Source organism: Caballeronia sp. LZ062 (genome assembly GCF_031450785.1).
Lineage (GTDB): Bacteria > Pseudomonadota > Gammaproteobacteria > Burkholderiales > Burkholderiaceae > Caballeronia.
Map to the genome: position 1 here is coordinate 2223281 of NZ_JARTWB010000002.1, position 110674 is coordinate 2333954.

Here is a 110674-nt window from a genome sequence, read left to right on the forward strand (position 1 = left end):
CATCGAGCGAAGTCGGATCGACCGCGAACACGAAGCCCGCCTGCTCGGCCGCTTCCGTGACGCGGCGCGTGACGACGCCCGCGCCGGAGAAAATCGTCGCGACCTTGTGATCGACGCCCGGCAAGTCGGTCATCTCGACCGGCCCGAGCTGCTCCAGCTTCTCCGTGTTGATGACCGCCGAAAACGGCGTGAGCGGAATTGCGCCGCCGGTATAACCGGTGCCGCCCCCGCGCGGAATCACGGTGAGGCCCAGTTCGAAACACGCCTTGATGAGACCGGCGATTTCTGCTTCGGTATCCGGCGTCAGCACGACAAACGGATACTCGACGCGCCAGTCGGTCGCGTCCGTGACGTGCGAAACGCGCGCGAGACCGTCGAAGCGAATGTTGTCCTTCTGCGTTTGCTTGCCGAGCACGCGTGACGCGCGGCGGCGCAGATCGGCCATGCGGCCGAATTCGGAGGCGAAGTCGTCCACGGCGCGGCGGGCGGCAGCGATGAGCAGTTGCACGCGATCAGCGCGCTCGCGGCTGCCCGCTTCTTCGCTGTGCTCGGACAAGTCCGCGCTGCGACGCTTTTCGATTTCCGTCAGGCGATGGTTCAGCGCCTCGACCAGCATCCCGCGACGCTTCGGGTTGTCGAGCAGATCGTCTTGCAGATACGGATTGCGGCGCACGGCCCAGATGTCGCCCAGCACTTCGTACAGCATGCGCGCGGAGCGGCCGGTGCGGCGCTCGCCGCGAAGTCCGTCGAGCGCGGCCCAGGCTTCGTCGCCCAAGAGCCGCATGACGATTTCGCGGTCCGAAAACGACGTGTAGTTATAGGGAATTTCGCGGAGACGCGGCTCGATATCGAGCGCCAAGGCGGCATGGGCGCCGTTCGGATCGAAGGCTTGAGGTGCGTTCATGTTCGACGGTTCGGTAGTTCGGCGCGCCGGCTTCGGAAAGCGAGAGACGCCGACGGTGCGCGTGGGGGCGCAGATTTTCGAATGAGACTTTTGTTTGCGAAGGCGGGCGATTCGCCCGAGAGCGCCGGCTTGCGCGGATGCCGCGAGCCTCACGGCGCAGCCTTCGATGTGCCCGAGATCAGCGCCACGATCGCGCATGACGCGCATGACGCTCGGCCGCAGCGTGATGCGCGCGGGGAACATGCGCCAGAAATTCGATCCGAAGCTGCAAGTGCATCTGCCGGTCCTGATTGCTGATTTGCAAAAAGAAATTCTAACCCATCGCGAAAATCGCCGTTGGCGGCTGCTAGCACGACGAAGGGCCTTTTGCGCGACCATTTTCGCCGCGGTTTGGCGTTTTTGCGCGCTTTTAGGCGTCCGGCCGGTCGGTCAAAGCTGCGCAGAGCCGGAAACCAAGACCTTTGCGGCTATCATTGATGTTTTCGCACTGAAAAAGCGCAGCCGGTCTGCGTGACGAGTCCTCCGCATGAGCCATCCCGACTACCTCAAGAAAGTGCTGACGGCGCGCGTCTACGACGTCGCACGCGAAACCGAACTGGAACCCGCGCGCAATCTGTCCGCGCGCCTGCATAACGCCGTCTATCTGAAGCGCGAAGACAACCAGCCGGTCTTCTCGTTCAAGATTCGCGGCGCGTACAACAAGATGGCGAACCTGCCGGCGGATGTGCTCGCGCGCGGCGTCATCACGGCATCGGCGGGCAATCACGCGCAGGGCGTGGCGCTCTCGGCGGCGCGGCTCGGCTGCCGCGCGGTGATCGCGGTGCCGACCACCACGCCGCAGGTCAAGATCGACGCCATCCGCACGCACGGCGGGCCGACGGTCGAGATCGTGCTGGCGGGCGAATCGTACAGCGACGCCTACGCGCGCGCCGTCGAGCTTCAGGAAGAGCGCGGCCTCACCTTCGTGCATCCGTTCGACGACCCGGACGTCATCGCCGGGCAAGGCACCGTCGCGATGGAGATTCTGCGTCAGCATCAGGCCCCGATTCACGCGATCTTCGTGCCGATCGGCGGCGGCGGACTCGCGGCGGGCGTCGCGGCGTATGTGAAAGCGGTGCGGCCGGAGATCAAGGTGATCGGCGTGCAGACCGAGGATTCTTGCGCCATGGCGCGCTCCATCACGGCGGGCGAGCGCGTGACGCTGGGCGAAGTCGGCTTGTTTTCGGACGGCACGGCGGTGAAGCTCGTCGGCGAGGAAACGTTCCGGCTGTGCCGCGAACTGCTCGACGAAGTGCTCACCGTAGATACCGACGCGCTTTGCGCCGCCATCAAGGACGTCTTTCAGGACACGCGCAGCGTGCTAGAACCGGCGGGTTCGCTCGCCGTCGCGGGCGCGAAGCTGTATGCGGAACGCGAGGGCATTGAAGGCAAGACGCTCGTCGCCGTGACTTCTGGCGCCAACATGAACTTCGACCGCATGCGCTTTGTCGCCGAGCGCGCCGAAGTGGGCGAAGCGCGCGAGGCGGTGTTCGCGGTGACGATTCCCGAAGAGCGCGGCAGCTTCCGGCGCTTTTGCGAACTCGTCGGCACGCGCAGCGTGACCGAGTTCAATTACCGTATTGCGGATGCGCGCGCCGCGCACATCTTCGTTGGCGTGCAGATCAAGTCGCGCAAGGAAACGGCGCAGATGATGTCGTCGTTCATCGAGCATGGCTTCGCCACCGTCGATCTGTCGCACGACGAGCTTTCGAAGCAGCACATTCGCTATATGGTGGGCGGCCATTCGCCGCTCGCGCAGGACGAACGGCTTTTGCGCTTCGAATTCCCGGAGCGGCCGGGCGCGCTGATGAAGTTCTTGTCATCGATGGCGCCGAACTGGAACATCAGCCTCTTCCACTATCGCAATCAGGGCGCGGACTACAGCTCGATTCTCGTCGGCATTCAGGTGCCGCAGTCGGATAACGCCGAGTTCGAGCGTTTTCTCGCGACGCTCGGCTATCCGTGGTGGGACGAGCAGGCGAATCCGGTCTACAAGCTGTTCCTCGCGTAAGGGCGAGACGCCGATGGCCTTCACGCTCGAAGACAAGCTCGTCGTCGCGATTTCGTCGCGCGCGCTTTTCGATTTTGAAGAAGAAAACCGCGTCTATGAGACGGGCGACCTCGCCCGTTACGAGGCGCTGCAGCGCTCGCGGCTCGATACGCCCGCGAAGCCGGGCGTCGCGTTCGGGCTGATTCGCAAGCTGCTGGCGCTGAACGCGCACGAGCAGCGCGTCGAAGTGGTGATTTTGTCGCGCAGCGATCCGATCAGCGGGCTGCGCGCGTTTCATTCATGCCGCGAGCACGGACTCGCGATCGAACGCGGCGTGTTCACGCGCGGCCGGTCGCCCTTCGCGTACTTGAAACCGCTGCGCGCGTCGCTATTTCTGTCGGCGAATCCGGACGACGTGCGCGCCGCGCTCGCCGCGGGCTTCCCCGCCGCGCGCGTGCTGCCGGAAACGCCGCGCGCCGCGAGCCGCTATGCTGATGAGATCCGCATCGCGTTCGACGGCGACGCCGTTCTGTTCTCCGACGAAGCCGAACGCGTTTTTCAGAGCGAAGGGTTAGGCGCGTTCGTCGGGCACGAGACGGAAAAGAAGGATTCGCCGCTTCCCGGCGGCCCGCTCAAGCCGCTGCTGGCGGCGTTGAACAAGCTGCAACGCATCGCCGACGACAACGAAAGCCAGTCGCCGATGCGCATTCGCACCGCGCTCGTCACCGCGCGCTCCGCTCCCGCGCACGAACGCGCGGTCCGGACGCTGATGGCGTGGAACATCGAAATCGACGAAGCGATGTTTCTAGGCGGCCTCGACAAGGGCGAATTCCTGCGCGAATTCGAACCCGATTTTTTCTTCGACGACCAAATCCGCCACTGTGAATCTGCCCGCGTCGTGACCGCGACGGGGCACGTTCTCAGCGGCATAGCGAACGCATCATGACACCCGAACAATCTCCGCTCGGCAAAGCCGTCAACTACACCGAACAGTACAATCCCGCGCTGCTTTTTCCGATCGACCGCAAGCGCGCGCGCGACGAAATCGGCGTGCCGGCGCGCCTGCCGTTCTTCGGCACCGACATCTGGAACGGCTACGAGCTGTCGTGGCTCAACCGGCGCGGCAAGCCGCAGATCGCAGTCGCGACGTTCTTCGTGCCGGCGGAATCGCCCAACATCGTGGAATCGAAGTCGTTCAAGCTGTATCTCGGATCGTTCGCGCAGACGCAGTTCGATTCCATCGACGACGTGCGCGCCGCCATCAAGCGCGATGTTTCGGCGACGTGCGGCGCGACGGTATCGGTGCAACTCATCGCGCCCGCCGACTTCGGCAAGCTCACGATGGAAGAATTCGACGGCTTGTCGCTGGACCGGCTGGACCTCGATTGCGAGATTTATACGCCGGACCCGTCGCTGCTGTCGGCATCGCATGACGAGGCGCCCGTCGACGAGACGCTGTTTTCGAATCTGCTGAAGTCGAATTGTCCGGTCACGGGACAGCCGGACTGGGGCAGTGTGCAGATCCGTTACTACGGCGGGCAGATCGATCACGCGGGATTGCTGCGGTATATCGTGTCGTTTCGCGAACATACCGGCTTTCATGAGCAATGCGTCGAGCGCATGTTCATGGACATCATGCGCGAATGCAAGCCGGAAAGGCTGGCGATTTATGCGCGGTATACGCGGCGTGGCGGGCTGGATATCAATCCGTTTCGGACGAACTTCAATTTGCCGATGCCGGATAATGCCCGGTTGGCGAGGCAGTAATTCACGCAGCGGCGGCGCGCGACGAGCGCGGCGCCGCCCTCGTCGTCAAGCCCCCGGCTTCTTATAAGCCACGCAATCCACCTCGACCTTACAGTCGATCACCATCGACGACACCACGCACGCCCGCGCCGGCGGGTTCGCGCCGAAGTACTCCTTGAACACCTTGTTGAACGAAGCGAAGTCGCGCGGATCGTCCAGCCACACGCCGCAGCGCACGACATGCTCCGTGCCGTAGCCCGCTTCTTCAAGAATGGCGATCACGTTCTGAATCGCCTTGTGCGACTGCTCGACGATCCCGCCGTTGATCACCTCGCCGTCCTGCATCGGCGTCTGGCCCGACACGTAAAGCCAGCCATCGGCCTCGACCGCGCGTGCGAACGGCATATGCGCGCCGCCTTGTCCCTTGCCGCCTTCCACGCCATAGCGCTTCATCTTCCACTCCTTTTCGTAAAGCAATAAGTCTTAGAACGCGCCCGCCGCATCCAGCTTCGATGCCGCGCCGCGCGCCACGAAACGTCCCGCGCGCTCGCCCGTGAGCGCCGCCTCGCGATACGTCAAAACGCCATTCACCCAAACCGCGTCGATGCCATCGGCCGCCTGCTCCGGCTTCGCGAACGTCGCGGCATCGCGCACGCGCTCGGGATCGAACACGACGAGATCGGCGTAATAGCCCACTTTCACTTCGCCGCGTCCGCTTAGTCCGAAGCGCCGCGCCGAGAGGCTCGTCATCTTCCGCACGGCCTCTTCCAGCGCGATCAGCGCTGTGTCGCGCGCATAGTGGCCGAGCACGCGCGGGAACGCGCCCCACAAGCGCGGATGCGGAAGCGGATCGTTCGGCAGGCCATCGGAGCCGACCATCGTCGCGGGATGCGACAGAATGCGCCGCACGTCGTCCTCGGACATGTTGTGGTACACCGCGCCCGCCGGTTGCAGGCGCTTCGCGGCTTCCTGCTGGCTGACGTTCCATTCGGCCGCTATCTCGCGGATCAGCTTGCCCGCCATTTCCGGATGCTGCGTCGACCAGGTGATCGTGATGTCGATATCGCCCGTCACTTGCTTCAGGTCCAGCGTCGATGAACTGCGGTTGTACGGATAGCAGTCGCAACCGACCGGCTGTCCTTCGCGCACCGTTTCGATCGACTTCAGCACTTCCACGCTGCGTCCCCAGTTCGACGGCCCCGCGCACTTCAGATGCGAAATCACCACCGGCACGCGCGCATGACGGCCAACGCGATACGCCTCTTCCATCGCGTCGAGAATGGCGTCGAATTCGGTGCGCATGTGCGTCGTGTACAGCGCGCCCGCTTTCGCGAGCGGTTCGGCGAGCGCCTGCACTTCCTCGGGCGGCGCGTTGAATGCCGATCCATACGCGAGTCCGCTCGACAAACCCAACGCGCCGTTGTCCAGCGCCTCTTCGAGCTGCGCGCGCATCCCGGCGATTTCACCGGCGGTCGCGGCGCGGTCGAGCCGGTCCATGTGGTTGTTGCGCAGCGCCGTATGTCCGATGAGCGCGCCGACGTTCACCGCCGGACGCGCGTCGTTCACGGCATCGACATACGCCGCGAAGGTCGGATAGCGGAACGCCGACGCATCGCCGAGCAGGTTCATCGGGTCGGGCGGATCGCTCCTCAGCGTGACCGGCGACGCGCTGATCCCGCAATTGCCCACGATCACCGTCGTCACGCCCTGCGTGATCTTGGGCATCATCTGCGGCGAGCGGATCACGTGCGTGTCGTCGTGCGTGTGAACGTCGATGAAACCGGGCGCGAGCACTTTGCCGTGCGCGTCGAACACGTCGTCGGCGCTCCAGTGCGACAAGCCGCCCGGCGCTTCAATGGCGACGATGCGGCCGTCGCGCACCGCGACATCGCGTTCGACGGCGGGCGCGCCGGTGCCGTCGATCACGCGCGCGCCGACGATCAGCGTGTCGCACTCTTCCATGATCAATCTCCCAAAGGTTGACGCTCGCCGCCGCCGCGATGCGCGTCGAGCGCGTGTTTCATGCGGCGCAGCAGTTCGCGGCTGCGGTCGGCCTGCTTCACGGCGAGTTCGGTGACGAGCAGGTCGAGCGCCATCATCATCGCGTAGCGGGATGACGACGGCTTGTAGATGAAGTCCGTTTCGATTGCGATGACGGGAATGAGCCAGTCCGCGAGCGCGCCGAGCGGCGACGCGGGCGCAGTCAGCGCGATGACGCGCGCGCCGTATTCGCGAGCGAGCCGGCAGCTTTCCACCATCTCCGGCGTCTGCCCCGTCACCGACAGCGCGACGACGACATGCTCCTTCGACAACGTGGACGCGACCATCCGCTGCAACAGCCCGTCCTGATACGACGCGACGGGCCGACCGAGCCGCACGAGGCGAAAGCGCATTTCGTCGGAGAGCGCGGTCGATCCGCCGCCCATGCCGAACACGTAGATCATCGACGCGGCGGCGAGCGCGTCGGCGGCATCAGCAACGGGCGCGGCGCGCAGCGCGCCCTGATTCTGCGCGAGCGTCGTCTGCACTTCATCGAAGATGCGCGCGGCGAGCGAATCCGGCAACGCGTCCGGCTCGCGCTTCAGGAAGCGCTGGCCGACCGCCGCCGCTTGAGCGAGGCGCAGCTTCAGTTCGCGCACGTCCTCGCAGCCGACGGCCTTCGCAAAGCGCGTGACCGTGGCGATGCTCACCTCTGCCTGCTCCGCCAGCGCGCCGATGCTCGCTCGCGACGCACCGGTGAGATCGTCGAGGATCAACGCCGCGACCTTGCGTTCGGCGCTGCGCAACGCGGGCGCGCGCTCGGCAATGCGGGCGACGATATCGAAGCTTTGCGGATCGGCTGGGCCGTTCATGGTGTCGGGTTAACTCGGGGCGCGTGTTACTAAATAACAATTCAACGCCGATGCTACTTTGGGTACCATAGTGCCGTCAACCGCAGCGGCTTTTCAGCGAGCACAGAAACGCACCTAATCGGACGATGGAGCAGCAGGACATGAAAGTTACAAACTATCAGGGCGGGGCGATCGACCCGTTTGGCAAAGGTCTCGGCATGGTGCCGGGCACGAGCATCCAGTTGGGCGATGCCGGGCGTCTGCAGTGGAGTCTGCTCGAAGAAGACGTGAGCCTGCCCGCCGCCGTGCTGTACGCGGAGCGCATCGAGCACAACCTGAAGTGGATGCAGGCGTTCGTCGAGGAATACGGCGTGAAGCTCGCGCCGCACGGCAAGACAACGATGGCGCCGCAACTCTTTCGCCGTCAGCTCGACACCGGCGCGTGGGGCATCACGCTCGCCACCGCGCATCAGGTGCGCGCGGCGTATCGCGGCGGCGTGCATCGCGTGTTGATGGCGAATCAGCTCGTCGGCAAGCGCAACATGGGCATGATCGCGGAGTTGCTGACCGATCCGAACTTCGAGTTCTTCTGCCTCGTCGATTCCGCGGATGGCGTCGATCAACTGGGCGCGTTCTTCACGGACGTGCGTAAGAAGATCAATGTGCTGATTGAAATGGGCGTGCCGGGCGGCCGCACCGGCGTGCGCGACGAGGCGCAGCGCGAAGCCGTGCTCGCGGCCATCGCGCGCTGGCCGGGCGTGATCGAACTCGCAGGCGTGGAGTTGTACGAAGGCGTGTTGCAGGACGAATCGAAGGTGCGCGAATTCCTGAAGAGCGCCGTCGATGTCACGCGCAAGCTGATCGACGAGGGGAAGATCGCGCGCAAGCCGGCGATTCTGTCCGGCGCGGGTTCGGCGTGGTACGACGTCGTCGCCGACGAATTCGCGAAAGCGAATAGCGACGCCATTGAAGTCGTGCTGCGCCCCGGCTGCTATCTGACGCACGACGTCGGCATCTACAAGAAAGCGCAGAACGAGATTTTCGCGCGCAATCCGATCGCGAAAAGCATGGGTCAGGGGCTAAAACCCGCGCTTCAGTTATGGGCCTACGTGCAGTCGATTCCCGAGCCGGACCGCGCGATCGTCGGGCTCGGCAAGCGCGATTCCGCGTTCGATGCCGGTATGCCGGAGCCGGCGAAGCATTATCGTCCGGGCGCGGACGCGCCGCGCGATGTGTCGGCGGATGAAGGCTGGGAGATTTTCGGACTGATGGACCAGCACGCGTACATGCGCATCAAACCCGGCGACGATCTCAAGGTCGGCGACATGATCGCGTTCGACATCTCGCATCCGTGCCTGACGTTCGACAAGTGGCGGCAGGTTCTCGTCGTCGACCGGAAGTATCGCGTGACTGAAGTAATCGAGACGTTCTTTTAGGCTTTGTCGTCGGCGGTGGCCGCTGCGCTCGCCGCGGCCACTTCCTGAATCCGCGATTCGAGCATCTGAAGCGCGCCCGATAGCGCCTCGATGGCGTCGTCGGGCATCGCGGCCATGGTGTCGTGCAGGAACGCGTTGCGGCGCGGCAGGCCTTCTTCGGTAGCGGCGCGGCCTTGCGCGGTCAACGCGACATTCGATACCCGATTGTCGCGTGCATCGACGCTGCGCACGATCCAGCCGAGCGATTCCAGCGTCTTCAACTGCCGCGTGAGCGCGCCCGGATCGACGCGCAGCCGTTCCACCAGCGTCTTCTGCGAGAGCACGCCCGCATGCTCGTGCAGCGCGAGCAGGATGCGCCAGCGCGGCATCGGCTGGCCCACCGCCAGCTCGAACGCAGACATGAACGCGCGATACGTGCGCCCGAACTGTTGCACCACGGCGATCCGATCCTGTTCGTTCATGCTTGTGCTTCCCTCAGTCGTCATTCGGCCAGAATGACCGGTTCCGGCTGCCGCTTCAAGCGCACGAGCGGCACGCGGCGCGATTGCCATACCGATATCACCGCCACCACCGCCGCGACTGCGAGACCGATGTGGATCGCCGCGACGAGCGCCTCGCGCGCGGCTTCCAACAGCATCGCGCCGTTGTGGCCCGCCGCCGAAAGTTGCGCGAGCAGCGTCTGCTGTCCTTCGTGGTTGATGAGAATCTGCGGGTCGGAGAGGTCGCTGAGCCAACGCATCGCGTGGTCTCGCTCCAGCGCGAGGCTCACGCCGCTCGCGTACAGGTGGCTCACGAGCGTGCCGGTCAGCGCTGTGCCGATCATCCCGCCGATCATGCGCAGCGATTGCAAGAGCGCAGTGGCGATGCCGAGGTGCTGGCGGCCCGCCGTCTGTTGCGCGAACACGGTGAGGTTCGGCATCACGAAGCCGAGTCCCAATCCGCCGAGCAGCATGAAGACGAGCAGCAGCGCGCGCGGCATCGTGTGCGTCGCGACGACCACGCCAAGGCAAGCCACCGCGAGGCATCCGAAGCCGATATACAACATGCGGTTCGGGTTGGACAGCCGCGTGACAATGCGCCCGTTCAGAATGCTGCCGATGGTGATGAAGACCACGAGCGGCGTGATCATCATGCCAGCGCCCTGCGGCGACATGCCGAAGCCGCCCTGAAACAGCAGCGGCGCGTAGAAGAGCAGCGAAAACATCGTGAAGCCGCCGAGGATCGCGAGCGTGAAGAGCGCCGCGAGACTCTGGTTGCGGAACATGTCGATGGGAAGGATCGCGTAATCGCAGCGCATTTCCCACTTCCAGAGCGCGAAGCCGGCCGCCGCGCTCGCTACCAGCAGCGCCACCGTATCCAGGCTCACGCCATGCTTCGGCAACATTTCGACAAACAATTGCAGCGCGCCGAGCGCAACGGCAATGAGCACCGCGCCGGGCCAGTCGAGCCGCATCTTGCCTTCGTGGGCGACGTGCCGAAGATGCGGCAGGAAGCGCCACACGAAGAACAGCGAGAGCACGCCGACCGGCAGATTCACATAGAAAACGGAACGCCAGCCATAGTACTGCGTGAGGAACCCGCCGAGCGACGGCCCGACCGCGTTCGCGATGCCGAATGCCGAGCTCATGAGCACTTGCCAGCGCAGGCGCACGACGTTGTCCGGGAAAAGATCCGCGATGCACGCGAACGCCGTGCCGACGAGCATGCCGCCGCCGATGCCCTGCAAGCCGCGCGCGAGCACGAGGAACATCATGCTGTTGGCGAGTCCGCACAGTACGGACGCGACCGTGAACACGACGATCGACGCGATCACGAACGGCTTGCGGCCGTAGTAGTCGCCGAGCCGCCCGAAAATCGGCACGGTGATGACGGATGTCAGAAGATAGGAAGTGGCGACCCACGCGTAGAGTTCGAAGCCTCGAAGCTCCGCGACGATGGTCGGCAGCGCGGTGCCGACGACCGTTTGGTCGAGTGCGACGAGCATCGTGACGAAGGAGATGCCCAGCATCGCCATGAGGGATTCGCGAAACGGGAGAACCTGCCCGCTCGAATGATGCGCGGCTGTATGAACGGCCATTTTTTGTGCCAACAATGATTGACTAGTCAACTTAAATGGAATCATAGCACGGTGCCGCGCTCTAAGTTGCGTGGTCAATCACTCATTTCGGATCAAGAAACGACGCATGGAACCGACGCCCATCATCACCTCGCCGCTCACGCCGGAGGACTTCGCCGCCCTCTCCCGCGCCAAGGAAGCACTCGAAAGTCCGTCGCTGACGATGAAACTGGCGAGCGTGATCGGCGCGCCCATCGAAAAGCTGATGGGCCGCCTGCCCGCCGCCGCACAGGAAAAAGTCGACGAAGCGACGCAACTCGCGCTCAAGAAGTGCCTGCAACTGGCGCTCCGCACGCTCGACAAGAGCGCGCCCGCCGGCTCGCTGCTCGCGCCGCCGCCCGACAAGCCGAGCAACCTGCTGCACAAGCTCGCGGTCGCGACGACCGGCGCGGCGGGCGGCGCATTCGGCCTGTTCGCGCTGCCGGTCGAGCTTCCCGTCACGACAACGCTGATGTTCCGCTCAATTTGCGATATCGCTCGCAGCGAGGGCGAGGACGTGCATCGCGTGGAGACGCAGCTGCAATGCATGATGGTGCTCGGCATGGGCGGCACGCAGAAGGACGACGACAACGCCGATCTCGGCTATTTCATCGTTCGCGGCGCGCTGGCGCAGTCGGTATCGCGGGCGACGAGCGAAATCACGGCGAAGGGGTTGAGCGCGCACGGATCGACGGCGCTGCTCAAGTTCGTGCAGACCATTGCCTCGCGGTTCTCCGTGCAGGTCAGCGAGCAAGTCGCCGCCAAGTCGATTCCGGCAATCGGCGCGGTGCTCGGCGCGATGGTGAACACCGTCTTCATCGACCATTTTCAGCAGATGGCGCACGGCCATTTCACCGTGCGGCGGCTGGAGCGGCAATACGGCACGGCTGCTGTGGAACGCGCCTATCAAACGATTGAGGTCATGGGCGGCCGGTGAAGGGGCGCGGGCGCGGCAGTCACGTCGTCGATGAACCGCGCTGCGTGCGACAGCGCCTGCCGCGCCTCCGGCATAAAGGGCGCCCAGATCGGGAAAATGTGCGGCACGTTGCGCCATATTTCCAGATCGGCGCGAACGCCCGCCGCGCGCGCCTTTTCCGCGATGCGCGTCGAATCGTCGAGCAGGAGTTCGGTGTCGGCGGCTTGAATGAGCAACGGCGGCAGACCATGAAATTCGCCGAAGAGCGGAGAGGCATACGGATGCTTGGCGTCGGCACTGCCCAGATATTGCGCAGCGACCTTCGGGAAGACAGCGGCGTGAAACATCGGATCGCGGCCTTCGTTGGTGCGCATCGACGCACCGCTGCACGTCAGGTCGGTCCAAGGCGAGAGAAGCACCGCGCCTGCGGGAAGCGCGTCGCCGGCATCGCGCAGGGCGAGCAGCGTCGCCAACGCCAGACCGCCGCCGGCCGAATCGCCCGCTATCACGATCGAATGCGCAGCGGCATCCGCGAGCAAGGCGCGGTACGCCGCGACGGCGTCATCGACTGCGGCGGGAAAGCGGTGCTCGGGCGCGAGCCGGTAGTCCAGCGAGAACACGTTCGCGTGCGCGCGCACGGCAAGGCCAAAGGTGATCGCGCGATGGCTGCGCGGTGAGCAGAAGTAATAGCCGCCGCCGTGCAGATACAGAATGGTTCTGCGCGATGTCGCCGAGCGCAGCCATTCACCGTTCCTGGCAACGTCCAGTTGCCAGCCCTTCGGCACCGGCGGCGACCACAGCCGCCGCGACGTGTACGCGCGAGCGCGCTCGACGTCGAGCACGGGCTTGGCGGTCTCGGGACGCATGCGCCGCCGCAAGACCCAACATGCGAATGCACTTTGCCAGCTCATCGTGCGCGCTCCGGGCGGCCGATCGTGCGTCGCACGTCAGTTCGACGGCATGACCTGACCGCGAATCTCGCCGCTCGGGTTCTCTTGCGTGTGGATGTTGAAGTACCACTGACCGGCCATCAGGTCGGTGACCTGCTGCTCGGTGAGCGTGGCGTGACCGGTCATCGGGCTGGCGAGCGCCTGTTTGTCCACGGGGACTTGCACTTTCGCGTTCTGCCCGACCGGCGCGGGGCCGTGGAAGTGCGCCATCGTGACGGGGCCGGACAGGTCGGCGTAAGTCGCGGTCCAGGCGAGTTGCTTGGTATTCGTGTCGAACGTGGCGTCGACCGTGCCGTGGCCTTTGCTCACGCGCGGCGGCACTTCGCTCGACGGCTGGAGATTCGCTTTCAGCGCGACGGTGTCGGCGTGGGCTAGCGATGTTGATGCGAAAAGCACGGCGGCGAATGCAGCCATTTGGAAGACGTGCGGCTTGCGTGTCGAGATCATTTCCCGTTCTCCGTTCTCTTGGCGACGCGTTGGCCGCGTCTTCATGGTAGTGCATTCGGAGCCGGGGCGCCCTTGGAAGCGGACGGACCACCCGCAAACGCAAAAAGAGCGCCTCGCGGCGCCCTTTTCTGCTAGCTAGCTACAGCTCGATACTGCCGAGTCTGCTTAGAAGCGGTGACGGATACCCGTCGTCACGAGAACCTGACGGTTGCTCGACGATGCACCGCCCGGCGCGCCGTTGATGCCTGCGAACGGCATTACGCCTTCCGGCAGACCGCTCGCGATCTGAACCACGCCTTCAGCATAGATGTCGGTACGCTTCGACAGAGCGTAGTCCGTCTGGAGGCCGAACTGGTGGAAGCGGACGCGCGTCGAGTCGCCGTTGTGATTCGCGTCGTCGAACTTCGCGTTCGTGAACGTGTACGCAGCGCCCAGCGAAAGAGCCGGCGTCAGCGCGTAACGGCCGTTCACTTCGTAGTTGTTGATGATGTTGGAGCCGACGTTGAACGTGTTGCTGTCCTGACGCGTCTGCGTCCACAGTGCGCCGAACGTCAGAGCGCCGATGGAGTAGCTGCCGCCGGCACCGAACGTGCGGTGACGATCCACACCTGTGAAGGCGATTTCGCTGTTGTCGAGGTTCGGAACGTCGACCGTCACGCCAGTGATCGCACCCGTGCCCGAACCGCCGTTCTGGAAGTTGGCTTGCATGTACGCGGCGCCGAGTTTCAGGCCAGCGTTGGCATAGCCCGCGCCCAGGCTGTAAGCACGGTTGGCTGCGAAGCTGCCCGCCGCGTTCGAGAACGCATACAGGCCGCTGAACGACAGGCCAGCATAGTTCGCGCTTTGGAACTTGACGGAGTTGTTCTCACGGAACAGGTCGCCGTTCAGGTTGTCCAGGTTGCCCGGGTGTGCGAAGTACGTACCGCCCCACGTGCCGCTCGCGCTGAGCGGGCCCAGGTAGTCGGTCACGGAGTCGGTCTGGTGGCCGAGCGTCACGGTGCCCACGTTGGTCGACAGACCGACGTAAGCCTGACGACCGAAGCCGTTACCGCCGAGGCTGCCGCCGTTCGCCACGTCGAAGCCATTCTCCAACGTGAAGATCGCCTTCATGCCGCCGCCCAGATCTTCGGCGCCGCGCAGGCCCCAACGGCTCATCTGCACGTTGCCGCCGCTCATGCTCCACGAGTTGGTCTTGTAGTTGTCGGCGCTTCGCGGTGCTTGCACGTTGTTCACGAACGTGAGGCCGGCATCGACGAGGCCGTACAGCGTAACGCTGCTCTGCGCGCTCGCGGCAGTTGCGAACGATGCGGCGACGGCCGCAACAATCAGAGTCTTCTTCATTGTGTGTTCCTTAGAAAGAGTCATGCGACTCGATAGGGTTGCTCGCGGCGTCTCGACATATCGGAATGAGTTCCCGCGGTATGCCTTTCACCGATATTCGGCAGCCCAAAGTGTATGGCTCGCCTTTGCGGCTACCACCCCAAGGACACACAAAAGCCTTTTTGAAGAATTCAAAAAATCCAATTTCAATATGAGTAAACGCTTAGGCTTCTTGCACTTACCTCCGGCCTCGAATCGCGCCTCGTCCATTCTCATGCGCGCCCAGTTGCGGACATGCGACAGTGGCCTGAACACCACATACCGAAACAGTCGGACTCCTCTGATTACCTTCTACTTTCCGTCCGACTAACATCGCGCACGCGAGAGCGGCGCATCTTTCCGCTCGTCAATCTAACGGAAAGAGCGTCCCGCTTCGCTCGGCAAGTCGTCTCATGATGAATCAACTGCAAGCGATGCGCGTGTTCCTGAAAGTCGCCGAAACCGAATCGTTCGGGCGCGCGGCGGCCGCGCTCGATCTCTCGAATGCGGTCGTCACGCGCTATGTTTCGCTGCTCGAAGCGCATCTCAATACGCGCCTGTTGAACCGCACGACGCGCAGCGTCTCGCTGACCGAAGCGGGGAGAAATTACGCCGACGGCTGTCGCGCAGTGATCGAACAAGTGGAGACGATCGAGGCATCGGTCGCGAGCAGTTCCGTCGATCCATCCGGAACGCTCAAGCTCGTCGCTTCCGCTTCGTTCTCGTTGCTCGAACTCACGCCCATGCTGCGCGCCTATCGCGACCGCTATCCAAGCGTGAAGCTGCGTCTGACGTTGCTGCATCGACCGGTCGATCTCGTCGATGAAGGCTTCGATGTCGGCATCGTCGTACCGCATCTCGTGAACAGCGGCACGTTGATCAGCCGGCCGCTCTTCAAGATCGCAGCGGCAGTCGTCGCGTCGCCGGACTATCTGGACCGGCATGGCACGCCCGCACGGCCCGCGTCGCTCGCCAAGCACGACTTCCTCGCGCCCTCCGCGGACATACATGGCTCCACGTGGAGCTTCATCGGTCCATCGGGTGTAACGGAAGACGTTTCCCTCGATCCGGCGTACACCGTGAACAGCTCGCCGATGTTGCGTCAGGCAGCCTTGTCCGGCATGGGTGTTGCCGTGCTGCCGGAAAGCTACGTGGAACACGACATCCAGACGGGCGCGCTCGTCCGGCTCTTCGCGGGCTTTCGGCTGAAGGATGCCGACAAGGCAGTATCCATCGTCTATCCGGGACGCCGGCACGTTTCCGCGAAAACGCGTTCTTTCGTGGATTTCGCGCTCGCCCATTTCCGCGACCGCACGCCTGTCGACGCGAGCCCCCTCCCCGTCACCGAGTAAGCGCAGCTATTGAATCGCGGCGCACTGCGCCTCGATGCGCTCGAGCAATTGCGTGCATCGCTCGATCAGTGTGCGGCCTTCGCGCCGCATAAACGCGTTCGTTCTGGGATTCGGCGCTCGCTCATTTCCGCGACCGCACGCCTGTCGACGCGAGCCCCCTCCCCGTCACCGAGTAAGCGCAGCTATTGAATCGCGGCGCACTGCGCCTCAATGCGCTTGAGCAATTGCGTGCATCGCTCGATCAGTGTGCGGCCTTCGCGCCGCATCACGTCCCGGCTCTTTTGCGGCAGGTCGCGCCGGAATTCTTCGAGTGCGTCCAGCAACGGCCGGTACTGCAACACGCTCGCCGCGCCGACCACGCGATGATGCCACTCGCGCAGATGCTCGACCGTGCCGCGTTCCAACAACGGCTCGAGCGCCCTCAGGTCGTCGCGGAAAGAGGTGACGAAGGCATCCAGCAACGCTTTGACGGTGGCCTCGCTGCCCCAGAGTTGCGCCATCGCGGCAAGGTCGATCTCGTCATCATGGTGCCGCCCAGCGCCCGCCGCACGATGATTCTGCGCATCCTGCCGATGATCTGTACGCTCCGCCGTTCTCCAGCGGTTCAGATGCTCGCGCAATGTCGCAAGCCGCGTCGGCTTGACCAGGTAGTCGTCCATGCCGGCTTCACGGCACCGCGTTGCCTCGCTCGCGCACGTGCTCGCCGTGATGGCGAGAATGGGCAAGCGGCGCGAGGTGCCCTTCTCCTTGGCCCGCACGCGCCGCGCCAGTTCGTAGCCGGTCATGTTCGGCATGTGGCAATCGGTGATGAGAAAGCCGTAACGCGTGGTTTCGAGCGCGGCAAGTGCTTCTGCGCCGTCCTGCACGACGTCGCAGGCAAAGCCGAGCAGCGAAAGCTGATGACGAATGAGTTCCTGATTCACCGGATGATCTTCCGCGACGAGCACCAGCTTGCCGTTGTGCAGCGCGTCCTCGCGGCCGGGCGCCTCCGTACACGGTTCCTGGTCGAGCGTACCGTGTACCGCGACTTGCGGCATACCCGTCAGCGCCGCCACGCACGCCGCGCGGAGGCCTCGCCACGACAATGGATTCACGCTGACGCGAATGTCGTCTTCCAGAATGCGGTAGCCCGTGGGTTTCGGCTTTTCCGTGACATGAATCACGCGCGAACCGAGCGGCAGCGAGTCCTTGCGCGTATCGCTGAAGAAAACGAGATCGACGCCGTCGAACGTTTCGAGCCGGCGCAAACGCGGATCGTCGGAATCCATGCGCTCGATATTCAGGCCGAGCGCCTGTCCGTACCCGAGCAGCGCCGTAGCGACGCGCGTGTCCTCGATTGCGACGATGCCGCGCCTTCCGCGCAACCCGTCCATCTGATAATGCTGCGTCTCCACGGGCATCTCGAGCCGCACGGTCATCGACGTGCCGACGCCCACTTCGCTCTGCAGCGTGAGCGTGCCGCCCATGAGATCCACCAGCCGATTGCAGATGGTCAGCCCGAGGCCCGTGCCGCCGAAGCGGCGCGTGATGGACGTCTCCGCTTGCACGAACGGTTCGAAGAGGCGCGCCTGCGCCGCAGGGTCGATGCCGATGCCCGTATCGCTCACGCACAGTTCAATGACCTGTTCCGTTGCACGCTTCTCGACCGCCCGCACGTACAGCGACACTTCGCCCTTGATCGTGAACTTGATGGCATTGCTCATCAGATTGAACAGGATTTGACGCAAGCGCACGCTGTCGCTGCGCAGCGACGCCGCGACGTCTGGCGCGACGTCCACGCGCACCCTCAAGCCCTTTTCATGCGCCCGGCCGGCCAGCAATCCGACGGCATTGTCGACGAGTTCCCGCAAGTCGATCGGCATGGATTCGATGGTCAGCCGGCCCGCCTCGATCTTCGTGTAATCGAGCAGGTCATCCAGAATTTGCAGCAGCGCGCTCGCCGAATCCTGAATCATGCCCAGCATCTGCGCCTGATCTTGATTGAGCGGCGTATTTTCGATGACTTCGACGAGCCCGAGCACGCCGTTCATCGGCGTGCGAATCTCGTGGCTCATCATGGCGAGGAAATCGTCTTTGGCGCGCGATGCGGCCTCCGCTGCGTCTCTTGCTCGCGCAAGTTCCTCGGCACGCGCGTGTTCGACGCTGGCATCGGCCCAATAGCCGCTCCAGACGACTGAGCCGTCGTCTTCGCGATGCGCGACAAGATCGGCGCGTATCCAGCGGGCGACGCCTTTCACCGTGGCGCGAAATTCAGTGTGCACCGGCTCGAGCGTGCGCGACGACGCTTCGATTTCCTCGAACAGCCGCCCGCTATCTTCGGCATCGACGTGGCGCAGGATGGTGGTCGGGTCAGCCGCCAGCGCCGCGAGATCGAGGCCGAGCAACTGTCTCGTGTCGCCGTCGATATACGGCAGGCTGTATCTGCCGCCCGTCGTGCGGCGCAACTGAAAGACCACCGCGGGCAAGGATCGCGTCACGTCGTGGAGGCGCTGCTCGGTCTGGCGCGCGCGCAGTTCGGCGTCGCGAATGTCGGTGATGTCGATCATCGTGCCGACGACGCCCACGCGCTCGCCGTTCGACGCCGAAAAGGCGCCGGTCCAGAATAGCCCGTAGCGCGGACGCCCGCGTTTATCGACGAATTCGGCCTCGACTTCCTGTCCCTGGCCTGACTGCAGCGTGGCCGCAGAGATCTCGTTCATCAATCGGCTATACACCTCGCCCCATGCGCCCGCTTCAATACTGGTGCGTCCGATGACGTCCTCGCGCCGCACGCCGAGCGCACTTTCGAACGCGCGGTTCACCGCAATGTAGCGGTTGTCCATGTCCTTCGCAACGAGCGGATACGGGACGACTTCCATCATCGTTTGCTGGAAGCTCAACTGGGTCGCGAGACGCTGCTCGGTCTGGATGCGTCGATTCATCTCGCGCTGCAGGAGGATGAAGGCCCGCAGCGTCACCACGAGAACCGCCCCAACGCCGATCAGCACGGGCAGCAAACGGAGCGCGCTGATCCCGCAGAGCGCCTCCGGCTCGCTGGCCGGCCGCGACACCGCCGAACTGGCCGCATGGCAAAGCGGCGACAGAAGGAGGCTGACGACGACCCAGCAACGTGCGAGCAACGATCTCAATTCGACTCTCCGAGAAGATGCGCGTTCTTATGCGCGGCCCCATGACGCCGATGCACCGAGGGATTTCGATGACCGACCTAAGAGTCTGATCGTGCGTGCAAGAGAGGAAAATCAGAGGCGTCCGAAATACTTCTTATGACGCTCCGAAAAGTGCAGTGCAGCGTGCTCAGACGAGCCCGACTTGCCGAAGGTACTCGACGAGTTCGCCCTCCGACTCGAGACCGAGCTTGCGCATCCCGCTGCGCTTTTGGGTAGCGATGGTCTTGCTGCTTCGGCCGAAACGCTTGGCGATCTCGTGCACGAGAAGGCCGCTCGCGTAAAGCCGAAAGACTTCCCACTCCCGCTTGCTGAGGACACCGGCGAGCGCCGGCGCCGTACCGGGAAGGCGTTGCATGGTTTCACTCACGGATGGTGAAAGAAAACAGCCGCCTTCCAGCGTGGTGGATACGGCTTCCAACAGGCATTCGAGCGAATCGCGCTTGTCGACGATGCCGTCAATTCCCAACTGAACGAGACCCGCCAACATGCGACCGTGCGACATCATGGTGACGACGATGACCCGGGGCCGCGCTTTTTGCCACAGAAAGCGCTTGAGAAATGCGATGGAATTGTTTTCGCCGTCGATGCCTTGCATGCCGATATCGGCGAAGATGTAGTCGCACGGCACGGAGTCGACCGCTTCGGCCAACTCCAATGTGTCTCGCGCAGTGGCGACTACCCGTATTGCGCCGTCCCGCTCCAGGAAGTTCTTGATTCCCTTGACGACTGCGGGATGGTCGTCCGCGACGATGGCCCTCAGCGGTGTCTTTTCTCTCATCGTTTTTATTGATTCGCTGGCGAGCTACGTATTGCCCCTTCCCGCGCTCGCATTTCTATTTCGCGATTACTGCGTGAAGTCAGATCAAATCGCTGTCGGCAATGAATCGGTAAAGATCAGCGTCTGTCGATAAATCCAGCTTGCGCATTGCTGCGCATTTCTGCGCGCTGATGGTCTTTACGCTGCGCTCGAGTTCTTTCGCGATTTCGGTCACATTCGCGCCGCGCGCATAACGCTCGATGACTTCCAGTTCTCGCGTAGTCAGGCGCTGTCGGATAAAGCGGGCGCGGCTCTCGACATTCGCCACTGCCATGGTCCGGCGAACCGCGGGCCCGAGGTACGTTTCGTTGGCAATGGCCGATACGATGGCAACGTACACCAGATCCAAACGGTCTTCCTTGCTCAGGAACGCATGCGCGCCGGCGTCGAGGGCTTGCCTGACAAGTAGCGCGTTATCATTGCGCGACAGCACGATAATGCGAACACCCGGATAACAATGCGTTATGTGCTGAATGAGCTGTATGCCGTCGCCATATCGGCCGCCCGGCATATAAAAATCGACGAGAGCGACATCGCATTCTCCGCGTCCCAGCGACTCATCCAACTGAGTTGAATTCGCGCTCCGGCTGACAACTTCCACATTCGGGAAGTTCGCCGCAAGCCGCTCGATTGCCAGAATGACGAGCGGATGGTCGTCCGCTATCGCCAACCTTATCCGCTTCACACGCGAGAAGACCTCGCTACCATTCCCGAATTCCATCGACACAAACCCTAAGTTATGCGATCTGACTTGCAGACCTGATCCCGAATATAAGCATCCGGCACTACCCCCCCAAAAGACATAAGATGCATCCGAAATGGAAATGCGGTGCTACGCAAATCAGCATAGTCCGCGTGCGCGCACAAAAGCGAAGAGACCGGGATCGTTCTTAACGCCGAGCTTGTTCATTGCATCGCGTTTCTGCCGGCTAATCGTACGCACGTCGCGCTGCAATTCTTTCGCGATCTCGGTAATCGACCGGCCTCTTGCAAATAACCGCACGACCTCTATTTCTCTTGGCGAGAGCCGCGGTGCATCCGGCGAAGATTGGTTCTCGGCGCCGGCGGCGGCGAGCGCCGCGCGAAACGACGCACTCACGTAACGGCGGCCCACACTCGCATGTTTGACGGCAGTCGGTACCAGTTCGATGGGTTCCGCTTTGTCGACGAGGCCCATGGCGCCGGCGTTCAAGATGGAGCGGAGGATAGCGACATTGCTGACGCTGGTCAGCACGACGATGCCGATGTCCGGCCAATCCTGCCTCACCTTGCGGACGAGGCAAAGTCCGTCCTGTGCCTCGCGCCCCGGCTCGGGCATCGCAAAATCGGTGACGAGCACGTCGCACTGCGCTCTTCGAAGCTCGGTGAGCAACGTACTTGCATTTCTGGCTTCGCCGACGACGCGCAGACCATCGTCTGCGTTGCAAAGCGCCTTCATTCCAAGGACTACGAACGGATGGTCGTCGGCCAACACTACACGAAGCACCAAGAGGCCTCCGGTTATAGGGATTTCTATAGATGATGCCTTTCGGCGCTTTCGACTTTGAGACGCCGTTTGATTCGCGCGCGAATTCACGCCATCACGCGTTCAGGCAGCGGAACGCGCGCCGAAGCAGACAGATTCGACTTGGCGCTTTTTTCTCGAATTAGCGTTTGCCCAGTTACATGACAAAACGCATGCACTGCTCTCTCAGCATTTCAAAATAGTTTTCATCAAAATAGAATGTGCGCCGATTCGAAACCATCGGATTAGTCCGATTACGCTGCATCTGAATATATGACAGATGACAGCTAATTGACTGCGGGCTTTATCAGGTGGAAGAAATTAGAAGGCAATGCGCACGCTTCGATTAGCGACACAGCAAACAAAAACGGGTCTCCTGCCAAAGGCAGGAGACCCGTTTCGCCAATCCGAGCGCGAATAGACGCGTATCAGAACGGAATATCGTCGTCCATGTCGTCGAAACCGCCGCCCGCAGGCGCGCTCGGACGGCTCCCGCCGCCGCCCGCGCCGGAGCCGCCTGCGCGCCCGCCGCCCGAACTCGAAGGTGCCCGGCCACCGCCGCCGGAACGTTCCATCGGAGCGCTGCGGCTGTAGCCGCCATCGTCGCCGCCGCCCGCACCGCCTCGGCCGCCCAGCATTTGCATCTGGTCAGCGACGATTTCGGTCGAATAGCGTTCCTGTCCCTGCTGGTCGGTCCATTTGCGCGTGCGGATGCGGCCCTCGATGTACACCGACGAGCCCTTCTTCAAGTATTCGTTGACGATTTCCGCAAGCCGCCCGAAGAACGCGACACGATGCCATTCGGTGAGTTCCTTCATCTCGCCGGACGCCTTGTCCTTGTAGCGGTCGGTCGTCGCGAGACGAATGTTGGCCACGGCGTCGCCGCTCGGAAGGTAGCGCGTTTCCGGGTCCGCGCCCAGATTGCCTACGAGAATGACCTTGTTGACAGATGCCATGATTTCTCCGGTTGATTCTTTGCCTACTGTCAGCCGTGCGGCGCTGTTCGCGCGGGCGTCGTATTTAACCGAAGCCAAAACAGCACGTCTGATTCAATTTGAACGATTAAATATGTTTCTCAGGCCGCACGCCCGGCTTTGCGCGGCGGCGGCTTCATCCACATTGCCACGACAAGCCACGCCAGCACGAGCGCCGAGCACGAAAAGAAGACCGCGCTCGGTCCGTCCAGCTTCAACAGCCAGCCGCCGACGACACCGCCCAAGGCGAGGCCGATGGACTGCGTCGTGTTGTAGACGCCTGCTGCCGCGCCCTTTCGCGTGCCCGGAGCCAGCTTGGACACGAGCGACGGCTGCGACGCCTCCAGCACGTTGAAGCCGAGGAAGTACACGAACAGAATCGCGGCCACGGACCATAGCGTATGGGGAGCCGCGCCCAATAACAACTGTCCGAACAGGATAAGCCCGATTGCGCCGAGCATGACGGCCTTCATCTTGCCGCGCTTCTCGGCCGCGATGATCGCCGGCACCATCATGACGAAAGCGAGCCCCATGACCGGCAGGTAGATCTTCCAGTGCGACGCCACCGGCAGTCCGCCCGCTTCCAGAATGCGCGGGACGACCAGAAAGAGCGCCGTCTGCGTCGCGTGCAGGACGAGCACGCCGAAGTTCAGGCGCAGCAGCTCGACGTTATGCAGCACTTCGCTGAATGGCGCTTTGACGTGCACCGGGCGCGTCGGCGGATCGGGGACGATCCAGAGCACCACGCCGACCGCGACGATCGACAGCACGCCGATCACCGTGAAAAGCCCGCTCATGCCGACCCAGTGAAAGAGTACCGGCGCGCCGACGATCGCCACCGCGAAGGACACGCCGATGCTGCCGCCCACCATCGCCATGGCCTTCGTGCGGTTTTCCTCGTGCGTGAGATCCGCGATGAACGCGATCACCGCCGACGACACCGCGCCCATGCCCTGAATCACGCGCCCGGCGATGATCCACGCCATGGAATGCCCGACTGCCGCGACGAAGCTGCCGAGCGCGAACACCAGCAGCCCGAACGCGATGACCGGCTTGCGCCCGAGCTTGTCGGAGATCCAGCCGTAGAAGATATAGAGCATCGACTGCGTGACGCCGTAAGCGCCCAGCGCAATGCCGACGAGCAGGACGTTGTCGCCGCCGGGAATCGTTCTCGCGTAGATGGAGAACACCGGCATGATCATGAAGAGACCGAGCATGCGCAGCGCGAAGATGGCAGCGAGCGACACAGTCGCGCGCAGTTCCGGCGCGGAGAGACGTGCGGACGTGGCAGACGGATTGGACATCAGAGACGGGGAATGAATGAGGGTCGCGTCTGGCCCGGCCTGTTGCGACATCAGGCGGCCGCCTTGTTCTTGCCCGGAACGGCACCATATGCAGCGGACGACTCGGCGCGCATGGCCGCTGCCCGCTGCGCCGGCACGACCGCCGCAAGGCCCGCGGCAAGCGTTCTGGGCTCGTCCGCGGCACAGGGTGCGCGGGCGCCGCGCCCTGCAAAAGTCGTTATAGTAGCAGGTTTGGCCCCCCTCATTCCCCGCTCGTCGCCGGAACAAACTCGTGGAAGAAATTCGTATTCGTGGGGCTCGCACCCACAATCTGAAGAACGTCAATCTCGACTTGCCGCGTCACAAGCTGATCGTGATCACGGGGTTGTCCGGGTCGGGCAAGTCGTCGCTCGCGTTCGATACGCTTTACGCCGAAGGCCAGCGCCGTTATGTGGAAAGTCTCTCGGCCTACGCGCGGCAATTTCTACAGCTAATGGAAAAGCCGGACGTCGATCTGATTGAAGGTCTGTCGCCCGCCATTTCCATCGAGCAGAAAGCCACGTCGCATAATCCGCGTTCGACGGTCGGCACAGTCACGGAAATACACGATTATCTGCGTCTCTTATATGCGCGCGTCGGCACGCCGTATTGCCCCGATCATCTGATTCCGCTGGAAGCGCAAAGCGTCTCGCAAATGGTGGACGCCGCGCTCGCACTGCCGGAAGAAACGAAGCTGATGATTCTCGCGCCCGTGGTCGCGGACCGCAAAGGCGAGCATGTCGAATTATTCGAGGAAATGCAGGCGCAGGGCTTTATCCGCTTTCGGATTCGCTCGGGCGGCGGCACGGCGAACGAAGGCGTCGCGAAAATCTATGAAGTCGATTCGCTGCCGAAGCTCAAGAAGAACGACAAGCACACGATCGACGTGGTGATCGACCGCCTCAAAGTGCGCCCGGACATGAAGCAGCGTCTCGCGGAATCGTTCGAGACGGCGCTGCGCCTCGCCGACGGCCGCGCCATCGCGCTTGAAATGGACACGGACCACGAGAAGCTCTTCAGCTCGAAGTTCGCGTGCCCGATTTGCTCGTACTCGCTGCAGGAACTCGAGCCGCGTCTTTTCTCGTTCAACAATCCGATGGGCGCGTGCCCCGAATGCGACGGACTCGGCCAGATCACGTTCTTCGATCCGAAGCGCGTGGTCGCGCATCCGTCGCTGTCGCTGGCGGCGGGCGCGGTCAAGGGCTGGGACCGGCGCAACCAGTTCTATTTCCAGATGCTGCAAAGCCTCGCCGCGTTCTACGAATTCGACACCGACGCGCCGTTCGAGGAACTGCCCGAGAAAGTGCGCAAGACGCTGCTCTACGGCTCGGGCAAGCAGGCCATTCCGTTTTCGTACATCAACGAGCGCGGCCGCGCTTCGGTGCGCGAGCATGCGTTCGAAGGCATCATCCCGAATCTGGAGCGGCGCTACCGCGAGACGGATTCGACCGCCGTGCGCGAAGAACTGGCGAAATACCAGAACAATCAGCCGTGCCCGGCGTGCGAAGGCACGCGTCTGCGGCGCGAGGCGCGCTTCGTGAAAGTGGGCTCGGGCGATCACGCACGCGGCATCTACGAAGTGAGCGGCTGGCCGCTGCGCGACACGCTCGGCTATTTCCAGACGCTGCGTCTGGACGGCGCGAAGGGCGAAATCGCCGACAAAGTCATCAAGGAAATCGTCGCGCGGCTGTCGTTCCTGAATAACGTCGGGCTGGATTACCTGTCGCTCGAGCGCAGCGCGGAGACGCTCTCCGGCGGCGAGGCGCAGCGCATCCGGCTCGCGTCCCAGATCGGCTCGGGACTCACGGGCGTGATGTACGTGCTGGACGAGCCGTCCATCGGCTTGCATCAGCGCGACAACGACCGTCTGATCGACACGCTCAAGCATCTGCGGGATATCGGCAATTCGGTGATCGTCGTCGAGCACGACGAGGACATGATCCGCATGGCCGATTACGTGGTCGACATGGGACCGGGCGCGGGCGAGCACGGCGGCGTGATCGTCGCAGAGGGCACGCCGCTTCAGGTGCAGAAAGACCCGAACTCCATCACGGGACAATATTTGTCCGGCAAGCGCACCATCAGCTATCCGGAAAAGCGCAACGCGCCGGACGAGCGGCGGCTGCGCATCGTCGAAGCGCACGGCAATAATCTGAAGCACGTCACGCTCGATCTTCCGGTCGGCTTGTTGACCTGCGTGACCGGCGTTTCCGGCTCGGGGAAGTCGACGCTCATCAACGACACGCTCCAGCACGCGGTCGCGCAGCACTTGTATGGCTCTTCCACGGAGCCGGCGCCATACGAATCCATCGAAGGGCTGGAGCACTTCGACAAGGTGATCGCCGTCGATCAATCGCCGATCGGCCGCACGCCGCGCTCGAATCCGGCGACTTATACCGGCCTTTTCACGCCCATTCGCGAACTCTTCGCGGGCGTGCCGGCCGCGAAGGAGCGCGGATACGAAGCGGGCCGCTTCTCGTTCAACGTGAAGGGCGGACGCTGCGAAGCGTGTCAGGGCGACGGCGTGCTGAAGGTGGAAATGCACTTTCTGCCGGACGTCTACGTGCCCTGCGACGTGTGCCACGGCAAGCGCTACAACCGCGAGACGCTCGACATCCAGTACAAAGGCAAGAACATCAGCGAAGTGCTCGACCTCACGGTGGAAGCCGCGCACGAGTTCTTCAAGGCGGTGCCGGTCGTCGCGCGCAAGCTGAAGACGCTGCTCGAAGTGGGCCTCGGCTACATCCGCCTTGGCCAGTCGGCGACCACGCTTTCGGGCGGCGAAGCGCAGCGCGTGAAGCTTTCGCTGGAACTGAGCAAGCGCGATACCGGTCGGACGCTGTATATCCTCGACGAACCGACGACCGGCCTGCACTTCCACGACATCGCGCTCTTGCTCGAAGTGATTCACCGGCTGCGCGATCAGGGCAACACGGTCGTCATCATCGAGCATAATCTCGACGTGATCAAAACCGCCGACTGGGTCATCGACCTCGGTCCGGAAGGCGGCGCGGGCGGCGGGCAGATCATCGCGCAGGGGACGCCGGAGCAGGTCGCGAAGTCGAAGGCGAGCTTCACCGGGCGCTATCTGGCGCCGCTGCTGCAGCGTCCGAAGTCGGCGGCCTGACGCCCGGATCGGCCCGAATCGGTCCGGCGCGGCCCGGCGGCAAGAACAACCGTGGTAGGCAGCAGCGAAAAGGAAACGCAGTCATGGCGAAGCGCAACGAAGCGGCCAACGAGGAGCGACGCGTACGGGACTTGCCCGCGCGCCCCGTCAGGCTGACGAGCGACATGAGCCTGCCGAAACTTCCCGCCGTGGAGATCGGCAGTTATATCGCGGCGTTTCTCGCCATGTTCCTCGTGCTGCATCTGAAGCTGCTCGGCGCACTGCTAGCGGGCATGCTCGTGTTCCAGCTCGTCCACATGATCGCGCCCGTCATCGAGCGGCACGTGATGAGCAAGGGCGCGCGCCTGATTGCGGTCGTGCTGATCTCGGCCATCATCATCGGCGCGCTGACCGGCCTCACCATCGCGACGATCGAGCATTTCGAGCACGACGTCCCGAGCCTCCAGCGGCTACTGGACCAATTGGTGAGCGTCACGTCGCACGCGCGGCTGAGCGTGCCGGACTGGATCGCGAATTATCTGCCGGTCGACGCCGGACAGATGAAGGAACGCGCCGCCGAACTCATGCGCAAACACTCCGAGCAACTGCAGGAAGGCGGCCGGGACATGGCGCGCGGCTTCGGGCACATTCTGATCGGCATGATCATCGGAGCGATCATCGCGGTGGGCGCGCCGAAGCAGACGCATCGGCTGCCGCTTTCGACGGCGCTCGTCACGCGCGTCTCGCGTTTTGCCGACGCCTTCCGCCGCATCGTGTTCGCGCAGATCAAGATTTCGGCGATCAACGCCGCGTTCACCGCGCTTTATCTTCTCGTCGCGCTGCCGCTCTTTCACGAGCGGCTGCCGCTCTCCAAGACGCTCGTGTTGATCACGTTTATCCTCGGCCTCTTGCCCGTCGTCGGCAATCTGATCTCGAACACCATCATCGTGGCGATCTCGTTCTCGGTGTCGTTCGGCACGGCGGTCGCGTCGCTCGCCTTTCTCATCGTCATTCACAAGCTCGAATACTTCCTGAACGCGCGGATAATCGGCGGACAGATCGAGGCGCGTGCGTGGGAACTGCTGCTTGCCATGCTCGCGATGGAAGCCGCGTTCGGTCTGCCGGGCGTCATCGCCGCGCCGATTTTCTACGCGTACATCAAGCGTGAGTTGATTTATCTGCGGCTTGTCTGACCGCCGCCCGCGAAGCAAAAGCAAAGCCCGCTCGATCCGAAGATCGGCGGGCTTCTTTTCGTCCAGCGTAAAGCGGCGTCTAGCGGAACACCACCGTCTTGCTTCCGTTCAGCACGATCCGATGCTCCACGTGCCATTTCACGGCTCGCGCGAGCGTCACGCATTCGACGTCGCGGCCGATCGCCGTCAGTTGATCCGGCGTCATGCTGTGGTCCACGCGCTCCACTTCCTGCTCGATGATCGGGCCTTCGTCCAGATCCGTCGTCACGTAGTGCGCGGTCGCGCCGATCAGCTTCACGCCGCGGTCGAACGCCTGATAGTACGGCTTCGCGCCCTTGAAGCTCGGCAGGAACGAATGGTGGATGTTGATCGCGCGGCCGGCGAGCTTGTCGCACATGTCGGGCGACAAAATCTGCATGTAGCGCGCGAGCACGACGAGATCGGTATCGTGCTGGTCGATGATCTCCATCACGCGCGCTTCCTGCGCGGCCTTGGCCTGCGCGGTGCCGCCGTTGAGCGGCAGGTGATGGAACGGAATGTCGTAGCTCGCGGCAAGCTGATAAAAGTCTTTGTGATTCGAGACGATCGCCGGAATCTCGATCTGCAATTGGCCCGTGCGATAGCGGAACAGCAGGTCGTTCAGACAATGCCCGATCTTCGACACCATGATGACGACGCGCGGTTTCGCCAATGCGTCGTGCAATTCCCAGCGCATGCCGAATTCGTCGGCGAGCGGGGCGAACGACTTGCGCAGCGCTTCGAGGCCCGGATCGCCGCCCACTTCCTGAAAGTGCACCCGCATGAAGAACTCGCCGGTGCGGCTGTCGCCGAACTGCGCCGAATCCAGGATGTTCGCGCCGAGATCGAACAAAAAGCCGGAGACGGCATGCACGATTCCCGGCCGGTCCGGGCACGACAACTTCAGGATAAAACTATGTTCGGTCGACATGAACCGGTTACTCCTTCCTCAATGCGTTGATGCTCGATGTTCAAACGGGCGGCGGCGCGTAGAGCGCTTCGATGCCCTGACAGGCGTCTTCGTCGATCCAGCGATGGCGCAGCAGACAATCGAGTGTGGCGAGGCTCGCATCGACGGTCATCTCGCCCTCCTCGATCCAGCGCGCGACTTCGTCGATGCTCGCCTCCCGATGTTCGGCGACTTCGCCGTCCTGATTGCGCGGCGTGAAGTCCGGCGGCAAGGCGATGTCGTACACGAAGATCTGTTCCGCCTGCGTGCCTTCCGGCGCCGACTGCAGGACATGGAACGTGCCGCCGGGCGTCGCGGTCATGGCCAAGTCTTCGGGCATTCCCGCTTCTTCCCAGCATTCTTTCGCGAGCGTCGGCATGAGCCCGTAGCCCCAGCCGATGCCGCCCGCCACCACGTTGTCCAGCATGCCGGGATCGGTCGACTTGGTGTGGCTGCGGCGCGCGATCCATAGCAGCGGCGCGTTATCTCGATATTTTACGATGCCGTTCACGTGCACCGCGTAGGTGATCGTGCCAAAGAAGCGCGAGGCCGCGCGCTCGATGAACGCGAGCGGCGGGGCGTCGAAGTGATTGCGGATCGCGTAGGTTTCGTCGCGCCAGCCGGGGATCTTGCCGTCGGCGTGCAGTGCGGCGATGACCGTGGCGAGCGCCGCGCTGCGCTTCTCGATATCGTCGAGCGACGGGTTCAGACGCACGGCGTCGTCGCCAATCACGAACGTTTCGGGCCAGCGCGCGAGCAAGGCGACATCGGTCTTGCGAATCCAGCCGACGCGTTCATCGCCGATGAAGAACGGCGCGTGCGCGGCGGCGTCGAAACGGCGGGCGGCGACGAGGCAAGGCAAAGTCATGAAGGCTCCGGCGGGACCGTGGCAAAGGAAGACCGACGCGTGCGCGCCGTGCGGAAAAGCGGAATCAGTCGCGCAGCGCCACGCGAATACCGAGCGCGATAAACGTCACGCCCGCGAGCCGGTCGAGCCAGACGCCCACGCGCGGACGGCGCTTGAGCCACGCGCCGATCATCCCCGCACCGATGCCGAAGAGCGAGAACACCGCGACGGTCTGCAACATGAACATGCCGCCCAGTTCGAACATTTGCAGCATCACGCTTTGCGCGCCGTGCGGATCGACGAATTGCGGCAAGAACACGATGAAGAACAGCGTCACCTTCGGATTCAGCATGTTGCCGAGCACGCTCTGACGAAACACAGTCGAAAGCGGCTGACTCGGGCGCGCGTGTGCGGACGCGAGACCGTGGCTGCGCAGCGCCTTGATGCCGATCCACACGAGATACGCCGCGCCCGCGAGCTTCACCGCCTGAAACGCGAGCGGCGACGAGCGCAAGAGCGCCGCGATGCCCACCGCAGCGAGCGTCGTATGAAAGATCACGCCGCACGCGAAGCCCAACGCCGCGACGACGCCCGCCAGCCGGCCTTGCGAAATGCCGCGCGCGAGCACTTGCAGATTGTCCGGCCCCGGCGCGATGGTGATTGCAACCGACGTCGCCAGAAACAACAGCACGTGCGGCATCAATGGCCTCCGAACTCGCAGACCGTGTAGAGCGGCAAACCGCCGTCGCGCAGCAGCTTGGAGCCGCCGAGGTCGGGCAAGTCGATGATCGCCGCCGCCTCGACCACTTCTGCGCCGAGCCGCTCGAGCAGAATCTTGCCGGCCATCATCGTGCCGCCGGTGGCGACAAGATCGTCGACGATCACCACGCGATCGCCCGGCTGGCAGGCGTCCTCGTGAATCTCGACCGTCGCGCTGCCGTACTCGAGTTCGTATGACTGCGAAAGCGTCTTGTACGGCAGCTTGCCCTTCTTGCGAATGGGCACGAAACCGAGACTCAGCTCATACGCGAGAATCGGCCCGATGATGAACCCGCGCGCATCCATGCCCGCGATCACGTTGAGGTTCGCGTCGATGTAACGCTGCACGAACAGGTCGATGAGCGTCCGCAGCGCGCGGCGGTCCTGCAAAACGGGCGTGATGTCGCGAAACTGGACGCCGGCTTGCGGCCAGTCTTCGACCGTGCGCACGCGCTCCTTGATGAACCGCGCCGCATCTGACAATGCAGACGATGCGCTCGATGAAATGGTGGACATGACTTCTCCGGAAATCCGCGCTGTGAGGCCGCGCCCGCCTGATGAAGAGAACGTTAGGCTGCTCGGCGATTGCGCGAAAGCCGTTCCTCGGCCTGCGCAAGCACTTCGGGCAGGCCGCGCAACACGACGATGTCGTTCGCGCGGAGCCTGGTTTCGGGGTCCGGCTGGACGCCCCGGATGCCGTGACGGCGAATGGCGGTCACTTCGACACCGTTGCCGACGAGTCCGAGATCGTCGAGCGAATGCCCGACCGCTTCCGAATGTTCGTCGATCGGTACGGATTGTAGCCGCACCTGCTCGTGGCCATCGTCGTCGTCGAGATCGTCCGCGCCGTGGAAATAGCCGCGCAACAGGCTGTAACGCGCATCGCGCATTTCTTCGACGCGCCGCACGACGCGGCGCATCGGCACGCCCATCAGCACGAGCGTATGCGAGGCGAGCATCAGACTGCCTTCGACGATCTCCGGAATCACTTCCGTCGCGCCCGCGGCGGTCAACTTTTCGAGATCGGCGTCGTCGACCGTTCGCACGATCACGGGCAAAGTCGGCGCGAGTTCGTGGATGTTATGCAGCACGCGCATGGCGGACGGCGTGTTCGCGTATGTGATTGCGACCGTCGCCGCACGGTTCAGCCCCGCCGCGACGAGCGATTCGCGCCGCCCGGCATCGCCGAACACAACCGATTCGCCCGCCGCCGCGGCCGCCGCCACGCGATCCGGGTCAAGATCGAGCGCCACGTACGAAATGCCTTCCTGTTCCAGCATCCGCGCGAGGTTTTGCCCGGCGCGGCCGTATCCGCAAATAATGACGTGGCCGCTCTGCTTGAGACTTTGCGTCGCGATCTTCGTCATTTGCAGCGATTGCAGCATCCATTCCGTCGAAGAGAGCCGCAGCACGATTCGGTCCGCGTTCTGAATGATGAACGGCGCGGCGAGCATCGAGAGCAGCATCGCGGAAAGAAGCGCCTGGAGGATGGTGGCATCGACGAGATGCGAATCCAGAATCAGGTTCAAGAGCACGAAGCCGAATTCGCCCGCCTGCGCGAGGCCGAGCCCCGTGCGCATGGCGACGCCGGGCGGCGAGCCGAAGAGCCGCGCGAGCCCGGCGATCATCACGGCTTTCAGCAGAATCGGCACCACGAAGAACGCGAGCACCAGAAACGGGTGCTCCCAGATCACGCGCGGATTGAGCAGCATGCCCGTCGTCACGAAGAACACGCCGAGCAGCACATCGCGGAACGGCTTGATGTCCTCTTCCACCTGATGCCGGTACGGCGTTTCCGCGATCAGCATCCCCGCGATGAACGCGCCGAGCGCGAGCGACAGCCCGAATTTGTCTGTGATGAACGCGGCGCCTAGCGTCACGAGCAACAGGTTCAGCATGAAAAGCTCTTGCGAACGCCGCCGCGCGACGAGATCGAACCAGCGCGTCATGAACTTCTGGCCGAGGAACAGCAAAACCGTCAGCGCGACGACGATCTTCACCGCCGCGATGCCGAGCCACATCACGAGTTGCGACGAATTGCCGTTCGCGAACGCCGCGATGATGATGAGCAGCGGCACCACTGCGAGATCCTGAAACAGCAGCACGCCGAAGATGTTGCGTCCGTGCTCCGATTCCAGTTCGAGCCGCTCCGCGAGCAGCTTGCTGACGATGGCCGTGGACGACATGGAAAGCGCGCCGCCGAGCGCGAAGCTCGCCTGCCACGAGATGGCGGTCCAGAAGTGCGCGATCCAGCCGACGACGAGCGCGAACACGATGGTCGCGCCGACCTGGCTCGCCCCGAGCCCGAAGACGATGCGCCGCATCGAGCGCAGCTTCGCGAGCGAGAATTCGAGACCGATGGAAAACATCAGAAACACCACGCCGAATTCGGCGAGGTGCTGGGCGCGCTCGGTATCCGGTGCGATACCGGCCGCGTGCGGACCCACGATGATGCCGACCGCCAGATAACCGAGCATGGGCGGCAAGTTGAAAAAGCGAAATACAACGACGCCCGCCACCGAACACAGCAGCAACAACAGCGTCATTTCGAGCGGAGAAGTCATCCGTCCAGCGTCCTCGTTCGTCAGCGTGCCGGGACGTGTCCGGCGCGGCGTTTTCGGTGTCGTGGGAAGCCCCTGACGCCGGGGCTCGCGGGGGCGGAGAGGCGGCGGCGGGCCGCGCACCGTAAGGCGCGGCGAAGAAACGCCTTTGCTATACTTCCGCGAATGATAGCGAAAATCAATGGCGACCGGGCACTGACGCTGGCTCGCAGCGTAATCGAGACCGAAGCGGACGCGGTTCGCGGTCTCTCGGACCTTCTCGACGACAACTTCACCAACGCAGTCGAAGCACTGCTCGGCTGTCGCGGCCGCGTGGTCGTGTCGGGTATCGGCAAGTCGGGACACGTCGCGCGCAAGTTCGCCGCCACGCTCGCTTCCACCGGCACGCCCGCGTTTTTCGTGCATCCTGCCGAAGCGAGCCACGGCGATCTCGGCATGGTCACCGCCGACGACATCTTCATCGCGCTATCGAACTCCGGCGAGACCGAAGAACTCGTCGCCATTCTGCCGCTCATCAAGCGCCTCGGCGCGAAACTCATCGCCATTACGGGTCGTCCGGAGTCGAGCCTCGCGCAACTCGCGGACATGCACCTGAACGCACGCGTCGAGAAGGAAGCCTGCCCGATGAACCTCGCGCCGACCGCCAGCACGACAGCCGCGATGGCGCTCGGCGACGCGCTCGCCGTCGCAGTGCTCGACGCACGCGACTTCGGCCCCGACGACTTCGCACGCTCGCATCCCGGCGGCGCGCTCGGCCGGCGCTTGCTGACCTACGTGCGCGACGTGATGCGCGTGGGCGACGAAGTTCCCGTCGTGCCGCTCGATGCAACCATCTCCGACGCGCTCTTCCAGATCACCGACAAGCGCATGGGCATGACGGCGGTGATCAACGGCAATCGTCATGTGGAAGGCATCTTCACCGACGGCGACCTGCGCCGCATCCTTCAGCGCGACGGCGACTTTCGCTCGCTCAAGCTCGCGGACGTCATGACGCGCAATCCGCGCACCATCGGTCCGGATCATCTCGCGGTCGAAGCCGTGGAACTGATGGAGCGCCATCGCATCAATCAGATGCTGGTCGTCGACGCCGACGCGACGCTGATCGGCGCTCTGAACATGCACGACCTCTTCTCCAAGAAGGTAATCTGATGGCGCAGAACCCCTTCCCCGCCGAGCGCGCGAGCCGCATCAAGATGATGGTGTTCGACGTCGACGGCGTTTTCACCGACGGCAGCCTGTACTTCAGCGCCGAAGGCGACACGATGAAGTCCTTCAATTCGCTCGACGGTCACGGCGTGAAGCTGCTGGAACGCATCGGCGTGCAGACGGCGATCATTACCGGGCGGCAGTCGGGCATCGTCGCGGCGCGGGCGAAGGAACTGGGCATCACGCATCTGTATCAAGGCGTCGCGGACAAGACCGTCGCGCTCGCGCAATTGCTCGATTCAACCGGCATCGCGGCCGAGGAATGCGGCTACATGGGCGACGACTGGCCGGATCTCGCCGTCATGCGCCGCTGCGGTTTTGCAGCTGCGCCGGCGAACGCGCATGTCGAAGTGAAAGAGCGCGTGCATTGGGTCACGGAGGCGCGCGGCGGCCACGGCGCCGTGCGCGAAGTATGTGATGCGATTCTGCGCGCGCAGAATCGCTATGACGCGCTGCTCGCGGCGGCGCTCGGAGACTGACGCCATGCCGCGCACCCGACGCCTCGCCTCGCTGTTGCCGCTTCTGGCCATGGCGGCGCTCGCGGGCATCACGTACTGGCTGCTGCAAGCCACGCTGCCTTCCGCGACCGAAGCGCCCGCGCAGCCGAAGCGGCATACGCCGGATTACTTCGCGGACAATTTCTCCGTCTCCGAACTGGATACGACCGGCACGACGCAATACCGGCTGACGGCCAAATCCATGGTCCATTACGAGGACGACGAAAACAGCGACCTGACGCTGCCCGCCGTGCGCATGTTCCAGCCGCAGAAGCCGACCGTGACCGCCACGGCGCAGCGCGGCACGGTGAACGGCGACGTGTCGATCGTCGATCTGTACGACAACGCCCGCATCCTGCGCGCCGCCGGTTTCGGCGATCCGCAGATGCAGGCGGATTCGCAGCATTTTCGCGTGCTGGTGAACGACGATGTCATCGAAACGGAAAAGCCGGTTAAACTTCAGCGCGGTCCGTCGGTGATGACCGCCAACGGCATGAACTACAACAACGTCACCCGGGAAATGAAGCTCTTCGGTAACGTGCGCGGCGCGATCGCGGCCACGGATATCAATGGCGGCTCCTCCAAGTGAACCCGGGATTCCATCCTGATCTTGACTGCATGAACCACAGCTTCCCTCGTCCCGATGGCGGCCCCGCGCGCGCAACGTTCGCGCATCGCACCACCGCGCGCGTGAGGCGTGTGATGCGGGCCGCGCTGGCCGCCGCCGCCCTCGTCGCGCTGCCGCTCGCGTGCTTCGCGCCGGCCGCGCACGCCGAAAAGGCGGACCGCGACAAGCCGCTCAACATCGAAGCGGACAACATGTCTTACGACGACCTGAACCAGAAGAACGTCTTCACCGGTCACGTGGTCGCCACCAAGGGCACGATCGTCATCAAGGCGGATCGCGTGGATGTCACGCAAGATCCGCAGGGCTATCAGTACGCGACCGGTACGTCCGCCGGCAACAATCTTTCGTACTTCCGCCAGAAGCGCGACGGCGTGGACGAGTACATCGAAGGCAATGCCGTGCGTATCGACTATGACGGCAAGAACGACTTCACGAAACTCACGACGCGCGCCGTGGTGCGCCGCCTGCAAGGACTGACGACAGTGCAGGACGAAGTGCGCGGCAGCGTCATTACTTACGACGGGCAGAAGGACTTCTACACCGCGAGCGCCGGGAAGGACGTGGCGAGCCCGGGCAATCCGAGCGGTCGTGTCCGCGCCATGCTCGCGCCTCGTTCCGGCGGCGCCGCGCCGCTCAACGGCTCGCCTGCCGCGCTCGCGCCGTCGAACACCATTCAAGGAACGCCGCAGCAGTGAACGCGCCCGCCACGCCCCAAAGCAAGCCGAACGGCAAGTCGAGTTCGCTCGCCGTCCGCAACCTGAAGAAGCGGTACGGTTCGCGCACCGTCGTGAAGGACGTCTCGCTCGACGTGAAGAGCGGCGAAGTGGTCGGTCTGCTCGGCCCGAACGGCGCGGGCAAGACCACGTCGTTCTATATGATCGTCGGCCTCGTGCCGCTCGACGCCGGCGAGATCGACCTCGACGGCAATTCCATCAGCCTGCTGCCGATCCACCAGCGCGCGCACCTCGGGCTGTCGTATCTGCCGCAGGAAGCGTCCGTGTTCCGCAAGCTTACCGTCGAGCAGAACATTCGCGCCGTGCTTGAACTGCAAACGGACGATTCCGGCAAGCGGCTGTCGAAGGACGGCATCACGCAGCGCGCGGAGGCCTTGCTCGACGAGTTGCAGATTGCGCACTTGCGCGAGAATCCGGCGCTGTCGCTGTCGGGCGGCGAGCGGCGGCGCGTCGAGATTGCACGCGCGCTCGCGACCAACCCGAGCTTCATTCTGCTCGATGAACCGTTCGCCGGCGTCGATCCGATCGCCGTGCTGGAAATTCAGAAGATCGTGAAGTTTCTGAAGCAGCGCAACATCGGCGTGCTGATCACGGACCACAACGTGCGCGAGACGCTCGGCATCTGCGACCACGCATACATCATCAGCGACGGCAGCGTGCTGGCGGCCGGCGCGCCGAGCGAGATCATCGAGAATGAAAACGTGCGGCGGGTGTATCTCGGCGAGCATTTCCGCATGTAGGGCGGACGCATCCCGCGCGGCGCACGCGATGAATTGCCGCACCGCACTGCGCGAACACAGCAAAACTTACGTGCCGCCCTCGAGGCGGCACGCGCTTTTTGGCGCTTTTTTGGATTGGCCGCGAGGTTTCGCGCGCGTGGCAAACTCTCTACAATGAAATAAAACCTCGCCATGAAAGCCAGCCTACAACTCCGCCTCTCGCAGCATCTTGCGCTCACCCCGCAACTGCAGCAGTCCATCCGGCTGCTGCAGTTGTCGACGCTCGAATTGCAGCAGGAAGTGGCCATGGCCGTGGCGCAGAACCCGCTGCTCGAAAACGACGACGACTGGATCGCCAGCCCGCTGCGCGTGGCGGCGGATGGTTCGCTGATCGCCTCGCCCGGCGCGAGCAATGCGGCGCCGGAACCGATGATGAGCAACGGCTCCGGATCGAGTTCGTCGAGTTCCGAACGGTCGGAAAGCGAGCCGCAGGGCGTCGACGAGTACAACGGCCTCGCATCCGACGGCGGCGCGGATTCGAGCAACTGGAATCTGGAAGACTACGGCCGTTCGAACAACGCCTCCGACGACGACGACCTGCCGCCGCTGCAAATCCACGAATCCACCACCACGCTGCGCGACCATCTCACCGCGCAACTGCGCATGACGAAGGCGAATCAGCGCGACCGTGCGCTGATCACGTTTCTGATCGAATCGCTGGATGAGGACGGGTACCTCACGTCGTCGCTTGAAGAGATCCAGGCCGATTTGCCGGAGGAACTTGAAGTCGATGTCGATGAACTGAGCGCGGCACTCGCCTTGCTCCAGAGCTTCGACCCGCCGGGTGTCGGCGGCCGGTCGGCATCGGAGTGTCTGAAGCTGCAGTTGCTCAGGCTCGATGCATCGCCGACGCGCACGCTCGCCCTGGAAATCGTCACGAACCATCTGGAACTGCTCGCCGCGCGAGACTTCACACGCTTGCGCAAGCAATTGAAGGCAAGCGACGACGCGCTGCGGGACGCGCACTTGCTGATCCGCTCGCTGGAGCCGTTTCCCGGCGCGGCCTACGGCAAGAGCGAAGCGGACTACGTGGTGCCGGACATTCTGGTGCGTAAATCCGCCAGCGGCTGGACGGCTGAACTGAACCCGGAGATCGTGCCGCGGCTGCGGATCAACCATCTGTACGCGAACATTTTGCGCAACAACCGTGGCGATCCGGGCAGTGGTTTATTGCGTCAACAGCTTCAGGAAGCACGCTGGCTGATCAAGAATATCCAGCAGCGTTTCGAGACGATTCTTCGCGTCGCGCAGGCGATTGTCGAGCGTCAGAAGAACTTTTTTGCGCATGGTGAAATCGCCATGCGGCCCTTGGTTTTGCGGGAGATTGCTGATACGCTGGGTTTACACGAATCGACGGTCTCCCGTGTGACGACCGGGAAGTACATGCTCACCCCATTCGGGACGCTTGAATTTAAGTACTTCTTCGGATCGCACGTTTCCACCGACACGGGCGGCGCCGCATCGTCCACGGCGATCCGGGCCCTCATCAAGCAACTGATAGGAGCGGAAGACCCCAAAACTCCTCTTTCAGACAGCCGCATCGCCGAACTGCTGGCGGAACAAGGCTTCGTGGTCGCGCGGCGCACCGTCGCCAAATACCGCGAGGCGCTGAAAATCCCCGCAGTCAATCTGCGCAAGTCTCTTTGACCCGTCTCTGTGGTTCACCGCATACCGCGGTGGACATTTACCGGCCGCATCGCGAAAGCGCGGACGAGCCGGCCAAGCGGCCCGTTCCTTGCGCGTACAAACATCGTGCACGGCGGGACGCGTAGCCGACCGGTATCGGACGAGCCGCCGTGATTCAACGGCCCTTAGCTTGGAGAGCAACTATGAATCTGAAGATCAGTGGACACCACCTCGAATTGACGCCTGCGTTGCGCGAGTTTGTGATCACGAAACTGGACAGAGTGCTCCGTCATTTTGATCAGGTGATGGACGGCAACGTTGTCCTCTCGGTCGACACTCATAGGGACAAGGACAAGCGGAACAAGGCGGAAATCAATCTGCACCTCAAAGGTAAGGACATTTTTATCGAGAGTTGTGACGCTGATATGTACGCGGCCATCGACCTGATGGTGGACAAGCTCGACCGGCAAGTGATCCGTCACAAGGACAAGATCCAGGGTCACGCCCACGAAGCCGCGAAGTACCGCGAGGAAGCGCGCGGACTGGAAGCGCCCTCGCCCTGAACGGCAGGAACGCGAACGGCGCCGCCCGCCGCCCGTCGGCGGGCGCGATTCGAGGCTTTCCTCGAATCGGCGAACGCAACGAAGCGCCAGAGAAACGTCCGCTTCGGACAAACGCCGCCCTTTGGCGGCGTTTTTGTTGCATAGTGCATGACGGGGTGGCACAAAGCATTGATTTTTCGAACTTTGTACTGCACATTCGATAGCGGAAAGCGCAATGGCGCGCCGCACCATCGCGCTTTCCGCTGTTCTATAATGAGCCGGTTAATATCGGGGTCGCAGTAGAGGAACGCTGCAACGAACGCCGTGAGCGCATCTTTCGTATCGCCATCGCCGTGCGCGCTTTCAGACAGCAGCCACGATGAGGAGCTATCAGGCCACGCATCAGCCTGCCAACATGAATCGTTTAGCCAAATTTCTTCCCATCGAGAACGTCGTTCTCGGACTGTCCGTCACCAGCAAGAAGCGTGTATTCGAGCAAGCGGGCCTGATTTTCGAGAACCAGAACGGCATCGCCCGCAGCATCGTCACCGACAACCTCTTCGCTCGCGAGCGCCTGGGTTCGACCGGGCTCGGCGAAGGCGTCGCCATTCCGCACGGCCGCATCAAGGGGCTGAAGCAACCGCTCGCCGCCTTCGTGCGCCTGGCCGAGCCGGTCGCGTTCGAATCGCCGGACGGTCAGCCGGTGTCGCTGCTCATCTTCCTGCTCGTGCCCGAACAGGCCACGCAGCAGCATCTCGAAATCCTGTCGGAGATCGCGCAACTGCTCTCCGACGGCGAAGCGCGGGAGCGTCTGCATAAGGAAGAGGACCGCGAGGCGCTGTATCAGGTGCTCACGCAATGGCAACCGTGAGCGCCGCATAGACGCAGGCCACCGTTTTGACAAAGGCGCCGCGCCGCTCGCGCGCTTTTGGCGCGCCTCGCGTGCGCGGTGCTTCTGCGGCACAATCGGTCACACGCAGCGCCATGCGGCGAATCGAAGCAACGGCTTCGTCACGCGAAGGCTGCTCCCGGCTTCCAACGGAGTTCCGGCCTCATGGATACGTCCAGCATCAACGCCCAAAGTATTTTCGACGACAACGCCGCCGCCCTGAAGCTCAGTTGGCTCACGGGGCACGAAGGCTGGGAGCGCGGCTTTTCGAGCGAAACGGTTGCGAACGCAACGTCGAGCGCCGACCTCGTCGGCCACCTGAACCTGATCCACCCGAACCGCATTCAGGTGCTGGGCGACGCCGAGATCAACTACTACCAGCGTCAATCCGACGAAGACCGCTCGCGCCATATGGCCGAGCTGATCGCGCTGGAGCCGCCGTTCCTGGTGGTCGCGGGCGAAGTGGGCGCGCCGCCGGAACTCGTGCTTCGCTGCACGCGCTCGTCGACGCCGCTCTTCACCACGCGCATGTCGGCAGCGGCCGTCATCGACAGTCTGCGCGCGTACATGTCGCGCATTCTCGCGCCGCGCGCCACGCTGCACGGCGTGTTCATCGACATTCTGGGCATGGGCGTGCTGCTAACCGGCGATTCCGGCCTCGGCAAAAGCGAACTGGGCCTGGAACTTATCAGCCGCGGCCACGGACTCGTTGCCGACGACGCTGTCGACTTCGTGCGTCTCGGTCCCGATTTCGTCGAAGGGCGCTGCCCGCCGCTTTTGCAGAATCTGCTCGAAGTGCGCGGCCTCGGCCTGCTCGATATCAAGACCATCTTCGGCGAGACCGCCGTGCGCCGGAAGATGAAGCTCAAGCTGATCGTGCAGCTCGTGCGCCGTCCGGACGGCGAGTTCCAGCGCCTGCCGCTGGAAAGCCAGACCGTCGATGTTCTCGGTCTGCCCATCAGCAAAGTGACGATTCAGGTCGCGGCAGGCCGCAACCTTGCTGTGCTGGTGGAAGCGGCGGTGCGCAACACCATCCTGCAATTGCGCGGCATCGACACCTTGCGCGATTTCATGGACCGCCAGCGGCTTGCCATGCAGGACCCGGACAGCCAGTTTCCCGGCAAACTCATCTGAAGCCTGCGCATTCTCACGAAATCGGCACGAAGTCCGGACGATATGCAGGTGCTAAGATGAAGCGAACGAGCACACTTCCATGCGTATCATCCTGATCACCGGCATATCCGGCTCTGGCAAGTCCGTCGCGCTCAATGCCCTCGAAGACGGCGGCTACTACTGCGTCGACAACCTGCCTCCGCGCTTTTTGCCCGATCTCGCCGCGTATCTCGCGAGCGAGGGCCAGCAGCGCCTCGCCGTCGCAATCGACGCCCGTTCGAGCCTTTCGCTCGACGAAGTCCCGTCGATTATCGACAACCTCACGAGCGCCTACGATCTGCGCGTGCTGTTCCTCAACGCGAGCACGCAGGCGCTCATTCAACGCTTCTCCGAGACGCGCCGCCGTCATCCGCTCTCCGGTCCGCCGGGGCACGATGCAAGCGTGGGCGTGCTGAACTCGCTTGGCGAAGCAATTGAGCGCGAGCGCGAACTCGTGGCGGGACTTGCGGAATACGGGCATCAGATCGACACGAGCAACCTGCGCGCGAACGTTCTGCGCGCGTGGGTCCGGCGCTTTGTCGAAACCGAAGCCGCCGGTCTCACGCTGATGTTCGAGTCGTTCGGATTCAAGCGCGGCGTGCCGCTCGACGCCGATCTCGTCTTCGACGTGCGCACGCTGCCGAATCCGTACTACGACCGTGAGTTGCGCCCGTTCACCGGCTGCGATCAGCCGATCATCGACTATCTTTCGGCCCAGCCGATGGTCGGCGAGATGATCGACGATATCGGCAGCTTCGTTGGCAAATGGCTGCCGCGTTTTCGCGACGACAATCGCAGCTATCTGACCGTTGGCATCGGCTGCACGGGCGGGCAGCATCGCTCGGTGTATATCGCGGAGGCGCTCGCCGCGCGTTTTCGCGACGACGCAACCGTGATCGTGCGGCACCGTGACGCGCCCATCCCCGTGGATGAAAGCGCGAGCATCACGCGAACCTGATCGCCGCGCAGGCGGTCCCCTCTGGAGCGGTGCGATGTCCCCGAATCCCGCGAATCCCGTTCTCTTCGACGTGCCGCTGTTTCCGCTGCACACCGTGCTTTTCCCTGGCGGGCTCCTGCCGCTCAAAATTTTCGAGGCACGCTATCTCGACATGGCGCGCGGCTGCCTGCGGGAGAAGACGCCCTTCGGCGTCTGTCTGCTGAAAAGCGGTCACGAGATCGCGTCGCCCGGCGATCCGTCGGTGCCCGAGAACGTGGGTTGCCTCGCGGAAATCATCGAATGCGATGTCGACACCTTCGGGCTTCTGCTCGTGCAGGCGCGCGGCACGGAGCGCTTCCGGCTGCTGTCGCATCGCGTGGAGGCGAGCAATCTGCTCGTCGGCACCGCCGAGCTTTATGGCGATGACCGGCCGCTGCAAGGCGCCGAGACGCTCGCCAAGTTCGGCGCGTGCGCGGAAGTGCTGGAGCGCATCATCGAGGCGATTAAGACGCGCGAGCCGGAGAACCTGCCTTTCATCGAGCCGTTTCTGCTGGACGATCCCACGTGGGTGTCGAACCGGCTCGCCGAGATCCTGCCGATTCCCATGCGCTCGCGCCAGAAGCTCATGGAACTGCTGGATGCCGGCGCGCGCATCGACGTCGTGCATCACTACATGCAGCAACATCAGTTGCTTTAGAGCAGCGTGCCGGTCAGTGCGTCGAGCAGCTTGCGCACCGGCGCGGGCACACCGAACGAATCGATGCGCGACAGCGGCGCCCATACGGTGCGCGCGTCCTTTGCCTTCAGCGCCGCGCCATGCATCTCGCCGAGGCGCGGCTCGATGTCCAGCTTGAAGTGCGTGAACGTGTGCGAGAAAGACGCCAGGCGCTGCAAGTCGGCCTCGCAGCCATTGTCCTGCGCGACTGCGGCGAGCGCCGCCTCATCCGATGCTTCGGGCAGACTCCACAGACCGCCCCAGATGCCCGTCGGCGGGCGCTTCTCCAGCAGAATCGAATCGCCGTCCTTCAGCACCAGCATCCACGTTTTGCGCGTCGGCACGGTCTTTTTCGGGCGCGCCGCCGGCAGTTCGCGCTGCCGTCCTTCCACGTTCGCGACGCAATCCGATGCGAACGGACACCGCACGCAGTCCGGCTTGCCGCGCACGCAGAGCGTCGCGCCGAGGTCCATGAGGCCTTGCGTGTAGGCGGTGACTTCGTTCTTGCCGGCGGCGTCGGGCAAGAGCGATTCAGCGAGCGTCCACATCGCGTTTTCGACACGCTTCTCTCCCGGAAAGCCCTCCACGCCGAACACGCGCGCGAGCACGCGCTTGACGTTGCCGTCGAGAATCGTCGCGCGGGCGCCGAATGCGAACGACGCAATGGCCGCCGCCGTCGAGCGCCCGATGCCCGGCAACTCCGCGAGTTCATCGACGGTGCGGGGAAACTCGCCGTCATGCTCGTGCGCCACGACTTGCGCGCAGCGATGCAGATTGCGTGCGCGCGAGTAATAGCCGAGACCGGCCCACAGCGCCATGACGTCGTCGATGGGCGCATCCGCGAGCGCGGTCACGGTCGGAAAGCGTTCGAGAAAGCGCGCGTAGTACGGAATGACGGTCGTGACCTGCGTCTGCTGCAGCATGATCTCCGACAGCCAGATGCGATAGGCGTCGCGCGTGTTCTGCCACGGCAGATCGTGACGGCCGTGAATGCGTTGCCACGCGATCAGGCGCGCGGAAAAGTCGGTGAGTGCGAGCATCGGAATTAGCGTTGGCAGCGCGGACAAAAGTACGTCGAACGCTGTCCCTGAACGATTTGGCGGATTGCCGTGCCGCAGACGTGGCATGGCAGACCGGCGCGATCATAGACGAAGTAGTCGAGCTGGAAGTAGCCGGATTCGCCATTGCTGCCGACGAAGTCGCGCAGTGTACTGCCGCCTTTGTCGATGGCCGCGGCGAGCGTCACGCGCACAGCGTCCGCAAGCAGGTCATAGCGCACGAGCGAGATGCGGCCAGCCGCGGTCGTCGGCCGGATGCCCGCGCGAAAGAGGCTCTCCGACGCATAGATATTGCCCACGCCCACGACGATACCGCCCGCAAGCAGCGCCTGCTTCACCGACACTTTGCGCCCGCGGGTCTCGCGAAACAGAAGCGCGCCCGAGAACTCCGGCGAGAACGGCTCGACGCCGAGACTCGCGAGCAGCGGATGCGCGAGCACATCGCCGTCTTCGCGCGGATGCCAGAGAATCGCGCCGAAGCGGCGCGGATCGCGAAACCGCAGGATGAACTCGTCGAAGATCAGATCGACGTGATCGTGCTTCGCGGCGTCCGGCGGCCGCGGCACGTTGCGCAGCACGCGCAGCGTGCCGGTCATCCCGAGATGAACGATCAGCCAGCCGTCGGCGGTTTCGAATAACAGATACTTGCCGCGCCGCTCGACCTTCTCGATTTTCAAATGCCCGAGCGTCTTCGCGAGATGCTTCGGAATGGGCCAGCGCAGCGCCGGCGTGCGCACGTCGACATGCTCGACGCGCCGTCCTGCGACATAGGGTTCGATTCCCCGACGGGTGACTTCGACTTCCGGAAGTTCGGGCATTTTCTGGAGAGAGACTTGCTTCGGCGATTGTGCCGGTATTTTAGCCACCGCGTTACAATCGACCGAAACATCGTCTGGATTTCCATGAACTCGTTCGTCATGAAGCTGTTTGCGAAGCGTCAGGCCGGCTCGACGCAATCGTTCGCGATGCCAATCTCACGTGCCGCCGGGGCGGTGGCGCTGGCTTTCGCTGCACTCGCGTTCGCGCCTGCCCATGCGCAGTCGCCCAATTCGACACCCGTTCCGAGCGACGACGAGTCCGCTGCCCAGACCGCCGCCGACGCGCTGACCGCGCCGGTCAGCGGCGCGGAGCAACAAGACCTGCCCGATGTGCCGATCTCCAGCCAGATCGTGTTCCAGGTGCTGGCCGCCGAAGTCGCGTTGCAGCGTGGTCAGCCCGCGCCCGCTTATCAGACGTACCTCTCGCTCGCCCGCGACACGCACGATCCGCGCTTCGCCCAGCGCGCGACCGAAATCGCCATCGCGGCACAAAGCCCGAACGACGCGCTCACGTCGGCGCAACTCTGGCAGCAGTTCGCGCCGCATTCGGATCGCGCGGCACAGCTGAGCGCCTCGCTCTTGATCGTGTCGGGCAAGCCCGACGACGCGAAGCCCACGCTCGAACGCGAACTCGCCAAAGTGCCGCCCGAGCAGCGCGGCGAAGCGCTTCTCTCGTTGCAATCGCTGCTCGCGCGCGGCCCGAATCGCGTCGGCGGCCTCAACGTGCTCAAGGACCTCACCGCGAACGATCAGAGTCGACCGGAAGCGCAACTCGCGCTGGCGCGGCAGCAATTGCTCGCGGACGATCAGCCGGGAGCGAAGGCATCGCTCGAAAAAGCGCTGCAATTGCGGCCCGACTATCTGCCGGCTGCGTTGACGCTCGCGCGCATGGGGCCGCAGGAGCGCGCGGAAGGCATCGCTTCGTTCGAGAAGTATCTGGAGAAGAACCCGAAGTCGCATGATGCGCGGCTCGCGCTCGCGCAACTGTATCTGTCGTCCGACCGGCTCGACGACGCGCAGAAGCAGTTCGAAATCATGCGCAAGAACGACTCCAAGGACCTGACGCCGTTGATGGCGCTCGCGCTCATCGACATTCAGAAGAAGCAGTTCGACAAAGCCAAGGACTATCTGAACCAGTACGCGAAAGCGGCGGAAAACACGCCGGGCGCGGACCCCGGTCAGGCGTACATCTATCTCGCGCAACTCGCGCTGGAGCAGAAAGACGAGGCCGCCGCCGCGCAGTGGCTCGACAAGATTCCGCGCACGAGCCAGCAGTATTTGCCGGCGCAGATCACGCGTGCGCAACTGCTCGCGAAGCAAGGCAAGGTGGACGACGCGCGCGCGCTCATCAACAGTCTGCAAAGCTCCGATCCGCGCGATCTCGCGCTTCTCGCGCGTACCGATTCGGCGATTCTCTTCGAAGCGCATCGTTATCAGGAAGCCGAGGACAATCTGGCGAAGGCCGTTGGCGCGTTCCCCGACGACCCCGATCTCGTTTATGACTACGCGATGGCCGCTGAAAAGAACGGCCACTACGACGTGATGGAAACGCAACTGCGCACGCTCATGCGCACGCAGCCGAACAACCCGCAGGCATATAACGCGCTCGGCTATTCGCTCGTCGATCGCAACATACGGCTGGACGAAGCGGTGAATTTGATCGAGAAGGCGGTGTCGCTCGCGCCGAACGACGCGTTCATCATGGACAGCCTCGGCTGGGCGCGCTTCCGTCAAGGCAACGCGGCCGAAGCGGAGAAAATCCTCAAGAATGCTTATGACCTTCAGCCGAATGCCGAAATCGGCGCGCATCTCGGTGAAGTGCAGTGGAAGTCCGGTCAGCAGGATCAGGCGCGCGCCACGTGGCGGCAGGCTCAAAAGCTAGAGCCGGGCAACGACACGCTCGTCAAAACGCTAAAACGACTCCAGGTAAACGACCTTTGATGGCACTCGATTTTTTCGCCGGCGCAAAGCGTTCCGGGGCTCGGCGCTGGGCGCTCGGATTCGCGGCGGCTGCCGCGCTCGTTCTCTCCGGCTGTGCGCTCCAGCCGCGCCTGCCGACCACGTCGGAAGGTTCGACATCGCTTGCGACGCAGACGAGCCGCATGTACCACGGGCGCTTCGCCGTGCAATACAACGACCAGAACGGCGTCCAGCGCAACGCCTACGGCAACTTCGACTGGCAGGAAACCGGCGATACGGTCACGCTGCAATTGCGTAATCCGCTCGGCCAGACCATGGCGATCGTCACGTCGTCGCCTTCTCTCGCTACGCTCGAATTGCCGAACCGGCAGCCGCTCAACGCGGACAACGTGTCGAATCTGATGCAGAACGCGCTCGGCTTCGCGCTTCCAGTCGAAGGCTTGCGTTACTGGCTGCAACCGTCGGCTGCGCCGACCTCGCGTGCGCAGACTACGCTCGACTCCGAGTCGAACAACGGCCGTCCCAAGGAAATCAAGCAGGACGGCTGGACGATCGACTATCTGGCCTATGCCGAGCCGCCTGCGACCGGCGTCAAGCGCGTGAATCTCACGCGCACCGAGCCGCCGCTCGACATCAAGCTCGTCATCGACCAGTAACGCTTTCTCGTCTTTCGCATGTCTTCCTCCATTGATTCAATGCGCGATTGCCTCGCGCCCGCGAAGCTGAACCTGTTCCTTCACATCACGGGCCGTCGTCCGGATGGCTACCACGCGTTGCAAACCGTCTTCCAGTTGCTCGACTGGGGCGACGTGCTGCACTTCACGCGCCGCGACGACGGCATGGTCACGCGTAAGACGGATGTGCCCGGCGTGCCCGAGGACGACGATCTCGTCGTGCGGGCCGCGCGATTGCTCCAGAAGCACACGGGCAGCCGCTATGGCGTCGAGATCGAGATCGACAAGCGTCTGCCGATGGGCGCAGGTCTCGGCGGAGGCAGTTCTGACGCAGCGACGACTCTTTTGGCGTTGAATCGCCTATGGGGAGTTGACCTTTCGCGTGAAACTCTGCAGAATCTCGCCCTGCAACTCGGCGCGGACGTGCCGTTTTTTGTCTTCGGGCAAAATGCATTTGCAGAGGGTGTGGGTGAGGCGCTGCAGGCGGTGAAACTGCCGAAACGTTTCTTCCTAGTGGTAACGCCCGATGTACACGTTCCGACCGCGGCGATTTTCTCCGAAAAAAGCTTGACACGGAATACGAAAGCCGCCACAATTATGGACTTTCTTGCACAGCAAAGGTCAGACACTAACTGGCCAGACAGCTTCGGTCGGAACGACATGCAGGCTGTGGTTGCAGGAAAGTACGCGGAAGTTGCGAAGGTGCTCGAGTGGTTCTCCAATCTCGCACCGGCGCGAATGACCGGATCTGGAGCAAGCGTGTTTGCTGCTTTCCCCAGCCAAACCGAAGCGGAGTTGGCGCAAGCTAAACTGCCGGCAAGCTGGAGAAGTGTGGTCACAAGCAGTCTGGATTCTCATCCTCTCTTCGCTTTCGCGTCATAGATTTAGTTTTGCCGGGTATGTCCTACACTTCCCGGCAAGAATCAAGGTTTAGTGTAGGGGAGTCGCCAAGTTGGTCAAGGCACCGGATTTTGATTCCGGCATGCGAGGGTTCGAGTCCTTCCTCCCCTGCCATTCTTTCTCGCGTTTTCCTCACGCCTCCAGCCGCAGACAGGTGCACGATGAGCAGTGACGGCCTGATGGTTTTTACTGGCAACGCGAATCCCGCGCTTGCTCAGGAAGTCGTCAAAATTCTTGGAATTCCTCTCGGCAAGGCGATGGTCAGCCGTTTCTCCGACGGCGAAATCATGGTCGAGATCCAGGAAAACGTTCGAGGCAAAGACGTATTCGTTCTTCAGTCCACGTGCGCACCGACGAACGATAACCTGATGGAACTCATGATCATGGTCGATGCGCTCAAGCGCGCATCCGCAGGCCGGATCACCGCAGCCATCCCCTACTTCGGCTATGCGCGCCAGGACCGCCGTCCGCGTTCCGCCCGCGTGGCTATCTCGGCGAAGGTCGTCGCGAACATGCTGGAAATTGCCGGCGTCGATCGCGTGATCACCATGGACCTTCACGCAGATCAGATTCAAGGTTTCTTCGACATTCCCGTCGACAACATCTACGCCACGCCCGTTCTGCTCGGCGATCTGCGCAAGCAGAACCATGATCATCTGTTGATCGTGTCGCCGGACGTCGGTGGTGTCGTGCGCGCCCGCGCGCTCGCCAAGCAGATGAACACGGACCTGGCGATTATCGACAAGCGCCGTCCTAAGGCGAACGTCGCCGAAGTGATGAACATCATCGGTGAAGTCGAAGGCCGCACGTGCGTCATCATGGACGACATGGTCGATACCGCCGGCACGCTGTGCAAGGCTGCGCAGGTGCTGAAGGATCGCGGCGCGAAGCAGGTTTTTGCCTACGCGACGCACCCGGTGCTGTCGGGCGGCGCGGCGGAGCGCATCACGGCGTCGCAGCTCGACGAGCTCGTCGTCACGGACACCATTCCGCTGTCGGCCGAATCTCTGGCATGCCCGAAGATTCGCCCGCTGACGAGCGCGGGACTGCTCGCTGAGACGTTCTCGCGCATCCGGCGCGGCGACTCGGTGATGTCGCTCTTCGCCGAAGGTTAAAGCATTGGCAACACACGCGAAGCTCACGCTTCGCGTGCTTGCATGATCGGCGCGAACGTACGAAGGTTCGCGCCGTTTGTTATGGGATCGTCCATTCCGATGATCCGTATTCCCTGCCTGGTCGCGGGCAGTTATAGGAGTCACAAATGAAAGTCGTCGCTTTCGAGCGTAGCAAGCAAGGTACGGGTGCGAGCCGCCGCCTGCGTAACTCGGGCAAGACCCCGGGTATCGTGTATGGCGGTAGCGCGGACGTTCAACTGGTCGAACTGGACCACAACGCCCTGTGGCACGCCCTGAAGAAGGAAGTGTTCCATTCGTCGATTCTCGACCTGGAAGTCGGTGGCAACTCGCAACAAGTGCTGCTGCGCGATGTGCAATATCACCCGTTCAAGCAACTGGTCCTGCACGTGGATTTCCAGCGCGTCGATGCGTCGAAGAAGCTGCACACCAAGGTGCCGCTCCACTTTATGAATCAGGAAACGAATCCGGCCGTGAAGCTGGCGGGCGCCGTGATCTCGCACGTCGTCACCGAACTCGAAGTGGAATGCCTGCCGGGCGACCTGCCGGAATTCCTCGAAATCGATCTGGCGAAGATCGAAGCCGGCCAGACGATGCACGCGAAGGACATCGCCCTGCCGAAGGGCGTCGCGCTGACCGCGCACGTCGAGGCGGAAAACCCGGTGGTGGCATCGGCAACCGTGCCGGCTGCGAAGCAGTCGGATGCGGCAGGCGACGCAGCTGAAGGCGAAACGCCGGCAGCCTAAGCGGCCAAAGGTGCCTGACGGCGCTGTAGTATCCTCTCGATCCGTTCCAAGAACGGTCGACGTGACCCGCCGGTGTGCAAGCCCCGGCGGGTTTTTTTTCGCATGACAACACGCGGGCTGCGGCTCGCGACGATTCGACATGATCAAGCTGATCGTTGGGCTCGGCAATCCGGGCGCCGAATGCACGGCGACGCGCCATAACGCGGGCTTCTGGTTCGTCGATCAACTGGCGCGCGACGCCGGCGCGACGCTGCGCGACGAACGGCGCTTTCACGGCCACTACGGCAAAGGCCGTTTGCACGGCCACGAGATTCACCTACTGGAACCGCAGACGTTCATGAACCGCTCCGGCCAGTCGGTCGTCGCGGTCGCGCAGTTCTTCAAGATCCTGCCCGACGAGATTCTCGTGGCGCACGACGAACTCGACCTTCCGCCCGGCACCGTCAGAATGAAGCTCGGCGGCGGCAGCGGCGGCCACAACGGGCTCAAGGACATTTCCGCGCATCTGTCGTCGCAGCAATACTGGCGCTTGCGCATCGGCATCGGGCATCCGCGCGATCTGATTCCAGAAGGCGCGCGCGCGGGCGCGAAGCCGGACGTCGCGAACTTCGTGCTCAAGCCGCCGCGACGCGAGGAGCAGGACGTCATCGACCAGTCCATCGAACGCGCGCTTGCCGTCATGCCTTTCGTCGTCGCAGGCGAGACGGAACGCGCGATGATGAACCTGCACCGCAATCCCTGACCACGAAATCTGGAGTCCGCCGTGAGCCGTTTCTGGAGCGATATCGTTCATCGTCTGACGCCGTATGTGCCGGGCGAGCAACCCGCGCTGACGCATCCGATCAAGCTGAACACGAACGAAAATCCGTATCCGCCGTCGCCGCGCGTGGTCGAGGCGATCCGCCGCGAACTCAGTGACGACGGCGCATCGCTGCGCAAGTATCCCGATCCGACGGCTCGCGCGCTGCGCGAGGCGGTCGCGGCGCATCACGGCGTGCGCGTCGAGCAGGTCTTCGCGGGCAACGGTTCCGACGAAGTTCTGGCGCACGCGTTTCAGGCGTTGCTCAAGCGCGAGCTGCCGATTCGCTTCCCGGACATCACATACAGCTTCTATCCGGTATACGCGCAGCTTTACGGCGTGGGCTATGAGACGATTCCGCTCGATGCCGATTTCGCCGTCGACATCGGCGCATACCGCGCGCCGAACGGCGGCGTGCTGCTGCCGAACCCGAACGCGCCGACTGGCCGCGCGTTGCCGCTGGCGGATATCGAAGCGTTGTTGAGAGCGAATCCGGATGTTCCGGTGATTATCGACGAGGCGTATGTCGATTTCGGCGCGCAATCGGCCGTGCGTCTGATCGACGCGTATCCGAATCTGCTCGTCGTGCAGACCACTTCAAAGGCGCGCTCGCTCGCGGGTATGCGGGTCGGCTTCGCGTTCGGCGATGCCGCGCTGATCGAAGGGCTCACGCGTGTGAAGGACAGCTTCAACTCCTATCCGCTCGATCGGCTCGCGCAAGCGGCGGCGATCGCGTCGTACGAAGACGGTGCGTGGTTCGAGGAAAGCTGCGCAAAGGTCGTGGCGAGCCGCGAAAGATTGAACGCGCAGTTGCAGAGGCTGGGATTCGACGTGGTGCCGTCTGCGGCGAATTTCGTGTTCGCGAAGCATCCGGCTCACGATGCCGCCGCGCTCGCCGCCGCCCTCCGGCAGCGCGAGATTTTCGTGCGCCACTTCAGGCTGCCGCGCATCGACCAGCATTTGCGCATTTCGATTGGCACGGACGCCGAGTGCGATGCGCTCACGGCCGCGCTCGGAGAAGTGATCGGCGGATAGGCCTTAGTTGCCCTTTGCCGCCATCAAGGCGTGGTACTTCGTCAGCAATTGCTCCGGCGTTTCCACGTGCGCCGGGTCGCGCGGAATGCACTCGACAGGGCAGACCTGCTGGCACTGCGGTTCATCGAAGTGACCGACGCATTCGGTGCATTTGTTCGGATCGATCACGTAGATGTCCGTACCCATCGAGATAGCGTCGTTGGGGCACTCAGGCTCGCAGACGTCGCAGTTGATGCATTCGTCGGTGATGATCAGAGACATGTCGCAGCCGGCTTTCCGTTAAAAAACAAGAAATTATAGCTCTGCCACGCCGGGATTGCCGGTCCGCGCCGCCCTACAACGCCGCGCGGTTGCTCAACTTCGGCAGGATGCTGCCGTAAACGAACAGTGAACAAGAGATGCTTGTCCCATGGCCGCATCGCTATAATTCTTATAGCGGTCTGCCGTCATCCATCAGCGACGATTCATCACTGTTTGAGCGACCTATGCTTGCGCTTCCCGGCCTCGTTGGATGCTTCCTGCTGCTTCTCGTCTGCGCCTCGTGCCGCCGGCCGGGCGTCAGGTTGTTCACCGTGATCACCTTGTCCAACCGGCAGCGCACACTTACACCCTTGGGCAGCACGCTCTATCTCGTCGTCTGGGTGTTTTGCGTCGCGGTCATCACACTGTCGCTGCTGTTTCCCAACGCATTCATGCACCACGTCGCATAACGGCGCCTCCGACTATTCTTCCAGCCGTTCCGCGCGAGGCAGCCCATTCCTGAACAGGATCGCCAGCACCGCCTTTGCCGCATACAACACGATCAACGCGCCGGCGAGATCGCCCGCGACCATCACGAGGAAACGCTCGACAATGTTCTGCGTGTCGCCTCGCAGCGCGAACCAGATGTGATGCAAAAGCGGATTCGCGATGGAATACGCGAGCGCAAGAATCAGCAGGCGGTTCGCGGTGAGGTTCGCCAGCGACGCCTTGAGTCCGTACCATTCGCGCGCGAGCCGGTACACCGCATAGGGCGCCACCGTTGCGATGATGCCACCCGCGAACGATCGCACCGGATCTTGCGGAAAGAAGTAGAAGAAGTCGACGAGCCAGCTCGCGATCAGCAAGCCGAGCGCGCCGTCGCCGCCCAGAAGGAGCGTGCTGAGCAGCCTTACGCCCGATGGCAGGTAGATCCAGTTGACGCCTCGCACGAATTCGGTGTGCGCGAAGACGCGTTCGTTGAGCCATAGAGAAAGCACGAACACGGCCGCAGTGCCGACCACGGAGACGACGTGCAAGCGCAGATTCGACATGGGAGTAGAATGTCCACCCGTTGTTCATCGGCTTGCATCTTAGCTCACGCAGTTGATGCGGCGCGAGCCGTCACACTGGACGACGCACACGCATGGCCCGCCCCGCCGACATCTATCTCCGTTTCCTGCAACTCGCCGAAGCCCTGCGCGGCCTGCCCGCGCTCGATCCGCTGGAAGAGCGCATCCTCGAGTTCGTCGCGCGCATGAGCCAGAAGAAAGAGCGGCTTTCAGTGCGAGACATGATGGCGCAAAGCCAGTTCGGATCGCCCGCGACGCTGCACGCGCGAATCACGTCGATGCGCGAGAAAGGCTGGATCGTCCTGACCGATACGGGAGACGCGCGCCGCAAGCAGATTGAATTGACGCCCGGCGCGCTGCGATATTTCGACAAGCTCGCCGAAGCGTTCGCCAAAGCAGCGAACAAGAGCGGCTCGCAGGAGTAGGCGGACCCGCGCTCAGGGTGCGGCGGAGTCCTTTTGAGGCGCGGCCGCCACCTTGTCGATCAGCCGCTTTTCGACGGACGGAAACACGAACTTGCTGACATCGCCGCCAAGTTGGGCGATCTCGCGCACGATGGTGCCGGAGATAAACTGATATTGGTCCGACGGCGTCATGAACATGGTCTCGACGTCGGGCAACAAATAGCGGTTCATGCCGGCCATCTGGAACTCGTATTCGAAGTCGGAGACGGCGCGCAAGCCGCGCACGATCACGCGCGCATTGTTCTTCCGCACGAAATCCTTCAGCAGTCCCGTAAAGCTGCTCACCTGCACGTTCGGATAATGCCCGAGCACGTCATGCGCGATATCGAGCCGCTCCTGCAGCGAGAAGAACGGCTTCTTCGCGCGGCTGTCCGCCACGCCCACGACCAGCGTATCGAAAATGCTCGATGCGCGCCGCACGATGTCTTCATGCCCGCGCGTCAGCGGGTCGAATGTTCCCGGGTACACGGCGACAACCATGAGCTTCTCCTCTTTTATTGACTTTGCGCCGCGCCCCTGCGGCCTTCATTCCGGCTCGATGCCCGCTCCGATAGGCCTCGGCCTCGGCGCCCGCATACGGCAGGCGCATTATTCCTCATTTTCGCGGCGCAGCAAATGATAGCGAACGGCGCCCGCCTTGCCCTCGCGGGTCACGGTCCAGCCCGTTAACGCTTCGATGCCGGCGGGTTCCAGCGGCTCGCCGCATTCCACGTAGATGGCGCCATCCGGCGCGGCGAGCGGCGCGGCGAGTTCGAGTGCGCGCGCAAGCAACGCGTGATCGCCGAACGGAGGATCGAGAAAGATCACGTCGAACGATCCGGGGGCGAGGCCCGCCGCGAGTCTTAACGCATCGGCTTCGGCGACTTCGATATTGCGTGCGGCAAGCCGGTCCAGATTCGCGCGAAGCTGCGCGGCGGCGCGCGCACTGCGCTCGACCATCAGCACGCGCGACGCGCCCCGCGACGCGGCTTCGAATCCGAGCGCCCCGCTGCCCGCGAAAAGATCGAGACAACGCTGGCCGTCGAGATCCTGGCCGAGCCAGTTGAAGAGCGTCTCGCGCACGCGATCCGGCGTGGGACGGAGGCCTTCCAGATCGAGCACCGGCAGCGGCGTCCGCTTCCAGTTGCCGCCGATGATGCGGATCGTATGCGGTTTTCCACCGCGCGAAGAAGCGCGCTGGTGAGTAGCCGAAGCGGCCGGGCGTGATGCGGAGGAACGGGACATAAAAGGAGCGTTGAGTGCGAGCGCGCGTGCATCGGACGAGCCGTGCGCGTAAGGAAAGCCAACGTTACCACAGGCGGCTCCCGCACAAGCGCATCAGGCCGCGCCTGATAAAATACGCGGCTTACCTCTTCCTGCGCGGGCCATCGCGCGGCGTTCTTCAGGGAGCGCGCCGGGCCGTCGAATGACGCGCGCATCATCGTCCGAGATCATGTTCAGCTTCTTCAAACGATTCAAAAAGCCGGCTGACGCGCCGCTCGACCCATCCGCCGAGAACACGCCCGAAGCTGCCGAGGACGAAGAAGCGTCCCCGCCCGTCATCGAGGCGGAACTGGAGCGCGAGCCCGCGGTCGATGCCGCGATTCCGGCCGACGCGCCGACCGCGGAGCCGGTTTCCGAACCGCCGGAAGCACCTCAAGCGCCCGAAGCGCCCGCGCAGCCCGCAGCGAGCGACGAAACGAAGCCCTATTGGCAAGGCCGCACGCAATCACAGTGGGTGCGCGCGCCCGAAACCGACGAAGCGAGCGAGGAAGTGCTGCCGCCGCCCGAACCCGACGCCGCCGCGAAGAAGTCGTGGCTGTCGCGGCTGAGGAGCGGTCTCTCGAAGACGAGCTCCAGCCTCACGGGCATTTTCGTCGGCGCGAAGATCGACGAAGACCTGTACGAAGAACTGGAAACTGCGCTGCTCATGTCCGACGCGGGCGTGGACGCCACCGAATTCCTGCTCGAATCGCTGCGCGAGACAGTGCGCGCCGAGCGGCTCGCGGACGCCGCGCAGGTGAAGGCCGCATTGCGCACGTTGCTCGTCGATTTGCTGCGCCCGCTCGAAAAGTCGCTGATGCTCGGCCGCGCGCAGCCGCTCGTGATGATGATCGCGGGCGTGAACGGTGTCGGCAAGACGACGAGCATCGGCAAGCTGGCGAAGCACTTGCAGAGCTTCAATCAGTCGGTGCTGCTCGCCGCCGGCGACACGTTCCGCGCCGCCGCCCGCGAACAACTCACCGTCTGGGGCGAGCGCAACAACGTGACGGTGATCGCGCAGGAAAGCGGCGATGCCGCCGCCGTGATTTTCGACGCAGTGGGCGCCGCCCGCGCTCGCAAGATCGACGTGATGATGGCCGACACCGCCGGCCGCCTGCCGACGCAGTTGCACTTGATGGAAGAGCTGCGCAAGGTGCGCCGCGTGATCGCGAAGGCCATGCCGGACGCGCCTCACGAAGTGCTGCTCGTGATCGACGCGAACACGGGTCAGAACGCGCTCGCGCAAGTGAAGGCGTTCGACGACGCGCTCGGCTTGACCGGTCTCATCGTGACGAAGCTAGACGGTACCGCGAAAGGCGGCATTCTCGCCGCTATCGCGCGGCAGCGGCCGATTCCGGTGTACTTCATCGGCGTCGGCGAGAAAGTCGAGGACTTGCAGCCGTTCAAGGCGGAAGAGTTCGCCGACGCGTTGCTTGGTTGAGTTCTGCGAAAAAAGGGCGTCCGCGAGGCGCCCTTTCTCTTTGCGGCTTCAACGCGAAAACACCAGCGCCGCAGCAATCCACCACATGACACACCCGACAATCACGTCGAGCACGCGCCACGACACGTCTTTCTCGAACCACGGCTCCAGGAGACGCGCGCCATAGCCAAGCGCCGTGAACCAGACGATCGACGAACACATCGCGCCCGCCGCGAACCACGCATTGCCCGGCCACGCATGCCGCGCGCCGATGCCGCCCAAGAGCACGACCGTATCGAGATAAACGTGCGGATTCAGCAGCGACAACGCGACCACGGTGGACGCCGCAGCGAGCGCCGTCTGCGAATCGCCGTCCGATGCGTTCAGATGCCCCGGACCACGCCACGCCGCGACGAACGCACGCAAGCCATAAAGGAACAGGAAGACCGCGCCGGCCCAACGAATCACGTCGAGCAGAAACGGCGCGCGCGCGATCAGCGCGCCCATCCCGCCGACACCGAGCGCGATCAACATGACGTCGATGAACGCGCAGATCGCCACGACGATGCCCACGTGCCGCCGCTTCAGCCCCTGGCGCAGCACGAACGCATTCTGCGCGCCGATCGCGACGATCAGACTCGCCCCTAATCCGGCACCCGACAAGTAACTCGACAGGGCTCCCGCAGAGACCGCCGCCGTCATTCGGCGTCCGGCTGCTGCGCGGGGGCGGCGCGCATGAAGCCGTCGATCTGGTTCGCGAAATCGGCAATGCGCTCGATGGTCGGGTAAGGCGCGAGGTCGATGCCGAAGCGCCGCGCATTGAACACCTGCGGCACGATGCAAAGGTCGGCGATGGTCGGCGTGTCGCCGAACGTCAGCTTGCCGACGCGCGAATCCGTCGCGAGCCGCTTTTCGAGCGACTCGAAGCCCGTTTCCACCCAATGCCGGTACCACGCGTCCTTCGCCTCGTCCGGCACTTTCACCTGATGCTTGAGGTACTTCAGCACGCGCAGGTTATCCAGCGGATGGATCTCGCACGCGACCTGCAACGCCACCGAGCGGACGAACGCGCGGTCCGACGCGCCGCGCGGCAAAAGCGGCGGCTCGGGATGCGTCTCGTCGAGATACTCGATGATGGCGAGCGATTGCGTGAGCACGTCGCCGTCGACGACGAGCGTCGGCACGATGCCGTCCGGATTGAGCGCGCGGTATTCCGGCTTCAGTTGCGCGCCGCCATCGCGCAGCAAATGGACGCCCTCGTACTCGTAGTCGAGTCCCTTCAGATTCAGCGCGATGCGCACGCGATACGCGGCCGAGCTTCGGAAATAGCTGTAGAGCTTCATCGTCCGCGCGCCGCCTCAGACCACGCGCACGGAGAATTCACCGATGCCGTCCACGCCGCCCTTGAGCAGATCACCCTTCACGACCGCGCCGACGCCTTCGGGCGTGCCGGTGAAGATGAGATCGCCGGGGAAAAGCTCGAAAAGCGTCGAGAGATAGGCTACCGTCTCGCCGACCGACCAGATCAGCTGCGAGATGTCGGACCGCTGCTTCTCCTCACCGTTGACGGTGAGCCAGATCGCGCTCTTTTCCAGATGCCCGACTTTCGACACCGGATGAATCGGGCCGAGCGGCGCGGAATGATCGAAGCCCTTGGCCGTGTCCCACGGGCGGCCGAGCTTCTTCGCCTCGGCTTGCAGGTCGCGACGCGTCATGTCGAGGCCGAGCGCATAGCCGTACACGTAGTCGAGGCCTTTATCGGCGGGAATGTCCTTGCCTTGCTTGCCGATGGCCGCGACGAGTTCCATTTCGAAGTGCAGGTTCTTGGTCTGCGACGGATACGGCATTTCGCCCGTCGCGCCCGGCGCGACGTACAACACGGCGTCGGCGGGCTTGCTGAAGAAAAACGGCGGCTCGCGATCGGGGTCGTGGCCCATTTCCCGCGCGTGCGCTTCGTAGTTGCGTCCGACGCAGTAGATGCGGCGCACGGGAAACTGATCGTTCGAACCCGCGACCGGCACGGCGGTCGCCGGCGCCGGGGGAAACACGTAAGTCATCCCGCTCTCCTGTTTGATGTTATTCGAACGCCGGCGCATACACGCTCGCAGCCGGAATCGCAAAAAGCGAGTGTAACGTGCCTGCGCGAATCGTGGCGAGCCTTGTCCGGCGCGGGCGCGCGAGCTTTCGGCTGCCCTGCTGCGATCCTTCGAATCGCCACCGGATGAGATCGGACGCCTGTGCCCGAACTTGCAAGCGGCGCTTAAATGCGATACTGAATGTCATTACCGCATCTCAACCCGCGACGGCGCCGCTCAGGACCACGGAAATGAACGCCCGCTTTGCGCACGCTTCCGATGACCGACACTCCACCTTCTTCTTTCCCCTGCGCGCGCTATATCAAGGAAATCGGGCGCGGCCCGAACGGCGCGCGTGCGCTGTCGCGTGACGACACCTATTCGCTCTACGAAGCCATGCTCGATGGCCGGGTCTCCGACGTCGAACTGGGCGCGGTGCTGCTCGCGTATCGCGTGAAGGGCGAGACGGCGGCCGAACTCGCCGCGATGCTGGCGGCGGCGCATCGTTCGTTCGAGCCGCTGCACGTGCAGGAAGGCCGCGAGCACGCACGCCCCGTTTCGATTCCGAGCTACAACGGCGCGCGCAAGCAGCCGAACCTCACGCCGCTGCTCGCGCTCCTGCTCGCGCGGGAAGGCGTGCCGGTGCTGGTGCATGGCGTCGTCGACGATCCGGGGCGCGTGACCAGCGCCGCGATCTTCGCCGAAGTGGGCATTCCGCACGCCGCGTCGCACGATGAGATCGAGGACAGTCTCGCCTCCCGCCGCCTCGCGTTCGCGCCGGTGACGGCTCTCGCGCCGAAGCTCGCGCGGCTGCTGGACCTTCGACGCGTGATGGGCGTGCGCAATTCGACGCACACGCTCGTCAAGATTCTGCAGCCGTTCGCGGAGCCGGGCTTGCGGCTCGTCAACTACACGCATCCGGAGTATCGCGACAGCCTCACCGCGCTTTTCACCGAGCATCCGGATGCCGCGCAAGGCGGCGCGCTGCTCGCGCGCGGCACCGAAGGCGAAGCGGTCGCGGATACGCGCCGCCAGGTGCAGATCGACTGGTTCCACGACGGCCACGCCGAGACGCTCGTCGCGCCTGAGCGTTCGCAGGCGGACGCGCCCGCCGTCGAACTGCCCGAATCGCTCGATGCCGCCACAACCGCGCGCTGGATCGAAGACGTGATGCGGGGCGACGTGCCGGTGCCGCCCGCCATCGCGCGTCAGGTGGAACTGATCGCAGACGTGGTGCGCCGGCCGGTATAGCGCCGCAATCGGAAAATCCGCATTTGACACTTTCTTCAACGCTGGTTTAAAGTAGGCCAATGCGTTTCACCCAATTCTCCTCCCTCCGAATTATTTCGGGCCGCCTAGCGCGGCCCCTATCGCTACGTCTAGCGTAAGTCGCCAGACGTAGCGGCGCGCGTCGCCAGGCGCGTGTTCCCGCCAGCCGTTCCCGCAGTTCTTTTCCTTACCACCTTGTAGTCGTCAGTTTTTCGTTCGCGCATCCCGCGAATCGAAAACGCGAGGGTCACATGCACGCTGCTTCGCGCACGTTCACGTTGGTCGCAGGCGTCACCGTCGCCGGTGCGCAATGGGATCGCGCGCGCAGTTCCGCTTCGCGTGCTTCATGTGAATCGCGCCGCAGCCGGCCAGCCGCCGGCGTCGGCCGCTCTCGCAGGCGCTACGCTCCTGAAAGAGATCGACGATCATGATGCCGAACCCCGCCGAGAAATATCGCCCGTTCCCGCAAGTCCGTCTGCACGGCCGACGCTGGCCGAATCGCACGATCGAGAAAGCGCCCATCTGGATGAGCACCGATCTGCGCGACGGCAACCAGTCGCTGATCGAGCCGATGAGCATCGCAGCGAAGCTCGAATTCTTCGAGATGCTGGTCGCGACGGGTTTCAAGGAAATCGAGGTGGGGTTCCCGTCGGCGTCGCAGACCGACTTCGACTTCGTGCGCAAGCTGATCGACGAAAAGCGCATTCCCGACGACGTCACCATCGAAGTGCTGGTGCAGTCGCGGCGCGAACTGATCGAGCGCACGTTCGAAGCGGTCGAGGGCGCGAGCAAGGTCATCGTGCATCTCTACAACGCGATCGCGCCGTCGTTTCGCCGGATCGTGTTCAATCAGTCGAAGGAAGAAGTGAAGGCGCTCGCCGTGGAAGGCACACGCATCATCAAGGAATGCGCGGCGGCGCGGCCGGCAACGCACTGGACCTACCAGTACTCGCCCGAGACGTTCAGCATGACGGAGCTGTCGTTCGCGCGCGAAGTATGCGATGCGGTCGCGCAAGTGTGGCGTCCGACGCCCGATCACAAGATGATCGTCAATCTGCCCGCGACGGTCGAATGCGCGACACCCAACGTGTTCGCCGACCAGATCGAGTGGATGGACCGCAACCTGGGCTTTCGCGACAGCATCGTGCTCTCGGTGCATCCGCACAACGACCGCGGCACGGCGGTGGCCGCTGCCGAACTCGCGCTGCTGGCGGGCGCGGACCGCATCGAAGGCTGTCTCTTCGGCAACGGCGAGCGCACGGGCAACGTCGATCTCGTCACGCTCGCGCTGAATCTGTACACGCAGGGCATCGATCCCGGCCTCGACTTCTCGGATATCGACGCGGTGCGCCGCGTGGTGGAGCGCTGCAATCAGCTTCCGGTGCATCCGCGCCATCCTTACGCGGGCGACCTCGTGTTCACCGCGTTTTCCGGGTCGCATCAGGACGCCATCCGCAAAGGCTTCGCGCAGCGCGTGCCGGGCACGCCGTGGGAAGTGCCGTATTTGCCCATCGATCCCGCCGACCTCGGCCGCAGCTACGACGCCGTGATTCGCGTGAACAGCCAGTCTGGCAAAGGCGGCGCCACGTATCTGCTCGAACGCGGGCTGGGCTTCACGCCGCCGCGCCGCGTGCAGATCGAATTCAGTCATGCAGTGCAGGCGGTCGCGGATGAATCCGGCGAGGAAATCAGCGGCGACGCGATCTGCGCGCTCTTCAAGCGCGAATATTTCGACGCGGGCGGGCCGGTGTCGCGCGTGGATGCGTCGGCGGTTTCCGTGCTCGGGCGAAGCATTGCGATACCGCCCGCTTCAAGCGCCGCGAGCGAGGAACATTACGCGCAGGCTGTCGCGTCGGGCATGGGCGTGGGCGCGAGCGTGAGCTGGTTCGAGTCGACGGTGACGGCCAACGGCGAGACTGCGGTCTTCGTGGGCTGCCGCGTCGCCGACGAACCGATGCGCTTCGGCGTCGCAGTGCATGTGAACCCCGCGCTCGCGGTCGTCGATGCAGTCGTGAGCGCGGTGAATCGCTCGAAGCAGATTGCGCGGCGGGTGCGCGAGGACGAAGCCGTGGAAGCCTGACGGCGCCGATGGCGACGCGCTATTCGAGCGCCACGCGCGTCGCCTGAAGCGCGAGCAGTTGCCACTGACCGCCGGTTTGCACGTGGACCGCCGTGTAGGCGATGGGAAAGAGCAGCGCGCCGTTCTTCGATTCCATCTCGATCAGCGCGCGGCCCGACACGAGACACGTCTCGGGACCGGCGGAGACCACGTCCTGCGTCTGAATCTCGATCTGACGATAGCGGCGGCGCCCGGCGGTAATCGCGTCGATGAACTGACGCTTCGTCTCGCGCTTGCCGTTGGTGTGGACATAGCTGACGTTCTCGGCCAGCAGCGTCTCGAGCGCCGCGGCGTCGCTCTCGACCATCGCCCGGAAGCGGTCGCGTTCGAGGCCGCGGATGGCCTCAAGAGTCTTTGCCGGCATCTGTCGGTTCCCCTTGCGCCGGGGAACCGATGCACCGGCGCCCCGTCAGAAGTTGTATTGCAGATATAGCTGGCTGAAATTTATACCAGGATTCGGCTCTTTGATACTCGCGTTCGAGAGATGCTGGAAGCGAAAACCGGCCTGATAGTTCTGCTTTGCGCCGAAGATTGCGCCCACGCCGACCATGTCGGCAAACTGGAATCCGCTGGACAGCGTGTAGTCTTCCGTGATGCGCGCGTGCGAGATGAGCCGGACGCCCACGCCCGCTTCCACGAACGGCCGGATATAGCCGGAGCTTTTCACGAACCGCAGCACCGGCGTGACGCCAAATTCCCAAACGTTCGGATTGACCGAGTTGCTTTCCTTCGTGTGCCAGTATGCGACGTGCCCCTCGCCGAGGAGCGTGAAGTGGAACCCGCCGATTTCCCACCACGTCAGGTTCGGGTCCCAGACGATGCCGACGTCGGCTTTCTTGAAGTCATGGTTGGCGACGCCGCCCGCGATCTGAAGTCCGAACCGGTCGGCATGTGCCGCCGCCGACGCCAGACCGAGCGAAACCGCGATGGCGCCGTGAGACAACAAACTGCGCCAGAGAAGCTTGTTTTTCTGCATGAGCGCCCCATGTAAGGGTGATGTTACGTCCCGCCGAGCGGTGGTCGGCGCATTGTATTTCGGTTGACACATATTTGCACAATCCAGCGCATCTTGCCGCTTTGATTGAATAATCCGTTGCGCTAATGTGCATATGCGGTAAATTGTTCGATCTAACGCTTCGCTTTCGGTAAGTTCAGCTCAATCGCTCGAGCTCGGCTGCCTATCAAACCCACGAAATCGATAGTTTTGTGGGAACTCCCACACGTCGTTCCCCTCTAACACTTAGCACTCGGATTGACGGAGTGCTAATATCGTGACTGGCCTGCCGCCGCCGTTGCGGCCGCAGGCAATTGTTGACAAGGAGCTTATGAGCGTGACCAATGCGATGACCCTTCCGAATGTTGTAGGCTCGGCACCTGCCAAGGCATCTTCGGCAGGCGCGCTGACGTACGCACAGTCGTCGATGCTGACCGGCCAGATCGGCAACATCGATTCCTACATACAAGCAGTGAACCGTATTCCGATGCTTTCGCCGGCAGAGGAACGTCAGTACGCCACCGAATTTCGCGAGCAAGGCAACCTGAACGCCGCGCGGCAGCTCGTGCTGTCGCACCTGCGTCTCGTCGTGTCGATCGCCCGCAACTATCTGGGCTACGGCCTGCCGCACGCAGACCTGATCCAGGAAGGCAATATCGGTCTTATGAAGGCCGTGAAGCGCTTCGATCCGGAGCAGAACGTGCGCCTCGTGTCGTACGCCATGCACTGGATCAAGGCCGAGATTCACGAGTACATCCTGCGCAACTGGCGCATGGTGAAGGTCGCGACGACCAAGGCGCAGCGCAAGTTGTTCTTCAATCTGCGCAGCCACAAGACCGGCCACGCGGCGTTCACGCCGGGCGAGATCGAAGGTCTGGCTAGCGAGCTGAATGTGAAGCGCGAGGAAGTCGCGGAGATGGAAACGCGCCTTTCGGGCGGCGACATCGCGCTGGAAGGCCAGGTGGAAGACGGCGAAGAAGCGTTCGCGCCGATCGCCTATCTGGCGGACTCGCACAACGAGCCGACGAACGTAATCGCCGCGCGCCAGTTCGACAAGCTGCAAAGCGACGGCCTTTCCACGGCGCTGGAATCGCTCGACGAACGCAGCCGCCGCATCATCAAGGCGCGCTGGCTCGACGTGCAGGACGACGGATCGGGCGGCAAGACGCTGCACGAACTGGCCGACGAATTCGGCGTCTCGGCGGAGCGCATTCGCCAGATCGAGGCGAGCGCCATGAAGAAGATGCGCACCGCGCTGCACGACTACGCGTAACGCAGCAGCGAGCCTGTAGCAAGCGTGTTCGAACCCCGCTGTCGAAAGACAGCGGGGTTTTTGTTTGCCTGCGCGACGCGCATGGAAACAAAAACGGCGCCCGAAGGCGCCGTTTCTGCGAACACTTGCTTACCGCATCAAGCCGGCATCGGCGCTGCGCCGCCGCCGTTGCCGGTCAAACGCGTGGCCATCTGCGCCGCGTACCGCTGCGCCGCCTGACCCACGACGATGTGGAACGTATCGGCCGACACCCACGCCACATCCAACTGCGACAGACGCTGACGATCCACCGACGACGGATCGCGCACGACGACGCGCAGGCGCGTTTGCGCGACGGCATCGAGCGAAACGACGTTGGTCGCGCCGCCGAACACCGCGAGCCAGCGCAGCGGGTCCGGATCGAGCGGGCCGGCGGTTTGGTCGGCTACGCCTGCGGCCGCAACCGCGGGCTGCGCCGGAGCCGAAGATGCGGGCGTCGCGCCGCGCGTCGACGAGTGCTCGAGTTCGCCACGAATTTCATCGGCGATGAGGTCCGCTTCCGGTCCGATGATGACCTGCACGTTCGTCTTGCCGCGCTTCAACACGCCACGCGCGCCGATGGTCTTCAATTGCGGCTCCGACACTGCCTCGGTATCCACCACCGAGAGACGCAGGCGCGTCGTGCACGCATCGACGAGCGTCAGGTTCGACGCGCCGCCCAGCGCCGCGATGTACTTCGTGGCGCGCGTGCTCGCCGCTGCCGGGGCGACGTCGCCCGGCACATAGCCACCGACAGGCGTTGCATCCGTTTGCGCGTCGGTCGTGGCAGGCTCGCGGCCCGGCGTCGCCATGTTGAACTTGCGGATGAAGAAGCGGAACAGGCCGTAATACACGATGCCGTACACGAGACCGATCGGAATCGCCAGCCAGCCGCGCTGCGATAGGCCGTAGTTCAGCACGTAGTCGATCGCGCCCGCCGAGAACGTAAAGCCCAGGTGAATGCCGAGCGCCGAGCAAATGGCGAGCGACAGACCCGTCAGCACCGCGTGGATGCCGTAGAGCACCGGCGCGAGGAACATAAAGCTGTACTCGATCGGCTCGGTCACGCCGGTGAGGAACGCGGTCAGCGCCATCGAAAACAGCAGGCCGCCGACGACCGCGCGGCGCTCCTTCGGTGCTTCATGGAACATCGCGAGACACGCGGCCGGCAAGCCGAACATCATGATCGGGAAGAAGCCGGTCATGAAACCGCCCGCCGTCTGGTCGCCCGCGAAGAAGCGATGCAGGTCGCCGTGCACCACCGCGCCGCCGCCCGGCGGCGTGAACGACCCGAACACGAACCACGCGAGCGAGTTGATGATGTGGTGCAGACCCGTCGCGAGGAGAATCCGGTTCAGCACGCCGAACACGAACGTGCCGAGCGCGCCGGCCGTCGTCAGCCAGTTGCCGGCAGCGTCGATGCCGGATTGCACCGGCTGCCATACGTAACCCAGCACGATGCCGATAAACAGACACGCGACGCCTGTCACGATCGGCACGAACCGCTTGCCGCCGAAGAACGCCAGATACTCGGGCAGCTTGATGTCCTTGAAGCGGTTGTACATGTACCCCGCGACCATACCCGCGATGATCCCGGACAACACGCCCATGTTGAGCTTGTCGTTGATGTCCTTCATGACGGCGGTTTCGATCAGATAACCGATCGCGCCGGCGAGACCTGCCGTGCCGTTGTTGTCCTTCGCGAAGCCCACCGCCACGCCGATGGCGAACAGAAGCGGCAGGTTCGAGAAGATGGCGTCGCCCGCGTCGGCGATCATCTTGATGTTGAAGACATCGGGCTGGCCTAGACGCAACAGCAGGCCGGCCACCGGTAAAACGGCAATCGGCAGCATCAGGGCGCGGCCTAAGCGCTGCATCTTTGCAAACGGGTTAGCGTCCATCGGGGGTTCTCCAAAAGATATAGGTCTTGTCGTTGCTGCTCGGGTTGTGGCTACGAATGAAGCATCAAGCGTTTAGTCCTGCGGCCAGATTTCGCGGCTAGCCGCTCTTACTGCCTGCGCCGATTCGAGCGCGAGGACGTCTTCCGCGCGCTGACGGCAAAGCTGGTAATCGAGATTGCGCACGCGCGCCTTGATGCCGGGCACGGACGACGGATCCACGGACAGTTCCGTCACGCCGAGGCCGACAAGCAGCGGCACCGCGAGCGGATCGCCGCCGAGCGCGCCGCACACGCCGACCCATTTGCCGTGCTTTTCCGCGCCCTGCACCGTCATCTTGATGAGCCGCAGCACGGCCGGATGCAGGCCGTCGGACTGCGCCGCCAGATCGGGCTGGCAGCGGTCCATCGCGAGCGTGTATTGCGTGAGATCGTTCGTGCCGATAGAGAAGAAATCGGCGTACTTGGCGAGTTGGTCCGCCAGCATCGCCGCCGACGGCACTTCGATCATCACGCCCACTTCCACCGGCTCCGTCCGCCCCGCTTCGCGCGCCAGTTCGTCGATGCGTGCGCGCAGGCGCTGCAGTTCGCCGGCATCCGTGACCATCGGCAGGAGAATGCGGACCGCGCCCGCCGGCTTGACGGCGAGCAGGCCGCGCAACTGGTCGTCGAGCAGGTCCGGCCGCACTTGCGCGAGACGGATGCCGCGCAGGCCCAGCGCCGGATTCTCTTCGGGCGGCAGCGTCAGATAGTCCACTTCCTTGTCGGCGCCGACATCCAGCGTGCGGATGATCGCGCTGCGACCGGCCAGCGCCTCGACGATTTCCTGATAGCTCGACGCGTGCTCCGCCACCGTCGGCGCAGCCTGGCGATGAATAAAGAGCAACTCGGTGCGCAAGAGGCCGACGGCGTCCGCGCCGTTTTCGACAGCGGCCTTCGCGTCGTCGAGCGTGGCGATGTTCGCCGCGATTTCGACATGACGGCCGTCACGCGTCGATGCCGCCTGCTGCGACATCTTGCGGTTCGCCTCGCGCACGCCCGCAAGACGCTCGCGCTCGTGACGCGCACGTTCGACATCGAGCGCGCTCGGTGCATATTCGAAGCGGCCCGCCGACGCGTCCACGACCACTTGCGCGTCTTCGGGAACCGCGTGCAGCGCATCGCCAATGGCGACGAGCGCCGGAATGCCGATCTGCCGCGCGATGATCGCCGCGTGCGAGGTTGCGCCGCCGCGCGACATCACGAGCGCGGTGACGCGCGTGCGGTCGATCGACGCCAGATCGGACGGCGTGAATTCGGTGGCCGCGAGCACGGCTTCGTCCGGCAGCGCGCGCGCCGCCGTGTTTGTCAAGCCTAGCGCGCGCAGCACGCGCTTTTCGATGTCGCGCAGGTCCGCCGCGCGTTCGGCGAGCAGTGCGTCGTTCACGTTGTTGAGCAGCGCGATTTGCGCGCGGATCGCCTCGCGCCATGCAAAGCCTGCGCTCTTGCCGAGGCTGATCAGATCGCGCGCGGCATCGACGAGCGTCGGGTCTTCCAGCAGCACGCGATGCACCGCGAAAATGCCCGCTTCGCCGACCGCGCCGCGCTGCGATGCCGTGCGCACGGTGACTTCGAGTTCGGCATCGACTTGCGTGATGGCCTTGTCCAGCGCGCGGCTCTCGGCGGCGGACGGACCGCTCGCCTGTTCCGGCGGCACGATTTCCTGGTCGTCCCAGCGCACCAGCTTGCCGACCGCGATGCCTGGCGCCGCGCACACGCCCGCGAGCGTGTTCGGCGGCAGCGGCTCGGCGGACGCGCGGGCAACGGGAACCGGCGTGGGCGACTGCTCGCGCGCCGGCTTTTCTTCGACTTCGCCCTGCGCCGCGCGCAGCAATTCGGTGGCGACGGCATCGACCGCTTGCTGCGCCTGCGCGCCCAAGCCGACGAGTTCGATGGTCGCGCCCTCGCCCGCGCCCAGCCCGAGCAGACCCACGACGCTTTCGACCGGCGCCTTGCGGCCTTCGAAGCGCACTTCGACCTTGGCGTCCAGACCGCGCGCCGCCTCGCGCGCCCGCGCCGCCGGCCGCGCGTGCAAACCGCCCGCGTGGGCCAGCGTGACGGTGCGCCGCGCTTCGGTCATCACGTTCGACGACGAGCGCGCCACGTGCGCCGCCGCGCCGTCCTTCGCGCGCAGGACCAGCATGCGCGCGCCTGCCTTCAGCACGCCACGGCCGGCGCGCTGGGCGACCTCGAATGCGTCCCCATTGGCGACCGCGATCACGGAAACGAGACTCGGTGCATGCTGCGCGACGAAATCCGCGTTGAACTCGATGAGCGGCTGGCCCGCACGCACCGTCGCGCCTTGTTCGACCATCGGCGCGAAGCCTTCGCCGCCCAACTCGACCGTGTCGATGCCGATATGCACGAGAATCTCCGCGCCCGCTGCCGTGCGCAGTGTGACCGCGTGATGCGTGCGCGCGAGATGCGTCACCGTGCCGTCGCACGGCGAAAGCAGCACGTTGTCGAGCGGATCGATGCCGATGCCGTCGCCGAACATCCCCTCGGCGAACACGGGGTCGGGCACGTCGGCGAGCGGCACGACGGGACCGGTAAACGGAGCGAGCAGAACGATATCGCTCGGGTTATCGGTGGAATGGTTCAACACGGAGTCCTCGGCACGGCGCATCGTCTATCTCACTCAATGGGTTTCAGTGACCTTGTTCAGGTGGCGCGGCGCGTCGGGGTTGCGCCCGCGCGCGGCGGCAAGACCTGCCGCCATCACGTAGAACGAAAGGATCGCGGCGATCGGATCGAGCGCCGGGTGGTCGGTGGCGACGAGCGGCAATTCGGCGCCGGGCACGTCGTCGGGTGCTGCGAGCAGCACGCGTGCGCCGCGTGCGCGCATGTCCGCCGCCAACTGGATGAGACCGGCCTGCTCCGGCCCGCGCGGCGCGAAAACGAGCAGCGGATAGTCGCGGTCGATGATTTCCATCGGACCATGACGCACTTCCGCGCTCGAGAACGCTTCGGCCTGAATGCCCGACGTTTCCTTCAGCTTGAGCGCCGCTTCCTGCGCGATGGCAAGCCCGAGGCCGCGCCCGACGACGATCATGCGGTCGACGCCTTTCAGTTCTTCCACGGCGCGCGTCCAGTCGAGCTTGCCCGCCGCGCGCAGCGCATCCGGCAGCGACTTGAGCGCGTTCAGCAGTTCGGCGTCGCGCTGAACGTGCGCGATCACGATGGCCGACAGCGACAGCATCGCGATATAGCTCTTGGTTGCGGCAACCGAAAGCTCCGGTCCCGCGAGCAGCGGCAGGAAATATTCGCAGGCGTTTTCCAGCGGCGAACCGGCGACGTTGACTGCCGCGACCGTGAATGCGCCCGCTTCGCGCAACGCCTGCATGGTGCCGACGAGATCCGGGCTCTTGCCCGACTGCGAGAACGCGACGGCAAGCTGGCCGGACACGCGCAGCGGCGCTTGCTGCAACGTGGCGACGGACATGGGCAGCGACGCGACTGGCACGCCGATGCGGCTCATCGTCAGGCTGGCGAAATAGCTCGCGGCATGGTCCGAACTGCCGCGAGCGACGGTCAACGCGACATGACGCGGCTGCTCCGCGAGCTTCACGGCAAGCGCCTCGATGCGCGAGGTATCGGCGAGTTGGGCCGCGACGACATCCGCGGACTCCAGCGCCTCAGTGAGCATATTCGACAATCGATTCTCCTTCGACATAAGTGGCGGTCAGCGCGAAGTCCCGGTCGAGGACGACCATGTCGGCCCACGCGCCGCGCGCGATGCGGCCGCGGTCTTCGAGCCCGAGGTAGTCGGCGGGATAGCGCGACAAGCGATTCGAAACGTCCGCGAGCGGAATGCCCAGCGAAACGAGATTGCGCAGCGCCTGATCCATGGTCAGCGTGCTGCCTGCGAGCGTGCCGTCCGCCAGACGCACGCCGCCCATGCACTTGGTGACGTGCTGGCTGCCGAGGCGGTATTCGCCGTCCGGCATACCGGCGGCGGACGTGCTGTCGGTCACGACATAAAGCCGCGGAATGGCGCGCATGGCGGCGCGAATGGCGCCGGGGTGAACGTGCAGCAGGTCGGGAATCAGTTCGGCGTACTCCGCATGTGCGAGCGCTGCGCCGACCATGCCGGGATCGCGATGATGCAGCGGCGACATCGCGTTGAAGAGATGCGTGAAACCGCGCGCGCCGTGCTTCAGCGCGTTGACGGCGTCGTCATACGTGCCGAGCGAATGCCCGAGTTGCACGCGCACGCCGCGCGCCGCCATGTCGGAGATGATCTCGAGATGACCCGAAATCTCCGGCGCGATGGTCACGACGCGGATCGGCGCCAGTTCGAGGTACTTGAGCACTTCGTCGCGCACGGCGACGGCGGCTGCGTCCGGCTGTGCGCCGAGCTTGCCAGGATTGATGTACGGTCCTTCCAGATGCACGCCGAGCACGCGCGCGCCGCTGGCGGCGCGGCGCTTCGCCTGTTCGCCGAGGCCGGCGACGACCTGCATGAGTTCGTCGCGCGGGGCGGTCATCGTGGTGGCGAGCAGGCTCGTCGTGCCGTGTTGCGCGTGCTGGCGCGCGACGGTATCGGCCGCGTCGCCGCCTTCCATGATGTCGCGCCCGCCGCCGCCGTGCACGTGCAGGTCGATGAAGCCCGGCAGGATGTACGGCGCGTCGTTGGCCGACGGATCGGCGATGTGGCCTTCGAGCGCCGTCACGCGACCGTTTTCGAAACGAACGGTGCCGTGAATCCAGCCGTCGTTCGTCAGTATGTTTCCTTTCAGCATGAAGTTCTCTGGAAATACGCAGTGCGTAGTGAGGTTCAGGTGCGGTTCGCGCCGCGTTGCGAGCACGCGGGTCCGCGCCAATGCTTCCATGCGCAGCCGGCGAACGGCTTCTTTTGGTCCTCTCGTTCTCTTTCTTGCTCTCTTCTTTCGATGCGTGGCTCGGCCTTCATCGATGCAACTCCGCAACGAAGTCGTAGTAGTCGTCGCGGCAATACGTATCCGTCAATTCAATTGCGCGCTGATCCGCCGCATAGCCGATGCGCGTGATCACGAGCAACGCGGCTCCGGGTGCCACGCCCATCATGCGCGCGACTTCCGCGCCTGCGTTCACCGCGCGGAAGTGCTGCAACGCGCGCACGACCGCCTGACCGCGCTCCTCCAGATACCGGTAGAGCGACGCGCCGATCACGAGCGGGTCCGGCACCAGCCAGGCGGGCAGCGTGGAATGCTCGACCGCCATCACGATGCCGTCCGCCCGCCGCAATCTTCTGAGACTCGCCACCGCCGCGCCGGGCGACAAACCGAGACGCACGGTTTCATCGCGATTGGCCGTGCGCAGGCCGCGCCCGAGCCAGACCGAATCCGGCGCGAAGCCGCGTTGTTCCATCTTTCGGGTAAAACCGGTGAGCCTGGACAACGGATCCTCGACGCGCGGCGTGATGAAACTGCCCGTGCCGCGCACGCGCCTGATGAGCCCCTGCTCGACCAGCAACGCAATTGCCTTGCGCGCCGTGATGCGCGATACCCCGACGCCCTCGGACAACGTCCGCTCTGACGGCAGCGCCTCGCCGGCCGACCACGCGCCAGCGTGAATGGCCGAAGCAAGACGCGCGGCCAGCTGGAGATACAGCGGCGTGTCGCTGTCACCGTCGGGCGTCAGATCTTTCCAAGTTCGTCTCACGAAACGACCTCACGACGCCTTAGGTGGAGCCCATTATATAACCAACATAATACCAGTCAACGCGAGCAGAACTATCCATGACCGATGGCAGTTTCTGTCCGTAATCAATAAGTTACAACCTGTTTAGACGGTGACTTCACAACATCATCGCTATCGGGACTTACCCGCATAGCCACCGCGATGAGACCAATCAATACCCGCTGCCGGGAATCCGTAAAAATTCGGGCATTTTCGTATTCGCACGATCGTGCTTTCTTTGGCACAATGCGCCATTAGTTCGGAATCGCAACTAAATCAAATAGAACCACATATCTTGAGAGAGCAAAGGCACAATGGGATGCTTTGATCCGAGTCGGGCTGTCGAGGCCGTGCGGCGCTTCAACCGCTTTTACGCGCGCCACGCGGGCGCTTTTCACGAGCGCCTTCACAGAAGCCACTTCTCATTGACGGAAGTCCGCATTCTTCACGAGCTCGCGCACGAACGCGCGCACACCGCCGCAGACCTCGCGCGCAACCTTGGGCTGGACACGGGTTATCTCAGCCGGCTCATCACCAACTTCCAGAAGCTCGGTCTGGTCGTGCGGCGCAAGAACGAATCCGACGGGCGCGCGCATCTGTTGACCATGACGCCCGAGGCAAAAGCCAAGGTCGACGAACTCGATCTTCATGTCTCCACGGAGACCGCGTCGCTGCTGCATATGCTGGCGCCGGGCGAGATCGAGCAGTTGTCGCTGGCGATGGCGGACATCGAGCGCCTTCTATCGCCACCTTCACAGCATGTCGCCACGCGGCTGCGCAGCCCGCGCTGCGGCGACTTCGGCTGGATGATCGAGCGCCACGCGCACCTCGACGTTTCCGACCGCGCGAGCCTTGCCTACGAAGCGCACGCGGCAAAGGTCGTGTCGCGCTTTCTCGGCGCAATGCAGCGGGACACGCCGCGCATCGCGTGCTGGGTGGCAGAGCAGGAGGGCGACGCGCGCGTCGGCGCTGCGCTGCTGACCGCCGCGTCCGAGGGGCAGGCGTGCATCGAATTGTTGTTCGTCGAGCCGGGCGCACGCCGCCGCGGTCTCGGAGAGCAACTCGTCGCCGCGTGCACGAACTTCGCGCAGGGCGCGGGCTATGCGAGCGTCGTGTGCAGGCTGGATCAAGCGCGGGAAGATCTATGCAGCCTCTTCATGCGCACGGGTTTCAAGGCTCACCAGGGCGACGATGCAAGCCTCGTCTGGGAGCGCGAGTTGCGCCGCATCTACGCCGACTGAGCAAAAAAAACGGCGTCCGCAGTGGACGCCGTTTCCGCGCTTGTCTTCCCGCCGCTCAGAACGACGGCACGACCGAACCCTTGAACTCACTCTTCAGGAACTGCCGCACGTCCTCGGACTGATACGCGGCGACCAGCTTCTTCACCCACGGCTGATCCTTGTCCTTCGCCCGCACCGCGATCAGATTCGCGTAGGGGCTATGCACGTCTTCCAACGCGATCGCATCTTTCGTCGGCTGCAGGCCGGCAGCGAGCGCGAAGTTCGTGTTGATGGCGGCGGCATCGACATCCGCAAGCGTGCGCGGCAGTTGCGCCGCGTCGAGTTCGACCAGCTTGATCTTCTTCGGATCGTCCGCGACGTCGAGCGCAGTCGCGTTGTTGCCGTTCGCGCCCGCGCCTGCCTTCAGCTTGATCACACCTTGCGACTGAAGAAGCAGCAGCGCACGATTCTCGTTCGACGGATCGTTCGGCACCGCGACTTTCGCGCCTTGCGGCAAGTCCTTCAGCGACTTCAGCTTCTTCGAATACATGCCAAGCGGCGAAATGTAGGTGAGGCCCGCGCTCACGATCTTGTAGCCACGCTGCTTGATCTGGCTGTCCAGATACGGCTGATGCTGGAAGCTGTTCGCATCGAGATCGCCGGCGTCGAGTGCGGCATTCGGCTGCACGTAGTCGTTGAACTCAATCACCTTCACGTTGAGTCCGTCGCGCTTGGCAACCTTCTGCACGACTTGCCAAATCTGGGCGTCGGGGCCGCTGATGGTGCCGACCTTGATGACTTTGTCGTCGGCGTGTGCCGAGAAACTCGCGATGAACGCGGCCGACGCCACGACGGCCGCGAGGGCTTTGAGCATATTTCTGCGCTGCATGGTCTTCCTGTTTCGAATGCAAATGACTGCGGGATAACGTGTTACGGCTCCGGCCCGAGCGTCCCACCGGAGTGCTGCATGTTCGCACAGCGTTGGTGCGGGCGGAAATACACAAGCCTCATGTGAATATCCGCCGCGCCGCCCGCTTAGAATCAGGGTTGCGATCCACTTCCGGACGGCGACACAAATGTATGTGATCAATCTGCGTTACACCGGCGCGCTCGCCGAAATCGACGATGCTCTCGAAGAACACCGCCTTTTTCTCGAACGCTATTTCGCGGCGGGCGTATTCGTGATGGCCGGGCCGAAGGTGCCGCGCGACGGCGGCCTGATCATCGCGTCGGGCATCGATCGCGCAAGGCTCGACGAGATCGTCGCGGAAGACCCGTTTGCCCGGCAGCAACTCGCGCATTACGAGATCACCGAATTCAAGGCAACGCGTCTTGCGCCGGGGCTGAACCTGCCGCAACCGTCGACGCCATAACGCAAAAGCGGCCCGCAGGCCGCTTCTCACGTTCAGTCGATCAGCAACTTCAGATCGTGGACCCACGGTTCGACGCCTTGTCCGTCGCGGGCAAAAAGCCGCAGCTTGCCGTCCTTGTCGAAAACGTAGCTCGCGGCGGTGTGATCCATCGTGTAGTCGCCGGGCGTCTTGCCCGCCGCTCTCGCGTAATACACGCGGAAGTCCTTCGCGACTTTCTGAAGCTCGGCGTCGTTAGCCGGACGCAATCCGATGTACGTCGGGTTGAACGCGGTCACATACTGGCCCAGCAGACTCGGCGTGTCACGCGCGGGATCGACGGTGACCATGAGCACCTGCACGTCCTTCGCCTTATCGCCAAGTTGCTGCATGGCCTGCGAAAGTTCGGCGAGCGTCGTCGGGCAAACGTCCGGGCAATGCGTATAGCCGAAGAACAGCACGACCGCTTTGCCCTTGAAGTCTGCGAGGGTGCGCGTTTTGCCGGCCGTATCCGGCAACGAAAAGTCGCTGCCGAATTGCTTGTTGCCGGTAATGTCCAGATTCTTGAAATCCGGCGCTTTCTCGCACGCGCACAGCGCGACCGCGCAAAGCAGCAGCGCGAGCAACCGACGAACGATGCACCTCATGCGCCGATCACCGTGCGAACGTAGTGATCGACGAGCAGCGCGCCGAACAGCAGCGACAGATAAACGATCGAATAGCGGAAAGTCCTGCGCGCGAGCGCGTCCGAGTATTCGCGATACAGCTTCCACGTATAGCCGAGAAACACCGCGCCCAGCGCAATGGCGCTCAGCAGATACACCACGCCGCTCATGCCGGAGACGAACGGCATCAACGTGACGGCAAACAGCACGATGGTGTAGAGGAAAATGTTCAGCAGCGTGTACTTTTCGCCATGCGTGACGGGCAGCATCGGCAGGCCGGCGTTCTCGTAGTCCTTACGCCGATACAGCGCGAGCGCCCAGAAATGCGGCGGCGTCCAGACGAAGATGATGAGCACCAGGATCCACGCGTCGCCGGGCACTGCGCCGGTGACGGCGGCCCAGCCGAGCGCGGGCGGCATGGCGCCGGACGCGCCGCCGATCACGATATTCTGCGGCGTGTACGGCTTCAGCAACAGCGTGTAAATGACCGCGTAGCCCACGAAGGTGGCAACCGTCAGCCACATGGTGAGCGGATTGGTGAAGCGGTACAGCGTCCACATGCCGATGCCGCCGAGCGCCGCCGAAAACATCAGAATCTGCACGCTCGTGATTTGCCCGCGCGCCGAGGGACGCCATGCGGTGCGGCGCATCTTGGCGTCCACTTTCTGCTCGACGAGGCAGTTGATGGCGAACGCCGCGCCCGCCAGCAGCCAGATGCCGACGGCGCCGCCGAGCAGCTTCGTCCACGGAACCATGCCGGGCGTCGATAAAAACATGCCGATGACGGCGCAGAAAACGGCAAGCTGGGTGACGCGCGGCTTCGTCAGCGCGATGTATTGCGAGACGCGGCTACCAAGGGGGGAGTTGAGTGTCGTGCTATCCATGGGCATGAGCCATCACGCTGAAACGACGTCGCGTGCGGGAAGCGCGGCGCGGCCGGGACGGCTGGAAGAGATTCGAAAGTTTAGCATGACGAGCAGGAGCAGCAGGACGGCTGCCCCGCCGTTATGGGCGACGGCAACCGGCAGCGGCCATTGCAGCACGATGTTCGACATGCCGGTCAGAAACTGAATAACGATGACCGCCAAGACGCCGTTCGCCGGCTTGCGCAGCGACTCGAAGCGGCGCAACTTCGTGGCAAGCCACAGCAGATACAGCACGACGACGACCGCGAACGTGCGATGCGTCCAGTGGATCGCGACGAGCGCGTCCTGCGAGATCATGTCGCCGTCGCCGGTCATGCCGAGCGCGCGCCACAGGTGAAAGCCGTGTTCGAAGTTCATCGGCGGAATCCATTGGCCGTTGCAGAGCGGAAAGTCGGTGCAGGCCAGCACAGCATAGTTCGTGCTCACCCATCCGCCGAGCGCAATTTGCACCACGAGCAGCGCGAGCCCGAAGAGCGCGGCCGGCATCCAGCGCGCAGCGGCGGAATCGAGCGACGGAATCGGCGTCTGGCGCGCCGCGAGCCAGCCGAGCGCGCCGAGCAGCGCGAGTCCGAGCAGCAGATGCGTCGTGACGATCACCGGTTGCAGCTTCAACGTGACGGTCCACGCGCCGAACGCGCCTTGCACGCAAATCAGCAGCAGGATGCCGGTCGGCCACCACGGCGACACGTGCAGCGCACGACGCTTGATGCGCGCCGTCCACGCGATGACGACCTGCGCGATGATCAGCACGCCGATCGCCATCGCGAAATAGCGGTGCAGCATTTCGATCCACGCCTTGACCATGCTGACGGGACCGGTGGGCATTGCCTGGAACGCGGCGGCAATCTGCGCGTGCGCGATGAACGGCGACGACGTGCCGTAGCAGCCCGGCCAGTCGGGACAGCCGAGACCGGAATCGGTCAGGCGCGTGAAGCCGCCGAACATGATCAGATCGAGCGTCAGAAACGTGGTCAGCCAGACGAGCTTGCGGAACTTGTTGTCATCTGCTTTCACCCAGACGAAAGACAGCGGCAGCAGCGCGATGCACAAGCCGATCAATCCCAATTGCAGTACGTAACTCATGTTCTACCTTCAACCCGCGTTTTAGCCGATCCGCGACCACTTCAGCAGCTTCGCCAGATCTGCGTTGATCTTCTTCGGATCGGGATTTTTCGGGAAGCGCATCATCAGATTGCCGTTCGGGTCCACCAGATAAATGTGGTCCGTGACCTTCGTGCCGTCCGCGGCCGGCAGCCAGTCCGCGACAGCGCGCGGATCGGCAATCAACATGCGCGTGTCCGGCTGCGGATATGCCGTCTTGATGACATCGGCAACAGGTTTGTCATCCGTGCGCAGCCAGACGTTCACCACGCGGTCGCGCTCGGCCGACTGCAGCACGCGAACCTGCCGCATGTAATAGAGGCGCGTGACGCATTGCTCGTCGCAGGCGCTGCTGTTGACGGTGATCATCAGCCATTTGCCTTCGAGTGACTTGAGCGGCATGGCCTGCCCTTTTTCGTCCGTGACGACGAATTGGGCCGGAATGGGCCGCTGCGGGTCGATCAGCGCGCCATAGCTCGACGTGCCGCCCGCCGGCTTGAACACGTAGTACATCAGGTACGAAGCGATGACGGGCGCCGCGCAAACGAGCGCGAGCAGCACGAGCATCCAGCGCCCGCTGAGCCACGATCCTCTCGGGGTCGTGCGGGGTTTGTCGGCGGTCGTGGAACGTTGAGATGGCATCGGCAATTGGGTCAGAGTTGGGTCACGCGTGGTCCGCGGCTTCGTCGTCGGGGCCGTCTACGAGACGCGAGTCGTCTTTCTTCGCGGCGCGGCGGGCGGCGTACAAGCCAAAGCCCACGGCGGCGGCGGCCATGCCCCACCACTGGAGCATGTAGCCGTAGTTGCGCTCGACGCCCGTCGTCGGTGCGGGCCAGTCGCGCACGAGCCGGTCGTGCGTGTCGTTGGTCTGCTGAATCACGAACGGCTGAAACGCGAGTCCGGTTTCAGCGGCGTAGGCCGGAATGCTCAGATTCTGGCGAATCTGCTGGTGCCCAGCCGACCCGCCCGTGCCCAGCTCGAACGCCTGCGACGGATTGGCGCGCGCAATGCCTTCCACTTCGACGACGCTCTTCGGCGTCTCGTATGGCTCGATGCCCGTCCGGTCCGCGAGATTGCGCGGCAGCCATCCGCGATTGACAAGCACGTAGCCGCCGCCCTCGAGTTTAAGCGGCATCACCACATAAAAGCCCGGCTGGTCGTTATACGGACGATTATCGAGATAGACGACGCGCTCCGGCATGAACTCGCCGCGCGCCTTCACGCGATGAAACTCGATGGACTTCAGCGGCATCGGATCGACGCCCACGCGCTGTGCCGGCGCATTTTCGAACGCCATGATGCGCGCGTTGAGCGCCTCTTTCTGATGCGCGCGGTCGCGCTGCCAGAAGCCGAGCCGCAACGTCACCGCCACGACGACCAGAATGAGAAGCGTGGGCCAAAAGCGGATTTTCATGACCGCAGCAGCCGCGTGAGGATGCTCGCCGGCGCACGGGGCGTTCCGTCGAGTGAGATAATGAGATGACTCTTTTCCATACTGCTCAATGCGTTGTCGGGCCAAGTTGAGCAACTTCGCCGGCAGGTTTCATGCACATTATCGTCGCCATCGCTTTCATCCTCATTCTCGGCAGCCTCGGCTCGGCGCTGTACTTCATGATGACCGACCGCGGCAAAACCAAGCGGATGGTGTGGTCGCTCGCCATGCGCGTCGGGCTGTCCATTTCGCTGTTCCTGTTCATCCTGTTCGCGCACTGGATGGGCTGGATTCAATCCACAGGCATTCCCCTCGGACGATAACCCGCCGCGAAGGTTCGCAAGAACGAGGCGTATTGTCGCGGCATCGCCCTGAATCAAAACAAAACGCCGCCCTCGAACGTCAGGGCGGCGTGATTGCGCTGCGGGCGTGAAGCCCGCGCAACGCAGTTACAGCCAGTAGACGACGACGTACAGCCCGAGCCACACGACGTCCACGAAGTGCCAGTACCACGCGGCGCCTTCGAACGCGAAGTGATGCTCCGGCGTGAAGTGTCCGCGAATCAGCCGCACCATCACCACGGCGAGCATCGTGCCGCCCAGGAACACGTGGAAGCCGTGGAAGCCCGTCAGCAGGAAGAACGTCGAGCCGTACACGCCGGACGCGAGCGTCAGATTCAGCTCGTTGTACGCGTGGAAATACTCGTAGCCCTGGCAGAACAGGAAGATGACGCCGAGGAGCACCGTCGCGGCGAGCCAGCCGATCGCCTTCTTGCGATGATCTTCGCGCAGCGCGTGGTGCGCCACCGTCAGCGTCGCGCCCGAGGAGAGCAGCAGCGCCGTGTTGATGGTCGGCAGAGGCCACGGCACCATCGCGCGGAAATGCGGGACCAGCGCGGCGGGACCGTTGTTCGGCCACACGGCGGAGAAGTCCGGCCAGATCAGCTTGTAGTCGAGACTGCCGAGCTCGTGCAGCGCGATGGCGCGCGCATAGAAGAGCGCACCGAAGAACGCGCCGAAGAACATGACTTCGGAGAAGATGAACCAGCTCATGCTCCAGCGGTACGACACATCCACGCGCTTGCCGTACATGCCGCCTTCGGACTCGGAAATTGCATCGCCGAACCAGTGCCACAGCACGAACAGCAGAAACAGCAGGCCGAGGAGCGTGCCGAACGGCGCAAACGAATGCCCGTTGACCCACGCCGCCAGCGACGACAGCATTACCAGCAAGCCGCACGCAGCCATGATCGGATGCCGTGACGGATGCGGCACGAAATAGTACGGGCTCTCGTTTTGACCGCTCATCGTTGATTCTCCACTTCGATCCAGTTGCTTGAATTATTTTGCCGCGGCGCCGCCCGCGCGAGCGCGCTTCGTGCCGCGTTGCCCTACCGAACCACCGCGCGCACGATCACCAGCAGCACGACGATGAACAGTGCAGCACCGATCACGCCAGCCGCGATCAGATGCAGCGGATTGAGCTGCGCCGCATCGTTTTCGAGGTCCGCCCGCCGCCGCACGCCGAAGAACGACCAGAAGACCGCCTTCACGAGCCTAAGAAAGCCGCCGCTCTTCTGCGCCTGTCCGTTCATGATGTTCACGTTCCCTTGGCCGCCGGCTTCGGCGCGTCGAGTTCGAAGAACGTGTACGACAGCGTGATGGTCTTCACGTCCTTCGGCAGCTTCGGATCGACGACGAACACCACCGGCATGCGCTTCGTTTCGTTCGGCGCGAGCGTCTGCTGGGTGAAACAGAAGCATTCGATCTTCTTGAAAAACTCGGTGGCCTGCTTCGGCGCGTAGCTCGGAATGGCCTGCGCCTTCACCGTGCGCGCCTGCTCGTTCGTCACCTGATACATCACCGTCATGACTTCGCCCGGATGAATGTCGAGGTTCGATTGCTCCGGCTTGAACTGCAACGGACCGCGCGCGTTCGCATCGAATTCGATGGAAACGGTGCGGCTCGCATCGACCTGCGTGTTCTTCGCCTCGCGCGCGCCGACATCGCGCTGCACGAGATTGTTGATGCCCGTGATCTGGCAGATCGCGCGGTACATCGGCACGAGCGCGAAGCCGAAGCCGAACATCATCGCCGCGACGACGAACAGCTTGAACAGCATCGACCGGTTGAACGAGCGGTCGATATGTGAATCTTCCTGCTGAGTAGACAAGTTAGCCTCGCGACAACAGGTATTGCCTGACGACGATACCCAGAAAAAAGACGGCGGCGATCAGCACCATGATGAGACCGAGCCGCTTGTTACCCGCGCGGATTTCCTCGCGGGAGCGTCTTTTTTGTGGATTCGGGGCCATGCGTTCTTGCTCGGGGAGTCTGTGAGGCTTCGCGCGGAAGCCCCACAGAACGGAAAGACGACTTATTCGACGGTCGGCGGGTTCTCGAAAGTATGGAACGGCGCCGGGCTCGGCACGGTCCATTCGAGGCCTTCCGCGCCATCCCACGGCTTGTCGCCGGCCTTCTCATGCTCGCCGCCGCCGCGATACGTCGGCAGCGCGACCGCGAACAGGAAGTACACCTGCGCGAGACCGAAACCGAACGCGCCGATGGTCGCGATCTGGTTGAAGTCCGTGAACTGCGCGGGGTAGTCCGCATAGCGGCGCGGCATGCCGGCGAGACCCAGGAAGTGCATCGGGAAGAACGTGATGTTGAAGAAGATCATCGACGTCCAGAAGTGGATCTTCCCGCGCGTTTCGTTGTACATCCAGCCCGTCCACTTCGGCGACCAGTAGTACCAGCCCGCGAACAGCGCGAAGAGCGAACCGGCCACCAGCACGTAGTGGAAGTGCGCGACCACGTAGTACGTGCCGTGCATCTGGATGTCGAGCGGCGCCATCGAGAGAATCAGGCCCGTGAAGCCGCCCATCGTGAACACGAAGATGAAGCCGATCGCGAAGAGCATCGGCGTTTCGAAGGTCAACGCGCCGCGCCACATCGTCGCGACCCAGTTAAACACCTTCACGCCCGTCGGCACGGCGATCAGCATCGTCGCGTACATAAAGAAGAGCTGGCCCGTCACCGGCATGCCGGTGGCGAACATGTGGTGCGCCCAGACCATGAACGAGAGAATCGCGATCGACGCGGTTGCGTACACCATCGAGCTATAGCCGAAGAGCGGCTTGCGCGCGAACGCCGGAATGACCTGCGAGATGATGCCGAACGCCGGCAAGATCATGATGTACACCTCGGGGTGACCGAAGAACCAGAAGATGTGCTGGTACATGACCGGATCGCCGCCGCCCGCCGCATTGAAGAACGACGTGCCGAAGTGACGGTCGAACAGCACCATCGTGATGGCGCCCGCCAGAACCGGCATCACGGCGATCAGCAGATACGCGGTGATGAGCCACGTCCACGCGAACATCGGCATCTTCATGAGCGTCATGCCCGGCGCGCGCATATTCAGGATCGTGACGACGATGTTGATGCCGCCCATGATCGACGACGCGCCCATGATGTGGACCGCGAAAATCGCGAAGTCCATGCCGGGGCCCATCTGCGTCGAAAGCGGCGCGTACAGCGTCCAGCCCGCAGCGGTTGCGCCGCCCGGCACGAAGAAGGAGCCGACGAGCAGCACGGCCGCGACCGGCAGCAGCCAGAAGCTGAAGTTGTTCATGCGCGCGAACGCCATGTCCGATGCGCCGATCTGCAGCGGCACCATCCAGTTCGCGAAGCCGACGAACGCCGGCATGATCGCGCCGAACACCATGATGAGGCCGTGCATGGTGGTCAGCTGATTGAAGAACTCGGGGCGCATGATCTGCAGGCCCGGTTCGAACAACTCGGCACGAATGCCGAGCGCCATCACGCCCCCGGACAGGAACATGATGAACGAGAACAGCAGATACAAGGTACCGATGTCCTTGTGGTTGGTGGCGAAAAGCCACCGGCGCCAACCATGCGGTGTTCCGTGCGCATGGTCGTCGTGCGCGTGGTCGTGACCCGCGACTACATCGTGTCCGATGCTAGACATGACAATCATCTCCTAAAGCGAATACTCGAGGCACTTGGCGTTGCCCGCGTGCTTCTCCGTTGCCTTGAGCGAAGGAGAAGCCCACGCGCGGCATGTCAAGCAGCCGGACTGATTTCTACGCGGCGTGCTTCCTTCGCATCCGTGCCGCCCGTCACCGACTCGGGCTTTTTCAACACGATGCGTTCTTCCGAGACACCTGCCGCCTTGAGCGCATCGCGAACGGCTTGCGCGCGCTTTTTGGCGAGATCCGCGTTGAGGTCGGCGCCGCCGGTTGCATCCGTGAAACCGGAGAGCGCGATCTTCGCGTCCTGGTGCGCCTTCACGTAAGCGGCGGCAGCCTGTACTGCGTTGTTTGCGTCGGCGGGCAGATCGCTCTTGCCCGTCTCGAAGTAGATGCTGGCCGGCAGCGCGCCCGCCTGCGATGCCTGCGCGGTCTGTTCGCCGGACGCCGCAGCCGGTGCGCTGGCTTCGGTCGCGCCGCTTGCCGCCGCGCCGCTCGCCGCTTCGCCGCCCGCCGCTGCCGTGTGATCGCCGCCTTCGGGCATCTTGCCGTTGCGCGCGTCCGCGACCTGCTTCGGCTGCAGAATGTCGCCCGTATGATTGCCCCACGTGTTGCGCTCATACGTGATGACCGATGCGATTTCGACGTCGTTCAGCGTCGTCTGCCACGGCGGCATCGCGCCCTTGCCGTGCAGCACGATGTTCACGTGACCGGCGATGGGGCCGTTCGCCACCTTGCTGCCGTCGAGCGCCGGAAACTGGCCCGCGCCCTTGCCGGTCGGCTGGTGGCAGACTGCGCAGTTCGACGCGTAGATCTGCGCGCCGCGCGTCTTCAGCTCGTCCATCGTGTAGGTCTTGTTCGGATCGTCGGCGGAAGAAGCCATTTTCTTCTTCTGCGTGTCGACCCACTTCGCGTAGTCGTCGGTGGACAGCACTTCCACGACGACCGGCATGTACGCGTGCTCCTTGCCGCACAGTTCCGTGCAGAAGCCGCGATAGGTGCCGACCTTCTCTGCCTTGAACCACGTGTCGCGCACGAAGCCGGGAATCGCGTCCTGCTTCACGCCGAACGCCGGGACGTACCACGAGTGAACGACGTCGTTCGCGGTGGTGATGATGCGGATCTTCTTGTCCACCGGCACGACGAGCGGGTTGTCGACTTCCTGCAGATACGTGTCCGAAATCGGCGTCTGGCCGTTGACCTGGCTGCGCGGCGTCGAAAGCGTCGAGAGGAAGCTGATGCCTTCGCCGGGACCCTTCACGTAGTCGTAGCCCCACTTCCACTGATAGCCCGTGACCTTCACGGTCAAATCGGCGTTGGTGGTGTCCTTCATTGCGACGACGGCCTTGGTGGCCGGCAGCGCCATCAGAATGACGATGATGAACGGCGCGATCGTCCAGATGATCTCGACCGTGGTGCTTTCATGGAAGTGCGCAGGCTTGAAACCCTTGGACTTGCGATGCTTGACGACCGAATAGAACATCACCCCGAACACGCCAAGGAAAATGACGGTACAGATGATGAGCATGAAGATATGGAGGCCGTAGAGCTCCTCGGCGATCTTCGTCACTGGCTGCTGGAAATTGATCTCATTCACAGCGGGACCGCCAGGACTGTCGTTGACCGCCAGGGCTACGCCGGCGTTGAGCAGTGCGCCCGCCGCCAGCACGCCCGAGAGGGCTCGCTTGATTGTTTTCATAGCATCCTTACCCAAAATTTCCATTCAAACCCTCGACCCCCGTTGCGCATCGCGCCTGCCACGCCAAGTTCCTCCTCAAGCGAAACGTCTCAGTGACGCCTGCAGTTCGGCAGCAAATTGTTTGCGACGATGCTGTGCAAGGTGTTGTCCGACTTTCACCGACTGGCCGCGCGATACGATCGTGAGCGGCTCCCTCGGCGTCGCGCCCGTTTCGACCCGCACCCAGCGCGGGTTGAACTCGAATCGCGTCAATTCTTCGGCGTTCATCTGTTCGATCAACAACCGGTTCTGAAACAGCCGGATTCGTTCGTAATCGACGGCATGTCGCGCATGAATCAGGAACGCGACGGTCACGACCGTCAATTCGACTCCGGTGAACGGCAGCACCAGCCAGGCGCCATTCAGCAAAAGCGGCGTTGCGACGGCCAGCGAAAAGAGCGCCAGCGACACATAGAAGCCCACGAACTGACGCGGCGATACCGAGCAGTTGCGTTTCATCAGCCAGTCCTTGATGACCGGCTCGGACTCCGTCAGCGTCTGGCTGACCTGCATCGCTGCCTCCATCATCCGCACACGCAATCACACAGTTTTGCTCGGATTTCGCCCAAATTTGTGTCAGTCCGGGCGACAAACTGACGCATTATAGGCGGGTTGAGTGGCATCCACAAGCAAGGGTGTGATCGTCGCAAAGCCAGACGGCACAAGCCTCTGCGCCGAATTGACGCACCTTTTAGCGTGTCCTTCGCGCGCAAATTCATGACATAACACGCACCCTCTTTACCGCCTGATCGATCTGCTTCCCGAACTCCTTTCCGACCCGTCAGCGGTTCCTTTTCGGACCGCGTCCGATGTCTTCCAGCCGGACGATTCCGTGTCCTTCCGCCGTCGTTCGCGGCACCGCTTTCCACGCGTGACCATAGATCACTTCGAACGTGAGCGGGATCGTGCCGTCCTCGCGACGCAAGGCTTCGAGCGCCTCGCGCACGTGTCTGCGCAAGGCTTGCGCGTCCGCGCGGGCGCTCGCGGCCTCGCGTTCGAACGGATAGGCGCCCCAGCGCGCGACATCCGCGAGCAGCGATTCTGGCGAACGATAGGTGATCGTCAGCACTTCCTGATCCATCACCGGAATTTCGAAGCCGCTTTCGACGAGCATGTCGCCCAGATCGTGCATATCTACGAAGTCGATGGTGTGCGGCATCGGCGCAAGACCGAGCGTGCGTTCGGCTTCGCGATACGCCGCCGCCAGTTCGCGAAGCGTGTCCGGCCCGAAGGTGCTGAACATCAGCAAACCGTTGACTTTCAGCACGCGCTGCCATTCCGGAAACACGAGATCCGGCCGCGAATGCCAGTGCAGCGCGAGATTCGACCACAGCAATTCGAACGCGGACGACGCGAAGGGCAAAGCCGAGAAGTCGGCCTGCGCGAGTTGCGGGCCGCGCGCGCCAAACGCCTTCGCGAGCGTCGTGGGCAAAAAGCGCCGCCAGCCCGCGCCGTTTTCCGCTTCGGCGGCGTCGGCCGTGCGCGCCCGCGCGAGCATCGCAGCGGAAATATCGACGCCGAGTACGGACGCCTCCGGAAACCGTTCGCGCAGTCGCGGCAGGTCCGCGCCCGCGCCGCAGGCCGCATCCAGCACGCGCGCCGGCGCGACCTTGATGTATTCGAGACGCTCGCGCATGCGGTCCGCGATCTCACGCGGCAGGAACGCGACGTCGTCGAAAGCGGCGGCGCGACGGTCGAAGATCTCGCGCAAACGGCGCGGATCATAGGCCGGTCGGCCAGTTCTGGGAGGCGTTGGGGACATGACGATCTGTTCGCGAAGAGTGCGAAGTATACTCGGTCGTCTTGAAATAGGCCCGGCGCCGCCGCGCGCCACGCCTTCGCATTCGTTTAACCGAGCCTGCCTCACGCGCTTTTGCCCATGAATGTTCTTCGCGAGTTGCTGCCGTCCCCGGCGCGCGTCTTCGGCTTTGCGGCCGTCGCCAAGCGCGCGTTCGCGCTCGCGCTGCCGAATCAGTGCGCGTTATGCGGCAATGTGTCGCAGCAATTGCTGTGCGACGGGTGCGACGAGCAGTACTGGAACGAGCCGCGGTTCCGGTGCGCGACCTGCGCGATGCCGCTCGCGGCTTCTTATCTGCGCCGCGAGCGCGACGACGCGCGCGTGCACTGCGCCGCGTGCCTCGAGAATACGCCAGCGTTTAACGACACGCTCGCGATCGCCGACTATCGCGCGCCGCTCGATACACTGGCGGTCGAACTGAAGTTTCGCGTGCGTCTCGCGGCGGGCGCGGAGTTCGCGCGGCATCTGCACGCGGTCTTCGAAGACAGCGCCCTGCCGACGCCCAATGTGATCGTGCCGGTTCCGCTTTCGCGCAAGCGGCTTGTCGAACGAGGCTACAACCAGGCGTGGGCAATCGCCCGCCCGCTCGCGCGGCGCCTCAACGTGCCCGCGAATCCGACGCTCGTCGCGCGCATCGTTCACACCGCGAAGCAGTCGCGGCTGGATGCCGATACGCGCAGACGCAATGTCGCGTCGGCGTTCGCGGTCGACGGCGACGTTCGCGGCAAACATATCGGCGTCGTGGACGACGTGATGACATCCGGCGCGACGCTCGATGCTCTCGCCCGCACGCTCAAGCTCGCGGGCGCGCGGCGCGTGACGAACTTCGTCGCCCTGCGCACCCCGAAAGACTAACCTCGTCAGCCAGAAGCACTGCAATCCATGTTTAACGTCGTACTGGTCGAACCCGAAATCCCGCCGAACACCGGCAACGTCATCCGCCTGTGCGCGAACACGGGCGCGCGGCTTCATTTGATCGAGCCGCTCGGCTTTCCGCTCGACGACGCGAAGATGCGCCGCGCCGGCCTCGACTATCACGAGTACGCCGAAATGAACGTCCACGCGGACTGGGACGCGTTCATCGCGAAGGAATCGCCCGAGGCCACGCGCATGTTCGCCTTCACCACGCGCGGCTCGACGCCGTTCTTCGATCACGCGTTCAGGCCCGGCGACTGGTTCGTGTTCGGCGCGGAGACGCGCGGCCTTTCGGCGGAATTGCTGGAACGCTTTCCGACGGAACAGCGGGTGCGCCTGCCCATGCGTCCCGGCAATCGCAGTCTGAACTTGTCGAATACGGTGGCGATCGTGACGTTCGAAGCGTGGCGTCAGTCGGGCTTCGAAGGCGGCGCGTGAGCGTCGAGTTCGGCGCGATAAAGCGCGAGCATGTCGTCGCTGAAGCAGGCGAAGAGGACGTGCTCGATTGAAGAAGCGAGTGGCAAGGCGTCGATGACCGCAGCCACGGCGATCTTCACCGCGTCCTCGACAGGAAAGCGATAGATGCCGCAACTGATCGCCGGAAACGCGATGGACACGCAGCGCGCTTCGGCGGCAAGTTCGAGCGAGCGCCGGTAGCAACTGGCGAGCAATTGCGCTTCGTTGCGCTTGCCGCCGTTCCAGCGCGGCCCGACCGCGTGAATCACGTACTTGGCGGGAAGATCGTAGCCGCCGGTGATCTTCGCGTCGCCGGTTTCGCAGCCGCCGAGCGTCTCGCATTCCCGCAAGAGACCTTTGCCCGCCTTGCGATGAATCGCGCCATCGACGCCGCCGCCGCCCAGCAGCGACTTGTTCGCCGCGTTGACGATGGCATCCACCTGAAGCGTCGTGATGTCGGCGAGAACGGCTTCGAGCTTCGCCATACGCGTCTCCGAGAGAAACGTCGCGCTATTCCGCCTTCGAATCGCGGCTGAGAAGCGCCTGCACCGCGTCGCGCGGCGCGACGTTTTCGAACAGCACGCGGCATACCGCGTGAGTGATCGGCATCTCGATCCCGCGCGACTGCGCGAGCGACAACACCGCGCGGGCGCAGCGCACGCCTTCGGCCACGTGTCCGAGCGCGGCGAGAATCTCGTCGAGCGTGCGGCCGGACGCGAGCTGCACGCCGACCGTGCGGTTGCGCGACAGGTCGCCGGTGGCGGTCAAAATAAGGTCGCCCAGACCCGTGAGGCCGGTGAAAGTCTCCGCGCGCCCGCCGAGCGCCACGCCGAGCCGCGACATTTCGGCGAGCCCGCGCGTGATGAGCGCCGCGCGGGCATTGAGGCCGAGGCCCAGGCCGTCGGAGATGCCCGTCGCAATGGCGAGCACGTTCTTCACCGCGCCGCCCACTTCGACGCCGATGACGTCGTCGCCCGTATAGATGCGCATTGCGCCGTGATGGAACGCCGCGACCGTCTGCGAGCACAGTTGCGCCGATGCGCTGGCGACCGTCAACGCGACCGGCAGGCCGCGCCCGACTTCCCGCGCGAAGCTCGGGCCCGACAGCGTGCCGTTGCTGCGATGCGCGGGCAGTTCAGCCGCGACGACTTCGTTCGGCAGACATTGTGTGTCCGCCTCGAAACCCTTGCAGAGCCAGACGATATGCGCCGGAACGACGCCGGCCAGCCGCATCGCGCGACAGAGCGAGCGCAGACCCGCGACGGGCGTGGCAACGACGCAGAGTGCATCGGGCGCGGCGGCATGCGCGAGCGCCGCGTCGAGATCGGCTTCGAACGCGAGCGTGGGCGGCAACGCGACCCCTGAGAGATAGCGCGCGTTTTCGTGCGATTGGGAAAGAGATTCGATGAGCGCGGCGTCGCGCGCCCAAAGCAGGGTGTCGTGCCGCGTCGCGAGGTGGCCCGCCAATGCGGTGCCCCACGCGCCGGCGCCGAGAACGGCTACTTTCATGCTCGGCTCCGGTTCGGCAGAGTCAGTGCTGTGTGACGCTCAGTGCGTCGCGCCGTTCGCCGCGCCTTCCTGCGCGCCGGCAAGCTGGGCGATGCGCTGTTCGTACAGCGCCTGGAAGTTGATTTCCGCCAGGTGGATCGGCGGGAAGCCGGCGCGCGTGATCGCGTCCGCGATGTTCGAGCGCAAATACGGGAACAGAATGGTCGGGCACGCAATGCCGACGAGCGGATCGATCTGCTCGGCCGGGATATTGCGAATGTCGAAGATGCCTGCCTGCTTCGCTTCGATCAGAAACGCGACCTTGTCGGCGACCTTCGCCGTGACCGTGCCCGTCACCAGGACTTCGAAGACGCTTTCCGCGAGACGGTCGGCCTTGACATCGACCTCGACCTCAACCGAAGGCATTTCCTGTTCGAGGAAGATGGCGGGCGAGTTCGGCTGCTCGAGCGACATATCCTTCAGGTAAATGCGCTGGATGTTGAAAAACGGCTGATTGTTCTCGTCGGACATAGTGATTTCCTAGGTGATTCGATTGCCCGGCGCGTGGCCGGGCAGCGTGTGGTGATGTCAGGCCGACTCGAGCAGCGGCACCAGACCACCTTTGCGGTCGAGCGCCGAAAGATCGTCGTAACCGCCGACGTGCGTGTCGCCGATATAAACCTGCGGCACGGTGCGGCGCCCGGTGCGCTGCATCATCTCCTCGCGGCGGCCCGGTTCACGGTCGATCAGCACCTTCTCGATGGTTTCGACCCCGCGGGACTTTAAAAGACGTTCGGCCATCTGGCAATACGGGCACACTTGCGTGCTGTACATGACGACTTTTTTCACTTGACGGCTCCTTGTTTCACAACCGGCATTCCTGCCTTCTGCCAGGCATCAACCCCGCCTTGCAAGACGTGGACCTCAGCGTAGCCGGCTTCCGACACGGCGCGGCTGGCACGCTGCGACTGTTGACCGGTCTGGCAGACAAGCACGACCGGATTGCTCTTATTCTTCGCGATCTGGCCGATTTTTGCTTGAAGCTCCGCCGCTTCGATATTGCGCGCCGACGGCAAATGCCCCTTCGCGAACTCCGCGGCGGGCCGCAGATCCACGACGACGGCGTTGCGCCGGTTGATGAGCGTGGTGGCTTCCGCAGCGGAGACGCCGCCGCGCCCACGGCGCGTGATGGCCGGCCAGAGCAGCAGCGCGCCCGAGACGAGCGCAATGACGATGAGTGCAATATTCGAGTAATCGGTGAAAAACTTCACGTCTAGGGCCGCCGAAAGATAGGTGAGAAGGGAGAAAGGAAAATGCGGGCAATCCCGGCATTATAAAATATCCCTTTCCCGCGATGGCCTTAGCCATCCGGCCGATGGCGGCACTCCGGGCGTGAGGGCAGGATGACGGAGTGCGATCGGGCACCCGATTTTTCAACTGACCGACCTATCAATCATGTACAAGCTAGTGCTCATCCGCCACGGCGAATCGACGTGGAACAAGGAAAACCGGTTCACCGGCTGGGTCGACGTGGATCTCACCGAGCAGGGCAACCGCGAGGCGCGCCAGGCAGGCGTGCTGCTGCGCGAGGCCGGCTACACGTTCGACATCGCGTACACGTCGGTGCTCAAGCGCGCCATTCGCACGCTGTGGCACGTGCAGGACGAAATGGACCTGATGTATATACCGGTCGTCCATTCCTGGCGTCTGAACGAGCGCCACTACGGCGCGCTCGCCGGACTCAACAAGGCCGAGACCGCCAAGCAGTACGGCGACGAACAGGTGCTCGTCTGGCGCCGCAGCTACGACACGCCGCCGCCCGCGCTCGACCCGGGCGACGAGCGCGCGTCCTTCAACGATCCGCGCTACGCCAAGGTTCCGCGCGAGCAACTGCCGCTGACCGAGTGCCTGAAAGACACCGTCGCGCGCGTGCTGCCGGTGTGGAACGAATCCATTGCGCCGGCCATCAAGGCAGGCAAGCAGGTGCTGATCGCCGCTCACGGTAATTCCATGCGCGCGCTCGTGAAGTATCTGGACGATATTTCCGACGCGGATATCGTCGGCCTGAACATTCCGAACGGCGTGCCGCTCGTGTATGAACTCGACGAAAACCTGAAGCCGATCAAGCACTACTACCTCGGCGACGCGGACGCGATTGCTGCCGCGCAGGCTGCCGTCGCAAAGCAGGGCAAGGCGGGCTAAAGCGCGGACCAGCGCCGGAATTGGCCTTGGCGGGCGTCGCTTGGCGGCGCCCGTTTCGTATCCGAGTGCCGCGGATGGCGCGCGCCTGACCGCGCGCCGTCGCCTCCGACAGGCGCGTGCCTCGCCCTCAATAAGCGAACGCTGTCGCCGGCCGAGGCGCCGGGCATTTAAGTTGCGTTTAAGTCGCCTTTGAAAGCGAGCGGGTATACTGGCCCGTCACCCACGATGCAGCCCATTCGATTCCGCACGCACTCTTCTATGCGAAAGAACCTGAAAAACTTCGGCCTGATCGCCGCAGGCGTTGCTGCCGGCGCTCTCGCAACCTTGCAGATTTCCGCGTCCGCGCAGCAAGCCGCATCGTCACCGCTTCCGCTCGATCAACTGCGGCTCTTCGCCGAAGTGTTCGGGCAGATCAAGCACGAATACGTCGAGCCCGTCGACGACAAGAAGCTGCTCACCGCCGCGATCAAGGGCATGGTGTCGAGCCTCGATCCGCACTCGTCGTATCTCGACAAGACGGACTACGAAGAGCTTCAGGAACAGACGAAGGGCCGCTTCGCCGGTCTTGGCATCGAGATTTCGTCGGAAGACGGCCTGATCAAAGTGATCTCGCCGATTGAAGACACGCCAGCGTTCCGCGCCGGCATTCGTCCGGGCGACCTCATCACGCGCATCAACGACAAGCCGGTGCGCGGCATGACGCTCGACAAGGCCGTGAAGCAAATGCGCGGCGAACCGGGCACGAAGGTCACGCTTACCATCTTCCGCAAGAGCGACGACCGCACCTTCCCGCTCACGGTCACGCGCGCGCTGATCCGCGTGCAGTCCGTCAAGATGAAGGTGCCGGAGCCGGGTTATGGCTATGTCCGCATCACGAGCTTCCAGGAGCGCACGGTGCCGGATCTCGCCTCGAAGCTGCAAGACCTCGCGCGCCAGCAGCCGAACCTGAAGGGCCTCGTGCTCGATCTGCGCAACAACGGCGGCGGCCTGCTGCAGAGCGCGGTCGGCGTCGCGGGCGCGTTCCTGCCGGATAACGCGGTCGTCGTCTCGACGAATGGACAAATCGCGGACGCCAAGCAGACGTTCCGCGACACCTACGACAACTACCGCCTGCCGTCCTTCGATTCCGACCCGCTGAAGAGCGTGCCGGATATCTTCAAGAAGGTGCCGATGGTCGTGCTGACCAACGCGTATTCGGCTTCCGCGTCGGAGATCGTCGCGGGCGCGCTGCAGGATCATCATCGCGCGCTGATCGTCGGCAAGACGACGTTCGGCAAGGGCTCGGTGCAGACGGTTCGTCCGATGACCGCTGACACTGCGCTGCGCCTGACGACGGCGTACTACTACACGCCGAGCGGCAAGTCGATCCAGAACCAGGGCGTGCGCCCGGACGTGCCGGTCGATCAGTACGCGGACGGCGATCCGGACGACGCGCTCGTGACTCGCGAAGTGGACTATTCGAATCACCTCGCGAACACGCAGGATCCGAACGAGAAGAAGGAACAGGAGCAGCGCGAGCAGGATCGTCTGGATCAACTGCGTCTGCTGGAAGAGCAGAACGACAAGAAAACGCCGGAGCAGCGCCGCAAGGACCGCGACCGCAAGCCGGTGGAATTCGGCAGCAACGACGACTTCATGCTCCAGCAGGCGTTGAACAAGCTGGAAGGCAAGCCGGTGGCCGAGTCGAAGTCGTTCAGCGAACGCAAGCTCGCGCAGAACAAGCCGGCGCGTTCGGCGTCGGCGCCGGTGGTGGCTCAGCCGGCATTGCCGGCTACGCCGGGCTCGTCGCCGGCATCGGGCGCGGCGCCGGCTTCGTCGCCTACGGCGCAGCAGTCGAAGTAACGTTGGTTCAGGGCTTCGCGGCGTCACGCCGCGAAGCTCGCGCAGCATGTCCAGGCCGATGAACGACGACCAACTCCTCCGCTATTCCCGCCACATTCTCGTCGATGAAATCGGCATCGAAGCGCAGCAGCGTTTTCTCGATGCGCACGCGATCATCGTCGGCGCGGGCGGACTGGGCGCGCCAGCGGCGATGTATCTGGCCGCTGCGGGCGTCGGCAAGATCACGCTGGTGGATGCCGATACGGTCGACCTCACGAATCTCCAGCGCCAGATCGTCCATGCGACGCAATCGGTCGGTCAGCCGAAAGTGCAATCCGCGCAGCGGACGCTGAACGCGCTCAATCCGGACATCGAAATAGAAGCGATCAACGCACGCGCCGACGCCGCGTGGCTCGACGCGAACGTGTCGCGTGCGACCGTCGTGCTTGATTGCAGCGACAACTTCGCGACGCGCCACGCGATCAACGCCGCGTGCGTCGCGCACGGCGTGCCGCTCGTGTCGGGTGCGGCGCTGCGCTTCGACGGACAGATCAGCACGTTCGACTTTCGCTCGCCCGCGTCGCCCTGCTACGCATGCGTGTTTCCGCCGGATCAGGCGTTCGAGGAAGTGGCGTGCTCGACCATGGGCGTCTTCTCGCCGACGGTCGGTATCATCGGCGCGATGCAGGCGGCCGAAGCCCTGCGCGTGATCGGCGGTTTCGGCGAAACGCTCGCTGGCCGGCTGATGATGCTCGATTCCCTACGCATGGAATGGAACACGATGAAGATCGCGCGGCAGCCGGATTGCCCGGTCTGCGGCGCGCGTCATCGTTAAGGCTCAGGCTTTCTGCAGACGCGCGAGCGCGGCCTGAAGCTCGGCCGGCTCGTAAGCCGCGAGCACGTCGGCCACCGGCTTTTCCAGCGCCTTCAGGTTCGAGCGCAGAATCTCCTGCTTCACGACGAGCAACTGGCTCGGATGCATCGAAAATTCGGTGAGGCCAAGCCCGAGCAGCAAACGCGTGACCGCCGGATCGCCCGCCATCTCGCCGCACACCGAAACCGGCACGCCCGCGCGCTTCGCCTCGCGCAGGGTCAGCGCGATGAGATGCAGCACCGCCGGATGCAGCGGATCGTACAAATGCGCGACGGAATTGTCCGCGCGGTCGATCGCGAGCGTGTACTGGATCAGATCGTTCGTGCCGATCGACAGGAAATCGAGCCGGCTCAGGAACAACCGCACTGCGATGGCCGCGGCCGGAATCTCGATCATCGCGCCGATCTGCACCTTGCGGTCATACGCAATGCCCGCGTCGTCGAGCTGGCGCTTCGCTTCGCGGATCAGATCGAGCGTCTGGTCGATCTCCTGCGCGTGCGCCAGCATCGGAATCAGAATCTTCGTCGGGCCGAACGCCGACGCGCGCAAGATCGCGCGCAGTTGCGTCATGAACATCTGCGGCTCGGACAAACTCCAGCGAATCGCGCGCAGCCCGAGCGCCGGGTTAGGCGCGGTTTCATAGCCGTCGCCGCCGGTCATGGAATCGAGCGGCTTGTCCGCGCCCACGTCGATGGTGCGGATCGTCACCGGCTTGCCGTTCATCAGCTCGATCGCGCGCTTGTACGCCTCGAACTGCTCTTCCTCTTCCGGCAGCCGGTCCTTGTGATTCATGAAGAGAAATTCGGTGCGAAAGAGGCCGACGCCCATCGCGCCGGCTTCGACCGCGACTTGCGCGTCGTCCGGCAACTCGATGTTCGCGCACAGTTCGATCTTCGTGCCGCAGAGCGTTTGCGTCGGTGAAAACTTGAGGCGCTGAAGCTTGCGCTGTTCCAGCAGCTTTTCGCTTTGCCGATACGAATATTCTTCGAGAACGATGGGCGCCGGATCGACGATCACGATGCCATGATCGCCGTCCACGATGATGAGATCGTTCTGGCGGATCAGCACGCTCGCCTGCTGCACGCCGACCGACGCCGGAATGCCCAGACTGCGCGCGACGATCGCCGTATGCGACGTGCGCCCGCCGAGATCGGTCACGAAGCCTTTGAACGCTTGCGTCTTGAACTGGAGCATGTCGGCGGGCGCGATATCGTGCGCCACCACGATCATCTCGTTGTGTCCGTTGCTCGCCGCCGTGTGCACGACGAGCGACGCCGCCGTCGGCGCGCCCGCCAGCGCCTTCAGCAGGCGCTCGACGACTTGCTGAATGTCCGCCTTGCGTTCGCGCAGATATTCGTCTTCGATGTCGTCGAAGAAGCTGCCCAGAATGTCGAGTTGCTCGGTCAGCGCCCATTCGACGTTGTATCGGCGCGTGCGAATGAGGTCGATGGTTTCCTGCACGAGCATGGCGTCGTTCAGGATCATCGTATGGACGTCGATAAACGCGCCCATTTCGGTGGGCGCATCAGCGGCGAGGTCCTCGCGCAGTGCTTCGAGCTCTTGCGCCACGGCAGCCTGCGCCGTATGGAACCGCGCGATTTCCGCTTCGATCTGATCCGGCTCGATCAGATAATGGGCGACGTCGAGCGCGGCCGGCGCAATCAGATACGCTCGCCCGATGGCGATGCCTCGTGATACGGGAATTCCATGCAGCGTGAAGGACACGCGCACCTCCTCTCGTTGTGATGTATCCACGGACTCCCAGACCCGTGGCGGGCGCTTGGCCGCTCAGGCGATTATAAGTTCGAACCATGCGAAAGTCCCTGCACGGCCTGTCGCGCCGGGGAATCAGCCGATTTCGCCGCGTTACTGCACGACCGAATGAAGCAGACACAAAAAAGCCGCGTCGATGCGCGGCTTTTTATGTCATGCATACGGCTTTCGATGATGCGCTTACTGCCCTTCCCCGAACTTGTCGGCGATCAAACCCAGGATGGCTTGCATGGCCTCGGCTTCGTCCGGGCCTTCGGTCTCGATCGTCACCGTGCTGCCGATACCCGCTGCCAGCATCATCACGCCCATGATGCTTTTCGCGTTGATGCGACGGCCGTTACGGCTCATCCAGATTTCGGACTGATAGTTGCCGGCGAGTTGCGTGAGCTTCGCGGATGCCCGCGCGTGGAGCCCGAGCTTGTTCACGATGGTTGTTTCTTGTTGCTGCATGATGCTCCGAAGCGCGAGTGGATGAGGGAAGCGGCGTCAGTGGCTCGCGGCCTTCGCGGCGGCGAGATCCGCGCTCGCGGAACACGCGGGATCGGGCGAGCCGGCCGCTTTGGTTGCAAGCGCGCAAGGATTGAGCGGCGTAGACGCATCGAGTTCCTGAATGCCCTTCGAGCCGCCTTGCAGAATCTTTTCCGTGAGCGTGTCGAGCGGCGTGGCGCGATAGCAGACGGCGCGCACGAGCATCGGCAGATTGACGCCCGCCAGCACGCGCACGTCGGTTTCAGCGAGACTCGCCGCGATGTTCGCGGGCGTCGCGCCGAAGACGTCGGTAAGCACGATCGCGCCGTTGTCTTCCTTCAGGCGGTCGATTTCCGAGCGGGCGAACGCGCGGACTTCGACGGGATCGCAGTCGGCGGTCACGTCGATGACGCCGATGCGCGCGGGCAAGCCGCCGTAGATATGAGCGACGCACTCACGAAGCGCGGTGGCGAACGGTGCGTGCGCGATGATCAGAATGCCAGCCATGTCGGATTGCAGCCTCTGTAGCGACAACTACGTCAGAGATCGCTCGAAAACGCGCGAGCGCCGCGTGTTACACGCCGTATATGCGTCCGGCCGGTCGGGAAATCAACCGGCGGCGCTGACGGCGCTTCCCGTACTGTCGGCTTGCCGAAGCTGATCCAGCCCCGCTTCGCAAGCCGTCGGGAAGTCAATTGTAACAGTGCTGGCAGCGCGCGTTTTGCAGTGCGCCAAACGCATTGGCTGGCCGAACGCGAGAGGAGGCGAAGAAGCGTCAGCCGACCGCCCGCTCCAGCGCGTCGATGAACATGCCCGCCACGTCGAAGCCGGTTTGATCCATGATCTCGCGGAAGCAGGTCGGGCTCGTCACGTTGACTTCGGTGAGATAGTCGCCGATCGCGTCGAGACCCGCGAGCAGCAGACCGCGCGCTTTCAGCACCGGCCCGAGCGTTTCGGCGATCTCACGGTCGCGCGCCGTCAACGGCTGCGCGCGGCCAAGGCCGCCCGCCGCGAGATTGCCGCGTACTTCGCTGCCTTGAGGAATGCGTGCGAGCGAATACGGCACCGGTTCGCCGCCGATCACCAGAATGCGCTTGTCGCCTTCCGAAATCTGCGGGATGAACTTCTGCGCCATGACCATGCGCGCGCCGTTCTCACTGAGCATCTCGATGATCGAACCGAGATTCATGCCGTCGGCCTTCACGCGGAAGACGCCCATGCCGCCCATGCCGTCGAGCGGCTTCAGAATGGCATCGCCATGTTCGGCGTGGAAAGCGCGCAAGCGCGCCGGGTCCCGCGTGACGAGCGTCGGCGCGACGAACTGCGGCCATTCGGCGATGGCAAGCTTCTCCGAATGATCCCGAATCGCCTGCGGCTTGTTGAACACGCGCGCGCCCGCCCGCTCGGCGATTTCGAGAAGCCAAGTGGCGTTCACGTATTCGAGATCGAACGGCGGGTCTTTGCGCATGAGCACCGCGCCGAACTTCGCGAGCGGCAGGTTCTCCACCTCCGCTGCTGAAAACCACGGCGAGCGGTCGCTGTCGGCTTCGTCGCCGACAATCTCGATGCGGCGCACGTTCGCCTCGACCGCGCTGCCCGTCCACGCAAGATGCTGCGGCTCGCACGCGTAGAGCACATGACCGCGGCGCGCGGCTTCGGCCATCATCGCGTAGGTCGTGTCCTTGTAGATCTTGAAGTGATCGAGCGGGTCGGCGATAAAAAGAATGTCCATGGTCTTCGCTTGGGTTCACGCGGTCTGCGAGCTTACCGCAAGCCGCGCGCTTACACCTGAATGGCTTCCGGATCGGTCTTTTCGAGTTCCACCGAAGCCGCGAGCAGTCCCAGCCGCGCGACCACGCCGTACATGTAGAAGCGGTTCGGCGGCGCCGCGCCCGGCTTCGCGTGCGCGTCGGGCAGCGCCGTGTGTTCGAAGCCGAGCGGCACGAAGTGCATGCCCGGCGCGTTCAGGTTCTGGTCGCGCTCCCGGGAATCGTGCACGCGATAAAAGCCGCCGACGACATACCGGTCGATCATGTACACGACCGGCTCCGCGACCGCGTTCTCCACGCGCTCGAACGTATGCACGCCTTCCTGCACGATCACGTCGTGGACTTGCAGGCCGTCTTTCGCGTCGTTCATCTTCGCGCGCTCGCGCTTCGTGAGCGCGGCGACTTCGCTGGCGTCGTGAACGGTCATCACGCCTTTGCCGTACGTTCCGGCGTCCGCTTTAATGACGACATACGGCTTCTCGCTGATGCCGTACTCTCGATACTTCTTCGCGATCTTCTTGATGACGCCGTCGATGGCGTCCGCGAGCGCCTCTTCGCCCGTGCGCGCCTCGTAGTCCACGCCTTCCACATGCGCGAAATACGGGTTCACCATCCACGGATCGATCTCGACCATCTTGGCGAACTTCTTCGCGACGTCGTCATAGCAGGCGAAGTGCGTCGATTTGCGGCGTACCGCCCAGCCCGCATGCAACGGCGGCAGCAGATACTGCTCGTGCAGATTTTCGAGCACAGGCGGAATGCCCGCCGAAAGGTCGTTGTTGAGCAGAATCGAGCAGGGATCGAAGTTCTTCAGGCCGAGCCTGCGCGGCGTGCGTTCGAGCGGCTCCAGCACGATCTTCTGGCCGTCGGCGAGCGGAATCGTCACCGGGCCGTGGATGTTTTCGTCGAGCGTGCCGAAGCGCACGTTCAGACCGGCCTGCCGCATGATCGCGGCGAGCCGCGCGACGTTTTCCAGATAGAACGCGTTGCGCGTGTGGCGCTCGGGAATCACGAGCAGATTCTTCGCATCGGGACAAATCTTCTCGATGGACGCCATGGCCGCCTGCACGGCAAGCGGCAACACTTCCTGAGGCAGATTGTTGAAGCCGCCGGGAAAGAGGTTCGTGTCGACGGGCGCGAGCTTGAAGCCTGCGTTACGCAGATCGACGGAACAGTAAAACGGCGGCGTGTGCTCTTGCCACTCCAGACGGAACCACCGCTCGATGGCAGGCGTCGCATCGAGGATTTTCCGTTCGAGATCGAGCAGAGGGCCACTCAACGCCGTAACTAAGTGCGGAACCATTAATTTCTCGCGGACAACTGTGCACGGGACCGGAGCGAACCACCCGGCGAATAGGAGACGAAAGATTGTAGAGCAATTGTTTTGCCTAATTGGGGATGAGCCGTCAATTACCAAGGTCTCCTGCGCCCCGTCAGGCAACGCGCGAGGAGTCACGATGGACGAAACCCAGACGCGCGGTCTTTATTCCTCTTGCAGACGAAAAAAGACCCGCCATGAAGGCGGGCCAAGTCGCTGTGCTCGTTCTTCTAGCCGCAGCGTGGGCGTGGTCAAAACGCGCCGCTGCGGCAAATTCGTCATTCGACGTGTTCGCCGTGCAGCGTCACGTCCAGACCTTCGCGTTCCTGTTCCTCCGTGACGCGCAGGCCCATGGTCATGTCGATGATCTTGAGCAGGACAAAGCTCACGACGCCCGAGTAGACCAGCGTGACCAGTACGCCCTTCGCCTGCACGAGCACGGAGCCGTCGAAGCCGCCGATGTCCTTCACCGCGAAGACGCCCGTCAGCAACGCGCCGATGATCCCGCCGACGCCGTGCACGCCGAACGCGTCGAGCGAGTCGTCGTAGTTGAACTTGTGCTTGAGCCACGTCGCCGACCAGAAGCAGACCACGCCCGCGACGATACCGATCACGATCGCGCCCGTCACGCCGACGAAGCCCGACGCCGGCGTCACCGCGACCAGACCCGCGACCGCGCCCGAGATGATGCCGAGTACCGACGGCTTGCCCTTCGTGATCCACTCCGCGAACATCCAGCCGAACGCGGCGAATGCGGTGGCGATTTGCGTGGTGAGCATCGCGAAGCCGGCACGGCCGTCAGCCGCGACCGCCGAACCCGCGTTGAAGCCGAACCAGCCGACCCACAGCATCGACGCGCCGATCAGCGAGAGCACGAGGTTATGCGGAGCCATCACTTCGCGGCCGTAGCCGACACGCTTGCCCAGCACGAGACAGCACATGAGACCGGCAATACCAGCGTTGATGTGCACCACCGTGCCGCCCGCGAAGTCCAGCACGCCTGCCGTCGCCAGCCAGCCGGTCGGTTCCCAGACCATGTGGGCAATCGGCGAATAGACGATGAGCGACCACAGTCCCATGAACACGAGCATCGCGGAGAACTTCATGCGGTCCGCGAACGCGCCGGTGATGAGCGCGGGCGTGATGATCGCGAACGTCAACTGGAACGCGAAGTAGACCGACTCCGGAATGGTCGAGGCGAGATGGCTGACGGTGAGCGTCGTCGCCTTGTCGCCCTTGATATAGGCCATGCCGTGCAGAAACACGCGCGAGAAGCCGCCGATGAACGACCCGCCCGGCGTGAACGAAATGCTGTAGCCCACGATGGTCCAGAGAATCGTCACGAGACAGCAGATCGCGAAGCTCTGCATGACCGTCGCGAGCACGTTCTTCTTGCGCACCATGCCCGCGTAGAAGAGCGCGAGGCCGGGAATCGTCATGAACAGCACGAGCGCGGTGGAGGTCAGCATCCACGCGGTGTCGCCGGAGCTGATCTTGGACGAATCGACCGAGAACGGCTCGGTCGGCGCGGCGGGCGCAGCCTCCGAGGCGCCCGATGCAGCGGCGGCAGCTTCTGCCGACGATGCCATCGCCGTGTTGGCGCTGGCAGGTGCGCTTGCCGGTGCGCTTGCCGTCGCGCCGGCATCGGACGCAGGCGCCGAGGCGGCGTCCGACGCGGGTGCCGAGGCGGCGGCCGGGGCGGACGCGTCCTGGGCGAGAGCGGTGCCGACATTCGCGCCGATCAGCGCGCCCGCCACCATCAATGACATCAAAAAGTTGCGCATTCTTCTGGTTCCTCTTATCGCCGATTTTTCTTAGAGCGCGTCCGCGCCGGTCTCGCCGGTACGGATGCGAATCACCTGTTCGATTGTGGTGACGAAGATCTTGCCGTCGCCGATCTTGCCCGTGCGCGCGGCCCGTTCGACCGCTTCGATCGCCTGATCCACGATGTCGTCCGACACGGCCGCCTCGATCTTCACTTTCGGCAGGAAGTCGACGACGTACTCCGCGCCGCGATACAGCTCGGTGTGCCCTTTCTGGCGGCCGAAGCCTTTGACTTCCGTGACGGTGATGCCGGAAACGCCGATGGCCGAAAGCGCCTCGCGCGCTTCGTCGAGCTTGAACGGCTTGATGATTGCGGTGATGAGTTTCATGTGTCCCTCGCTGTGGTTGCCTTCCTTCCGCCTGCCGTTCCGCTGAGAACGCGTTCAGAAAAGGTCGCGCCACTTATGCAACTCGTATGCCATGCGAGTACTGGCGCGGGTTTCAGCGATTGGCCCGAGAAACGGGCCGCGCCCTCTGCCGAATGGCTAACGCACGCGGCGTGCGCTGGCGCGGGGGCAGGTTCGTTGCTAGAGTGGTCGCCAAGGTCCGTAAAAAGGGCATGGACGGCGAACGCAGCCGCGAGCCGGCGCTAAAATCGCGTCGCCTGTGAGATAGCCCCGGCACGAACTGGTGCAACGCGCCAACGCACCAAATTCGAACATTGAATGTTTCGGGGCACTGACCTAACAACGAATGCACTTTATTTGTGCAGGAAGGGAGAAACGATGAAGCAGCCCAACGACGTTTTCAACGACCTTCAGCAGAAGATGAGCGAACTCTTCAAGAACTCGCCCGCGAAGGACGTCGAAAAGAATATGAAGGCGATGCTGTCCCAAGGCTTCTCGAAGCTCGATCTCGTGACGCGCGAGGAGTTCGACACGCAGACGCAAGTGCTCGTGCGCACGCGCGCGCGGCTCGAAGAACTGGAGAAGCGCGTCGCGCAACTGGAGCAGCGGATGACGAGCACCGGCGCAGCGCAAGACTAAGCGCGCTGTTCCTCTGGTACCCGGCCGGCGAGCCGTGAAGTTCTAGTCTTATTGCCGGCGCGGCCGTTTGCGGCACGCGCCGATTCAGGTGAAATCATGTCGCTTGCCGTGGTACGCAGCCGCGCGCCCGCCCCTGGGCGCGCGCCGGAAGTTGTCGTTGAAGTTCATCTTGCCAACGGGTTGCCGTCGTTTTCCATCGTCGGCCTGCCCGATCTCGAAGTCCGCGAAAGCCGTGAGCGCGTGCGCGCCGCGTTGCAGAACTGTGGCTTCGACTTTCCCGTCAGCCGTATTACCGTCAATCTCGCGCCCGCCGATCTGCCGAAGGAGTCGGGCCGCTTCGACTTGCCCATCGCGCTGGGGATTCTGGCCGCGAGCGGGCAAATTCCGCCAGAGTCGCTCGAGAATCGCGAATTCGCGGGCGAACTCTCGCTGACCGGAGCGTTGCGGCCCATGCGCGGCGCGTTCGCCATGGTCTGCGGCGCGGCGCGCCAGTATGCGGGCAGCGCCAGTGTTCCCGAGATATACGTGCCGCTCGCGAGCGCGGCGGAAGCCGCGTTGGTGCCGGGCATCGACGTCTTTGGAGCGGCCGATCTGCCCGAGCTTTGCGCCCACCTGAACGGCGTGCCGGATGCGCGGCTCAGACCCGCGCAAGCCGCCACGCTCTGCGACACGGCGAGTGTGCCGTCGCCGGATCTCGCCGACGTCATCGGTCATCCGGGGGCGCGCCGGGCGCTCGAAGTCGCGGCGGCGGGCGGGCATCATCTGCTGATGGTCGGACCGCCCGGCGCGGGAAAGTCGATGCTCGCCGCGCGCCTGCCCGGCCTCCTCCCGCCGATGTCCGACGACGAGGCGCTCACCTCCGCAGCCATCCTCTCGGCAAGCTCGCTGGGCTTTCATCCGGCGCAGTGGCGGCAGCGGCCGTTTCGCGCGCCGCATCATTCGTCGAGTTCTGTCGCGCTCGTCGGCGGGCGCAATCCGCCCCAACCGGGCGAAATCACGCTCGCGCATCTGGGCGTGCTCTTTCTCGACGAACTTCCCGAATTCGATCGCAAAGTGCTCGAAACGCTGCGCGAGCCGCTCGAAGCCGGTCGCATCACCATTTCGCGCGCCGCGCAGCAGGCCGATTTTCCTGCCGCGTGCCAGCTCATCGCCGCAATGAACCCGTGCCCGTGCGGATGGCGCGGCGACCCGTCCGGCCGTTGCCGGTGCTCACCGGAGATCGCCGCGCGCTATCTGCGCAAGCTGTCGGGGCCGCTCATGGACCGCATCGACATTCAGATCGAGTTGCCTGCCCTCTCGCCGGCGGAACTGTCGGCGCGCGCCGCGAAGCGGGGCGAATCGAGCGCACGGGTGGCGCAGCGGGTGGCTGTCGCGCGCCAGACGCAGTTGCGCCGGCAAGGCAAGACGAATCGCGAACTGGACGGTCGCGAAGCCGACGATGTGTGCCGCCCCGACTCCGCTGGCGAGGCGCTGCTGCGCTCGGCGGGAGAGCGCTTCGGCTGGTCGGCGCGGGCGTACTACCGCGTGCTCAAGGTCGTGCGGACAATCGCCGATCTCGCGGGCGTGGATACGCCGGATGCCTCGCATGTCGCGGAAGCGGTTCAGTATCGGCGGGCGTTGGCCGTCGCTTGAGAGGCGCGCCACCGTTGCCCGGACGGAAAGTGCTTGTCAAGTCTTGACTTATGCACACCAACGCGATCCGCGCGTACGTTCCGTCGGACGAACGAGGACGTCGAAGGCTAATCGGCAGCTTATTGATTTTATTGAACTAATTAAATTGCCGTCATCGCAGGCAAATTAAGGCGACCCGTGCAAACCGGGCTTTTGATGGCGACCGCACACTCTTTTCCACAAAGTTATCCACAGAGATTGTGGATAGTCGAAAAAGGCCTGATAAATCCGAGCATTACCGCTGAATGCTCGGAACGGACTTGCAGTTGCAGAGGCGCTCGGATTCGGCTTTTAAGCCAGTACTCCCATGATTCGAGCATCTCCTCTAAAAAAGTTTGAAGGACGTAAAGAATTGATCGGCTTGCTCGGCGGGCGGGGCTTTGTCGGAGACGATCGCCAGTTGGTAAACATGTGCGCCACGGGCGACAAAACGCGCGTGAATCGTCCGCGACTCCCGCTTCGCCCCGCTCTGACCTTTCACCTGCATCTCGCTGCCGAGCACCCGGCCGCCCGCCGCCAGGTCGATTTGCGTCGCGCGCGCTACTGGCTGCGCGTTCACATTGCGCGCGAGGCCCTGCTCCAGGAAATCGAGCGCCGCGCGTTGCAACGCCGGATCGGCGCGCGGAAGGACGACGGTGCCGACGGCGAACACCGCGTCATTGGCTTCGGCGATCTGCATGCGCATGGTCATCGGCTGGCCGGCGATCTCGATCTTGCGTTCGTCGGCGCGGGGCTTGGCGGGCAGCGTGACTTCGTAGCCGTCGTCGTTGTTCATGACGGTGCGCCAGTCGTAAGCGGGCGTGCACGCGAGCAGCGCCCCGCAGGCGACAGCCGCTACCGAGGCGCGCCAAGCGCCCAGTGCGGCAAAGTGGCGCACCGCGGCCGCCACGGGGAGAAAAGCCTGCGTCATGTCCGATTCTTTGCGTTAGAAAGCGTCATTATCGCGCCGCGATGCCGGGCTTTCCGTTCCGACATGATGCCGCCGGGCGATTGGCGCTAAAATAACCGGCACTTTCCTATTGCGGTTGCGCCCTCCTCTCCCACGGCGCTCGACTCTGCAATCCGAGGTTCTCATGTCCCAAACCACGCAAGACACATCTGCCCGCGCCAAGAGCCCGCTGCGCTATATCGTGATGGCGCTCGTCGCGGGCGTGATCGCCTGTACCGGCTATTTCGCTTTCGGCGGCCAGCAGCGCGTGCCGGACGCCACGTTTACGCTGCTGTCGGGACAGAAGATCACGACATCGGCGGATCTGAAGGGCAAGGTTTATCTCGTCAACTTCTGGGCGACGAGCTGCGAGACCTGCATGAAGGAAATGCCCGAGATGATCAACACGTACAACAAGTTCAAGGGCCGCGGGCTGGAGTTCGTCGCGGTCGCCATGGACTACGACGCGCCGATGTACGTCAACAACTATGCGCAGACGCGCAATCTGCCGTTCAAGGTCGCGATGGACGACGGCACCGCCGCCAAGCAGTTCGGCAACGTCCAACTGACGCCGACCACGTTCGTCGTCGACAAGAACGGCAAGATTCTGAAACGCTATGTCGGCGAGCCGACTTTCGCGGAACTGGATGCGCTGCTGGACAAGGCGCTCGGCTCGGCTGCCTGAATTCCGCGCTACCTAAGACTGACGCCCGCTTTCGCGGGCGTTTTCGTTTCTAGCGGTCCGCGTCGCCCTTTGCGGCGAGCCCGTAACGCTTGATCTTCTCGTAGAGCGTCGCCTTGCCGACCTGCAAGCGGTCGGCGGCCACCGCCACCGCGCCGCCGCACTGCTCCAGCGTTTCCCCGATGACCGCGCGCTCGAACTGCTCGGTGCGCTCTTTCAGCGACTGCGTCGCCGTGTCGGGCGACGCGCCGACGTCGTCCAGTACGCCTAGCACCATGCGATCCGCCGCGTTGCGCAATTCGCGGACGTTGCCGGGCCAGTCGCGCTGCATCAGTTCGGCGCGCTGCCGGTCCGTGATGAGCGGCGCGGGCCGGCCATAGCGCACGGCGGCATCGAGGAGAAAATGTTCGAAGAGCGGCACGATGTCCTCGCGACGCTCGTTGAGCGGCGGCAGCGTGATGGTCACGACGTTCAGCCGGTACAAGAGGTCGCGCCGGAACGTGCCGTCCGCGACGTGCTCGTTCATGTCGCCTTTGGCGGCGGCAACCACGCGCAGGTTCGCCCGCACCGGCTGGTTCGACCCAAGCCGCTCCAGCACGCCGTCCTGAAGCACGCGCAGCAGCTTCACTTGCAGCGAAAGCGGCATGCTCTCGATTTCGTCGAGGAACAGCGTGCCGCCCGACGCATGCTCCAGCTTGCCGATACGCCGTTTCTGCGCGCCCGTGAACGCGCCCGCCTCGAAGCCGAACATTTCGGACTCGAACATCGGCTCGGGCAGCGCGCCGCAATTCACCGCGATAAACGGTTTGTCGCGGCGCGGCGACATCTCGTGCAGACTACGCGCGATCAGTTCCTTGCCCGCGCCGGTATCGCCGTTGATGAGCACGGAGGCATCCGTCGGCGCGACGTTCGCGATGAGCCGCCGCACTTGCTCGATCGCCGGACTGCGCCCGATGATGCGCGGCGCGACGCTCGTCTGCTCGGCAAGCTCGCGCCGCAGCGCCTGATTCTCCAGCACGAGCGTGCGCCGTTCGAGCGCGCGCCGCACGGCTTCCACGAGACGCTCGGACGCGAACGGCTTTTCGATGAAGTCGTATGCGCCGTCGCGCATGGCTTGCACGGCCATCGAAATATCGCCGTGTCCGGTGACGAGAATCACGGGCACGTCGGGCGCGCGTTCCCGGCACTGCGCGAGCAGATCGAGGCCGCTCGCGCCGGGCAGGCGGATATCGCTCACGATCACGCCGGCAAAGTTCGCGTCGATCGCGCGCGCGGCCGATTCCACGCTGCCGTGGCCCGCCACGTCGAAGCCCGCGAGTTGCAGGCTCTGCACGCTCGCGCGGCGCACGAGTTCGTCGTCTTCGATGAAGATCACCTGCAAACCGGTGGTCATGGTCTTGTCTCGATTCGAATTGCTACGCGCGTCGCAGCATCAAGATGAATTCTGCGCCGTGCGAATGATCGGCGTCGGCTTGCGTGCCGCCTTCCGGGCCGTCCGCGACGATGGGCGCCACGCGGTTGCGCGCCGCCAGCGTGCCGCCGTAGTCGCGCGCAATCGCCGATGAAATCGCGAGCCCGAGCCCCAGTCCGTGCCCCGTCTCCTTCGTCGTGAAGAACGGCTCGAAGAGATGCGGCAGCGCATCGGCGGGAATGCCCGGCCCGTTGTCCCGCACGACGATTTCGACGGCATCCGCGCGCGCATTCAACTCGATCACGATGCGCGGGGCATCGCAGGACGCGACGGCATCGAGCGCATTGCCGATCAGGTTGATGAAAATTTGCTCCAGCCGCAAATCTTCGCAGCGGACGATGATCGGCGCGGCGTCGCCTTCCAGTTCCGGCGCAATGTCCAGCACGACGTTCTTCAAACGCGGCCCGAGCATGGCGAGCACGTTGCGCAGCGCCCGCGCCACATCCGTGCGCGCGTTCTTCGGCCGCGCCTTCGCGACGAAGAGCTTCAACTGATTCGTGATCTTGCCCATGCGCTCGGTGAGGGCGGCAATGGCTTCGAGGTTCTCGCGCGCCGCCGCCTGATCGCCGCGTTCGATCAAGACGCGCGTGTTGTCGGAGAAACTGCGCAGCGCCGCAAGCGGCTGATTCAGTTCGTGCGTAATGCCCGCCGCCATCTGCCCGAGCGCGGCGAGTTTGCTCGCCTGAACGAGTTCGTCGTGCGCGGCGCGCAGGTCCTGCTCGGCGCGCGTGCGTTCGTTTACTTCCTTCGTGAGCTGCGCGTTCGCCTGAGACAGGTCCGCCGTGCGCTCCGCGACGCGCTGGTTCAGTTCCGCATACGCCGCCTGCAACAACTCGCGGCTGCGGATCATCTCGCGCACGCGCGCGCGCCGCATGCGCCAGTAGAACGCGAGCAGACACAGCGAAACGAAGACGAGCGCCGTGACGACGACCGCCGTCTGCGCCGCGCTTTCGACCGGATCGAGCGGCGCCATCGTGATGAGTTGCCAGTCCGGCTCGCCGATAGAACGGCGCGTCGCAAGAAAAGTCGGCGCGTTGTGCCCGCCGCCGACGCGCACGATCTGCGCGCCGCCTTCCAGCGTTTCGACGATAGACATGGGCAGCGGCGTAATGGGCTGCTGCGCGTACTGACGCGTCTGATATACCGACGCCTCCACGCTCTGCGGCAGCGGCCGCACCGTGTGATATTTCCATGACGGCACCGACGACAGAAAGATCACGCCGTGATCGTCGGTGACGAGGAGCGGCTCGGACGCATCCGCGCCTTGCAGCCATTCGAGATTCAGCTTCACGACCGCCACGCCGATCAGCTCGTGCCCGCCTTCCTGATACACCGGCTGCGAGATGTAGTAGCCCGGTTCGAGCGAAATCGTCCCGAGTCCGAAGAATCGTCCGACGCCGCCTTTCACTGCATCGACGAAATACGGCCGGAAGTGATATTCCACGCCGATGAAGCTGTCCGGCCCGCGCCAGTTGCTTGCCGCGACGCAGTAGCCGTCGGCGCGAATCAGGTAGGTCGCCGTGGCATGCGCGCGGCGGTTGAGGTCTTCGAGATAGCGGTTCGCACGATCCACGTTGCTCGCATTCGGCGCAACGAGCACGTCCTGCACGAACGGATGGCGCGAAAGCAGATACGGCAGATATTCGTAGCGGTCGAGCGTGCTTTTCAGCGTGCTCGTCGTGCGGTCGACGCGCGCCGCCGCGTTGCGCCGCAGTTCGTCGATTCCGCGCTGCCGCTCGACGTGCCACGTGAGCGCGCAGCACGCCGCGAGCAGCGCGGCGAGTGCAAAGAACACGAGGATGCGGCGCGTCACTTGAGCAGATTCCCGCGATTGAGAATCTCTCATTGTGGCATAGGCGTTTTCGGGATAAGCCTGCCGAAGCGCGCGCGGCGAAGCGTCCGCAGTCGGAGGCTTCGCCGCTTGCATGGTCGCATCCGTCCCGAATCGCTTTAGACCGTTTCGGCTTCCTCGGTCACGTCCACATTGCGATGCAAGGCCGCACGCAGCTTGGCGCGGTCGAGTTCACGCTCCCACGCCGAAACGACCACCGTTGCCACGCCATTGCCGACGATGTTCGTCAGCGCGCGGCATTCGCTCATGAAACGGTCGACGCCAAGAATCAGCACCATGCCGGAGAGCGGAATGGTCGGCACCACCGCGAGCGTCGCGGCGAGCGTGATGAAACCCGCGCCGGTCACGCCGCTCGCGCCCTTCGACGTCAGCATCGTCACTGCGAGCAGCGTCAACTGCTGGCCCCACGTGAGGTCCGTGTTGGTCGCCTGCGCGATAAAAAGCACGGCCATCGTCATGTAGATGTTGGTGCCGTCGAGGTTGAACGAATAGCCGGTCGGCACGACGAGACCCACGACCGAGCGGGAGCAGCCGAGCTTTTCTAGCTTCAGCATGAGTTGCGGCAGCGCGGCTTCGGACGAACTCGTGCCGAGCACGATCAGCAGTTCTTCCTTGATATACGCGACAAAGCGCAGCACCGAGAAGCCGACCATGCGCGCGATGATGCCGAGCACCACGACGACGAACACGACGGACGTCAGATAGAACGTGCCGATCAGTTTGAGCATGGGCACGAGCGAGCCGATGCCGTACTTGCCGATGGTGAACGCCATGGCGCCGAACGCGCCGATGGGCGCGAGCTTCGTGATGATGCCGACCATGCCGAAAAGCACGCTCGACAGGCTTTCGATGAAGCTCGTCACCGGCCTGCCGCGTTCGCCGAGATGCGTGAGCACCGCGCCGAACAACAGCGCGATCAGCAGGATCTGCAAGATCTCGCCCTGCGCAAAGGCGGACGAGAGCGTGTCCGGAATGATGTGCATGAAGAAGTCGACGGCGCTCTGGCCGTGCGCGGCCTTCGCGGCGTACGTGTCGATGGCCTTGTGATCGAGCGTCGCGGGATCGACGTTGAAGCCGACGCCCGGCCGCAGCACGTGCGTGGCGACGAGGCCGAGAATCAGCGCGAAGGTCGACACGACTTCGAAGTACAGCAGCGCCTTGCCGCCAACGCGCCCGACTTTCTTCATGTCCTCCATGCCGGCGATGCCGGTCACGACGGTACAGAAGATGATCGGCCCGATAACCATCTTGATGAGCTTGATGAAGCCGTCGCCGAGCGGCTTCATGTCGGTGGCGAGCGAGGGATAGAAATGCCCGAGCGCAATACCGATGGCAATGGCCACGAGCACCTGCACGTACAGGACTTTATAGAAAGGTTTCTTCACGATGGTTCCAGGCAATATCAGGCAGTTGGCAACAAAAGCGCCAGCGGCGAGCCGCGAAGTGCGGGCAAAGCGGCGACGCGTGGCGAAGTGCCGCGCGCGGGCCAGATCGCGTCGCGTAAGCGAGAGCCGCTACGTCGACGGATTTCAGGGACGGTTGGGTGTGGGATGGGTCATCGGCTTGTCTCCTTGGGTCTTTTGGGCGGCTTCGCGGGCCATGACATCTTCATTGCAAGGGCAATGCCAGTTTGCAAATCGCCGTAAGCCCTTGAGGTTGAAGCCTTCTGGTGTGCCGCGAGCCAAGGGGGGTCCGAGTTTCCGGAAAAGCGGAGGGTGGGTGTCCGGTGATCTGGACGCAACCGCGCTTTACTTGCCGATTTACAAGCCGAAAAAAAACCCACGTCACCGTGGGTTTTCAACAGAAGCCAGCCGCAGCGGAATCAAACCACTCCCGCCCCATGCGCCTGCAAATCAGCGTGATAGCTCGACCGCACCATCGCGCCGACGGCCGCGTGCGTGAAGCCCATCTTGTACGCTTCTTCCTCGTACATCTTGAACGTGTCCGGATGCACATAGGCGCGCACCGGCAGGTGATGTTCCGACGGCTGCAAGTACTGGCCGATGGTCAGCATATCGACGTCGTGCGCGCGCAGATCGCGCATCACCTGAAGAATTTCCTCCTCCGTTTCGCCCAAGCCGACCATCAGGCCCGACTTCGTCGCC

111 protein-coding genes and 1 tRNA gene (2 of these 112 cut by a window edge) are annotated in these 110674 nt (G+C 63.8%); 45 read left to right on the top strand and 67 right to left on the bottom strand.

The genetic code is table 11. The annotated features are described in order from the left end of the window. Window positions 1-904, bottom strand: the 5' end (the start) of a protein-coding gene (locus tag P9239_RS16375; protein WP_309752684.1) for an FAD/FMN-binding oxidoreductase. The gene continues 3191 nt to the left of window position 1, outside the view; 904 of the gene's 4095 nt are visible here — the first part of the coding sequence; the start codon lies at window positions 902-904; its stop codon lies off the left edge, out of view. A gap of 196 nt (window positions 905-1100) precedes the next feature. On the opposite strand from P9239_RS16375, the gene P9239_RS16380 reads away from it, so the two are divergent. From P9239_RS16380 to queF, 4 genes are read left to right on the top strand one after another with little or no spacing between them, the layout of a single operon-like run. After that, window positions 1101-1418 carry a hypothetical protein gene (locus P9239_RS16380; RefSeq protein ID WP_309752686.1) on the top strand — a complete coding sequence of 106 codons (318 nt, stop codon included), beginning with the start codon at window positions 1101-1103 and terminating at the stop codon, window positions 1416-1418. Window positions 1419-1430: 12 nt separating this feature from the next. Beyond that, window positions 1431-2954, top strand: a complete 1524-nt coding sequence (gene ilvA / locus P9239_RS16385) for a threonine ammonia-lyase, biosynthetic (protein ID WP_309752688.1) — start codon at window positions 1431-1433, stop codon at window positions 2952-2954. 13 nt (window positions 2955-2967) lie between these two features. Next, window positions 2968-3879, top strand: a complete 912-nt coding sequence (locus tag P9239_RS16390; protein ID WP_309752691.1) for a 5'-nucleotidase — start codon at window positions 2968-2970, stop codon at window positions 3877-3879. Beyond that, window positions 3876-4700 (top strand): NADPH-dependent 7-cyano-7-deazaguanine reductase QueF, encoded by an 825-nt coding sequence (gene queF, locus P9239_RS16395; RefSeq protein WP_309752693.1) that lies wholly within the window; start codon window positions 3876-3878, stop codon window positions 4698-4700. Before P9239_RS16390 ends, queF begins: the two co-directional genes overlap by 4 nt. Before the next feature lie 45 nt (window positions 4701-4745). On the opposite strand, the gene P9239_RS16400 is transcribed toward queF, so the two are convergent. From P9239_RS16400 to P9239_RS16410, 3 genes are read right to left on the bottom strand one after another with little or no spacing between them, the layout of a single operon-like run. Beyond that, the gene (locus P9239_RS16400) at window positions 4746-5132 is read right to left on the bottom strand and encodes a RidA family protein (protein WP_206467468.1); all 387 of its coding nucleotides are present in this window, start codon (window positions 5130-5132) and stop codon (window positions 4746-4748) included. A gap of 30 nt (window positions 5133-5162) precedes the next feature. Next, complete coding sequence (locus P9239_RS16405) at window positions 5163-6641, bottom strand: D-aminoacylase (protein ID WP_309752696.1); 1479 nt, start codon at window positions 6639-6641, stop codon at window positions 5163-5165. A 2-nt stretch (window positions 6642-6643) separates the two neighbouring features. Next, on the bottom strand, window positions 6644-7531 hold the full coding sequence (locus P9239_RS16410; RefSeq protein WP_309752698.1) for a MurR/RpiR family transcriptional regulator: 888 nt from the start codon (window positions 7529-7531) through the stop codon (window positions 6644-6646). Between the two features lie 140 nt (window positions 7532-7671). Between P9239_RS16410 and P9239_RS16415 the strand changes: the two genes are divergently transcribed. Further along, window positions 7672-8946 carry an amino acid deaminase gene (locus tag P9239_RS16415; protein ID WP_309752700.1) on the top strand — a complete coding sequence of 425 codons (1275 nt, stop codon included), beginning with the start codon at window positions 7672-7674 and terminating at the stop codon, window positions 8944-8946. Here the strand turns inward: P9239_RS16415 and P9239_RS16420 are convergent. Further along, on the bottom strand, window positions 8943-9407 hold the full coding sequence (locus P9239_RS16420; RefSeq protein ID WP_309752701.1) for a MarR family transcriptional regulator: 465 nt from the start codon (window positions 9405-9407) through the stop codon (window positions 8943-8945). The two genes, P9239_RS16415 and P9239_RS16420, sit on opposite strands and share 4 nt — an antisense overlap. Before the next feature lie 20 nt (window positions 9408-9427). Continuing rightward, window positions 9428-11023 (bottom strand): MFS transporter, encoded by a 1596-nt coding sequence (locus tag P9239_RS16425; protein ID WP_309752703.1) that lies wholly within the window; start codon window positions 11021-11023, stop codon window positions 9428-9430. 106 nt (window positions 11024-11129) lie between these two features. Between P9239_RS16425 and P9239_RS16430 the strand changes: the two genes are divergently transcribed. Then, window positions 11130-11978 carry an EcsC family protein gene (locus P9239_RS16430; RefSeq protein ID WP_309752705.1) on the top strand — a complete coding sequence of 283 codons (849 nt, stop codon included), beginning with the start codon at window positions 11130-11132 and terminating at the stop codon, window positions 11976-11978. Here the strand turns inward: P9239_RS16430 and P9239_RS16435 are convergent. The 3 genes from P9239_RS16435 to P9239_RS16445 all read right to left on the bottom strand — a co-directional run bounded on the left by P9239_RS16435 (window position 11948) and on the right by P9239_RS16445 (window position 14695). Next, a complete protein-coding gene (locus P9239_RS16435) occupies window positions 11948-12868 on the bottom strand; it encodes an alpha/beta hydrolase (RefSeq protein WP_309752707.1) in 921 nt (306 codons plus the stop codon). The genes P9239_RS16430 and P9239_RS16435 overlap by 31 nt on opposite strands. Window positions 12869-12904: 36 nt before the next feature. Then, complete coding sequence (locus P9239_RS16440; protein WP_309752709.1) at window positions 12905-13354, bottom strand: CHRD domain-containing protein; 450 nt, start codon at window positions 13352-13354, stop codon at window positions 12905-12907. A gap of 165 nt (window positions 13355-13519) precedes the next feature. Continuing rightward, window positions 13520-14695 (bottom strand): porin, encoded by a 1176-nt coding sequence (locus tag P9239_RS16445; protein WP_309752711.1) that lies wholly within the window; start codon window positions 14693-14695, stop codon window positions 13520-13522. A gap of 431 nt (window positions 14696-15126) precedes the next feature. Here P9239_RS16445 and P9239_RS16450 point away from each other — a divergent pair, with 431 nt between their 5' ends. Continuing rightward, the gene (locus P9239_RS16450) at window positions 15127-16065 is read left to right on the top strand and encodes a LysR family transcriptional regulator (RefSeq protein WP_309752713.1); all 939 of its coding nucleotides are present in this window, start codon (window positions 15127-15129) and stop codon (window positions 16063-16065) included. Between the two features lie 182 nt (window positions 16066-16247). Here P9239_RS16450 and P9239_RS16455 read toward each other — a convergent pair whose 3' ends face one another. The 6 genes from P9239_RS16455 to P9239_RS16480 all read right to left on the bottom strand — a co-directional run bounded on the left by P9239_RS16455 (window position 16248) and on the right by P9239_RS16480 (window position 23831). After that, a complete protein-coding gene (locus P9239_RS16455; RefSeq protein ID WP_309752716.1) occupies window positions 16248-19193 on the bottom strand; it encodes an ATP-binding protein in 2946 nt (981 codons plus the stop codon). 166 nt (window positions 19194-19359) lie between these two features. Beyond that, window positions 19360-20010, bottom strand: coding sequence for a response regulator transcription factor (locus P9239_RS16460; RefSeq protein WP_309752718.1), 651 nt, complete (start codon window positions 20008-20010; stop codon window positions 19360-19362). A gap of 79 nt (window positions 20011-20089) precedes the next feature. Continuing rightward, window positions 20090-20770 (bottom strand): response regulator transcription factor, encoded by a 681-nt coding sequence (locus P9239_RS16465; RefSeq protein ID WP_309752719.1) that lies wholly within the window; start codon window positions 20768-20770, stop codon window positions 20090-20092. A 120-nt stretch (window positions 20771-20890) separates the two neighbouring features. Then, entirely contained in the window at window positions 20891-21535 is a 645-nt protein-coding gene (locus P9239_RS16470) for a response regulator transcription factor (protein ID WP_309754099.1), read from the bottom strand. Window positions 21536-21981: 446 nt separating this feature from the next. Continuing rightward, window positions 21982-22509: a single-stranded DNA-binding protein gene (gene ssb / locus P9239_RS16475; protein ID WP_309752721.1), complete on the bottom strand. Its 528-nt coding sequence runs from the start codon at window positions 22507-22509 to the stop codon at window positions 21982-21984. Between the two features lie 119 nt (window positions 22510-22628). After that, window positions 22629-23831, bottom strand: a complete 1203-nt coding sequence (locus P9239_RS16480) for an MFS transporter (protein WP_309752723.1) — start codon at window positions 23829-23831, stop codon at window positions 22629-22631. A 271-nt stretch (window positions 23832-24102) separates the two neighbouring features. On the opposite strand from P9239_RS16480, the gene uvrA reads away from it, so the two are divergent. Together uvrA and P9239_RS16490 are read left to right on the top strand one after the other, a co-directional pair. Next, on the top strand, window positions 24103-26976 hold the full coding sequence (gene uvrA / locus P9239_RS16485; RefSeq protein ID WP_309752724.1) for an excinuclease ABC subunit UvrA: 2874 nt from the start codon (window positions 24103-24105) through the stop codon (window positions 26974-26976). An 83-nt stretch (window positions 26977-27059) separates the two neighbouring features. After that, entirely contained in the window at window positions 27060-28148 is a 1089-nt protein-coding gene (locus P9239_RS16490; RefSeq protein WP_309752726.1) for a hypothetical protein, read from the top strand. Window positions 28149-28227: 79 nt separating this feature from the next. Here the strand turns inward: P9239_RS16490 and purU are convergent, their stop codons facing one another. The 5 genes from purU to P9239_RS16515 form a co-directional block, all read right to left on the bottom strand. Further along, entirely contained in the window at window positions 28228-29097 is an 870-nt protein-coding gene (gene purU, locus P9239_RS16495; RefSeq protein WP_309752728.1) for a formyltetrahydrofolate deformylase, read from the bottom strand. Between the two features lie 40 nt (window positions 29098-29137). Then, the gene (locus tag P9239_RS16500; RefSeq protein ID WP_309752730.1) at window positions 29138-29983 is read right to left on the bottom strand and encodes a DUF4743 domain-containing protein; all 846 of its coding nucleotides are present in this window, start codon (window positions 29981-29983) and stop codon (window positions 29138-29140) included. A gap of 64 nt (window positions 29984-30047) precedes the next feature. Continuing rightward, window positions 30048-30662 (bottom strand): LysE family translocator, encoded by a 615-nt coding sequence (locus P9239_RS16505; RefSeq protein WP_309752731.1) that lies wholly within the window; start codon window positions 30660-30662, stop codon window positions 30048-30050. After that, window positions 30662-31237: an adenine phosphoribosyltransferase gene (locus P9239_RS16510; RefSeq protein ID WP_404979998.1), complete on the bottom strand. Its 576-nt coding sequence runs from the start codon at window positions 31235-31237 to the stop codon at window positions 30662-30664. The genes P9239_RS16505 and P9239_RS16510 overlap by 1 nt, the downstream gene beginning before the upstream one ends. Window positions 31238-31290: 53 nt before the next feature. After that, the gene (locus tag P9239_RS16515; protein ID WP_309752734.1) at window positions 31291-33285 is read right to left on the bottom strand and encodes a cation:proton antiporter; all 1995 of its coding nucleotides are present in this window, start codon (window positions 33283-33285) and stop codon (window positions 31291-31293) included. A 162-nt stretch (window positions 33286-33447) separates the two neighbouring features. Between P9239_RS16515 and kdsD the strand changes: the two genes are divergently transcribed. From kdsD to P9239_RS16570, 11 genes are all read left to right on the top strand, one after another. Further along, window positions 33448-34431, top strand: coding sequence for an arabinose 5-phosphate isomerase KdsD (kdsD, locus tag P9239_RS16520; protein ID WP_309752738.1), 984 nt, complete (start codon window positions 33448-33450; stop codon window positions 34429-34431). Further along, window positions 34431-34967, top strand: coding sequence for an HAD family hydrolase (locus P9239_RS16525; RefSeq protein WP_309752741.1), 537 nt, complete (start codon window positions 34431-34433; stop codon window positions 34965-34967). The genes kdsD and P9239_RS16525 overlap by 1 nt, the downstream gene beginning before the upstream one ends. A gap of 4 nt (window positions 34968-34971) precedes the next feature. Beyond that, the gene (gene lptC / locus P9239_RS16530) at window positions 34972-35574 is read left to right on the top strand and encodes an LPS export ABC transporter periplasmic protein LptC (protein WP_309752744.1); all 603 of its coding nucleotides are present in this window, start codon (window positions 34972-34974) and stop codon (window positions 35572-35574) included. Between the two features lie 29 nt (window positions 35575-35603). Further along, window positions 35604-36308, top strand: a complete 705-nt coding sequence (lptA, locus tag P9239_RS16535) for a lipopolysaccharide transport periplasmic protein LptA (protein ID WP_309752746.1) — start codon at window positions 35604-35606, stop codon at window positions 36306-36308. Further along, window positions 36305-37087, top strand: a complete 783-nt coding sequence (gene lptB, locus P9239_RS16540; protein WP_309752748.1) for an LPS export ABC transporter ATP-binding protein — start codon at window positions 36305-36307, stop codon at window positions 37085-37087. Before lptA ends, lptB begins: the two co-directional genes overlap by 4 nt. Window positions 37088-37258: 171 nt before the next feature. Beyond that, complete coding sequence (locus tag P9239_RS16545; protein WP_309752750.1) at window positions 37259-38773, top strand: RNA polymerase factor sigma-54; 1515 nt, start codon at window positions 37259-37261, stop codon at window positions 38771-38773. A 182-nt stretch (window positions 38774-38955) separates the two neighbouring features. Continuing rightward, complete coding sequence (gene hpf / locus P9239_RS16550; protein ID WP_309752754.1) at window positions 38956-39315, top strand: ribosome hibernation-promoting factor, HPF/YfiA family; 360 nt, start codon at window positions 38956-38958, stop codon at window positions 39313-39315. A gap of 394 nt (window positions 39316-39709) precedes the next feature. After that, window positions 39710-40165: a PTS IIA-like nitrogen regulatory protein PtsN gene (ptsN, locus tag P9239_RS16555; protein ID WP_404979997.1), complete on the top strand. Its 456-nt coding sequence runs from the start codon at window positions 39710-39712 to the stop codon at window positions 40163-40165. Between the two features lie 183 nt (window positions 40166-40348). After that, window positions 40349-41317, top strand: a complete 969-nt coding sequence (gene hprK / locus P9239_RS16560) for an HPr(Ser) kinase/phosphatase (RefSeq protein WP_008351692.1) — start codon at window positions 40349-40351, stop codon at window positions 41315-41317. Between the two features lie 79 nt (window positions 41318-41396). Further along, complete coding sequence (gene rapZ / locus P9239_RS16565; RefSeq protein WP_309752772.1) at window positions 41397-42293, top strand: RNase adapter RapZ; 897 nt, start codon at window positions 41397-41399, stop codon at window positions 42291-42293. Window positions 42294-42327: 34 nt separating this feature from the next. After that, entirely contained in the window at window positions 42328-42969 is a 642-nt protein-coding gene (locus tag P9239_RS16570) for an LON peptidase substrate-binding domain-containing protein (protein ID WP_309752774.1), read from the top strand. Here P9239_RS16570 and mutY read toward each other — a convergent pair. After that, complete coding sequence (gene mutY / locus P9239_RS16575) at window positions 42966-44027, bottom strand: A/G-specific adenine glycosylase (RefSeq protein WP_309752776.1); 1062 nt, start codon at window positions 44025-44027, stop codon at window positions 42966-42968. The genes P9239_RS16570 and mutY overlap by 4 nt on opposite strands. 5 nt (window positions 44028-44032) lie before the next feature. Next, entirely contained in the window at window positions 44033-44863 is an 831-nt protein-coding gene (mutM, locus tag P9239_RS16580; protein ID WP_309752778.1) for a bifunctional DNA-formamidopyrimidine glycosylase/DNA-(apurinic or apyrimidinic site) lyase, read from the bottom strand. An 84-nt stretch (window positions 44864-44947) separates the two neighbouring features. Here mutM and P9239_RS16585 point away from each other — a divergent pair, with 84 nt between their 5' ends. The 8 genes from P9239_RS16585 (at window position 44948) to hisC (ending at window position 52070) form a co-directional block, all read left to right on the top strand. Continuing rightward, complete coding sequence (locus tag P9239_RS16585; protein ID WP_309752780.1) at window positions 44948-46804, top strand: tetratricopeptide repeat protein; 1857 nt, start codon at window positions 44948-44950, stop codon at window positions 46802-46804. After that, a complete protein-coding gene (gene lolB, locus P9239_RS16590; protein WP_309752782.1) occupies window positions 46804-47439 on the top strand; it encodes a lipoprotein insertase outer membrane protein LolB in 636 nt (211 codons plus the stop codon). The genes P9239_RS16585 and lolB overlap by 1 nt, the downstream gene beginning before the upstream one ends. Window positions 47440-47457: 18 nt before the next feature. Further along, a complete protein-coding gene (gene ispE, locus P9239_RS16595; protein WP_309752784.1) occupies window positions 47458-48339 on the top strand; it encodes a 4-(cytidine 5'-diphospho)-2-C-methyl-D-erythritol kinase in 882 nt (293 codons plus the stop codon). A gap of 55 nt (window positions 48340-48394) precedes the next feature. Further along, a tRNA-Gln gene (locus P9239_RS16600) sits at window positions 48395-48471 on the top strand. Between the two features lie 47 nt (window positions 48472-48518). Continuing rightward, a complete protein-coding gene (locus P9239_RS16605; protein WP_175939311.1) occupies window positions 48519-49472 on the top strand; it encodes a ribose-phosphate pyrophosphokinase in 954 nt (317 codons plus the stop codon). A gap of 146 nt (window positions 49473-49618) precedes the next feature. Then, window positions 49619-50236 carry a 50S ribosomal protein L25/general stress protein Ctc gene (locus tag P9239_RS16610; RefSeq protein ID WP_309752787.1) on the top strand — a complete coding sequence of 206 codons (618 nt, stop codon included), beginning with the start codon at window positions 49619-49621 and terminating at the stop codon, window positions 50234-50236. Window positions 50237-50375: 139 nt separating this feature from the next. Continuing rightward, window positions 50376-50978, top strand: coding sequence for an aminoacyl-tRNA hydrolase (gene pth, locus P9239_RS16615; RefSeq protein WP_309752789.1), 603 nt, complete (start codon window positions 50376-50378; stop codon window positions 50976-50978). A 21-nt stretch (window positions 50979-50999) separates the two neighbouring features. Next, window positions 51000-52070: a histidinol-phosphate transaminase gene (hisC, locus tag P9239_RS16620; RefSeq protein WP_309752791.1), complete on the top strand. Its 1071-nt coding sequence runs from the start codon at window positions 51000-51002 to the stop codon at window positions 52068-52070. Between the two features lie 3 nt (window positions 52071-52073). On the opposite strand, the gene P9239_RS16625 is transcribed toward hisC, so the two are convergent. Then, on the bottom strand, window positions 52074-52331 hold the full coding sequence (locus P9239_RS16625; RefSeq protein ID WP_309752793.1) for a YfhL family 4Fe-4S dicluster ferredoxin: 258 nt from the start codon (window positions 52329-52331) through the stop codon (window positions 52074-52076). Between the two features lie 224 nt (window positions 52332-52555). On the opposite strand from P9239_RS16625, the gene P9239_RS16630 reads away from it, so the two are divergent. Next, window positions 52556-52780 carry a hypothetical protein gene (locus tag P9239_RS16630; RefSeq protein ID WP_309752796.1) on the top strand — a complete coding sequence of 75 codons (225 nt, stop codon included), beginning with the start codon at window positions 52556-52558 and terminating at the stop codon, window positions 52778-52780. Between the two features lie 12 nt (window positions 52781-52792). Here the strand turns inward: P9239_RS16630 and P9239_RS16635 are convergent, their stop codons facing one another. Beyond that, window positions 52793-53362: a hypothetical protein gene (locus P9239_RS16635; protein WP_309752798.1), complete on the bottom strand. Its 570-nt coding sequence runs from the start codon at window positions 53360-53362 to the stop codon at window positions 52793-52795. A 92-nt stretch (window positions 53363-53454) separates the two neighbouring features. Between P9239_RS16635 and P9239_RS16640 the strand changes: the two genes are divergently transcribed. Continuing rightward, the gene (locus tag P9239_RS16640) at window positions 53455-53805 is read left to right on the top strand and encodes a winged helix-turn-helix domain-containing protein (RefSeq protein ID WP_309752800.1); all 351 of its coding nucleotides are present in this window, start codon (window positions 53455-53457) and stop codon (window positions 53803-53805) included. 12 nt (window positions 53806-53817) lie between these two features. On the opposite strand, the gene coaD is transcribed toward P9239_RS16640, so the two are convergent. Further along, a complete protein-coding gene (gene coaD, locus P9239_RS16645) occupies window positions 53818-54324 on the bottom strand; it encodes a pantetheine-phosphate adenylyltransferase (RefSeq protein WP_309752802.1) in 507 nt (168 codons plus the stop codon). Window positions 54325-54432: 108 nt separating this feature from the next. Then, window positions 54433-55068: a 16S rRNA (guanine(966)-N(2))-methyltransferase RsmD gene (gene rsmD, locus P9239_RS16650; protein ID WP_309752804.1), complete on the bottom strand. Its 636-nt coding sequence runs from the start codon at window positions 55066-55068 to the stop codon at window positions 54433-54435. Window positions 55069-55276: 208 nt separating this feature from the next. Here rsmD and ftsY point away from each other — a divergent pair, with 208 nt between their 5' ends. Next, window positions 55277-56527, top strand: coding sequence for a signal recognition particle-docking protein FtsY (ftsY, locus tag P9239_RS16655; protein WP_309754103.1), 1251 nt, complete (start codon window positions 55277-55279; stop codon window positions 56525-56527). 48 nt (window positions 56528-56575) lie between these two features. Here ftsY and P9239_RS16660 read toward each other — a convergent pair whose 3' ends face one another. The 3 genes from P9239_RS16660 to P9239_RS16670 are packed head-to-tail and all read right to left on the bottom strand — an operon-like array spanning window position 56576 to window position 58563. Then, window positions 56576-57208: a LysE/ArgO family amino acid transporter gene (locus P9239_RS16660; RefSeq protein WP_309752806.1), complete on the bottom strand. Its 633-nt coding sequence runs from the start codon at window positions 57206-57208 to the stop codon at window positions 56576-56578. Continuing rightward, complete coding sequence (gene maiA / locus P9239_RS16665) at window positions 57205-57849, bottom strand: maleylacetoacetate isomerase (RefSeq protein ID WP_309752808.1); 645 nt, start codon at window positions 57847-57849, stop codon at window positions 57205-57207. Before maiA ends, P9239_RS16660 begins: the two co-directional genes overlap by 4 nt. Window positions 57850-57864: 15 nt before the next feature. Continuing rightward, a complete protein-coding gene (locus P9239_RS16670; protein WP_309752810.1) occupies window positions 57865-58563 on the bottom strand; it encodes a fumarylacetoacetate hydrolase family protein in 699 nt (232 codons plus the stop codon). Window positions 58564-58860: 297 nt separating this feature from the next. Between P9239_RS16670 and ybiB the strand changes: the two genes are divergently transcribed. Next, entirely contained in the window at window positions 58861-59832 is a 972-nt protein-coding gene (gene ybiB / locus P9239_RS16675) for a DNA-binding protein YbiB (protein ID WP_309752812.1), read from the top strand. Between the two features lie 445 nt (window positions 59833-60277). Further along, the gene (gene leuA, locus P9239_RS16680; RefSeq protein WP_309752814.1) at window positions 60278-61930 is read left to right on the top strand and encodes a 2-isopropylmalate synthase; all 1653 of its coding nucleotides are present in this window, start codon (window positions 60278-60280) and stop codon (window positions 61928-61930) included. A 19-nt stretch (window positions 61931-61949) separates the two neighbouring features. On the opposite strand, the gene P9239_RS16685 is transcribed toward leuA, so the two are convergent. Beyond that, window positions 61950-62333, bottom strand: coding sequence for a nuclear transport factor 2 family protein (locus P9239_RS16685; protein ID WP_309752816.1), 384 nt, complete (start codon window positions 62331-62333; stop codon window positions 61950-61952). 45 nt (window positions 62334-62378) lie between these two features. Further along, complete coding sequence (locus tag P9239_RS16690; RefSeq protein WP_309752818.1) at window positions 62379-62945, bottom strand: acyloxyacyl hydrolase; 567 nt, start codon at window positions 62943-62945, stop codon at window positions 62379-62381. A gap of 355 nt (window positions 62946-63300) precedes the next feature. Between P9239_RS16690 and rpoH the strand changes: the two genes are divergently transcribed. Beyond that, window positions 63301-64236, top strand: a complete 936-nt coding sequence (rpoH, locus tag P9239_RS16695) for an RNA polymerase sigma factor RpoH (protein WP_309754105.1) — start codon at window positions 63301-63303, stop codon at window positions 64234-64236. A gap of 137 nt (window positions 64237-64373) precedes the next feature. Here rpoH and nagE read toward each other — a convergent pair whose 3' ends face one another. From nagE to P9239_RS16720, 5 genes are all read right to left on the bottom strand, one after another. Next, entirely contained in the window at window positions 64374-66155 is a 1782-nt protein-coding gene (nagE, locus tag P9239_RS16700; protein WP_309752820.1) for an N-acetylglucosamine-specific PTS transporter subunit IIBC, read from the bottom strand. 72 nt (window positions 66156-66227) lie between these two features. After that, window positions 66228-68816 (bottom strand): phosphoenolpyruvate--protein phosphotransferase, encoded by a 2589-nt coding sequence (ptsP, locus tag P9239_RS16705; protein ID WP_309752822.1) that lies wholly within the window; start codon window positions 68814-68816, stop codon window positions 66228-66230. 12 nt (window positions 68817-68828) lie between these two features. Then, on the bottom strand, window positions 68829-69836 hold the full coding sequence (locus tag P9239_RS16710; RefSeq protein ID WP_309754107.1) for an SIS domain-containing protein: 1008 nt from the start codon (window positions 69834-69836) through the stop codon (window positions 68829-68831). Beyond that, complete coding sequence (gene nagA / locus P9239_RS16715; RefSeq protein ID WP_309752824.1) at window positions 69826-70932, bottom strand: N-acetylglucosamine-6-phosphate deacetylase; 1107 nt, start codon at window positions 70930-70932, stop codon at window positions 69826-69828. The genes P9239_RS16710 and nagA overlap by 11 nt, the downstream gene beginning before the upstream one ends. Before the next feature lie 166 nt (window positions 70933-71098). Next, on the bottom strand, window positions 71099-71833 hold the full coding sequence (locus tag P9239_RS16720; RefSeq protein ID WP_309752826.1) for a GntR family transcriptional regulator: 735 nt from the start codon (window positions 71831-71833) through the stop codon (window positions 71099-71101). A 443-nt stretch (window positions 71834-72276) separates the two neighbouring features. Between P9239_RS16720 and P9239_RS16725 the strand changes: the two genes are divergently transcribed. Continuing rightward, window positions 72277-73092: a bifunctional helix-turn-helix transcriptional regulator/GNAT family N-acetyltransferase gene (locus P9239_RS16725; protein ID WP_309752828.1), complete on the top strand. Its 816-nt coding sequence runs from the start codon at window positions 72277-72279 to the stop codon at window positions 73090-73092. Window positions 73093-73147: 55 nt separating this feature from the next. Here the strand turns inward: P9239_RS16725 and P9239_RS16730 are convergent, their stop codons facing one another. Next, window positions 73148-73960 (bottom strand): MetQ/NlpA family lipoprotein, encoded by an 813-nt coding sequence (locus tag P9239_RS16730; RefSeq protein ID WP_309752830.1) that lies wholly within the window; start codon window positions 73958-73960, stop codon window positions 73148-73150. 187 nt (window positions 73961-74147) lie between these two features. Between P9239_RS16730 and P9239_RS16735 the strand changes: the two genes are divergently transcribed. Then, window positions 74148-74444 (top strand): YciI family protein, encoded by a 297-nt coding sequence (locus P9239_RS16735; protein WP_309752831.1) that lies wholly within the window; start codon window positions 74148-74150, stop codon window positions 74442-74444. Window positions 74445-74476: 32 nt separating this feature from the next. Here P9239_RS16735 and P9239_RS16740 read toward each other — a convergent pair whose 3' ends face one another. Genes P9239_RS16740 through P9239_RS16760 form a run of 5 tightly spaced genes read right to left on the bottom strand, consistent with a single transcriptional unit; the run spans window position 74477 to window position 78526 of the window. Beyond that, window positions 74477-75067: an SCO family protein gene (locus P9239_RS16740; protein ID WP_309752833.1), complete on the bottom strand. Its 591-nt coding sequence runs from the start codon at window positions 75065-75067 to the stop codon at window positions 74477-74479. Further along, window positions 75064-75969 carry a heme o synthase gene (gene cyoE, locus P9239_RS16745; protein ID WP_309752834.1) on the bottom strand — a complete coding sequence of 302 codons (906 nt, stop codon included), beginning with the start codon at window positions 75967-75969 and terminating at the stop codon, window positions 75064-75066. The genes P9239_RS16740 and cyoE overlap by 4 nt, the downstream gene beginning before the upstream one ends. Window positions 75970-75981: 12 nt before the next feature. After that, on the bottom strand, window positions 75982-77094 hold the full coding sequence (locus P9239_RS16750; RefSeq protein ID WP_309752836.1) for a COX15/CtaA family protein: 1113 nt from the start codon (window positions 77092-77094) through the stop codon (window positions 75982-75984). Window positions 77095-77115: 21 nt separating this feature from the next. Beyond that, window positions 77116-77754 (bottom strand): cytochrome C oxidase subunit I, encoded by a 639-nt coding sequence (locus tag P9239_RS16755; RefSeq protein ID WP_309752838.1) that lies wholly within the window; start codon window positions 77752-77754, stop codon window positions 77116-77118. 22 nt (window positions 77755-77776) lie between these two features. Then, the gene (locus tag P9239_RS16760) at window positions 77777-78526 is read right to left on the bottom strand and encodes an SURF1 family protein (RefSeq protein WP_309752839.1); all 750 of its coding nucleotides are present in this window, start codon (window positions 78524-78526) and stop codon (window positions 77777-77779) included. Between the two features lie 131 nt (window positions 78527-78657). Here P9239_RS16760 and P9239_RS16765 point away from each other — a divergent pair, with 131 nt between their 5' ends. Beyond that, window positions 78658-78867 carry a twin transmembrane helix small protein gene (locus tag P9239_RS16765; RefSeq protein ID WP_035961831.1) on the top strand — a complete coding sequence of 70 codons (210 nt, stop codon included), beginning with the start codon at window positions 78658-78660 and terminating at the stop codon, window positions 78865-78867. 126 nt (window positions 78868-78993) lie between these two features. Here the strand turns inward: P9239_RS16765 and P9239_RS16770 are convergent, their stop codons facing one another. From P9239_RS16770 to P9239_RS16805, 8 genes are all read right to left on the bottom strand, one after another. Further along, window positions 78994-79851, bottom strand: a complete 858-nt coding sequence (locus tag P9239_RS16770; protein ID WP_309752843.1) for a cytochrome c oxidase subunit 3 — start codon at window positions 79849-79851, stop codon at window positions 78994-78996. Between the two features lie 83 nt (window positions 79852-79934). Then, complete coding sequence (locus P9239_RS16775; RefSeq protein WP_309754109.1) at window positions 79935-80138, bottom strand: DUF2970 domain-containing protein; 204 nt, start codon at window positions 80136-80138, stop codon at window positions 79935-79937. A gap of 5 nt (window positions 80139-80143) precedes the next feature. Beyond that, entirely contained in the window at window positions 80144-80665 is a 522-nt protein-coding gene (locus P9239_RS16780) for a cytochrome c oxidase assembly protein (protein ID WP_404980085.1), read from the bottom strand. Window positions 80666-80717: 52 nt separating this feature from the next. Continuing rightward, a complete protein-coding gene (locus tag P9239_RS16785; RefSeq protein WP_309752848.1) occupies window positions 80718-80858 on the bottom strand; it encodes a cytochrome oxidase small assembly protein in 141 nt (46 codons plus the stop codon). Window positions 80859-80920: 62 nt separating this feature from the next. Then, window positions 80921-82534, bottom strand: coding sequence for a cytochrome c oxidase subunit I (ctaD, locus tag P9239_RS16790; protein ID WP_309752850.1), 1614 nt, complete (start codon window positions 82532-82534; stop codon window positions 80921-80923). A 95-nt stretch (window positions 82535-82629) separates the two neighbouring features. After that, window positions 82630-84258 (bottom strand): cytochrome c oxidase subunit II, encoded by a 1629-nt coding sequence (gene coxB / locus P9239_RS16795; protein ID WP_309752852.1) that lies wholly within the window; start codon window positions 84256-84258, stop codon window positions 82630-82632. 51 nt (window positions 84259-84309) lie between these two features. After that, window positions 84310-84786 carry a DUF2244 domain-containing protein gene (locus P9239_RS16800; protein ID WP_309752853.1) on the bottom strand — a complete coding sequence of 159 codons (477 nt, stop codon included), beginning with the start codon at window positions 84784-84786 and terminating at the stop codon, window positions 84310-84312. 268 nt (window positions 84787-85054) lie between these two features. After that, window positions 85055-86035: a methyltransferase domain-containing protein gene (locus P9239_RS16805; protein WP_309752855.1), complete on the bottom strand. Its 981-nt coding sequence runs from the start codon at window positions 86033-86035 to the stop codon at window positions 85055-85057. A 117-nt stretch (window positions 86036-86152) separates the two neighbouring features. Between P9239_RS16805 and P9239_RS16810 the strand changes: the two genes are divergently transcribed. Further along, window positions 86153-86926 carry a phosphoribosyltransferase family protein gene (locus P9239_RS16810; protein ID WP_404979996.1) on the top strand — a complete coding sequence of 258 codons (774 nt, stop codon included), beginning with the start codon at window positions 86153-86155 and terminating at the stop codon, window positions 86924-86926. 27 nt (window positions 86927-86953) lie between these two features. Continuing rightward, window positions 86954-87424, top strand: a complete 471-nt coding sequence (gene trmL / locus P9239_RS16815; RefSeq protein ID WP_309752858.1) for a tRNA (uridine(34)/cytosine(34)/5-carboxymethylaminomethyluridine(34)-2'-O)-methyltransferase TrmL — start codon at window positions 86954-86956, stop codon at window positions 87422-87424. Here trmL and P9239_RS16820 read toward each other — a convergent pair. The 5 genes from P9239_RS16820 to P9239_RS16840 are packed head-to-tail and all read right to left on the bottom strand — an operon-like array spanning window position 87397 to window position 90201. Then, complete coding sequence (locus tag P9239_RS16820; protein ID WP_309752859.1) at window positions 87397-87927, bottom strand: O-acetyl-ADP-ribose deacetylase; 531 nt, start codon at window positions 87925-87927, stop codon at window positions 87397-87399. The two genes, trmL and P9239_RS16820, sit on opposite strands and share 28 nt — an antisense overlap. Window positions 87928-87952: 25 nt before the next feature. Further along, complete coding sequence (locus P9239_RS16825; protein WP_309752861.1) at window positions 87953-88951, bottom strand: NAD(P)H-dependent glycerol-3-phosphate dehydrogenase; 999 nt, start codon at window positions 88949-88951, stop codon at window positions 87953-87955. Between the two features lie 39 nt (window positions 88952-88990). Continuing rightward, window positions 88991-89461, bottom strand: a complete 471-nt coding sequence (gene secB, locus P9239_RS16830; protein WP_309752863.1) for a protein-export chaperone SecB — start codon at window positions 89459-89461, stop codon at window positions 88991-88993. Window positions 89462-89518: 57 nt separating this feature from the next. Continuing rightward, the gene (grxC, locus tag P9239_RS16835) at window positions 89519-89779 is read right to left on the bottom strand and encodes a glutaredoxin 3 (RefSeq protein WP_175939229.1); all 261 of its coding nucleotides are present in this window, start codon (window positions 89777-89779) and stop codon (window positions 89519-89521) included. Further along, window positions 89776-90201, bottom strand: a complete 426-nt coding sequence (locus P9239_RS16840; RefSeq protein ID WP_175939227.1) for a rhodanese-like domain-containing protein — start codon at window positions 90199-90201, stop codon at window positions 89776-89778. The genes grxC and P9239_RS16840 overlap by 4 nt, the downstream gene beginning before the upstream one ends. A gap of 184 nt (window positions 90202-90385) precedes the next feature. On the opposite strand from P9239_RS16840, the gene gpmA reads away from it, so the two are divergent. From gpmA to P9239_RS16855, 3 genes are all read left to right on the top strand, one after another. Next, on the top strand, window positions 90386-91132 hold the full coding sequence (gene gpmA / locus P9239_RS16845) for a 2,3-diphosphoglycerate-dependent phosphoglycerate mutase (RefSeq protein WP_309752869.1): 747 nt from the start codon (window positions 90386-90388) through the stop codon (window positions 91130-91132). A gap of 258 nt (window positions 91133-91390) precedes the next feature. Continuing rightward, window positions 91391-92974, top strand: coding sequence for a S41 family peptidase (locus P9239_RS16850; RefSeq protein WP_309752871.1), 1584 nt, complete (start codon window positions 91391-91393; stop codon window positions 92972-92974). A gap of 58 nt (window positions 92975-93032) precedes the next feature. After that, window positions 93033-93788, top strand: a complete 756-nt coding sequence (locus P9239_RS16855; RefSeq protein WP_309752873.1) for a molybdopterin-synthase adenylyltransferase MoeB — start codon at window positions 93033-93035, stop codon at window positions 93786-93788. Window positions 93789-93791: 3 nt separating this feature from the next. Here the strand turns inward: P9239_RS16855 and ptsP (P9239_RS16860) are convergent, their stop codons facing one another. The 7 genes from ptsP (P9239_RS16860) to P9239_RS16890 form a co-directional block, all read right to left on the bottom strand. Continuing rightward, entirely contained in the window at window positions 93792-95552 is a 1761-nt protein-coding gene (gene ptsP / locus P9239_RS16860) for a phosphoenolpyruvate--protein phosphotransferase (protein ID WP_309752875.1), read from the bottom strand. A 228-nt stretch (window positions 95553-95780) separates the two neighbouring features. Next, window positions 95781-96050, bottom strand: coding sequence for an HPr family phosphocarrier protein (locus P9239_RS16865; protein WP_159835102.1), 270 nt, complete (start codon window positions 96048-96050; stop codon window positions 95781-95783). Window positions 96051-96086: 36 nt separating this feature from the next. Then, on the bottom strand, window positions 96087-96575 hold the full coding sequence (locus P9239_RS16870; RefSeq protein ID WP_309752877.1) for a PTS sugar transporter subunit IIB: 489 nt from the start codon (window positions 96573-96575) through the stop codon (window positions 96087-96089). Window positions 96576-96843: 268 nt separating this feature from the next. Then, the gene (gshB, locus tag P9239_RS16875) at window positions 96844-97800 is read right to left on the bottom strand and encodes a glutathione synthase (RefSeq protein WP_309752878.1); all 957 of its coding nucleotides are present in this window, start codon (window positions 97798-97800) and stop codon (window positions 96844-96846) included. Window positions 97801-97850: 50 nt separating this feature from the next. Continuing rightward, window positions 97851-99140 carry a glutamate--cysteine ligase gene (gshA, locus tag P9239_RS16880; protein ID WP_309752880.1) on the bottom strand — a complete coding sequence of 430 codons (1290 nt, stop codon included), beginning with the start codon at window positions 99138-99140 and terminating at the stop codon, window positions 97851-97853. Between the two features lie 293 nt (window positions 99141-99433). Continuing rightward, on the bottom strand, window positions 99434-100939 hold the full coding sequence (locus P9239_RS16885; RefSeq protein WP_309752882.1) for an ammonium transporter: 1506 nt from the start codon (window positions 100937-100939) through the stop codon (window positions 99434-99436). A gap of 30 nt (window positions 100940-100969) precedes the next feature. Beyond that, entirely contained in the window at window positions 100970-101308 is a 339-nt protein-coding gene (locus P9239_RS16890) for a P-II family nitrogen regulator (protein ID WP_016344109.1), read from the bottom strand. A gap of 396 nt (window positions 101309-101704) precedes the next feature. Here P9239_RS16890 and P9239_RS16895 point away from each other — a divergent pair, with 396 nt between their 5' ends. Further along, entirely contained in the window at window positions 101705-101965 is a 261-nt protein-coding gene (locus P9239_RS16895) for an accessory factor UbiK family protein (protein ID WP_309752886.1), read from the top strand. A gap of 96 nt (window positions 101966-102061) precedes the next feature. Next, window positions 102062-103597: a YifB family Mg chelatase-like AAA ATPase gene (locus P9239_RS16900; RefSeq protein ID WP_309752888.1), complete on the top strand. Its 1536-nt coding sequence runs from the start codon at window positions 102062-102064 to the stop codon at window positions 103595-103597. A 364-nt stretch (window positions 103598-103961) separates the two neighbouring features. Here the strand turns inward: P9239_RS16900 and P9239_RS16905 are convergent, their stop codons facing one another. Continuing rightward, window positions 103962-104546, bottom strand: a complete 585-nt coding sequence (locus P9239_RS16905; RefSeq protein ID WP_309752890.1) for a hypothetical protein — start codon at window positions 104544-104546, stop codon at window positions 103962-103964. 163 nt (window positions 104547-104709) lie between these two features. On the opposite strand from P9239_RS16905, the gene P9239_RS16910 reads away from it, so the two are divergent. Beyond that, window positions 104710-105249: a TlpA disulfide reductase family protein gene (locus P9239_RS16910; RefSeq protein ID WP_309752892.1), complete on the top strand. Its 540-nt coding sequence runs from the start codon at window positions 104710-104712 to the stop codon at window positions 105247-105249. Between the two features lie 49 nt (window positions 105250-105298). On the opposite strand, the gene P9239_RS16915 is transcribed toward P9239_RS16910, so the two are convergent. The 4 genes from P9239_RS16915 to lipA form a co-directional block, all read right to left on the bottom strand. Continuing rightward, window positions 105299-106639: a sigma-54 dependent transcriptional regulator gene (locus tag P9239_RS16915; RefSeq protein WP_309752894.1), complete on the bottom strand. Its 1341-nt coding sequence runs from the start codon at window positions 106637-106639 to the stop codon at window positions 105299-105301. Between the two features lie 22 nt (window positions 106640-106661). Then, entirely contained in the window at window positions 106662-108644 is a 1983-nt protein-coding gene (locus P9239_RS16920) for an ATP-binding protein (protein WP_404979995.1), read from the bottom strand. Window positions 108645-108667: 23 nt separating this feature from the next. Then, window positions 108668-109954 carry a dicarboxylate/amino acid:cation symporter gene (locus tag P9239_RS16925; protein WP_309752897.1) on the bottom strand — a complete coding sequence of 429 codons (1287 nt, stop codon included), beginning with the start codon at window positions 109952-109954 and terminating at the stop codon, window positions 108668-108670. Between the two features lie 437 nt (window positions 109955-110391). Then, on the bottom strand, window positions 110392-110674 hold the 3' end of the coding sequence (lipA, locus tag P9239_RS16930) for a lipoyl synthase (protein WP_309752899.1). The gene runs 722 nt beyond the window's last position; 283 of the gene's 1005 nt are visible here — the last part of the coding sequence; its start codon lies beyond the right edge, outside the window — the gene reads right to left on this strand; its stop codon occupies window positions 110392-110394.

What these genes read in the sequence shown, in the direction of transcription:
- P9239_RS16380 (WP_309752686.1), top strand. Translation starts at nt 1,101, where the DNA reads ATGACGCGCATGACGCTCGGCCGCAGCGTGATGCGCGCGGGGAACATG.
- ilvA (WP_309752688.1), top strand. Translation starts at nt 1,431, where the DNA reads ATGAGCCATCCCGACTACCTCAAGAAAGTGCTGACGGCGCGCGTCTAC.
- P9239_RS16390 (WP_309752691.1), top strand. Translation starts at nt 2,968, where the DNA reads ATGGCCTTCACGCTCGAAGACAAGCTCGTCGTCGCGATTTCGTCGCGC.
- queF (WP_309752693.1), top strand. Translation starts at nt 3,876, where the DNA reads ATGACACCCGAACAATCTCCGCTCGGCAAAGCCGTCAACTACACCGAA.
- P9239_RS16400 (WP_206467468.1), bottom strand. Translation starts at nt 5,132, where the DNA reads ATGAAGCGCTATGGCGTGGAAGGCGGCAAGGGACAAGGCGGCGCGCAT.
- P9239_RS16405 (WP_309752696.1), bottom strand. Translation starts at nt 6,641, where the DNA reads ATGGAAGAGTGCGACACGCTGATCGTCGGCGCGCGCGTGATCGACGGC.
- P9239_RS16410 (WP_309752698.1), bottom strand. Translation starts at nt 7,531, where the DNA reads ATGAACGGCCCAGCCGATCCGCAAAGCTTCGATATCGTCGCCCGCATT.
- P9239_RS16415 (WP_309752700.1), top strand. Translation starts at nt 7,672, where the DNA reads ATGAAAGTTACAAACTATCAGGGCGGGGCGATCGACCCGTTTGGCAAA.
- P9239_RS16420 (WP_309752701.1), bottom strand. Translation starts at nt 9,407, where the DNA reads ATGAACGAACAGGATCGGATCGCCGTGGTGCAACAGTTCGGGCGCACG.
- P9239_RS16425 (WP_309752703.1), bottom strand. Translation starts at nt 11,023, where the DNA reads ATGGCCGTTCATACAGCCGCGCATCATTCGAGCGGGCAGGTTCTCCCG.
- P9239_RS16430 (WP_309752705.1), top strand. Translation starts at nt 11,130, where the DNA reads ATGGAACCGACGCCCATCATCACCTCGCCGCTCACGCCGGAGGACTTC.
- P9239_RS16435 (WP_309752707.1), bottom strand. Translation starts at nt 12,868, where the DNA reads ATGAGCTGGCAAAGTGCATTCGCATGTTGGGTCTTGCGGCGGCGCATG.
- P9239_RS16440 (WP_309752709.1), bottom strand. Translation starts at nt 13,354, where the DNA reads ATGATCTCGACACGCAAGCCGCACGTCTTCCAAATGGCTGCATTCGCC.
- P9239_RS16445 (WP_309752711.1), bottom strand. Translation starts at nt 14,695, where the DNA reads ATGAAGAAGACTCTGATTGTTGCGGCCGTCGCCGCATCGTTCGCAACT.
- P9239_RS16450 (WP_309752713.1), top strand. Translation starts at nt 15,127, where the DNA reads ATGATGAATCAACTGCAAGCGATGCGCGTGTTCCTGAAAGTCGCCGAA.
- P9239_RS16460 (WP_309752718.1), bottom strand. Translation starts at nt 20,010, where the DNA reads ATGAGAGAAAAGACACCGCTGAGGGCCATCGTCGCGGACGACCATCCC.
- P9239_RS16465 (WP_309752719.1), bottom strand. Translation starts at nt 20,770, where the DNA reads ATGGAATTCGGGAATGGTAGCGAGGTCTTCTCGCGTGTGAAGCGGATA.
- ssb (WP_309752721.1), bottom strand. Translation starts at nt 22,509, where the DNA reads ATGGCATCTGTCAACAAGGTCATTCTCGTAGGCAATCTGGGCGCGGAC.
- P9239_RS16480 (WP_309752723.1), bottom strand. Translation starts at nt 23,831, where the DNA reads ATGTCCAATCCGTCTGCCACGTCCGCACGTCTCTCCGCGCCGGAACTG.
- P9239_RS16490 (WP_309752726.1), top strand. Translation starts at nt 27,060, where the DNA reads ATGGCGAAGCGCAACGAAGCGGCCAACGAGGAGCGACGCGTACGGGAC.
- purU (WP_309752728.1), bottom strand. Translation starts at nt 29,097, where the DNA reads ATGTCGACCGAACATAGTTTTATCCTGAAGTTGTCGTGCCCGGACCGG.
- P9239_RS16500 (WP_309752730.1), bottom strand. Translation starts at nt 29,983, where the DNA reads ATGACTTTGCCTTGCCTCGTCGCCGCCCGCCGTTTCGACGCCGCCGCG.
- P9239_RS16505 (WP_309752731.1), bottom strand. Translation starts at nt 30,662, where the DNA reads ATGCCGCACGTGCTGTTGTTTCTGGCGACGTCGGTTGCAATCACCATC.
- P9239_RS16510 (WP_404979998.1), bottom strand. Translation starts at nt 31,237, where the DNA reads ATGTCCACCATTTCATCGAGCGCATCGTCTGCATTGTCAGATGCGGCG.
- P9239_RS16515 (WP_309752734.1), bottom strand. Translation starts at nt 33,285, where the DNA reads ATGACTTCTCCGCTCGAAATGACGCTGTTGTTGCTGCTGTGTTCGGTG.
- kdsD (WP_309752738.1), top strand. Translation starts at nt 33,448, where the DNA reads ATGATAGCGAAAATCAATGGCGACCGGGCACTGACGCTGGCTCGCAGC.
- P9239_RS16525 (WP_309752741.1), top strand. Translation starts at nt 34,431, where the DNA reads ATGGCGCAGAACCCCTTCCCCGCCGAGCGCGCGAGCCGCATCAAGATG.
- lptC (WP_309752744.1), top strand. Translation starts at nt 34,972, where the DNA reads ATGCCGCGCACCCGACGCCTCGCCTCGCTGTTGCCGCTTCTGGCCATG.
- lptA (WP_309752746.1), top strand. Translation starts at nt 35,604, where the DNA reads ATGAACCACAGCTTCCCTCGTCCCGATGGCGGCCCCGCGCGCGCAACG.
- P9239_RS16545 (WP_309752750.1), top strand. Translation starts at nt 37,259, where the DNA reads ATGAAAGCCAGCCTACAACTCCGCCTCTCGCAGCATCTTGCGCTCACC.
- hpf (WP_309752754.1), top strand. Translation starts at nt 38,956, where the DNA reads ATGAATCTGAAGATCAGTGGACACCACCTCGAATTGACGCCTGCGTTG.
- ptsN (WP_404979997.1), top strand. Translation starts at nt 39,710, where the DNA reads ATGAATCGTTTAGCCAAATTTCTTCCCATCGAGAACGTCGTTCTCGGA.
- hprK (WP_008351692.1), top strand. Translation starts at nt 40,349, where the DNA reads ATGGATACGTCCAGCATCAACGCCCAAAGTATTTTCGACGACAACGCC.
- rapZ (WP_309752772.1), top strand. Translation starts at nt 41,397, where the DNA reads ATGCGTATCATCCTGATCACCGGCATATCCGGCTCTGGCAAGTCCGTC.
- P9239_RS16570 (WP_309752774.1), top strand. Translation starts at nt 42,328, where the DNA reads ATGTCCCCGAATCCCGCGAATCCCGTTCTCTTCGACGTGCCGCTGTTT.
- mutY (WP_309752776.1), bottom strand. Translation starts at nt 44,027, where the DNA reads ATGCTCGCACTCACCGACTTTTCCGCGCGCCTGATCGCGTGGCAACGC.
- mutM (WP_309752778.1), bottom strand. Translation starts at nt 44,863, where the DNA reads ATGCCCGAACTTCCGGAAGTCGAAGTCACCCGTCGGGGAATCGAACCC.
- P9239_RS16585 (WP_309752780.1), top strand. Translation starts at nt 44,948, where the DNA reads ATGAACTCGTTCGTCATGAAGCTGTTTGCGAAGCGTCAGGCCGGCTCG.
- lolB (WP_309752782.1), top strand. Translation starts at nt 46,804, where the DNA reads ATGGCACTCGATTTTTTCGCCGGCGCAAAGCGTTCCGGGGCTCGGCGC.
- ispE (WP_309752784.1), top strand. Translation starts at nt 47,458, where the DNA reads ATGTCTTCCTCCATTGATTCAATGCGCGATTGCCTCGCGCCCGCGAAG.
- P9239_RS16605 (WP_175939311.1), top strand. Translation starts at nt 48,519, where the DNA reads ATGAGCAGTGACGGCCTGATGGTTTTTACTGGCAACGCGAATCCCGCG.
- P9239_RS16610 (WP_309752787.1), top strand. Translation starts at nt 49,619, where the DNA reads ATGAAAGTCGTCGCTTTCGAGCGTAGCAAGCAAGGTACGGGTGCGAGC.
- pth (WP_309752789.1), top strand. Translation starts at nt 50,376, where the DNA reads ATGATCAAGCTGATCGTTGGGCTCGGCAATCCGGGCGCCGAATGCACG.
- P9239_RS16625 (WP_309752793.1), bottom strand. Translation starts at nt 52,331, where the DNA reads ATGTCTCTGATCATCACCGACGAATGCATCAACTGCGACGTCTGCGAG.
- P9239_RS16630 (WP_309752796.1), top strand. Translation starts at nt 52,556, where the DNA reads ATGCTTGCGCTTCCCGGCCTCGTTGGATGCTTCCTGCTGCTTCTCGTC.
- P9239_RS16635 (WP_309752798.1), bottom strand. Translation starts at nt 53,362, where the DNA reads ATGTCGAATCTGCGCTTGCACGTCGTCTCCGTGGTCGGCACTGCGGCC.
- P9239_RS16640 (WP_309752800.1), top strand. Translation starts at nt 53,455, where the DNA reads ATGGCCCGCCCCGCCGACATCTATCTCCGTTTCCTGCAACTCGCCGAA.
- coaD (WP_309752802.1), bottom strand. Translation starts at nt 54,324, where the DNA reads ATGGTTGTCGCCGTGTACCCGGGAACATTCGACCCGCTGACGCGCGGG.
- rsmD (WP_309752804.1), bottom strand. Translation starts at nt 55,068, where the DNA reads ATGTCCCGTTCCTCCGCATCACGCCCGGCCGCTTCGGCTACTCACCAG.
- ftsY (WP_309754103.1), top strand. Translation starts at nt 55,277, where the DNA reads ATGTTCAGCTTCTTCAAACGATTCAAAAAGCCGGCTGACGCGCCGCTC.
- P9239_RS16660 (WP_309752806.1), bottom strand. Translation starts at nt 57,208, where the DNA reads ATGACGGCGGCGGTCTCTGCGGGAGCCCTGTCGAGTTACTTGTCGGGT.
- maiA (WP_309752808.1), bottom strand. Translation starts at nt 57,849, where the DNA reads ATGAAGCTCTACAGCTATTTCCGAAGCTCGGCCGCGTATCGCGTGCGC.
- P9239_RS16670 (WP_309752810.1), bottom strand. Translation starts at nt 58,563, where the DNA reads ATGACTTACGTGTTTCCCCCGGCGCCGGCGACCGCCGTGCCGGTCGCG.
- ybiB (WP_309752812.1), top strand. Translation starts at nt 58,861, where the DNA reads ATGACCGACACTCCACCTTCTTCTTTCCCCTGCGCGCGCTATATCAAG.
- leuA (WP_309752814.1), top strand. Translation starts at nt 60,278, where the DNA reads ATGATGCCGAACCCCGCCGAGAAATATCGCCCGTTCCCGCAAGTCCGT.
- P9239_RS16685 (WP_309752816.1), bottom strand. Translation starts at nt 62,333, where the DNA reads ATGCCGGCAAAGACTCTTGAGGCCATCCGCGGCCTCGAACGCGACCGC.
- P9239_RS16690 (WP_309752818.1), bottom strand. Translation starts at nt 62,945, where the DNA reads ATGCAGAAAAACAAGCTTCTCTGGCGCAGTTTGTTGTCTCACGGCGCC.
- nagE (WP_309752820.1), bottom strand. Translation starts at nt 66,155, where the DNA reads ATGGACGCTAACCCGTTTGCAAAGATGCAGCGCTTAGGCCGCGCCCTG.
- ptsP (WP_309752822.1), bottom strand. Translation starts at nt 68,816, where the DNA reads ATGCGCCGTGCCGAGGACTCCGTGTTGAACCATTCCACCGATAACCCG.
- P9239_RS16710 (WP_309754107.1), bottom strand. Translation starts at nt 69,836, where the DNA reads ATGCTCACTGAGGCGCTGGAGTCCGCGGATGTCGTCGCGGCCCAACTC.
- nagA (WP_309752824.1), bottom strand. Translation starts at nt 70,932, where the DNA reads ATGCTGAAAGGAAACATACTGACGAACGACGGCTGGATTCACGGCACC.
- P9239_RS16730 (WP_309752830.1), bottom strand. Translation starts at nt 73,960, where the DNA reads ATGCAGCGCAGAAATATGCTCAAAGCCCTCGCGGCCGTCGTGGCGTCG.
- P9239_RS16735 (WP_309752831.1), top strand. Translation starts at nt 74,148, where the DNA reads ATGTATGTGATCAATCTGCGTTACACCGGCGCGCTCGCCGAAATCGAC.
- P9239_RS16740 (WP_309752833.1), bottom strand. Translation starts at nt 75,067, where the DNA reads ATGAGGTGCATCGTTCGTCGGTTGCTCGCGCTGCTGCTTTGCGCGGTC.
- cyoE (WP_309752834.1), bottom strand. Translation starts at nt 75,969, where the DNA reads ATGGATAGCACGACACTCAACTCCCCCCTTGGTAGCCGCGTCTCGCAA.
- P9239_RS16750 (WP_309752836.1), bottom strand. Translation starts at nt 77,094, where the DNA reads ATGAGTTACGTACTGCAATTGGGATTGATCGGCTTGTGCATCGCGCTG.
- P9239_RS16755 (WP_309752838.1), bottom strand. Translation starts at nt 77,754, where the DNA reads ATGCCATCTCAACGTTCCACGACCGCCGACAAACCCCGCACGACCCCG.
- P9239_RS16760 (WP_309752839.1), bottom strand. Translation starts at nt 78,526, where the DNA reads ATGAAAATCCGCTTTTGGCCCACGCTTCTCATTCTGGTCGTCGTGGCG.
- P9239_RS16765 (WP_035961831.1), top strand. Translation starts at nt 78,658, where the DNA reads ATGCACATTATCGTCGCCATCGCTTTCATCCTCATTCTCGGCAGCCTC.
- P9239_RS16770 (WP_309752843.1), bottom strand. Translation starts at nt 79,851, where the DNA reads ATGAGCGGTCAAAACGAGAGCCCGTACTATTTCGTGCCGCATCCGTCA.
- P9239_RS16775 (WP_309754109.1), bottom strand. Translation starts at nt 80,138, where the DNA reads ATGAACGGACAGGCGCAGAAGAGCGGCGGCTTTCTTAGGCTCGTGAAG.
- P9239_RS16780 (WP_404980085.1), bottom strand. Translation starts at nt 80,665, where the DNA reads ATGCTGTTCAAGCTGTTCGTCGTCGCGGCGATGATGTTCGGCTTCGGC.
- P9239_RS16785 (WP_309752848.1), bottom strand. Translation starts at nt 80,858, where the DNA reads ATGGCCCCGAATCCACAAAAAAGACGCTCCCGCGAGGAAATCCGCGCG.
- ctaD (WP_309752850.1), bottom strand. Translation starts at nt 82,534, where the DNA reads ATGTCTAGCATCGGACACGATGTAGTCGCGGGTCACGACCACGCGCAC.
- coxB (WP_309752852.1), bottom strand. Translation starts at nt 84,258, where the DNA reads ATGGAAATTTTGGGTAAGGATGCTATGAAAACAATCAAGCGAGCCCTC.
- P9239_RS16800 (WP_309752853.1), bottom strand. Translation starts at nt 84,786, where the DNA reads ATGCAGGTCAGCCAGACGCTGACGGAGTCCGAGCCGGTCATCAAGGAC.
- P9239_RS16805 (WP_309752855.1), bottom strand. Translation starts at nt 86,035, where the DNA reads ATGTCCCCAACGCCTCCCAGAACTGGCCGACCGGCCTATGATCCGCGC.
- P9239_RS16810 (WP_404979996.1), top strand. Translation starts at nt 86,153, where the DNA reads ATGAATGTTCTTCGCGAGTTGCTGCCGTCCCCGGCGCGCGTCTTCGGC.
- trmL (WP_309752858.1), top strand. Translation starts at nt 86,954, where the DNA reads ATGTTTAACGTCGTACTGGTCGAACCCGAAATCCCGCCGAACACCGGC.
- P9239_RS16820 (WP_309752859.1), bottom strand. Translation starts at nt 87,927, where the DNA reads ATGGCGAAGCTCGAAGCCGTTCTCGCCGACATCACGACGCTTCAGGTG.
- P9239_RS16825 (WP_309752861.1), bottom strand. Translation starts at nt 88,951, where the DNA reads ATGAAAGTAGCCGTTCTCGGCGCCGGCGCGTGGGGCACCGCATTGGCG.
- secB (WP_309752863.1), bottom strand. Translation starts at nt 89,461, where the DNA reads ATGTCCGACGAGAACAATCAGCCGTTTTTCAACATCCAGCGCATTTAC.
- gpmA (WP_309752869.1), top strand. Translation starts at nt 90,386, where the DNA reads ATGTACAAGCTAGTGCTCATCCGCCACGGCGAATCGACGTGGAACAAG.
- P9239_RS16850 (WP_309752871.1), top strand. Translation starts at nt 91,391, where the DNA reads ATGCGAAAGAACCTGAAAAACTTCGGCCTGATCGCCGCAGGCGTTGCT.
- P9239_RS16855 (WP_309752873.1), top strand. Translation starts at nt 93,033, where the DNA reads ATGAACGACGACCAACTCCTCCGCTATTCCCGCCACATTCTCGTCGAT.
- P9239_RS16865 (WP_159835102.1), bottom strand. Translation starts at nt 96,050, where the DNA reads ATGCAGCAACAAGAAACAACCATCGTGAACAAGCTCGGGCTCCACGCG.
- P9239_RS16870 (WP_309752877.1), bottom strand. Translation starts at nt 96,575, where the DNA reads ATGGCTGGCATTCTGATCATCGCGCACGCACCGTTCGCCACCGCGCTT.
- gshB (WP_309752878.1), bottom strand. Translation starts at nt 97,800, where the DNA reads ATGGACATTCTTTTTATCGCCGACCCGCTCGATCACTTCAAGATCTAC.
- gshA (WP_309752880.1), bottom strand. Translation starts at nt 99,140, where the DNA reads ATGGTTCCGCACTTAGTTACGGCGTTGAGTGGCCCTCTGCTCGATCTC.
- P9239_RS16885 (WP_309752882.1), bottom strand. Translation starts at nt 100,939, where the DNA reads ATGCGCAACTTTTTGATGTCATTGATGGTGGCGGGCGCGCTGATCGGC.
- P9239_RS16890 (WP_016344109.1), bottom strand. Translation starts at nt 101,308, where the DNA reads ATGAAACTCATCACCGCAATCATCAAGCCGTTCAAGCTCGACGAAGCG.
- P9239_RS16895 (WP_309752886.1), top strand. Translation starts at nt 101,705, where the DNA reads ATGAAGCAGCCCAACGACGTTTTCAACGACCTTCAGCAGAAGATGAGC.
- P9239_RS16900 (WP_309752888.1), top strand. Translation starts at nt 102,062, where the DNA reads ATGTCGCTTGCCGTGGTACGCAGCCGCGCGCCCGCCCCTGGGCGCGCG.
- P9239_RS16905 (WP_309752890.1), bottom strand. Translation starts at nt 104,546, where the DNA reads ATGACGCAGGCTTTTCTCCCCGTGGCGGCCGCGGTGCGCCACTTTGCC.
- P9239_RS16910 (WP_309752892.1), top strand. Translation starts at nt 104,710, where the DNA reads ATGTCCCAAACCACGCAAGACACATCTGCCCGCGCCAAGAGCCCGCTG.
- P9239_RS16915 (WP_309752894.1), bottom strand. Translation starts at nt 106,639, where the DNA reads ATGACCACCGGTTTGCAGGTGATCTTCATCGAAGACGACGAACTCGTG.
- P9239_RS16920 (WP_404979995.1), bottom strand. Translation starts at nt 108,644, where the DNA reads ATGCAAGCGGCGAAGCCTCCGACTGCGGACGCTTCGCCGCGCGCGCTT.